Source organism: Mesorhizobium sp. LCM 4576 (genome assembly GCF_001854815.1).
GTDB classification, from domain to species: Bacteria; Pseudomonadota; Alphaproteobacteria; order Rhizobiales; family Rhizobiaceae; genus Mesorhizobium; species Mesorhizobium plurifarium.
This window is the reverse complement of sequence record NZ_MDDT01000013.1, coordinates 1-92,845: the sequence shown is the minus strand read 5'-3', so window position 1 is coordinate 92,845 and position 92,845 is coordinate 1. Positions and strand designations below refer to the sequence as shown.

At 62.5% G+C, this 92,845-nt stretch carries 85 protein-coding genes, 2 tRNA genes and 1 pseudogene; 50 read left to right on the top strand and 38 right to left on the bottom strand.

The window, feature by feature from the left end; all coding sequences use genetic code 11:
- From LCM4576_RS06935 to LCM4576_RS06920, 4 genes are all read left to right on the top strand, one after another.
- The coding region (locus LCM4576_RS06935; RefSeq protein WP_131803229.1) for a type I secretion C-terminal target domain-containing protein at window positions 1-1,974 on the top strand (1,974 nt) is incomplete at its 5' end.
- Window positions 1,975-2,084: 110 nt separating this feature from the next.
- Complete coding sequence (locus tag LCM4576_RS06930; RefSeq protein WP_041010296.1) at window positions 2,085-2,453, top strand: hypothetical protein; 369 nt, start codon at window positions 2,085-2,087, stop codon at window positions 2,451-2,453.
- Window positions 2,454-2,707: 254 nt separating this feature from the next.
- Window positions 2,708-3,316 carry a lytic transglycosylase domain-containing protein gene (locus LCM4576_RS06925; RefSeq protein ID WP_244510699.1) on the top strand — a complete coding sequence of 203 codons (609 nt, stop codon included), beginning with the start codon at window positions 2,708-2,710 and terminating at the stop codon, window positions 3,314-3,316.
- A 206-nt stretch (window positions 3,317-3,522) separates the two neighbouring features.
- A complete protein-coding gene (locus LCM4576_RS06920; protein WP_071031241.1) occupies window positions 3,523-4,785 on the top strand; it encodes an ABC transporter substrate-binding protein in 1,263 nt (420 codons plus the stop codon).
- A gap of 203 nt (window positions 4,786-4,988) precedes the next feature.
- On the opposite strand, the gene LCM4576_RS06915 is transcribed toward LCM4576_RS06920, so the two are convergent.
- Genes LCM4576_RS06915 through LCM4576_RS06895 form a run of 5 tightly spaced genes read right to left on the bottom strand, consistent with a single transcriptional unit; the run spans window position 4,989 to window position 9,454 of the window.
- Window positions 4,989-5,534 carry a prepilin peptidase gene (locus LCM4576_RS06915; RefSeq protein WP_320411843.1) on the bottom strand — a complete coding sequence of 182 codons (546 nt, stop codon included), beginning with the start codon at window positions 5,532-5,534 and terminating at the stop codon, window positions 4,989-4,991.
- A complete protein-coding gene (locus tag LCM4576_RS06910; protein WP_040989385.1) occupies window positions 5,531-6,082 on the bottom strand; it encodes a tetratricopeptide repeat protein in 552 nt (183 codons plus the stop codon). The genes LCM4576_RS06915 and LCM4576_RS06910 overlap by 4 nt, the downstream gene beginning before the upstream one ends.
- A 55-nt stretch (window positions 6,083-6,137) precedes the next feature.
- Window positions 6,138-7,082 (bottom strand): type II secretion system F family protein, encoded by a 945-nt coding sequence (locus tag LCM4576_RS06905; protein WP_071031239.1) that lies wholly within the window; start codon window positions 7,080-7,082, stop codon window positions 6,138-6,140.
- Between the two features lie 15 nt (window positions 7,083-7,097).
- Window positions 7,098-8,069 carry a type II secretion system F family protein gene (locus LCM4576_RS06900; protein ID WP_071031238.1) on the bottom strand — a complete coding sequence of 324 codons (972 nt, stop codon included), beginning with the start codon at window positions 8,067-8,069 and terminating at the stop codon, window positions 7,098-7,100.
- Window positions 8,069-9,454, bottom strand: a complete 1,386-nt coding sequence (locus LCM4576_RS06895) for a CpaF family protein (RefSeq protein ID WP_071031236.1) — start codon at window positions 9,452-9,454, stop codon at window positions 8,069-8,071. The genes LCM4576_RS06900 and LCM4576_RS06895 overlap by 1 nt, the downstream gene beginning before the upstream one ends.
- Before the next feature lie 495 nt (window positions 9,455-9,949).
- Between LCM4576_RS06895 and LCM4576_RS06890 the strand changes: the two genes are divergently transcribed.
- The 10 genes from LCM4576_RS06890 (at window position 9,950) to LCM4576_RS06845 (ending at window position 18,054) form a co-directional block, all read left to right on the top strand.
- Window positions 9,950-10,177 carry a Flp family type IVb pilin gene (locus LCM4576_RS06890; protein ID WP_071031234.1) on the top strand — a complete coding sequence of 76 codons (228 nt, stop codon included), beginning with the start codon at window positions 9,950-9,952 and terminating at the stop codon, window positions 10,175-10,177.
- Between the two features lie 110 nt (window positions 10,178-10,287).
- Window positions 10,288-11,292, top strand: a complete 1,005-nt coding sequence (cpaB, locus tag LCM4576_RS06885) for a Flp pilus assembly protein CpaB (RefSeq protein WP_244510690.1) — start codon at window positions 10,288-10,290, stop codon at window positions 11,290-11,292.
- A 110-nt stretch (window positions 11,293-11,402) separates the two neighbouring features.
- On the top strand, window positions 11,403-12,788 hold the full coding sequence (locus tag LCM4576_RS06880; RefSeq protein ID WP_244510688.1) for a type II and III secretion system protein family protein: 1,386 nt from the start codon (window positions 11,403-11,405) through the stop codon (window positions 12,786-12,788).
- On the top strand, window positions 12,775-13,074 hold the full coding sequence (locus LCM4576_RS06875) for a hypothetical protein (RefSeq protein ID WP_071031229.1): 300 nt from the start codon (window positions 12,775-12,777) through the stop codon (window positions 13,072-13,074). The genes LCM4576_RS06880 and LCM4576_RS06875 overlap by 14 nt, the downstream gene beginning before the upstream one ends.
- Window positions 13,075-13,141: 67 nt before the next feature.
- A complete protein-coding gene (locus LCM4576_RS06870; RefSeq protein ID WP_071031227.1) occupies window positions 13,142-14,647 on the top strand; it encodes a TadE/TadG family type IV pilus assembly protein in 1,506 nt (501 codons plus the stop codon).
- Between the two features lie 4 nt (window positions 14,648-14,651).
- A complete protein-coding gene (locus LCM4576_RS06865; RefSeq protein WP_071031225.1) occupies window positions 14,652-15,137 on the top strand; it encodes a TadE/TadG family type IV pilus assembly protein in 486 nt (161 codons plus the stop codon).
- On the top strand, window positions 15,131-15,775 hold the full coding sequence (locus tag LCM4576_RS06860; RefSeq protein ID WP_071031223.1) for a TadE/TadG family type IV pilus assembly protein: 645 nt from the start codon (window positions 15,131-15,133) through the stop codon (window positions 15,773-15,775). The genes LCM4576_RS06865 and LCM4576_RS06860 overlap by 7 nt, the downstream gene beginning before the upstream one ends.
- The gene (locus LCM4576_RS06855) at window positions 15,772-16,935 is read left to right on the top strand and encodes an AAA family ATPase (protein WP_071031221.1); all 1,164 of its coding nucleotides are present in this window, start codon (window positions 15,772-15,774) and stop codon (window positions 16,933-16,935) included. Before LCM4576_RS06860 ends, LCM4576_RS06855 begins: the two co-directional genes overlap by 4 nt.
- Entirely contained in the window at window positions 16,922-17,497 is a 576-nt protein-coding gene (locus tag LCM4576_RS06850) for a L,D-transpeptidase (protein WP_071031219.1), read from the top strand. Before LCM4576_RS06855 ends, LCM4576_RS06850 begins: the two co-directional genes overlap by 14 nt.
- On the top strand, window positions 17,494-18,054 hold the full coding sequence (locus LCM4576_RS06845; protein ID WP_071031218.1) for a hypothetical protein: 561 nt from the start codon (window positions 17,494-17,496) through the stop codon (window positions 18,052-18,054). Before LCM4576_RS06850 ends, LCM4576_RS06845 begins: the two co-directional genes overlap by 4 nt.
- Window positions 18,055-18,187: 133 nt before the next feature.
- On the opposite strand, the gene LCM4576_RS06840 is transcribed toward LCM4576_RS06845, so the two are convergent.
- Window positions 18,188-18,724 carry a hypothetical protein gene (locus LCM4576_RS06840; RefSeq protein ID WP_041010303.1) on the bottom strand — a complete coding sequence of 179 codons (537 nt, stop codon included), beginning with the start codon at window positions 18,722-18,724 and terminating at the stop codon, window positions 18,188-18,190.
- Between the two features lie 204 nt (window positions 18,725-18,928).
- Here LCM4576_RS06840 and LCM4576_RS06835 point away from each other — a divergent pair, with 204 nt between their 5' ends.
- Window positions 18,929-19,639, top strand: a complete 711-nt coding sequence (locus LCM4576_RS06835; protein ID WP_071031257.1) for a thermonuclease family protein — start codon at window positions 18,929-18,931, stop codon at window positions 19,637-19,639.
- Window positions 19,640-19,870: 231 nt separating this feature from the next.
- Window positions 19,871-20,617 carry a GGDEF domain-containing protein gene (locus LCM4576_RS06830; RefSeq protein ID WP_244510686.1) on the top strand — a complete coding sequence of 249 codons (747 nt, stop codon included), beginning with the start codon at window positions 19,871-19,873 and terminating at the stop codon, window positions 20,615-20,617.
- An 84-nt stretch (window positions 20,618-20,701) separates the two neighbouring features.
- Here the strand turns inward: LCM4576_RS06830 and LCM4576_RS06825 are convergent, their stop codons facing one another.
- Both LCM4576_RS06825 and LCM4576_RS06820 read right to left on the bottom strand, forming a co-directional pair.
- Window positions 20,702-22,159 (bottom strand): NAD-dependent succinate-semialdehyde dehydrogenase, encoded by a 1,458-nt coding sequence (locus LCM4576_RS06825; RefSeq protein WP_198540218.1) that lies wholly within the window; start codon window positions 22,157-22,159, stop codon window positions 20,702-20,704.
- A 173-nt stretch (window positions 22,160-22,332) separates the two neighbouring features.
- Window positions 22,333-22,407, bottom strand: a tRNA-Thr gene (locus tag LCM4576_RS06820).
- A 328-nt stretch (window positions 22,408-22,735) separates the two neighbouring features.
- Between LCM4576_RS06820 and LCM4576_RS36765 the strand changes: the two genes are divergently transcribed.
- The 13 genes and pseudogenes from LCM4576_RS36765 (at window position 22,736) to LCM4576_RS06760 (ending at window position 33,453) form a co-directional block, all read left to right on the top strand.
- Complete coding sequence (locus LCM4576_RS36765) at window positions 22,736-22,912, top strand: hypothetical protein (RefSeq protein WP_198540215.1); 177 nt, start codon at window positions 22,736-22,738, stop codon at window positions 22,910-22,912.
- A 139-nt stretch (window positions 22,913-23,051) separates the two neighbouring features.
- Window positions 23,052-24,344, top strand: a complete 1,293-nt coding sequence (gene murA, locus LCM4576_RS06815; RefSeq protein ID WP_071031213.1) for a UDP-N-acetylglucosamine 1-carboxyvinyltransferase — start codon at window positions 23,052-23,054, stop codon at window positions 24,342-24,344.
- A 333-nt stretch (window positions 24,345-24,677) separates the two neighbouring features.
- On the top strand, window positions 24,678-25,112 hold the full coding sequence (locus tag LCM4576_RS06810; protein WP_041008750.1) for a DUF2948 family protein: 435 nt from the start codon (window positions 24,678-24,680) through the stop codon (window positions 25,110-25,112).
- A gap of 5 nt (window positions 25,113-25,117) precedes the next feature.
- A complete protein-coding gene (gene hisD, locus LCM4576_RS06805) occupies window positions 25,118-26,410 on the top strand; it encodes a histidinol dehydrogenase (protein WP_071031211.1) in 1,293 nt (430 codons plus the stop codon).
- Between the two features lie 2 nt (window positions 26,411-26,412).
- Window positions 26,413-26,898: a UPF0262 family protein gene (locus LCM4576_RS06800; protein WP_040989433.1), complete on the top strand. Its 486-nt coding sequence runs from the start codon at window positions 26,413-26,415 to the stop codon at window positions 26,896-26,898.
- A 100-nt stretch (window positions 26,899-26,998) separates the two neighbouring features.
- Window positions 26,999-27,448, top strand: coding sequence for a low molecular weight phosphatase family protein (locus LCM4576_RS06795; RefSeq protein WP_082048908.1), 450 nt, complete (start codon window positions 26,999-27,001; stop codon window positions 27,446-27,448).
- Between the two features lie 186 nt (window positions 27,449-27,634).
- Window positions 27,635-27,853 carry a translation initiation factor IF-1 gene (gene infA / locus LCM4576_RS06790; RefSeq protein WP_006200926.1) on the top strand — a complete coding sequence of 73 codons (219 nt, stop codon included), beginning with the start codon at window positions 27,635-27,637 and terminating at the stop codon, window positions 27,851-27,853.
- 19 nt (window positions 27,854-27,872) lie between these two features.
- Window positions 27,873-28,499: a Maf-like protein gene (locus LCM4576_RS06785; protein WP_071031209.1), complete on the top strand. Its 627-nt coding sequence runs from the start codon at window positions 27,873-27,875 to the stop codon at window positions 28,497-28,499.
- A gap of 13 nt (window positions 28,500-28,512) precedes the next feature.
- Window positions 28,513-28,734 carry a DNA gyrase inhibitor YacG gene (gene yacG / locus LCM4576_RS06780; RefSeq protein WP_071031207.1) on the top strand — a complete coding sequence of 74 codons (222 nt, stop codon included), beginning with the start codon at window positions 28,513-28,515 and terminating at the stop codon, window positions 28,732-28,734.
- A gap of 337 nt (window positions 28,735-29,071) precedes the next feature.
- Window positions 29,072-29,147 (top strand) — tRNA-Phe (locus LCM4576_RS06775).
- A gap of 212 nt (window positions 29,148-29,359) precedes the next feature.
- Window positions 29,360-30,670 carry a phage integrase central domain-containing protein gene (locus LCM4576_RS06770; protein ID WP_071031205.1) on the top strand — a complete coding sequence of 437 codons (1,311 nt, stop codon included), beginning with the start codon at window positions 29,360-29,362 and terminating at the stop codon, window positions 30,668-30,670.
- Between the two features lie 315 nt (window positions 30,671-30,985).
- Window positions 30,986-31,282 (top strand): annotated as a pseudogene (locus tag LCM4576_RS06765) (IS3 family transposase); the annotation flags it as partial.
- Between the two features lie 101 nt (window positions 31,283-31,383).
- On the top strand, window positions 31,384-33,453 hold the full coding sequence (locus LCM4576_RS06760; RefSeq protein WP_071031203.1) for a 3'-5' exonuclease: 2,070 nt from the start codon (window positions 31,384-31,386) through the stop codon (window positions 33,451-33,453).
- A 3-nt stretch (window positions 33,454-33,456) separates the two neighbouring features.
- On the opposite strand, the gene LCM4576_RS06755 is transcribed toward LCM4576_RS06760, so the two are convergent.
- From LCM4576_RS06755 to LCM4576_RS06735, 5 genes are all read right to left on the bottom strand, one after another.
- Window positions 33,457-36,435: a DEAD/DEAH box helicase gene (locus LCM4576_RS06755; protein ID WP_131803228.1), complete on the bottom strand. Its 2,979-nt coding sequence runs from the start codon at window positions 36,433-36,435 to the stop codon at window positions 33,457-33,459.
- The gene (locus LCM4576_RS06750) at window positions 36,432-37,814 is read right to left on the bottom strand and encodes an EH signature domain-containing protein (RefSeq protein WP_071031200.1); all 1,383 of its coding nucleotides are present in this window, start codon (window positions 37,812-37,814) and stop codon (window positions 36,432-36,434) included. The genes LCM4576_RS06755 and LCM4576_RS06750 overlap by 4 nt, the downstream gene beginning before the upstream one ends.
- A 2-nt stretch (window positions 37,815-37,816) precedes the next feature.
- A complete protein-coding gene (locus LCM4576_RS06745; protein WP_071031198.1) occupies window positions 37,817-38,725 on the bottom strand; it encodes an OmpA family protein in 909 nt (302 codons plus the stop codon).
- The gene (zorA, locus tag LCM4576_RS06740) at window positions 38,722-40,893 is read right to left on the bottom strand and encodes an anti-phage ZorAB system protein ZorA (RefSeq protein WP_071031197.1); all 2,172 of its coding nucleotides are present in this window, start codon (window positions 40,891-40,893) and stop codon (window positions 38,722-38,724) included. Before zorA ends, LCM4576_RS06745 begins: the two co-directional genes overlap by 4 nt.
- Window positions 40,894-41,026: 133 nt before the next feature.
- Entirely contained in the window at window positions 41,027-44,419 is a 3,393-nt protein-coding gene (locus tag LCM4576_RS06735) for a TM0106 family RecB-like putative nuclease (RefSeq protein ID WP_071031195.1), read from the bottom strand.
- A gap of 235 nt (window positions 44,420-44,654) precedes the next feature.
- Here LCM4576_RS06735 and LCM4576_RS36255 point away from each other — a divergent pair, with 235 nt between their 5' ends.
- Window positions 44,655-45,092 (top strand): hypothetical protein, encoded by a 438-nt coding sequence (locus LCM4576_RS36255; protein ID WP_042640784.1) that lies wholly within the window; start codon window positions 44,655-44,657, stop codon window positions 45,090-45,092.
- A gap of 109 nt (window positions 45,093-45,201) precedes the next feature.
- Here LCM4576_RS36255 and LCM4576_RS06730 read toward each other — a convergent pair whose 3' ends face one another.
- The 7 genes from LCM4576_RS06730 to LCM4576_RS06705 form a co-directional block, all read right to left on the bottom strand.
- Window positions 45,202-46,146 (bottom strand): DUF3800 domain-containing protein, encoded by a 945-nt coding sequence (locus tag LCM4576_RS06730; protein ID WP_131614273.1) that lies wholly within the window; start codon window positions 46,144-46,146, stop codon window positions 45,202-45,204.
- 89 nt (window positions 46,147-46,235) lie between these two features.
- Window positions 46,236-46,511 (bottom strand): hypothetical protein, encoded by a 276-nt coding sequence (locus LCM4576_RS37705; protein WP_050070778.1) that lies wholly within the window; start codon window positions 46,509-46,511, stop codon window positions 46,236-46,238.
- Window positions 46,512-47,144: 633 nt separating this feature from the next.
- Window positions 47,145-49,112, bottom strand: a complete 1,968-nt coding sequence (locus LCM4576_RS06720) for an acyltransferase family protein (RefSeq protein ID WP_131803227.1) — start codon at window positions 49,110-49,112, stop codon at window positions 47,145-47,147.
- Between the two features lie 42 nt (window positions 49,113-49,154).
- Entirely contained in the window at window positions 49,155-49,301 is a 147-nt protein-coding gene (locus LCM4576_RS35640; RefSeq protein WP_095819451.1) for a hypothetical protein, read from the bottom strand.
- Between the two features lie 155 nt (window positions 49,302-49,456).
- Complete coding sequence (locus LCM4576_RS06715; RefSeq protein WP_041006572.1) at window positions 49,457-49,660, bottom strand: hypothetical protein; 204 nt, start codon at window positions 49,658-49,660, stop codon at window positions 49,457-49,459.
- A gap of 52 nt (window positions 49,661-49,712) precedes the next feature.
- The gene (locus LCM4576_RS06710; RefSeq protein WP_042640864.1) at window positions 49,713-50,333 is read right to left on the bottom strand and encodes a ribonuclease D; all 621 of its coding nucleotides are present in this window, start codon (window positions 50,331-50,333) and stop codon (window positions 49,713-49,715) included.
- 147 nt (window positions 50,334-50,480) lie between these two features.
- The gene (locus LCM4576_RS06705) at window positions 50,481-51,866 is read right to left on the bottom strand and encodes a M20/M25/M40 family metallo-hydrolase (RefSeq protein ID WP_071031192.1); all 1,386 of its coding nucleotides are present in this window, start codon (window positions 51,864-51,866) and stop codon (window positions 50,481-50,483) included.
- A 524-nt stretch (window positions 51,867-52,390) separates the two neighbouring features.
- Here LCM4576_RS06705 and polA point away from each other — a divergent pair.
- Window positions 52,391-55,351: a DNA polymerase I gene (polA, locus tag LCM4576_RS06700; protein WP_071031190.1), complete on the top strand. Its 2,961-nt coding sequence runs from the start codon at window positions 52,391-52,393 to the stop codon at window positions 55,349-55,351.
- Between the two features lie 157 nt (window positions 55,352-55,508).
- On the opposite strand, the gene LCM4576_RS06695 is transcribed toward polA, so the two are convergent.
- The 8 genes from LCM4576_RS06695 to LCM4576_RS06660 all read right to left on the bottom strand — a co-directional run bounded on the left by LCM4576_RS06695 (window position 55,509) and on the right by LCM4576_RS06660 (window position 63,393).
- Complete coding sequence (locus LCM4576_RS06695; protein WP_041003614.1) at window positions 55,509-55,913, bottom strand: Fur family transcriptional regulator; 405 nt, start codon at window positions 55,911-55,913, stop codon at window positions 55,509-55,511.
- 142 nt (window positions 55,914-56,055) lie between these two features.
- Window positions 56,056-57,102 carry an L-glyceraldehyde 3-phosphate reductase gene (gene mgrA / locus LCM4576_RS06690; RefSeq protein WP_071031188.1) on the bottom strand — a complete coding sequence of 349 codons (1,047 nt, stop codon included), beginning with the start codon at window positions 57,100-57,102 and terminating at the stop codon, window positions 56,056-56,058.
- 112 nt (window positions 57,103-57,214) lie between these two features.
- Window positions 57,215-58,357 carry a Gfo/Idh/MocA family protein gene (locus LCM4576_RS06685; protein WP_071031186.1) on the bottom strand — a complete coding sequence of 381 codons (1,143 nt, stop codon included), beginning with the start codon at window positions 58,355-58,357 and terminating at the stop codon, window positions 57,215-57,217.
- A 6-nt stretch (window positions 58,358-58,363) separates the two neighbouring features.
- On the bottom strand, window positions 58,364-59,116 hold the full coding sequence (locus tag LCM4576_RS06680; RefSeq protein WP_071031185.1) for a sugar phosphate isomerase/epimerase: 753 nt from the start codon (window positions 59,114-59,116) through the stop codon (window positions 58,364-58,366).
- 31 nt (window positions 59,117-59,147) lie between these two features.
- Window positions 59,148-60,248 (bottom strand): ABC transporter ATP-binding protein, encoded by a 1,101-nt coding sequence (locus LCM4576_RS06675; RefSeq protein WP_116397896.1) that lies wholly within the window; start codon window positions 60,246-60,248, stop codon window positions 59,148-59,150.
- Window positions 60,249-60,250: 2 nt separating this feature from the next.
- Entirely contained in the window at window positions 60,251-61,183 is a 933-nt protein-coding gene (locus LCM4576_RS06670) for a carbohydrate ABC transporter permease (protein ID WP_071031183.1), read from the bottom strand.
- On the bottom strand, window positions 61,176-62,069 hold the full coding sequence (locus tag LCM4576_RS06665; RefSeq protein WP_071031182.1) for a carbohydrate ABC transporter permease: 894 nt from the start codon (window positions 62,067-62,069) through the stop codon (window positions 61,176-61,178). Before LCM4576_RS06665 ends, LCM4576_RS06670 begins: the two co-directional genes overlap by 8 nt.
- A gap of 85 nt (window positions 62,070-62,154) precedes the next feature.
- Window positions 62,155-63,393, bottom strand: coding sequence for an ABC transporter substrate-binding protein (locus LCM4576_RS06660; RefSeq protein WP_071031180.1), 1,239 nt, complete (start codon window positions 63,391-63,393; stop codon window positions 62,155-62,157).
- A 386-nt stretch (window positions 63,394-63,779) separates the two neighbouring features.
- Here LCM4576_RS06660 and LCM4576_RS06655 point away from each other — a divergent pair, with 386 nt between their 5' ends.
- Window positions 63,780-64,826: a LacI family transcriptional regulator gene (locus LCM4576_RS06655; RefSeq protein ID WP_071031179.1), complete on the top strand. Its 1,047-nt coding sequence runs from the start codon at window positions 63,780-63,782 to the stop codon at window positions 64,824-64,826.
- Window positions 64,827-65,121: 295 nt separating this feature from the next.
- Here LCM4576_RS06655 and gndA read toward each other — a convergent pair whose 3' ends face one another.
- From gndA to LCM4576_RS06625, 6 genes are all read right to left on the bottom strand, one after another.
- Window positions 65,122-66,546: an NADP-dependent phosphogluconate dehydrogenase gene (gene gndA, locus LCM4576_RS06650; RefSeq protein WP_071031177.1), complete on the bottom strand. Its 1,425-nt coding sequence runs from the start codon at window positions 66,544-66,546 to the stop codon at window positions 65,122-65,124.
- Window positions 66,547-66,798: 252 nt separating this feature from the next.
- Window positions 66,799-68,424: a copper resistance CopC/CopD family protein gene (locus LCM4576_RS06645; protein ID WP_071031175.1), complete on the bottom strand. Its 1,626-nt coding sequence runs from the start codon at window positions 68,422-68,424 to the stop codon at window positions 66,799-66,801.
- Window positions 68,425-68,477: 53 nt separating this feature from the next.
- Window positions 68,478-68,996: a YcnI family protein gene (locus LCM4576_RS06640; RefSeq protein ID WP_071031173.1), complete on the bottom strand. Its 519-nt coding sequence runs from the start codon at window positions 68,994-68,996 to the stop codon at window positions 68,478-68,480.
- Between the two features lie 30 nt (window positions 68,997-69,026).
- A complete protein-coding gene (locus LCM4576_RS06635; RefSeq protein WP_071031171.1) occupies window positions 69,027-69,581 on the bottom strand; it encodes a copper chaperone PCu(A)C in 555 nt (184 codons plus the stop codon).
- A gap of 88 nt (window positions 69,582-69,669) precedes the next feature.
- The gene (locus tag LCM4576_RS06630; protein ID WP_071031169.1) at window positions 69,670-70,017 is read right to left on the bottom strand and encodes a DUF2946 family protein; all 348 of its coding nucleotides are present in this window, start codon (window positions 70,015-70,017) and stop codon (window positions 69,670-69,672) included.
- 183 nt (window positions 70,018-70,200) lie between these two features.
- On the bottom strand, window positions 70,201-71,103 hold the full coding sequence (locus tag LCM4576_RS06625; protein WP_040987365.1) for a GntR family transcriptional regulator: 903 nt from the start codon (window positions 71,101-71,103) through the stop codon (window positions 70,201-70,203).
- A gap of 253 nt (window positions 71,104-71,356) precedes the next feature.
- Here LCM4576_RS06625 and LCM4576_RS06620 point away from each other — a divergent pair, with 253 nt between their 5' ends.
- The 5 genes from LCM4576_RS06620 (at window position 71,357) to LCM4576_RS06600 (ending at window position 77,968) form a co-directional block, all read left to right on the top strand.
- The gene (locus tag LCM4576_RS06620; RefSeq protein WP_071031167.1) at window positions 71,357-72,862 is read left to right on the top strand and encodes a UxaA family hydrolase; all 1,506 of its coding nucleotides are present in this window, start codon (window positions 71,357-71,359) and stop codon (window positions 72,860-72,862) included.
- Window positions 72,863-73,213: 351 nt separating this feature from the next.
- Window positions 73,214-74,209, top strand: a complete 996-nt coding sequence (locus tag LCM4576_RS06615; RefSeq protein WP_071031165.1) for an ABC transporter substrate-binding protein — start codon at window positions 73,214-73,216, stop codon at window positions 74,207-74,209.
- A gap of 156 nt (window positions 74,210-74,365) precedes the next feature.
- Window positions 74,366-75,919, top strand: a complete 1,554-nt coding sequence (locus LCM4576_RS06610; RefSeq protein ID WP_071031163.1) for a sugar ABC transporter ATP-binding protein — start codon at window positions 74,366-74,368, stop codon at window positions 75,917-75,919.
- Window positions 75,916-76,881, top strand: coding sequence for an ABC transporter permease (locus LCM4576_RS06605; RefSeq protein ID WP_071031162.1), 966 nt, complete (start codon window positions 75,916-75,918; stop codon window positions 76,879-76,881). Before LCM4576_RS06610 ends, LCM4576_RS06605 begins: the two co-directional genes overlap by 4 nt.
- Before the next feature lie 70 nt (window positions 76,882-76,951).
- Window positions 76,952-77,968: a zinc-binding alcohol dehydrogenase family protein gene (locus LCM4576_RS06600; protein ID WP_071031160.1), complete on the top strand. Its 1,017-nt coding sequence runs from the start codon at window positions 76,952-76,954 to the stop codon at window positions 77,966-77,968.
- Window positions 77,969-78,243: 275 nt separating this feature from the next.
- Here LCM4576_RS06600 and phnF read toward each other — a convergent pair whose 3' ends face one another.
- Window positions 78,244-78,990: a phosphonate metabolism transcriptional regulator PhnF gene (phnF, locus tag LCM4576_RS06595; RefSeq protein ID WP_407067364.1), complete on the bottom strand. Its 747-nt coding sequence runs from the start codon at window positions 78,988-78,990 to the stop codon at window positions 78,244-78,246.
- A gap of 123 nt (window positions 78,991-79,113) precedes the next feature.
- Between phnF and phnG the strand changes: the two genes are divergently transcribed.
- From phnG to LCM4576_RS06580, 3 genes are read left to right on the top strand one after another with little or no spacing between them, the layout of a single operon-like run.
- Window positions 79,114-79,575, top strand: a complete 462-nt coding sequence (gene phnG / locus LCM4576_RS06590; RefSeq protein ID WP_071031249.1) for a phosphonate C-P lyase system protein PhnG — start codon at window positions 79,114-79,116, stop codon at window positions 79,573-79,575.
- On the top strand, window positions 79,575-80,186 hold the full coding sequence (gene phnH, locus LCM4576_RS06585) for a phosphonate C-P lyase system protein PhnH (RefSeq protein WP_071031158.1): 612 nt from the start codon (window positions 79,575-79,577) through the stop codon (window positions 80,184-80,186). Before phnG ends, phnH begins: the two co-directional genes overlap by 1 nt.
- Before the next feature lies 1 nt (window position 80,187).
- Window positions 80,188-81,306, top strand: a complete 1,119-nt coding sequence (locus tag LCM4576_RS06580) for a carbon-phosphorus lyase complex subunit PhnI (RefSeq protein WP_071031156.1) — start codon at window positions 80,188-80,190, stop codon at window positions 81,304-81,306.
- Window positions 81,307-81,308: 2 nt separating this feature from the next.
- Here the strand turns inward: LCM4576_RS06580 and LCM4576_RS06575 are convergent, their stop codons facing one another.
- Window positions 81,309-81,506 (bottom strand): hypothetical protein, encoded by a 198-nt coding sequence (locus tag LCM4576_RS06575; RefSeq protein WP_071071634.1) that lies wholly within the window; start codon window positions 81,504-81,506, stop codon window positions 81,309-81,311.
- 59 nt (window positions 81,507-81,565) lie between these two features.
- Here LCM4576_RS06575 and LCM4576_RS06570 point away from each other — a divergent pair, with 59 nt between their 5' ends.
- From LCM4576_RS06570 to phnE (LCM4576_RS06525), 10 genes are all read left to right on the top strand, one after another.
- Window positions 81,566-82,534 carry an alpha-D-ribose 1-methylphosphonate 5-phosphate C-P-lyase PhnJ gene (locus LCM4576_RS06570; protein ID WP_244510679.1) on the top strand — a complete coding sequence of 323 codons (969 nt, stop codon included), beginning with the start codon at window positions 81,566-81,568 and terminating at the stop codon, window positions 82,532-82,534.
- Window positions 82,531-83,307 (top strand): phosphonate C-P lyase system protein PhnK, encoded by a 777-nt coding sequence (gene phnK, locus LCM4576_RS06565; RefSeq protein WP_071031154.1) that lies wholly within the window; start codon window positions 82,531-82,533, stop codon window positions 83,305-83,307. The genes LCM4576_RS06570 and phnK overlap by 4 nt, the downstream gene beginning before the upstream one ends.
- A 90-nt stretch (window positions 83,308-83,397) precedes the next feature.
- A complete protein-coding gene (gene phnL, locus LCM4576_RS06560; protein ID WP_071031152.1) occupies window positions 83,398-84,105 on the top strand; it encodes a phosphonate C-P lyase system protein PhnL in 708 nt (235 codons plus the stop codon).
- On the top strand, window positions 84,102-84,719 hold the full coding sequence (locus tag LCM4576_RS06555) for a DapH/DapD/GlmU-related protein (RefSeq protein WP_071031150.1): 618 nt from the start codon (window positions 84,102-84,104) through the stop codon (window positions 84,717-84,719). The genes phnL and LCM4576_RS06555 overlap by 4 nt, the downstream gene beginning before the upstream one ends.
- Window positions 84,720-84,946: 227 nt before the next feature.
- Complete coding sequence (locus tag LCM4576_RS06550; protein WP_083361339.1) at window positions 84,947-85,432, top strand: GNAT family N-acetyltransferase; 486 nt, start codon at window positions 84,947-84,949, stop codon at window positions 85,430-85,432.
- A 67-nt stretch (window positions 85,433-85,499) separates the two neighbouring features.
- Window positions 85,500-86,210, top strand: a complete 711-nt coding sequence (locus tag LCM4576_RS06545) for a DUF1868 domain-containing protein (protein WP_071031148.1) — start codon at window positions 85,500-85,502, stop codon at window positions 86,208-86,210.
- Window positions 86,211-86,354: 144 nt separating this feature from the next.
- Complete coding sequence (gene phnC / locus LCM4576_RS06540; protein WP_071031146.1) at window positions 86,355-87,212, top strand: phosphonate ABC transporter ATP-binding protein; 858 nt, start codon at window positions 86,355-86,357, stop codon at window positions 87,210-87,212.
- Window positions 87,213-87,353: 141 nt separating this feature from the next.
- Entirely contained in the window at window positions 87,354-88,262 is a 909-nt protein-coding gene (gene phnD / locus LCM4576_RS06535) for a phosphonate ABC transporter substrate-binding protein (RefSeq protein WP_071031144.1), read from the top strand.
- 56 nt (window positions 88,263-88,318) lie between these two features.
- Window positions 88,319-89,272 (top strand): phosphonate ABC transporter, permease protein PhnE, encoded by a 954-nt coding sequence (phnE, locus tag LCM4576_RS06530; protein ID WP_071031245.1) that lies wholly within the window; start codon window positions 88,319-88,321, stop codon window positions 89,270-89,272.
- Window positions 89,273-89,337: 65 nt separating this feature from the next.
- Complete coding sequence (gene phnE, locus LCM4576_RS06525) at window positions 89,338-90,705, top strand: phosphonate ABC transporter, permease protein PhnE (RefSeq protein WP_071031142.1); 1,368 nt, start codon at window positions 89,338-89,340, stop codon at window positions 90,703-90,705.
- Between the two features lie 203 nt (window positions 90,706-90,908).
- Here phnE (LCM4576_RS06525) and LCM4576_RS06520 read toward each other — a convergent pair whose 3' ends face one another.
- Together LCM4576_RS06520 and LCM4576_RS06515 are read right to left on the bottom strand one after the other, a co-directional pair.
- Window positions 90,909-91,760, bottom strand: a complete 852-nt coding sequence (locus tag LCM4576_RS06520) for a sugar phosphate isomerase/epimerase (RefSeq protein WP_071031140.1) — start codon at window positions 91,758-91,760, stop codon at window positions 90,909-90,911.
- Window positions 91,761-91,982: 222 nt separating this feature from the next.
- A partial coding sequence (locus tag LCM4576_RS06515; RefSeq protein ID WP_071031138.1) for a Gfo/Idh/MocA family protein occupies window positions 91,983-92,845 on the bottom strand: 863 nt, incomplete at its 5' end.

The window sequence follows — 92,845 nt, the reverse complement described above, 5'->3', positions numbered from 1 at the left end:
GCAACCGGCCCGCGCGGCGCCCTGTTCACCGTCCATGTGACGGACCCGGCAACCGGCGCCTACACCGTCACGCTGCTCGACAACGTGCTGCAGGCACAGGGCCCGAACGACGAGAACAACGCCACCGTCAATCTCGGCTACACCATCACCGACGCCGACAACTCGTCCACGACCGGCACGCTCACCATCACCTTCAACGACGATGCGCCGACGGCDCTGTCTCCCGAGACGGCAGTTCTCATCAACGCGGCCAACAGCATCGCGACATTCGATCTGGATTGGGATGCCAACATCGACAACAATGTCGGCGCTGACCAGCTTGGGTCCATCAGCTTTGCTAACATCGTGAACGGCCAGCAGGCCACCGGCGTAATAAACGGAAGCACGGTCAATCTGACATCAGGAGGTCAGCCTATCCTGTTGTACCTCGTTGACCATGATTCCAATCCTGACACCCCGATGCAGTTGCAGGGATGGACCGGCGGTTTGAACACCGGCACCGAGATATTCCAGATAACGCTGCTGCCGKACGGAAGCCTGGCATCCAGTTCCGACCACTACCAGATTGAAGTGTTCGCCGCGATTGGCGCCACGCAGCAGACGCACATTGACAATTTTTCGGCACTTGGCTCAAATACGCAGCAATTCAAGGCGCTAGATGTGGCTGGGACCACCCAGGATGTGCTGTTCTCCGGCTACGAGCGCGCGGCGAACGGCACAAGCAATGYCGCGTCGGGATCGTCGGTCTCGGCAAGTACGATCRGCATCGGCGTCGCCAACAACTCCATGAATGACGGAGACAACCTGCGGATCGATTTCGTCAACGATGCGACCGTCTCCAACGGCAACAACAATTCATATAATTACTCGACGCACTACGACGTCAATAACTTCCAGTTTTCCATCGTACAGGTGAACGGCAGCCCACCAGCGGACTCCATCGAAACATGGGTGCGCATCTACAACGCGGGTGATGACCCCAACACAGCGAATGACTCCGCCGCGCTGGCGAACGACCCGCAGCTCAACACGATCACCGACATCAAAGTTAACGGCGTGAGTCTGAACCTCGCATCGTTGACGACGGATGGACATGGCGGATACTTGATCACTGGTCTCGACCTTCACGACACCGTTCTCGTCACCGCGTCCGGGACTGGATATGATAGGATTGAAATCGAGAACGCGCGTTCCATCAATGGGACTACTCCCAGCCTGGATGGTGAGTCGTTCGACATTGGTGCATTTGCATTTGTCACTACCTCCACAAGTGTCCCTTCGGTCGAACTGAACTTCGACCTTCTATTGAAGGATGCGGACGGGGACACTTCYACAAGTTCGCTGGCAGTCGATTTGCTCTCCTCAGGCAGTGTAACGAGCGACCATTCGAGTTCCGGGTCGGGCGTGACCGAGACTGCTGCAGCAGGAGTAATAAATATCATCGGCTCGGATTTTGCAGATTCCTTGACCGGCAATGGCTCGGACAATGTCCTAGCTGGGATGAATGGAAATGACACCCTGCATGGCGCCGGTGGAAATGATTTGCTCATTGRCGGTCTCGGCAACGACACCCTCTACGGCGACGACGGAAACGACATCCTTTACGGCGGTTCCGGTCTCAACCACATAACTGGCGGTGCCGGCAACGACACGTTTGTGATCGATGCATCCAAGCTCACGCTCCACGTGGCCGATGTCATTGCAGACTATACACCCGGCCAGGACGTTATCGACCTGTCAGAGYTGCTTAAATCCCTCGGAGGCGACGCGCCGACTAGTGATCCGCAGGTAGGCGACTCGGTCAACGTCACCTTCTCAAACGGCGACGCTCACGTGATGGTCGACGACAACGGTACCGCTGCCGGGGGCAACATGGTCGAAGTGGCAACGCTGACGGGAGTTGGTGTCGGATCTACGATTAGTATCCTTTACGATCACAGCCAGCCAGCGCATACGGAAACTGTGACTGTTTGATCAACGTACCGATAGAACAAACGTGATTGGCTCAGTTGACGTAGCGCTTGGCCACGCTTCCATGCTAAGCATTAGAGAACCGTGAATTCGCAATTCGAAGAGGGGCTTACATGAAACATTCCGCGAGACTTCTGGCTTCGGCCGCGGCGCTGCTCTTGGCCGGGTCGACRGGCTTCGCCGCCGATATCATCGGCGAGCCGGCGGTGAATTATTGCCGCACCGTCGGCACCTCGGACCTGGTGCTGACCGACAACATGGTCGAGCTCAAGGACCATGTGGTGAAGCTGATGGACGAATCGGTCGCCGTCGCCAACAGCCCAGAATGGATCAACTCGTCGCGTCCCGCCTTCGTCTGGGCCTCGGAAGCCAAGGTCGCCTGCGGCATGGCCTATGGCTACCTCAAGACGAACTACAAGGACGAAGACACGCTCAACAAATGCGAATGCTTCCACGACCGCATGGTCGAATATATGCACTGAGCTGACGGRCAAGCGAGCACCGGCTGGCTGCGATGGTGGCCGACGGCAAACCGGCGAAGGCGATCGCGCTGGACCGTTTCACCGTTGCATGGAAACGGCGAAACGATCCAGCTCCTTGTTTTGACRCAATTCCGAACGGAAAACCGCTACGCACTTTTCCTGGAATTGCTTTAGCGGTCGCCTTGCTCGGTCTGTGTCAAACATCCGTCCACGCCAACTGGCTGGAACGGCCGCAGCCGCCGGGAGCGCTGCCCGTGCACTGCGCCGCCGCGCCGGAGCGAACCGCCGAGACCTTCAAGACGTTCGCCACCTGCCAGGCGTCGCTCTACGGCCTCGAACCGGTGCTGGCGCATGCGGTGATGGAGATCGAAAGCGGGTTCGATCCCGGCGTGCGCGGCGCCGACGGCGAAGTCGGGCTGATGCAGGTCATGCCGGCGACGGCGCGGATGCTCGGCTTTCGCGGTTCGCTCGACGAGCTCGGCGAGCCGGCCACCAACATCGCGCTCGGCGTCCGATATCTGGCGCAGGCAAACAGGCTCGCCGCGGGCGATCTTTGCACCACCGTGATGAAATACCGGGCCGGGCACGCGGAAACCCGCTTCTCGGTCCGCTCGGTCAACTACTGCCAGCGCGCACGCGCGATCCTGGCGCGGGAGGGCCTCGACATAGCCGGGCCGTTGCCGGTGGCGACGATCGGCTTGTCCGACGCTTCCGTGGACGGCGCTGTGACCGGCCAGGAGAAGCGCGTCTGCGTGCGTCGATCATTCGTRCCCGGGCCGCGCTACATGAAATGCGCCGAGTATCGCAGCCCGGCGCAAGCAAGGACGATCCGGGCGCTGAGAGCGCGGCTGTTCGACGGATAGCATATGGGGGGTGGAAGCACATGAAACGTGAGCGGCACGATCCGGACCTGAAGCGCGCCGCGCCGAAACGGATCGTTGCGGCGCGCCTCCGGGCTTTGTCGGATGCATGTCGTCCCCCCAAAGCCGGAACCACTTTTGGGCGACATGCTTTCTTGCTCCATGCATGTCGTCTCCCCAAAACCGGAACCACTTTTGGGCGACATGCATTGGGGGCGATCGCTCTCGGGCTCGTCGCGACGCTGTCCGGATGCCAATCCAAGAGCGGCGCGTCGGACGTGCTCGATCCATCGGCGATCGCGGCACCCRCCGGCCAGGCGAGTGCGGCCGCGGCGCCCGCCCAGCAGGCAAGTGTCGAGACTTCTGGYAGTCCGGCCTTGGGCAGTCCGGCTTCGGGCAGCGCGGCTTCGGGCGGCCCGACCTCGGCCGCCGCCGCCAAGGCCCAGCTGACGCTCGGCACGGGGCCGACCAAGGTGGCCATGCTTTTGCCGCTTTCGGCGCCCGGCAGCACGGGCGAGAACGGCCGGAAGATGTATGACGGCGCGCGGCTCGCAATGGCCGATCTCGGCGACAAGCTTCTGACGCTGACGATCGAGGACACGCGCGGCGACAGCGGCTACGCGAAAGACCTCGCGGTGAAGGCGATCACCTCGGGCACGGCGAAGGCGGTCATCGGGCCGTCCGAGCTTGCGGCCGCGCAGCACCTTGCCAAGCTCTCGGGCTCCAAGCGGCCGCCGGTGCTGGCGCTGGCCGACAATTTCGCCGGCGGCCCCGGCGTCTATTCGGTGCGGCTGAGCGAAGCCGACAGCGCGGCGGCCGGCGCGGCGGCGATCGCCGGCAGGGGCGCCAGGAAATTTGTGCTGCTGGTGCCGGCGGGCGCCGACTCGAGCGCCATCGAATCCCGGGTGGCCAACGCGCTCAGCATCTATGGCGCCACGCTTGCGGTGACGCTGCCCTATTCGCCGACGGACGGCGGCGCCAAGGTGGTGTCGGACATGAGTTCGCTGGTCGAGGCGCCCGACGCCGTGGTCGTCGCCTGCGGCGGCGGCAGCCCGACAGCGGTGCTTGCCGCGCTGAAGGCGAAAGGCATTCCAGGCAAGACGGTGACGCTGATCGGCACCGACCGCTGGCTCGAGCGGCCAGTGGATCCGCTCTATGAGGGCGCCTATATCGCGACGCTCGACGAGAGYGAGACCGGGCCGATCGCCGACCGGTTCAAGGCGACCTACAAATACCAGCCCGACGTCAACGTCGCCTATGCCTACGACATGGTGGCGCTGAGCGCGGGCATAGCGAGCGCGGCCGGCCCCGACGGCTTCAACAAGCAGGTGCTGGAGAACACGACCGGCTTCCGCGGCTCGACCGGCCTGTTCCGCTTCCGCAGCGACGGCTCGAGCCAAAGGTCGATGCCGTTCTTCAAGGTGGAGAAGGGGCGGTTGAAGCTGGTGGAGAAACAGACGGCGGGGTTTTAGGCGAAACTTAGGCTCTGGGGGTCTCGTTGGGTTCTGTTAGAAGGCTTCTCGTTTTGGCTGCAATTGCCGCGGCGGTGGGAGGTGCGGTGGCCGTCGTCCAGCGCTTGGTGTTTGTCTCGTCAGAGCCGGCCGTGTCGAGCGAACCGCCCCAGAAGAAGCCGGCGCCACAGCGAAAGTGGCGCCTGACTTAGCGTCAATCGCAATCAGTTAAGCTGCTGCAAAATTCCGGAACTGCTCGCGACCACCAGGGCGTGATAGACTTGGTAGGTCATGGTGCACGCGGCGGCTGCCGCGATCGGTACGCCGAACGGCACCACACCTTTGCGGTCCATATGCTGCACATAATGGCGAAATAGTCCCGCCGGCAGCAGGAACGGATTCTTGACCACGGTTGCCGTGGCGACAGCGAAAACCAGCAATAGCACCGAAAGCGCCGCGAGATTGCTGCCGCCGATCAGAAACGGCGTAACGCTCATCAGCTTCACATCGCCCGCTCCCATCTTGCGCAAARGCCAAAACGGGAAGAGAGCCGCGAAAAGGATGAAACCGCCAATCGCACTGATGCCCATCTCAAGCCAGGAGCCGGTCTGCAATGACTGAAATTGCAGCGCGCCCAGCCCCAGGCACAGCAGCAGCAACACATCGCGGTTGGATATTTTCTGCGTAGAGAAATCGATCCACGCAACCCGTCCCAGAAGCAGGGTGGCAACCGCTTTGAAAAGAAGGGAAGCGGCGAGCAGCAGACTCATGACCGCTCTATGTTCCGCACGCTGGACGACAGCAGCTTCAGATTGTTTGCTACCGTTGGATCGTTAGGGGCCAGCTCATAGGCCTTGAGAAAGTTGCTGCGCGCGTCCTGCAGCTTGCCGCGCAACAGATAGGAATAGCCGAGATTGTTGTAATATTCCGGCGTCGCGCCAAGCAGGCGATAGGCTCGGCCGTAAGCCATGTCGGCCAGATCGAAACGCCGGATGCGGTCGCAGGAGGCAGCAAGACCAAGCCAGGCGACGCCGTCATTCGGCGCCAGCCGGGTCGCCTTGTAGAACAGCGCGCCTGCGTTGCCGTAGTTTTCAGAGCGGAACTGGGTCTTGGCCTCGGTGATCGCCTGGTCGGAGGCGTAGTAATCGACGTCGCTGATGGTCTTCAGCCCGTCGAAGGTGTCGCCGAAAGCGGTGTAGTCGCCCTTGGCGGGCTCATTGGTGCGCACGACGCCCCCGGTCGTGTCGGTCGATTGGCAACCGGCAAGCAGGAGAAGCAGCACGCTGGCTGCGGCTGCGAGGCGTATCGGCCTTGTCATCTTGTGCCCCAAGGGAGCCCTCCGACTCAAGTTTAGAAGATAATCATATGACGGATCAGAAGAAAATGCCCTTCATGCGAAGGATGACGGGCAGCATGATCACCATCAGCACGACGGGGAAGATGCAGAGTCCCAAAGGGATCATCATTTTGACGGGCAACGAGTTGGCGCGCTCCTCCGCATGCAGTATCCGTTGGCTGCGCATTTCGGCGCTGTACACACRCAGGGCCTCCGTCAGGCTGGTGCCAAGTTCCTCCGACTGACGAAACAGCACCGCCAGCGCTTTCGCCTCGTCCAAACCGATGCGATCGGCCATCTCGCGCAGTRCCTCGCGCAGCGGCTTGCCGGCGCGCAACTGCAAATTCATGATCGAAAGCTGGATGCCCAGCCATTTATGGGTGCCAGCCAGTTCCTGACTGACGCGCTCCACGGCCGCCTCGAGGCTCATGCCGGCGTCGGCGCAGGTGATCATCATGTCCATAAAGTCCGGAAAGGAGCGACGGTAGATCTGCTTTTGGCCATTCTCGAAGCGATCGAGCATGATGCTTGGGATAACGATGCAGGCCAAGCCGAACAAAGCCGCGCCGGCAATAGCCGTAAAAGCAGGCAGATGAGCCGGCAGTACGCGCGAAAGCACGGCATAGGCGACCAAAAAGCCGACGCCCACTCCGACAAGCCTGATCAGCGTATAAATAATCGGCGCGCTCGCGTGATAGAATCCGGCGCGAAAGAGTTTCGCTTCGAGCGCGTTCGGCTCGTTGCGTTCTTTCTCCAGCGTCTTGAAGTAGGCGTCCACCGGCTTCTGCGCCGCAATCCTGGCGCGCGCATCCTGCCCCAGGATGGAGCGAGGGTCATTGGTATCTGCCACCAGGGTGTCGGCCAGCCTGCGCGTCTGCATTGCCGGCAGGAATACCAGCGCGGCAAACAGGAACAGGGCCACTGCCGCCACGAAGACGGCAATGGAGACCAACAGGGTCAGGTCGTTGGCGTTGGAAAGCAGGTTGATGGTTCGCTCCTAGAAATCGAAGGTGACCATGCGGTACATGATGAAGTCACCCAGCAATGCCCACGATCCGAAGGTGAGAAACACGGGCAATATCGCGGGGTTTCCCCACACTTTTCCATAGTAAGACGGCGCTATGAGCTGCAGAATCAGAAACATCACTACCGGGAAAAGCGAAATGATCCATGCGGAGACGCGCCCCTCGGCAGAGAGCGCCCTTATCTTTAATCGCAATTTCTGCCGTTCGCGCAGAACGGACGAAAGGTTGGCGAGTATTTCGGTGAGGTTGCCGCCGGTCTTGGACTGGATCGAAAGCGACACTGAGAGCAAATTGAGCCCCTCGAACCCGACCCTCTCCGTTAGCTTACGCACCGCCTGCTCCAAGCTAAGCCCAAATGTGATCTCGTCGGCAACGATGCCGAATTCCGTTCCGAGCGGATCGGGCATTTCACGCGCGACGAGACCTATGGCAACGGTAGCCGGGTGGCCTGCGCGCAGCGAACGGACAATCATATCCAAGGCGTCCGGCAATTGCCTTGCAAACTTCAGAATTCTCCTCGTGCGGGCTCGCCGCAGAACAAAAAGCGGCAACGCGATCCCTACCACCAGAAAGACCAGAAGCGCCGCAGGCATGGCGAGATCCACGAGGAACCAGAGCAGTAAGCACAGCRCCATACCCGCCAGCAGGAACGAAGCGGCGAATGTCAACGGGTTCCCGGTGATGCCGGATTGCGTGTAGAGCCGGTTCAACCAGACAAAGCCGAAAAGAAAATCTCCTGAATCTGTGAGGCCGCGCTCGCGCAACAGGCTTTTTAAAGCTTGTTCCGCAGGTGCATCGTCGGTGAGACGGCGAAGCCGATGATTAACCGCGACCTGTCGCGAGCGCCGACTGGCCAGCGAAATATAGAGAGCCTCGCCGGCAAGGATGACCGAGGCGGCCGCGACGACATAAATGAAATAGAGTAGCGCTTGTCCCGTAAGCATCACATCGCCACCTGGGGGTTGAACGCATCCTTGGCGAAATGCAGGCCGAGCGTCGCCGCCTCCGTGGCAAAACGTGGACGCACGCCGGTGGCGCGGAAATCGCCAATAATCGCGCCGTCAGCGGCAACATCGCGCCTGACATAGTGATAGATTTCCTGCAGTTGCACGATATTGCCTTCCATGCCGGTGATTTCCGAGATGGAAACGACGCGCCGGCCGCCATCGGAGAGGCGTTGCGTCTGCACGATGATATCGATGGCTGAGGCGATCTGCGCGCGGATCGATTCATGCGTCATCGRCAACCCGGCCATRYCGACCATCTGTTCCAGGCGCGAGATGGCGTCGCGCGGTGTGTTGGCATGAATAGTGGTCATCGAGCCTTCATGGCCGGTGTTCATGGCCTGCAGCATGTCGAAGGCTTCCTCGCCGCGCACTTCGCCGACGATGATGCGGTCGGGGCGCATGCGCAGCRCATTCTTCACCAGCTCTCGCTGCCGGATCTCGCCCTTGCCTTCGACATTGGGCGGGCGCGTTTCCAGCCGGYCGACATGCGGCTGCTGCAATTGCAGTTCCGCCGCATCCTCGATGGTGACCAGGCGTTCCTTTGACGGGATGTAACTCGACAGCGCGTTTAGAAGCGTGGTTTTACCACTGCCGGTGCCGCCCGAGACCAGGATCGACTTACGCGCCTGCACCGCGATCCTGAGCATGTCGATCATCGGCTGGCGGATCGAGTTGAACGCCATCAAACGTTCCAGCGAATAAGGGTTTTTCGAAAATTTGCGGATCGAGACCAGAGGCCCGTCGACCGAGACCGGACGGACGGCGATGTTGACGCGCGAGCCGTCCTCCAGGCGCGCATCCGCCATCGGCGCGGATTCATCGACGCGGCGGCCGATAGCCGAGACGATCTTGTTGATGATGCGCAGCAGATGCGCCTCGTCGCGGAAACGGATGGACGTTTCCTCGATGATACCGCGTCGTTCGATGAACACGCGTTCATGCGTGTTGATCATGATGTCGGTGATTGAGTCGTCCTTGAGCAGCGGTTCGATCGGACCAAGGCCCAACATCTCATCTGCGGTGTCGCTGGTCAGCTGATCGAGCTCGCGGGAATTCAAGGGCACGCTGCGGCTGCRCACGAACTCACGCACGATCGGCCGGATCTCGTTCAGGATTTCGTCCTTCGATGAATTTTCCAGCGCCGTCAGGTTGAACCGGTCAATGAGATGGCGATGYAGCTCGACCTTTAGTGTCAGGAAATCGTCGCCCTGCGGCTCCGCTTCCGCCGCGGGAGCCGTGGCCACTCCATTCGGCGCTGCGGCGACGACCGGCGTCAGCGGCGTCTTCTGTTCGTTCGGCCCTTTAATGAAGCGACCCAACATGCCGCTTACCCCCTTATATGTTCCCCAGGTCGAAACTAAGCGTTAACCACGAGGGGCACAAGCGGCTTGGAGGACACACTGAAGGTATTACTTGCGACATAGWTAAGAAATCGAGATTTGATAAATCGTTTTATTTTTCACTTGTTGAGGCCCGACCGACTAAAGTCCTAAGACGTTCGGCAGCCTCCAAACAACGTATCCGCTAACTACCCCAATATAAAGGGATATGTCGTATTTCTAATGTGGCGATCGCAGGCCGCAGGCGTGGCCGAATTGTGAATGAATGGTTAAGATCGCTTGAAAAACGAAGCGAATCAAGCTGTTGTGGAAAATGAAAAAGCTTCGGTTCGAGTATTGAACGGTTAAAGGACTGTTAATCCGTTTGACTCGGCTTTTTCGCGGGACCTAGGATTGAAGCTGACGGGGGATGCTTGGGTATGGGGTTCATCCTTGGCTCTGTCTCGTCGGGTTCAACCTCCAAAGGGAGAAATTGGCATGAAGAAGCTCATGACGATGGCCCGGCAGTTCCGCACCGATGAAAACGGCGCTGCTATGGTCGAATATTCAATCCTGGTCGRCATCATTGCCGCTGCATCGATCCTGGCGATCATCGCAATCGGGGGCTGGGTCAGCAACCAGTTCACGGGCCTCTGCAACAACCTCAATGGCAAGGGCCTCGATGCAGCCGGCACTGGCACCGGCGCCTGCGATCCGACCCCATAACTAATCGTCTGGGCCGGATCGCTGATCCGGCCCAGAATTCCCTGAGTTCAGTATTTGACTTCGCCCGCGGGGGCGAGACGGGGCGGGAAATGAGGGCCAACACGGTAATAATGATCATCCTCGCTGGTATTTTCGGCGTGCTGGCCGTTGTGCTTGCCAACATATGGCTGGCCAATCAGCGCAGCGCCTTGGCTCAATCGAATGGGATCCAGGCTAGCACCATTGTCGTGGCGGCAACGCCATTGAAATTCGGTGATACGCTGAGCGCCGACAAACTGCGCGAAATCGCGTGGCCRGCAGGCGCTGTCCCGGCGGGAGCAWTCAAGACAGTAAAAGATGCTGTGGCCGGCAATGGCGCGCGCCAAGCCTTGCAGACGATAAGCGTCAACGAACCAGTACTGGCAAACAAGATCACCGGCGCGGGGCARCGCGCCACGCTTTCGGCCGTGCTCGACGAGGGCATGAAGGCCGTTTCCATCAGGGTCAATGACGTGCTCGGCGTAGCCGGCTTCGTCTTCCCRGGCGACCGTGTCGATGTGCTGCTAAGCCGCACGATTCGCGACAACGAAGGCGCCGACAAGAGTTTCGTCGATGTATTGCTGCAGAGCGTCAAGGTGCTTGCCGTCGACCAGGTCGCAGATGCGACCAAGGACAATCCAACCGTCGTCAAGGCGGTGACTGTCGAGGTAAGCACGAAAGATGCGCAGAAGCTCACTTTGGCCGCGGGTGCCGGACAGTTGTCCCTAGCTTTGCGGCAAGCTGCCGGCAGCAAGGGTGAGGTGAATGAGAGAGTCACACTGGCAGACCTTACCGGCGATACGCCGGAGGATGTCGCCAAACGCCAGGCCGAGTTAAACAGGCAGGCCGCCGAGGAAGCCGCGCGCAAGCAGGCCGACGAGAAGATCGACGGGCTGGCCAAGGCGGTGGAACGGGTCGGCAGCCAGATCGACCAGATGAGCAAGACAAAGCCGGCCACCGTCATGGCCGCCGCACCCCAGRCTCAGCCCGTGAAGGAAGTGATCAAATACGTGCAGCCGGAACCGCCGAAGCAGGCGACGGTCGGGGTGTTCCGGGGCGTCAAGCTGGAAACCTACGAGGTGCCGCGACAAGACTGACGAGGTCGGCGCGGCGGGGCTGCCATTGGCAGCAAGCGGGGAGACGGGGAATGCAGGGGTCTTGGATGAGGATAGCGGCGGTTGCRCTATCCTTCTTGGTCGCACCGGCGATGCTTGGCCATCCAGCCAGGGCGRCTGACCGGTTCATCGACGTATCGCGTCCGTCGCTGCATCGCGTGTTCGTGCCGGTTTCGCAATCCGCCACGATCCAGGTGAATGCCACTTTGGGCGACATCGTCGTCGGCGACGAGAAGATCGCCGACGCGCAGCCGATGACCGACAAGACGCTCTACATCATCGGCAAGACGGTCGGCACCACCACCGTCAATCTGTTTTCCGAGGACAAGCGCTCGCTCGGCGCCATCCAGATCGAGGTCGGCCAGGATGTCAGCGACATGGCGGTGGCCATTCGCCAGGTGGCGCCGAAGGCCAGGATCGAGATCGGTTCCATCAACGGTAAGGTACGCTTGAGCGGCCATGTCAAGGACGCAGCGACGCTGGCATCCATTGTGGAAGTCACTCAGCAATATGGGCCGGACGCCATCATCAACGCCGTGACGATCGACGACAGCGAGCAGGTCAATCTGTCGGTGCGTATCCTGGAGGCCAAGCGCAATGCCGGCCGCGATCTTGGTGTGTCCTTCAAGAGCACGAATAGCAGAGGCACTACCCGGGTCGGAACAGGTATTGGCACCGTGGACAAAGACGGAGCCGAGCTGGGCGCGGGTGATCTGGTCAGTGGTCTTCTCTCCAATACCAACCCGTTCGCGGCGCTCATCACACGTATCATCGACAACAACATCAAGGTCGACCTGATCATCGAGGCGCTCKAGGCAAAAGGCGTCGTGCGCACGCTGGCCGAACCGAACCTCACCACGGTTTCCGGCGWGACGGCCAGCTTCAATGCCGGCGGTGAAGTGCCGGTGCGCAGCGTGAATGCGCAAGGCGAGGTCGAGATCGTCTTCAAGCAGTTCGGCGTCAATTTGAACTTCACGCCGGTGGTGCTAGACGACGGCAAGATCCACATCAAGCTGGCGCCGGAAGTGAGCGACCTGACCGGCTTCACCAGTGCCGGGGATCCGATCTTCACCAATCGCAAGCTGGCAACCGTCGTCGACCTGCGCGATGGCCAGAGCTTCGCGGTCGGCGGCCTGCTTTCCAGCAAGAACACCATACAGCAAAACCAGGTGCCATGGCTTGGCCAGGTGCCGATCGTCGGCGCGCTGTTCAAGAATTCCAGCACGGCGAAGGAAGAGACCGAGCTGGTGGTCATCGTGACGCCGCATCTGGTGCGGCCGGTGAAGCCCGGCGAGCAGTTGGCGACGCCTTTCGACAAGACGAGGCCGGCCAACGACCCAGAGCTCATCCTGCTCGGGCAGCTCGAGGTCAACAAGGACATGATCCGCATGTACGAGCATGGCGACGGCGTCACCGGCCCCTATGGACACATGCTGGATGTGAAATCGAAGGACAAGCTGCTCTATGTCAAAAAGTAAGCTCCTGCTCATCCTTCTCGGCACCAGCCTGCTCGCGGGCTGCGCCGCCGACTATCTGAACAATTACGACACGATGACRCTGGCTTCGGGCGACTCGCAGAGGACCAATCAGCTGCTGCAGACGGTCGATCCGTACAACCCTTCTTCGAACAACACGAAGATCGAGGGCGATGGTGCGCGGTCCGTCGGCGTCGTTCAGAAATACAAGATGCCGCCGGGCGCGGCCGCGCCGACGGCGACCGTGAGCATGGGAACTTCAGGAGCAACGAATACGCCAGCGAACTAACCAAAGGATACGGCGAGAAGGCCCGGCAACGAGGAGCCGGCGCAAGGAAGAACAAAGGGTTCGGGTCATGTTGGGGACCATACGTTCATTCTGGCGCGATCAGCGCGGCGTAGCGATGATTCTCGTTGCCATCATGCTGCCGGTGCTTATCGGCTTTTCCGTGCTGGCCGTCGACATGAGCCGGCTCAACGGCCTTCACAATGATTTGCAAAAAGGCGTCGATGCGCTCGCGCTGGCTGCTGCCGCGGAACTGGACGGCAGATCGGACAGCATTACCAGGGCCAATCGGGCCATTGACAACCTCCTCACCAATAAGACGTTGTTTTCGACATCGGGCGACCACGAACTCGTCACGTCCGATATAACCGTGACWTATTTAACGGGGATACCAGCCAGCGACGACATCGGTCTCAGTGCCGCTGGCGTCGATTCCAACAACGTGACCTGGGCCAGCACGGACCCGAAGGCTGTCTCATTCGCGGAAGTAACGATAAAGCAGTCGGCCACGACCGATGGCGCCGGCGCTTTCGCGACGATTTTTCCCGCCAGCTTTATCGGCAGCACCGACACCTTGGACATCCAGCCGCAGGCGGTGGCGGGCTTTGAACAGTCCATCTGTGAGACTGTACCGATGTTCATGTGCAACCCATTCGAATCTTCGACACCTGCGAGCAGCAAGACAATCCAGCAGGCGTTCGCGTCGGGCGATACTTACAGCCGGGAATTTCGTATCCTGAAGGTCGACAACAACCCTGGCCCGGGCAATTTCGGCCTCCTGGACAACAATTTGCAATCTCTTCGCGACGCCTTTGCGATTGGCACCGCAGGCACTTGCTACAATCGTGATGCTATCACCACCAAAACGGGTGTCACTTTAGGCCAGGTCGATTCAGGTCTTAACGTTCGCTTCGACCTCTACAGCGGCTCTCTCAACARGCAGCAAAAGGATTGGAACTACAGGCCGGCAACTAACGTTCGCAAAGGACAGAAAAGCAACACCTGCAACAAGTACGATCCGGTTACTGACGGAACAGCATTGCCCCTTCCACCCGGGAGCAACTACGCCAACGGAAAATCTGATCCCATTTCCTCACAGACGTTCTGGAGCGCATACTGGAACGCTAATCATAAGAAGTCATATCCGAATGTCGTGCCAACCAGTGATCCGCTGGGGCGCAAGACTATCCCGGCATCGCGTTATGATATTTACAAGTACGAGATTGCCAACAATCTGGTGGGTGATAAATCCCAGGGCCCAACAAATGAGAAGGGGACACCGTTCTGTTTCGGCGGGGACACGCCAACGGTGGATCCCGATCGGAGGCTGCTTAATATTGCCATCGTCGACTGCCTGGCCAACGCCAGCCAGATAAACGGGCACACCCAGTTGAAGCCGGATGGATACGCGAGCGTTTTTCTGAACACCCCGATCTCCAAAGTGAACCCGAACGACGACCCCGACGGCACCGGTGCCGAAATGCCAATCAGCCTTGAAATTGTCGACGTGGACGGCCCACTAGGAAACGGCACACTGGACAAAGCCCTCCGCAACGAGGCGCAGCTTTACCGGTGATCCGATGATCAACCAAATCACCAAGAAATTCCGAAGCGACGAAAAGGGCACGGCCCTGGTCGAGGTGGBGCTCGTCCTGCCTTTGGTGCTGCTGTTATCCGCGGGTGTCTTCGAAGTATCCAACATCCTGAACACGCGCCTGCTGCTCGAAGCCGGAGTTGAGGATGCGGCCCGCTACATGGCGCGCTGCAGCGACACCTGGGACAATTGCAAGGTTTTGGCACAGAAGCTTGCAGCGAACGGCGCGATCGATGGTACGACCGCTCGCGTAACCGGATGGGTCGCGACGGATGTTCACATCGATAAGGCCTCCACGTTGGCGGTAGACACCACCACGAACACTCAGCTCTATCTAAGCAACAAGAGCACGGTCGACGTTGTAACAGCCAGCACCGATTATTCGTACATTGATCTGGGATTATGGCCGTACCTTGGGTTCGGTGCCCTAACCCTGTCGGTATCCCATCAGGAGCGCGTCTTCGGATGGTAAAAGCGCGCAAGGGGTTCTGGAGCAATCAGGCGGGAGCGACAATGGTCGAAATGRCCATTGCCATGCCGCTGCTGCTGACCCTTCTGCTCGGCTTCATCGATTTCGGCTATGCTTTCTACCAATGGAACGGCGGGAGCAAGGCAGTCCAGGTGGGCGCCAGGCTGGCGCAGGTTTCGACGCCGATTGCGAGCGGGCTTTCCCTCGAGACTCTGACGCAGAGCGATCTGACCAAAGTCGGCGTCGCCGTGCCGGCCAACACATACAATTACATCTGCACCGCAAATGCCGCTGGAACCGTGTCCTGCACCTGTGGAGCGGGTGCCACCTGCCAGAATCTCACCGCGAGCCAGACGGCCTTCAACTTTATATACAGCGGCAGCAGCACGCGCCCCGGAATGCAGAAGTTCCTACCAACCCTCGCGAAATCCGAAGTCAGAATTCAATACCAAGCTTCTGGGCTTGGTTATTGGACTCGCCCAGGCGGCGCCGTGCCGACGATCACCGTAAGCATCGTGAACCATCCTTTCCAGTTCTTTTTTGTGGATGCGCTTCTGAGGTGGTCCGGCGATACAATCACCATGCCCTCCATGCTGAGCACGGTCACGGGCGAAGACTTGAAAAGCACGTGGGCACCATGAACGCCATCGACACCAGAGTTCTGCCGACCAAGCGAAAGCAAGTGGCGCTGTTTTCCGGCGATGCGAATTTCAAGCGCGACGTCACCACGCGGCTCGACGCGCTGGCGATCTATGACGTCAAGGTCTCGGACGCGGCGGAGTTCCTGAAGGGGCCGCCCGCCGACAGCCGGCCGGGCATCATCATCCTCGATCTCGGCAATGGCGAGCTGCTCGCCAATCCGGGAATCGTCGAGGCGCGCGCGGCCTGGGCCTCGGTGCCGCTGATCGCGATCTCCGACGAGCTCACCTCCGAGCAGACGCGCGTGCTGGTGCRCATGAACGCGTCCGACTGGCTGCACAAGCCGCTCGACGCCAAGGAGCTGCTCAACGCCGTCACCTTCCACGACACCGGCAACCAGGGCACCAAGAGCCGCATCATCACCTTCATCGCCGCGAGCGGGGGCGCCGGCGCCACCACGCTGGCGATCTCGGCGGCCGAGCACCTCGCCTCGAAATCGGCCGAGCGGGCGGCCGCGACCTGCCTCGTCGACCTCGACTTCCAGAGCGCCAATTGCGGCGCCTATCTCAACCAGTTCAACCAGTTCGACCTCTCCGGCATCATCGGCCAGCCGGACCGGCTCGATGTCGAGCTCATGGACGTCATCAAACTGTCGCGGCCGTCGGGCCTCACGCTCTATTCCTTCGAGCGGCCGCAACTGCCGTTCGAGCCGCAGGGTTCCGACTTCGTCTTCCGGCTGCTCGACCTCGTCGCCTACCGCTTCGACGACATCGTCATCGACCTGCCCAACATCGAGACGCCGTGGCACGATTCGGTGCTCAGGACGAGCGACGAGATCTTCATCGTCTTCGAGCTCAACGTCGCCTCGCTGAGGCAAGGCAAGCGGCTCTACAAGAAGATCCGCGAATTGCGCGGCAACAAGGTCAGCATCACGCTGGTCGCCAACAAGCACAAGCGCAAATGGTTCGGCAACCACTTCTCGCGCAGCGAGCTGGAGAAGATCTTCAAGGCGCCGCACATCAAGTCGCTGGCGCTGGACAACGCGCTTCTTGCCGACGCGCTGAACCGCGCCATCCTGCCTTCCGAGGTGGACGGGCGCGCGCGCTTCAACAAGGACCTGAAACGCATGTTCAAGGAGCGGCTGGACAATGCCCAGCGCTAGGCGCTTCGCCGCGATGCATCTCGCCGGCGCCTGGCTCGCCGGGTTGACGCTGGTGTCTGCCTGCGATTTGGCGATGGCCGGGTCGAGCCTGCCCCCCCTGCCCGCGATGGGCCCAAGCCTGCGCAAGGCGGTCGCCTTCCAAACCAACGAGCAACCCGGCACCATCGTCATCCGCAAAAACGAGAAGGCGCTCTATCTGGTGACGGGCCAGGGCAAGGCGCTGCGCTACCAGATCAGCGTCGGCCGCGACGRCTTCGGCTGGACCGGAACGGTCAAAATCGCCTCGAAGACCGAATGGCCTGAATGGCGTCCGCCCAAGGAGATGCGCGCGCGCCAGCCGGAACTGYCGGCGATGGTGCCGGCCGGTCCTTACAATCCGCTCGGCGCCAGGGCGCTTTATCTTTCGCGCGACGGGCGCGACACGCTCTATCGCATCCATGGCACCAACGATCCCAAGGGCGTCGGTTTCGACGGCACGTCCGGATGCTTCCGGCTGACGAACACCGATGTTATCGATCTCTTCAAGCGCGTCGCGGTGGGCGCAAAGGTGGTGGTTGAATGACGATGATCAGCGAGCCGGACGTTCCGGCAATCGAACTCGGTCACCGGGAAGCCGTTCCGGGAAAGCCCAGCCGAGCCAGGATGATCGGCGTCATCGCGGTGGGTGCCGCGCTTGTCACCGCCRTCAACGTGACGGCCGCGGTCTATCTCTATCGCGGTGTCAACGACCTCAAGACGATGGAGGCGCGGCTGGAACAGCTCGGCCAGTTCGAGCAACGCATCGGCGCCCGCATCGACACCGTCAACAATGGTTTCCAGAGCCGGTTCGAGACGCTGGACCGCCAGCTGCAGGCGAATTTCGGCCAGATCAACGGCAATATCGCCAAGCTGGAGCAAGGCCAGCCCGTCRCCGCCGGCGAACCGGCGCCCGGCGCGACGGAGCCGGCCATGCTCGACACCGCCACCGTGGCGGATGCGTCCGCAGCCGATGAAAGCGGCGCCGATCCCGCCGCCGCGCAACCTTCGTTCAAGCGCAAGGTCGCGCCTCCCGGCCCCAATCCGTCCTACCAGCGCATTCAGCAGCCCGACGGCAAGGTCTATTACAAGAAGATCAACTGATCGCGCCGGCCGCCGCCTGAAGCGCGTCGCGATCTTTCAGATTCGCTCCACGCGCTTTAGGTTTTTGATCTTACGCATGTCTTCATCCCGAAGCCGGTTCCCACTTTCGGGAAACATGCTTTAGGCCGGACGGTTACAGGTCGCGCTGCAGCGAAAGCATACGGACCGAGCGGGCTTCGGCGCGCTGTCTCGCCTCGCGCAGGAACGCCACGTGRCAATAGGCGCAGGCGGCGAGGCCGAGGCACAGCACCAGGCAGTTCTTCAAGCTGAAGTCGAGCATGAGCGAGAAGTGCAAGCCGTTCGGTATGGTGAAGGCGGCAATGGTGCTCGCCGTTTCCGCACTGCTGCTCAGCGCCATCATCTTGCCGGCAAAGATCAGCGCGGCGTGATTGGCCAGGAAGAAGCCAGCGGACCTTTTTGCCTGGCAAATCATCCAGCAGGCGCCTGCCGCGAAGACGACAATGGCCGCATCGAGCGCCATCGATCCACCGAAATAGACATGCGCCTGCTGCCAGAACATGGTCGAGAACGGGCGCAGTTCGAGCCAGGCATGCCACACGGCGGGGCTCGCCGGATAGAAGCCGAGAAGCAGCGCCGCCATCCGCTCCGCCGCCAGCAGAAGCAGCATCAGGGCAGGAAAGGCAAAAAGCAATATCGGCTTGCGCATCATGTCATCCCCTCGACATCCGATGGCCGATTCTAGGCCTCATTGGTTGCGCGACACTTAACGCAACGCCTTGCTTTTCAAGGAATGTCGCTCGTGTCTAATGTATGATCCGGTTCAACGGTCGGGGGTGGCGCCGTGTCGGCGGGAGCTAACGGGTTGGGMTCGGACAGCATCATCGACAGCCGGTCCGATGCCGCGGAGTGCCGCGTGAGCCAGGCGAACCCGCCCGGCCGCCCGCTGCTGGCGTTCGCGCTCGGCAGCCTCGGGCTGCTCGCAGGCATGGTGCTGATCGCCGAGGGCGGGCGCCGGCTGCCGCCCGACCCGCCTTCGATCGCGCCGGCCCAGGGCGCCGGCGACCCGGAGCCGGCCTCGCCTACCCCGATGCATGACAGGCGACCAGGCCAGCCGGCGCGCAAGATCGCCGAGGGCCTCATCGCGCCGCCGCCGCTCGACCCATCCGGGATCGAGCGCATCGAGCCGCGCCCTCCGCTCGGCGAACTCGGGCTTGCAACGGCGCCGAAGACGCCGATGCCGCAGGATTGGCGTGAGACGCTGCTCTTCCGCCCGGTCGCGACCTCCGCGGCGGTCTTCGAAGCCATGGGACGCACGGTCGCCATCAGCGGCACGGTCGACATAGACCCCGACAGGACCTGCACGTTCGACAACACCGCCTGGCCCTGCGGCCAGCGGGCGCGGGCCGCCTTCAACGCCTGGCTGCGCGGCCGAGCGCTCAAATGCCTGCTGCCGCCGGATGCCGACCGTTTCGCCATCGCCGCGCCCTGCGCCCTCGGCAAGCAGGATGTCGGCGCCTGGCTGGTTTCCAACGGCTGGGCGATGGCCGCTCCCGCCGGCATTTACGGCAAGGCGGAAGCGGTGGCGAGAAACGCCCGGATGGGCATTTTCGGCCCACCGCAATAGCGCAGCCGCGGGAAAGTCGGCGGGGCTGTTCCGTCTCGAACCTGCGTGAAAGCAGAATGGTCTGGACAGTTCAGCACATCTAAAAACTGGACCGGTCCAACGGCAGCCTGTGTGCCGGATCCAGCGCTTGCCTTGGAGAAGATGCCGACTTGCATCAAATTGTACGCTTCCCTGACACCGAAATCGTAACGGACCTCCTGTAAGCCGATGCGTCGAACAGGAGATTGGCCCTTGACCACGAAAACACCGACCGCGCCGGCTCAAACGTGGAAGCAGCTCGTCTTGCTGGCCGTRCTTGGCACCGCCGCCTGCGTCGGCCTTTCGCTCGCGCTGAACTACCTGCTGCWTTTCAGCGACAGCCTGACGCCATTCGGCCGCGGGGCCGTTACGGCAATCGTCGTGCCGATCGTCATCGGTCTGCCGCTGTTTGCCCTCATCGGCTGGCAGCAGAGCGAGATCCGCCGCTACCGGCAGGAACTCACCAGATCCGGCACCTATGACCAGTTGACCGGCTGCCTGAACGGCAAGGTGTTCACCTCGATGGTCGACAGGAGGGCRCAGAGACCGGCCGGTCCGCGCTCGGGCGCCTTTCTGGTCATCCATCCGGAACATCTGGCATCGATCAACCTGCGTTTCGGCCTCGAATGGGGCGACGAAGCCTTGCGGCTGATCGCATCGGCCATCCGATCGGCAGTGCGCAAGGACGATCTGATCGGACGGCTCGGAACCTCGATGTTCGGCGTCTTCCTGCCGGGCGCGAGCGAAGGGGACGCCAAGGACATCGGCGAGCGCATTCGCGGCACGGTCGGCGAGATCTATTTCGCGCCGAAAGGCGACAAGGACGTGCTTGCGATCAAAGTCGGCGGCGTAATCTTCGAGCGTGAGCTGGATTTCGAGGACATGTTCCGTTTCGCGGAGGAAGGCATGGCCGAAGCCCTGGATGAATCCGGTCTTCGGCTGTCGCATGTCACCAACTGAGCCGGCGAACGGGACCCAATGACCTGCGCGAGCGACAACGCCGCGGCGCATCGTTCTTCAAAAGCAGGCCTGGCCGTTTATGCCTCAGATACCGCCCATGCAGAGATACTTCATCTCGAGGTAGTCCTCGAGGCCGTGCCGGGACCCCTCCCGCCCGATGCCTGACTGCTTGACCCCGCCGAAAGGCGCGGCCTCCGAGGACATGCGTCCGGTGTTGATACCCACCATGCCATATTCCAGGGCCTCCGCCACACGCCAGACCCGCTTCAGGTTGGAGGCATAAAAATAGGCAGCGAGCCCGTAGATCGTGTCGTTGGCCTCACGCACGACCTGATCCGCATCCTCGAAGCGGATGACGGGGGCCAATGGCCCGAATGTCTCCTCCTGCGCCACCGCCATGGCGCTGGAGATATCGGTAAGGACCGTCGGTTGGAAAAAAGTGCCGCCCGCGCCAATCCTACCTCCGCCGCAGCGGATCGCGCCGCCTTTTCCCACGGCATCGGCGATGTGGGATTCGATCTTGGCCAAGGCGTGGCCGTCGATCAGCGGGCCGATGGCGACGCCCGGATCGAAACCGTCACCGACCCGAAGCTGGCGAACCCGTTCGACGAATTTATCGACGAACTCGTCATGAACGCCCGACTGCACGTAGAGACGGTTGGCGGAAACGCAAGTCTGACCGGCATTGCGGAACTTCGCCTGGATCGCCCCGTCCACGGCAGCGTCGATGTCGGCGTCGTCGAAGACGATGAAAGGCGCATTGCCGCCCAGCTCTAGGCTGACCTTCTTGATCTGGTCCGAGCACTGGCGCATGAGCAGGCGCCCGACTTCGGTCGATCCGGTAAAACTGATCTTGCGCACCTTGGGATTGTGGCAGAGCTCACGTCCCACGGCGGCGCCCTCGGAGGCRTAGACAAGGTTCACCACACCGTCAGGAAAACCGGCCTCGGYGGCGAGCGCGAACATGGCGCCTGCGACCAGCGGCGTCTGCTCGGCAGGCTTCAGCACGATCGCGCAGCCCGCCGCCAGCGCCGGCGAGATCTTGCGCGCCACCATCGATGCGGGAAAATTCCACGGCGTGATCGTGCCGACGACGCCGATGGGCTGCTTGATCACCAGCATGCGACGGTCCGTCGAGGGTGCAGAAATCGTCTCGCCATAGATACGATTGGCCTCTTCGGCGTACCATTGCAGATAAGYGGCCGCATGCGAGACTTCCGATCTGGCTTCGGCAAGCGGCTTGCCCATCTCGGCGGTGAGAATTGCGGYAAGGTCGTCGGTATGGGTGACGATCAGCTGGTGCCACTGCCACRGCATTTCGCTGCGCTCCCGAGCGGTCAGCGCCRCCCATTCGGCCTGGGCGGCATAGGCCTTGTCGATCGCCGCGCGCGTCTCCTGGACGCCCATGTCGGGAAGTTCCGCCAACAGCTCGCCGGTCGATGGATTGAAGACCTCAAAGGTGCGTCCGCCAGCCGGCGCGCCCAGCGCCGGCACACGGTCGATCGCGCCGAACAGGTCGGGGGATTTCAAATGGCGGGTCATCGGCAGGCGCAGGGGCAATACCGCTTTCCTTCTCGTCAGGCTGGCCTATCGGAAACACCACCATGTATTGCGCAGGCGTCGGTTTCATAGGGCCTGGGAAGGATGGCGGTAGACCCACCCTGCGTCCTCAAAGTGCATCGGGTGGGGCGCGGCTGAGATCGCGTTGGGAAAGCTGGTGCTGCGAGAGAGGATTGAACTCTCGACCTCTCCCTTACCAAGGGAGTGCTCTACCACTGAGCTACCGCAGCCTGCGATGGCGGCGCTTCTGCCATATCGAACCGGTAAGCGCAAGGCCAAGAAAAACCCAAAGCGTCGCACGCTATTCTTGCCAGCAATTATGCGGCTCGAAGCGGCATGCGCGGCTGATCCACAGCCCGAAAGCGCGTCGAGATCTTTCAGATTCGCTCCATGCGCTTTAGGTTTTTGATTTTACGCATGTCTTTATCCCGAAACCGGTTCCCACTTTCGGGAGACATGCTTCAAACCCGCCCGGCCGGCTCTTTCATGACATCGCCAGGCCAAAATGCTACCCATTGCGGAATCGCAGCCGGCTGATCACCGGTCGGGGATTGGACGATGGGCGAGAAGACAAATCCACCGAAAAAGGACGAAGCCGCGCGCAAGGAACGGCTGGCCGAGGCGCTGCGCGCCAATCTGCAGAAGCGCAAGGCGCAGACGCGGTCGCGGCGCGCGGGCGATGCCGATCAGCGGTCGGAAGGCTTGCCGGCTGCTGGAAAAATGCACAAGGACTGACCAAATCAGCCATACTGCCCGGCCATAGTCGGTCCGGTTTTAGGAAAATCCTATTTCTTGAACCAAGCCGGCCAATGGTCTAAGCCGGGCATACTCAACCGATTGAAGCGGCCTGTTCGGGCCGAGGGGACATTTTCTTATGGATCGCATCAGAATTGTCGGCGGCAACGAGCTGGCCGGTACCATTCCGATCTCGGGCGCCAAGAACGCGGCATTGCCGCTGATGATCGCCTCGCTGCTCACCGACGACACGCTGACGCTCGAAAACGTGYCGCATCTGGCCGATGTCGAGCAGTTGATCCGCATCCTCGGCAATCACGGCGTCGATTATTCCGTCAACGGACGGCGCGAGAGCCAACAGAAAGGCTATTCGCGCACGATCAATTTTTCGGCCCGCAACATCGTCGACACCACCGCGCCTTACGAGCTGGTGTCGAAGATGCGCGCCTCTTTCTGGGTGATCGGCCCGCTGCTTGCCCGCATGGGCGAGGCCAAGGTGTCGCTGCCCGGCGGCTGCGCCATCGGCACGCGCCCGGTCGATCTGTTCCTCGAAGGTCTGCAGGCACTGGACGCCGAGCTCGACGTCGACAACGGCTATGTCGTGGCCAAGACCCGGAACGGCCGCCTCCACGGCAATCGCTACGTGTTTCCGAAAGTGTCGGTCGGCGCCACCCACGTGCTGATGATGGCGGCCTCGCTCGCCAAGGGCGAGACGGTGCTGGAAAATGCCGCGCGCGAGCCGGAAATCGTCAATCTCGCCGAGTGCCTGATCGCCATGGGCGCCAAGATCCACGGCGCCGGCACCTCGACCATCACCATCCAGGGCGTCGAGGCGCTTTCTGGCGCTCGCGTGCGCGTCATTCCGGACCGCATCGAGACCGGCACCTATGCCATGGCGGTGGCGATGACAGGCGGCGACGTGATGCTGGAAGGCGCGCGGCCCGACCTGTTGCAGACGGCGCTCGACGTTCTCGTCGAGACCGGCGCCGAGATCACGCCGACCAATGAGGGCATCCGCGTCAAGCGCAACGGCRCCGGCATTGCGCCGGTCGACGTGACCACCGCCCCCTTTCCCGCCTTCCCCACCGACCTGCAAGCGCAGTTCATGGGCCTGATGACGATGGCCAAGGGCAAATCGCGCATCACCGAGACGATCTTCGAGAACCGCTTCATGCACGTTCAGGAACTCGCCCGACTCGGCGCCCACATCACGCTTTCCGGCCAGACGGCGATCGTCGACGGCGTCGCCAAGCTCAAGGGCGCTCCCGTGATGGCGACCGACCTGCGCGCCTCGGTGTCGCTTGTCATCGCCGGCCTTGCGGCCGAGGGCGAGACCACGGTCAACCGCGTCTACCATCTCGACCGCGGCTTCGAGCGGCTGGAGGAGAAGCTCTCCGGCTGCGGCGCGGTGATCGAGCGCATTTCGGGCTGAGTGACCGCAAGGCAAGCCTTGCGAATAAGAGYGGTCTTCCCCTGCTGGAGCCCAGGCTCAGGTCGGCRCAGCCCCCTCATCCACCCTTCGGGCACCTTCCCCCGGTAAACGGAGAGAAGGCCGTGACCGCAGACTTGGCCCCTTCCTGCACCATTTGCAATTGGCGAAATCGCTCCTTCTCCCCGTCACTATACGGGGAGAAGTGCCCGGCAGGGCGATGAGGGGCAGCGCGGACCTGACGTGATTGCCTTCTGCTGTGTCCGTGCCGAGGTTGCACGGACCGGAAAGACCGCATAACAGAGGCTGAAACCAACCTTCAGGTGCGCATTCCGCATGGCAGCTCTCAAGCTCATCGCGCTCGACGAACAGGATCTGAGCATCGTCTCGGCGCATGTCCAGGACGCCGTGATGAAGGTCTCCGACCTCGAATATCTGCCGGCGGCCAAGCGCTTCGTGCTGACCATGAACCGTTTCGTCTGGGAGGCGAAATCCGGTCTGTTCCGTCAGCACAATGAACGGCGGCAGAGCGTTCTGCATTTCGACCGCGTGCTCGGCGCCAAGACCAGCGGCATCCCTCGCGACAAGCCGGCCGAGGTGCTGTCGCTGCTGGCGGTCAGCTTCATCGCCATCAGCAAGCCGGCCGGCATCGTCGAATTGGTGTTTTCGGGCGGCGGCACCATCATGCTCGACGTCGAATGCGTCGAGGCGCGGCTTGCCGATGTCGGCGGCTCCTGGGAAGCCTCCTCGCGCCCCGTGCACAGAGGCTAAACGCAATGGCCATCACACTCCGTCAGCAGGACGCCGATTTCGAGCAGCGCTTTTCGGCCTTCCTCACCACCAAGCGCGAGGTTTCGGCCGATGTCGAGGCCGTGGTGCGCGATATCGTCGCCCGCGTGCGCGCCGAAGGCGACAAGGCGCTGATCGACTACACGCTGAAGTTCGACAAGGCCGATGTCGGCGCGCTCGGCATCGCCGTGTCGAAGAACGACATCGCCAAGGCCTATGAAACGGCCGATCCGGCGACCGTCGAGGCGCTCAAATTCGCGCGCGACCGTATCCGTTCGCATCATGAGCGGCAGAAGCCGAAGGACGACCGCTACACGGATGCCGCCGGCGTCGAGCTCGGCTCGCGCTGGACGGCGATCGAAGCCGTCGGCCTTTACGTGCCGGGCGGCACGGCGAGCTATCCGAGCTCGGTGCTGATGAACGCCGTGCCGGCCAGGGTCGCCGGCGTCGAGCGCATCGTCATCGTCGTGCCGGCCTCGGGCGGCGTCATCAATCCGCTGGTGCTGGTGGCCGCCGACCTTGCCGGCGTTTCGGAAATCTACCGCGTCGGCGGCGCGCAGGCCGTTGCGGCGCTTGCCTATGGCACCGAGACAATCAGGCCGGTCGCCAAGATCGTCGGGCCGGGCAATGCCTATGTCGCGGCGGCCAAGCGCCAGGTGTTCGGCACGGTCGGCATCGACATGATCGCCGGCCCGTCGGAAGTGCTGGTGGTGGCCGATGCCGACAACGATCCGGACTGGATCGCCGCCGACCTTTTGGCGCAGGCCGAGCATGACGTCTCGGCGCAGTCGATCCTGATCACCGACGATGCAGACTTCGGCAGGGCCGTCGAGCAGGCGGTCGAACGCCAGCTCAAGGTTCTGCCGCGCGGCGAGACGGCGRCCGCCAGTTGGCGCGATTTCGGCGCGGTCATCCTGGTGCCGACGATCGAGGCCTCGCTGCCGCTGGTCGACAGGATCGCGGCCGAGCATGTCGAGCTTGCCTTCGACGATGCCGAGGCATTCCTTGACAGGATGCGCAACGCGGGCGCCGTGTTCATCGGCCGACACACGCCCGAAGTCATCGGCGACTRTGTCGGCGGCTCCAACCACGTTCTGCCGACGGCACGCTCGGCGCGCTTTTCCTCCGGGCTATCGGTGCTCGATTTCGTCAAGCGCAGCTCGATCCTGAAGCTCGGGCCGGAGCAGCTCAAGGCGCTGGCGCCCGCCGCGATCGCGCTCGCCAAGGCCGAAGGGCTCGACGCGCATGCCCGCTCCGTCGCGATCAGGTTGAACATGTAGCGATGTCCGGCCACAACCAAACCCGCGACAGGCTGATCGACGTCGAGCTCGACGAATCGATCGGACGTTCGACGCCCGACGTCGAGCACGAGCGGGCCGTGGCGATCTTCGACCTCATCGAGGAGAACAGTTTCCGGCCGGTCAACGACGACGGCGCGGGCCCTTACAGGCTCAAGCTTTCGCTGGCCGAGTCCCGCCTGGTCTTCGCCGTCAGCCGCGAGAACGGCGCCGAGGTGGTCACCCACATCCTGTCGCTGACGCCGCTGAGGCGCATCGTCAAGGACTATTACCTGATCTGCGAAAGCTATTACGAGGCCATCCGCTCCTCGACGCCGAGCCATATCGAGGCGATCGACATGGGCAGGCGCGGCCTGCACAATGAGGGCTCGCAAACCCTGATGGACCGGCTCGCCGGCAAGATCGAGATCGACTTCGACACGGCGCGACGGCTGTTCACGCTGGTCTGCGTGCTGCACTGGCGGGGCTAGATCAGGATGACGTTTCGTTGAATCGCCATCCTGATCTAACTCTTTGTTGGAGCATGATCTTTTCCGAAAACCGGTTCCCACTTTTCGGGATCATGCTCTAGTGGCCGCCCTGCCCCATTCGATCCTGTTTTTGTGCGGCATGAATGCCGTGCGCTCGCCGATCGCCGAACAATTGGCGCGCCGCATGCTGCCCGCCACCACCTTCGTCGCCTCGGCCGGCGTGCGCGCCGGCGAGCGCGACCCGTTCGTCGATGCGGTGCTCGCCGAAGAAGGCCTTTCGCTTGGCGAGCGCCAACCCAGGACGCTGGAGGATATGGAGGACGATTATTTCGACCTGATCGTGACGCTGGCGCCGGAGGCGCACCATGCGGCGCTCGAGCTCACCCGCTCGCTCGCCGTCGAGGTCGAATACTGGCCGATGCCCGACCCGACCGACACAGGCGGGACGCGCGAGCACATCATGGCCGCCTACCGCGATGTGCGCGAGCGGCTGAAAGCGCGCATAAGCCGGCGTTTCTTGCTTCCTGAAGCAAAAAACCCGGCCGATTAAGCATGTTCACAAGCGGGCGATTATCATATAGGTTCCGCCGCAAATTCCGGCTGGAGTCGGATGATTTCGGGTCTGTTCGACCCGAAATCATCCGACTCCAGATCAAGAGTAGAGCATGATGTCGTCCGAAAACCGCTTCGGCATCATGCTCTAGGCGCCGGAGCGCAATCCAAGCAAAGGTATCGAATGCCGAAGGAAGAAGTCCTCGAATTTCCGGGCGTGGTYACGGAACTGTTGCCCAATGCGATGTTCAGGGTGAAGCTCGAAAACGAGCACGAGATCATCGCCCATACGGCCGGCCGCATGCGCAAGAACCGCATCCGCGTGCTGACCGGCGACAAGGTCCTGGTCGAGATGACGCCTTACGACCTGACCAAGGGCCGCATCACCTACCGTTTCAAATAGCAAATCGGCGTCAAGCGCGATGAGCACCCTGCAGAAGCTCGTGCTTGCCTCRGGTTCGCCGCGCCGCATCGAACTCTTGCAGCAGGCCGGCATCGAGCCGGACCGTATTCTGCCCGCCGATGTCGATGAGACGCCGCTGCGCGCCGAGCATCCGCGCTCGCTGGCCAAGCGTCTTTGCAAGGACAAGGCCGAGAAGGCGCTGGCCTCGCTGAAAAGCGAGGAAGACTATGCGCCCGCCTTCATCCTCGCCGCCGACACGGTGGTGGCGGTGGGGCGGCGCATCCTGCCCAAGGCCGAGACGATCGACGACGCCATCAACTGCCTCGGCCTGCTTTCCGGCCGCTCGCACCGGGTCTATTCCGGCATCTGCCTGATCACGCCCGGCGGCAAGCTGCGCCAGCGGCTGGTGGAGACCAGGGTTCGCTTCAAGCGGCTGCCGCGCGAGGAGWTCGACGCCTATGTCGCCTYGGGCGAATGGYGCGGCAAGGCCGGCGGCTATGCGGTACAGGGCCTGGCCGGCTCCTTCGTCGTCAAGCTGGTCGGCTCCTATACCAATGTGGTCGGCCTGCCGCTCTACGAGAGCGTGGCGCTGCTTTCCGGCGAAGGCTTCAAGGCGCACAAGAACTGGCACGTCGCGCGGCCATGAGCATCGTCCACACATGAGTTCGGGCGACAAGGTCACGCCGCTGAGGCCGAAGCGGCCCTGCCCCGAATGCGGCAAACCGTCGGCGCGCGAGCATTATCCGTTCTRCTCGGCGCGCTGCAAGGACATCGACCTCAATCGCTGGCTGAAAGGCGCCTATGTCATCCCCGGCCGTGACGGGGAAGAGGAAGAGGACGACGCGCCCAAGCCAAGTCCCTCGCCCAAGGACGAGGATTGAGCGGCGGCTGCCGCTCAATCCAGTGATTTTTCTTTCCCGACAAAGCCGACGCCTAAGCTAAGTGCTTGTTTTCACGCAACTCAGGAGCAGGAAAGAGCCTGCGCATTTTTCCGGGAATTGCACTTGTTTTTTCAGCAATTCCGGGGCGGAAAACCGCTGCACACTTTTCCTGGAATTGCGCTTGTTTTTGCGCAATTCCCGGGCGGAAAACCGCTGCGCACTTTTCCTGGAATTGCTCTGGACAGCCAAGATACCCGTGCTATAACCCACGCGCTTTCAAGGGGCGCCGCCTGGTGCCTTCGTGAAACCCGGCAGGCGATCCCGTTAGCCGGCACAGGCCCAGATAGCTCAGTTGGTAGAGCAGCGGACTGAAAATCCGCGTGTCGGTGGTTCGAATCCGCCTCTGGGCACCATTCCCTCTTCTCCCCAGGCTCCCTTTCGCCGAACCATCTACGCTTAAGTCTCCGCAAACGGCTGATTTTGCGCGTCTTTTCGGCACGAAAGGTTCGCTTGGGCGAATTTCATCGCGGTTGGGCAAACTTCGTCCAACGGGGCGAGGTGTTGGTATTTTTGTTGGTATCGGAGAACCTGTTGGTATCGAAGCACCAATAGGAGGTCCTACAAATTGGCTCTCTCCGACATGAAATGCCGAAACATCCGGCCTGCGTCCAAGCTCCAGAAAATATCCGACGGCGGCGGGCTCCAGCTATGGGTCCAGCCGTCGGGAACAAGGCTATGGCGCCTCGCCTATCGGTTCGGTGGGAAGCAGAAGCTGCTGTCTCTGGGCAGCTATCCTGTCATTTCTCTCGCTGATGCCCGCCAAGCGCGCGATGAAGCCAAACGTCTCCTCAAGGCTGGTGCCGACCCGGCCCAGCAGCGCAAATTCCAGAAGGCTAATTCGCCAAATGACACCTTTCGCTCAATCGCAGACGAATATGTTGAGAAGCTGAAGAAGGAAGGACGTGCCGATCGGACGATCAGCAAGGTCAAATGGCTGCTCGACTTTGCCTATCCGACAATCGGCGCCAAGTGCATTCGGGAKATCGATACGGCAAGMATCCTTACTGCTCTCCGTCGCGTGGAGGTTCGYGGTCGATACGAGTCGGCCAGGCGCCTACGCTCAACAATTGGCACTGTGTTTCGATTCGCAATCGCGACAGCACGCGCCGAGGCAGATCCGACGATCGCTCTCAGGGGCGCGCTCATCAGCCCGACGGTCACRCCTCGTGCCGCGATTACTGATCCTAAGGYCTTGGGCGGCTTGCTGAGGGYGATCGATGCATTTGATGGACAGYCTACAACCCGTGCCGCCCTGAAGCTGATCGCACTGCTGTTTCCCCGCCCCGGCGAGCTTCGCGCGGCAGAATGGAAAGAGTTCGATTTCGAAAGCTCGGTGTGGATCATTCCTGAAGCACGCATGAAAATGCGACGGCCGCACCGCGTACCCCTTTCAAGGCAGGCCTTGAGCGTCCTGGCCTCACTCAGAGAAATTTCTGGTGGCGGATCGCTGCTGGTTCCTAGCGTTCGATCGGCTTCGCGTCCGATTTCCGACAACACGGTTAACGCCGCCCTGCGCCGTATGGGCTACGGCAAGGAGGAAGCTACGGCGCACGGTTTTCGAGCAACGGCATCAACTCTGCTAAACGAATGCGGAAAATGGCATCCGGACGCCATCGAACGGCAGCTGGCCCACATTGAGAACAACAACGTTCGTCGTGCCTACGCCCGGGCAGAGCACTGGGAAGAGCGCGTCAAGATGATGCAATGGTGGGCCGATTACCTGGATGAACTCGAGAGCAAAAACGCGCGGGTAATCTCAATCGTGGGGCGCGGCAAGCCTGTTGTCCATGCACGACCGGGGGAGTCCACTTGGGACCCAACAGCGACAGCTCACCAAACATCGAGGCGAATCTCCAAGCTCCGAAAATCACATTAACGGTCGAAGACGCCGAAGCTGGCGCGAGATGGTGGGCCCGGTATATCCTTGGTGTGATCTCGTATGGTCTGGCGGACCTCTAGTTGCAAGAATTCGGATTGAGGCTCCGCCCCYGCGCGAGACCACGTCGACCTGAAAAGGATAGGATGCAAGTAGGTTGGTTGCGGGGACCCRCAAACCCCTTTTGTCATAACATCGGCAAGGCTTTGATTTTGTTCAGGATTGGCGAATTCGAGGATGCCGAACAACTCGCCGCRCAGCTCGGCATGCACCTCACCGCGYCTGTCCCCGGGCGTAAGCACGATCTCACCGATCAACGACCGCAACGCCCATTATCGCTGGCCTGGATGGCTCTTACGAATGCACAATGCTCAGCTCGCACGGTCCATGTCACRCAAAGGATGCTCACCGGATAACGCAGCCTGCGAGGGCTTCTTCKGACGGCTGAAAAATGAGATGTACTACCATCGCGACTGGATCAACACGACGCTCGAAGACTTCATGCAGCAGGTGGATTCCTACATCCGGTGGTACAATCAGCATCGCATCAAGATCTCACTCGGTGGCCTGAGCCCCTCCGAATACCRCCGGAACCTGGGAAYTGCAGCATAACCAGTCCAAGAATTCGTCCGAGTCACTTTTGGAAGCCGTTTGACAGCCTCCGGTCTACTCTGYAACCTCGTGACTGATTTTTGGCTAGATAGGAGCCGGATTTGAACAGCATCGCTTCCGCCGCCCTGGATGCTACCCAGCTTGCCTTCGTCAATGCCACCCAGACAGACATAAGGTTGCTCRCACCTGCCGGAAGTGGCAAGACACTTTCCCTCCTCCATCGCTGTGCTGAACTTCACCGTCGCTCGGTCGGAAGCTCGTCCTTCCTCATCGTTTCCTTCACGCGGGCCGCTCGTGACGAGTTGCGGGCCAGGCTTTCAGAGCCGGCGTTCGCGCCCTTCTCGACACGCGCCGATGTTGTGACGCTCAATGGATGGGGACATAGGCGGCTTCGCGCGATGTCGACCCAGCCACGACTCCACGTTGCCGAAATCGAGCGAGCCAATCTTGTAAGGACCGTGYTGGCTCCTGCGTGGTCATCGGTTCCTGAGCTGGACAAGGGTATGAAACACCAGCCCTTCAAGTTGCCGAAGCTGTTGGYGGATCTGCTTGATACTATGAAATCGCTGGCCTTCGACCATGAAGATGGATCGCTCGCAATGGCCGATCAACGATTGGAGTCCTTGGAGGAGCTGGGCCTGCTATCGTTGCTCGAAGATTTCATCGTCAAGTTCGAGGAWCTCGGTGTCGTCGACAACCGCCGGTGGGAGACTTTCCTAGAGATCGCGCTGCCATTCTTCAATGCCGCCTGCGTTCAGCAGTTCGCGACCGGTTCGTTCACCCTTGAAGACCAAAAATACGGTGCTTGGCTCGACCAGCGGCGACAACTGGCTGCCGGAAATCTACCCGCTCCGGGGGCAAGGATCACAGACATCCTCGTCGATGAATTTCAGGATATCAATCCTCTCGACCTGGCACTGATTATGAAGGTTGCCGACCTGAATCAGTCGGCACTCACCATTGTCGGCGACGACGATCAGGCCATCTTCGAGTGGCGTGGCGCGGCGCCCGATTTCATCCTTGAACCGGATCGGCATTTAGGGCGGCCGTTCAAGACCTATATTTTGGAGAAGAATTACCGCAGCCCGCGAAACATCGTGGAGAAATCCGCTCGTCTCATCGCGCACAACAAGCGAAGAGTCGCAAAGAGCATGCATGCCGTTTCAACCGTTGAAGCGCAAACCTTCATGTATTCAGGGCAAACTTTTTTGGATTCCGTCGAAAGCGTGCTCGACGAAATCCGGAGCTTCGTTGGAAAAAAGGCACCTGGAGCGCGGATGGCCCYGCTATCGAGGAAGCGCGCCCAGCTAATTCCCTACCAGATTCTGCTCGCGCGAGAGGACATTCCTTTTTGCGCCGCGGAAGACCTTCATCTTTTCCTATCCGACACCTTTGACCGGCTGCTGGGCGCGYTTCGGACGCGCACCATGGCGGGCCTTGGTATCGCAGTCCCGACGATTGTCGATGACGTCATGGCCCTTTGCAATTCCGTGCAGYGGTATCCGCTGCGCCGGGTTGAAGCAGATGCGATGGCTAGGCATGTGCGCTCGGTGAGACCCAAATCCTACGATGCAGCCATTGCCCAGCTCCAGACTTATTCAGGTCCGATCCGCGGGCAGACCGACGAGGGCGCCACAGCCGCCAACTTCGCAATCCGGCTTCGAAAGCTGCTCCACGCGCCGACTGTAAGAGCGGCTATCGAGGCTCTTCAGACCCTCTACGCAGGATTCAAAAAGGATCATGGACGCGGCTCTGAGGATATCTTCCTGGCCGATCCACCGTTCGCCTATCTGGCGGAATTCTCAGAAACCTACGGGGAGGACTTCCAGAGCTTCGTCGATGATTTGGAGAAGGCGAAGGATACCCTTGTCAAGCTGCCCGGAATGGACTCCGATGATTCAGCAAACGAGGAGTGGAAGAAGCCCATCCACCTGATGACAGCGCTGCGAGCCAAGGGGCGCGAGTTCGATACAGTGGTCATGCTGGATGTTGTCGACGGCATCTGGCCACTTCGGTTTGCTCAAACTGAACGAGCGCTCGAGGGCGAGAGGCGACTGTTTTACGTTGCGATGACCAGGGCGAAGAAGCGCTTGATCCTGACGAGTTCGGGTCGCATTGGCGACAAGCCCACAATTCTGTCGCCTTACCTCGCCGAGGCTGGATTACCCTGACGATCAGACCCTTCCGAGCGTTCTGCCGAAGAGGGCTTCGACATCGCCATCCTCTACAGGTGGGACAAGCATGTCGCGCGAGAGCTGGCGCTTTCGCTCCAACAATGCATCGAGTGTCTGATCGAAAGAGGTCTCGCCAAATTCCGGATGGACTGCGATTGGCACATGGACAGTGACCGGCCTTTGCTGCCCGATGCGATAACAGCGATCGTTGCACTGGTCTTCTACGGCCGGATTCCACCACCGCGACAGATGGATCACGTGGTTTGCGGCAGTGATCGTGAGACCGATGCCGGCAGCCTTGGGCGAGAGCACAAGCAAGTCGAAACGTGAGCTTGAGGACTGAAACCTTTCTACGATCTCAAGCCGCTTTTCTCCCGGAACAGTCCCGTTAATGATCGCCGGCTGGCGTGGCATTTGCAAATGAGTGGCGATCGCAGCTGCGAAAACCTTCTGGACCTCAAGGTCTTCAACAAACACCAGTGCCTTCTCGCCGATTGTGTTTAGGTGCTCCAGAACTTTGACCGCATGGACCATGCGCGCCGATTTTGCGATCCAATCCCGCACCGAGGTCATGTCGAGCGGATCGCAGCCAGAGCTCCCGGTTGGATGCAATGATATGCCCCGGAATGCATGAATCGCCCGCAACATATCGCCCTGGCTTGTGCCGCCGGTTTGTGCCCGAAAGACTGCCGCGGCATAGGCTTCCGCCTGTTCCGGCGGCATTTGCATCTGCCTTTTTGAGACCTCGCGTTTTGGCAAGCCCTCCAGAATTTCCGCCTTCATCCGCCTCAATAGCACGGGCGGGGTCTCTGGCCTCGGAGGCTGATCAAGGCTGGCTTTCAATCGCCGAAGGTCGTCCCCGCCGCCTTTCTCGTAGCTCTGGACGAAGCCCTTAAGATCCCCGAGATAGCCCGGAACCACGCGATCCATGATGCACCATAAGTCGGCAAGACGGTTCTCAATGGGCGTCCCTGTGAGGGCCAGCGCGAATTCGACATTCATAGCCTTCGCGGACTGTGTGTTGATCGAGCCAGGCGACTTGATCTTCTGCGCTTCGTCAAAGACGGCCACACTGAATGGGACGYGCGCAAAGGCCCGATGGTAGTCGGCGAGTGTCTCATAGGTCGTCAGTATCCAGTCGGCCGAGCGCAACCTGGCGACGTCAAGCGCAGTTTCGGCAGTCCAGTGCTCGAGCCTTTCCATCTTGAGGTGACGCAAGGCCGAACCGAATGCATCTATGCGCTCGCCCAACGCTTGCGGCGCCAGATGTCGGTCGGCTTCCTCGACCCAGTTACGCAAAAGCGCCGTCGGTGCCACGATTAGCACCGGCTTCTTTTGCGAGCCTGCATCGATGCCGAGCTTGCTCCGGATTTGTCTGACCCACACCAGGAAGGCTAGAGCCTGAAAGGTCTTTCCCAAACCCATGTCATCGGTGAGTAGCACGCCTGGCCAGCCTGCCTTGTAGCTGCCGACCAGCCAATCAAAGCCGTCCTTTTGATGCGGTTTTGGTCTTGTCGTGACAACCTCTGTTGGAGGAAATTCGTCGCCTGCCACGGTCTGCCTGGCATTGTGGGAGACGGCAAATTCCTTGCCTTCAAAATTTTGTTGAATGATGAGGCGTTCTTGTTCACCCGCGTGCGGGTCCCTTTGAGTTTGTTCTAGCTGATTGCCCTCCTCAACGGCCTGAGTTGGCGCATTTCCCTGACGGTCGAGACCAAGCCGTTCAAAAGCATCCTGGACCTCCGGGACCTTGAATGCCCGATCACCCAATTGGATTTTGCTGTCGCCTTGCTGATCTGCAGCAGCCACTGCGGTCTTGAGACCGTCGAAAATCCGTTGATCCATTTCGACGATCTGGTCGCCGATCCTGACGGGAAAGCGCTCGGGCAACCATTGGCCGGCCTTGTTCTTAAGCCATGGCATGGCAGGCGGCTCCCAGACGCCGAGGCCGAGAATGCGCTCCGAATACTGCCAAGTTTCGACCAGCAGAGTCTGCGCCATCTCACCTGTTTCGTCGCCGAGCGCCCGTGCAATTTCGATCCTGGGATTCTGGAGGAATGAAATACGCTCTTCTCGCGGCGCGGAACGTTTCGTCCGGATGACATCCAAGGCGGATTTGAGCGCCGGATCGACAACAAGGTAGGTGTTTCGATCGAGAACATAGGCATCCCGACTGGTGGATTCGGCAGCAAACAGTTCGCTTGCGAAACGTCTTTGGAGCGGCTCAGGTAACAGAGCGTCAGAGACGAGATCTGGTGCCGCTGGCGCGTRCTCGGTTCCTTCCGGGGCGGGCGCATCATCATTAAGGGTTGCCGATTTCTCTCGACCCATGACAACGGGGAGGAAATCTGGCCCATAGGGGGTCRCGAAGACATCCAGCGCAACCGCCCCTGCTTGATAGATCGTGAGGCTGGTAAGAAAGCGATCTTCGGTACTTACCTCCTGTCCGGTGGTCATCTTCAATGCATTTTGCACCGGCGCCCAAGCAGCGATCCGTATGTCCGAGCCGGAACTCTCGGTTGCGTTGTAGCGATCGATAGCCTCGGTCAGTGCATAGAGAGGCCCTGACAGGCGGCCCTCCAAGGCACCCCACCGGGCCAGTGCTCCGGTTCTTTCAATCCTTATTCTGCGAGTGTCGGCATCATACCAGCTGACGCGAATGCGGGCCCTCGGATCGGTCATGATCCCTTGAAACGCCAACGTCACTGAAAGAGTGCCAAGTGGAGGCAATCTGACAGCCTCCGCCACGGAGGCAGGCAATGCCRCAATCGCAGGGTGCACAACCAATACCTCGGTGGCCGAGATGTCAGCCTCGCCACTATCTGCAAGCGCCAGCAGATAGCGCGCAGCAGCGCCCTCCTTGCCTGTCAGATGCGGCCAAAGCGAGGTCTCGACGACTTGGGTGCCAAGCAATCGTCGCCGCAAAACCTTCAATTGCACGCCGCTGGGAAGAGATACATGCCGAAAGCTCAGGCTCACGGCATGTACTCCTTGGGTGAAAATCGCATACCAGTCATACCCTGGATCTGGCGGGCAGYCAGATGYTGCCAGGCGTTCGRCCCAGTGTGGGGATAGTGTGTAATCTCGAGTATCGGCGGATACCTTGTACCGGTGCGCAAGAATTCGGCGTCGTAGCCATCGTCATAAAGGCGCGGAGCACCCTGACGTTGCGCATCCTGCCAGAACCTGCATTTGCCGTTGAAACTCCACTCCGCACAAACCCCCTCGCCGATACGCAGTAGCAAGACGGCATGTCCGGCCTGCACGGCGCCGGAGGTGAACTGGGCAAAACCGGTGTTCTTGCCGAACCGCCGTCGTGCCTCTCGAGCCCCTTCGCGGTCCATCACGACCCAAGCGGCCGAAATGGCATCGCTGTCGTGCATTGCTTCCCAGAATGTCCGTCGATAGTGCCAATAGTCGTTTGGGTTGACCTCTTCGACAACGTCCAGGAATTGCCGGAGGGCCTGCTCGGTCAGCCAGGAGACCGCGATGTCACGAGATCGCGGCATGYTTGCCCAATTGCCGCTTCGCGTGCGGGGATCACCCACGCCTTCGAGCGAAATCAGCAGGTCAAGTGTCCTGTCGCGAATGGCCTCATCTGGTCTTTGGTTTGCATATGGCAGCAGCAATGCATTGGCGACGAGGTCCTTGTGGCCGGGAAAGTTCAGCCGCTTCGTTTCGCCATTAACTGAAATCAGCTTCACGAAATCGATGYGTTCGAGCGAAGGCAGCCTTTTGTCTTCCGCGACGCGCTCAAGCACTCGCCGGGCGCATGGCTCAACAAAGCCRCCACCGAGTACGAGTTCCATCTGTAGTCCTTGTTCTGCCAGCACGGTGCGAGGCGACTTTCGGTGCGCGAACGCTGCCTCGCCTATCCGCCGCGGCCCGTCGCTGATGTCGAATATCCGGTACTTCTCCTCCAGCGTGTCAAACGGCTTTCCGGCGACGGCGGCAAGGTCGCGCAGCGTGGCGGCCACGGCTGAAAGGCCTGGTMGATCTTCGTGGAAGCTGATCAAATATGAAAGAGCTAGCGCCCTGGAGGCACCCTTGTGCTTCAACCCACGAAGCTGCCCGAGAAAAGGCTCGAGCATCGCCKGGTCCGTCGCGATCGCGAACCGGGTCTGCCAAAGACACCATGCGCCGTCGCGTGYCTGCCTGCCGGTGATGCTATCGCCTTTTGAAAGTGTGAGCRCCAGCTGTTCGGATATCGCGTCATAGTCCTTTGTCCGAGGTGCGTCACCGTCAGCATCGCGCAGCTTGCCCGCCGTGATCTCGATCTGCGCAGGCGCCGACGCACGCGCCGGCACGCCGTGGCGTATGAGCAGTTCTGCGATCGCCTCCTTGAGATGTTTGCTCAATCTTATGGCCTTGCCGTCGGAGCAGTCGAGATGACAGGTGTTCCGGTCGGGCTCAGCTCGCCGACCTTCTTTTCCATCTTGTCCAGAAGATCGAGGACTTCCGTCAACCTTTCGCGTCGATCGGCTTCCRTTACAAAACGCAGATCGATCCTGCGATTGATGCGGAAGCCTTCGCTATCGTCCTGCTCGGTCGCCGGGCGCGTGTACGCATAGCCGGAAACCGACAGTATCTCGCGATGATCGGAATTGCGCAGCTTGCGCAGACCTGGGAAATTGTCGACGATCCTGCGATAGGTGTTGACAGCTCTTTCAGTGGAAAGCTGCCAGTTCCGRCCGTCGTCCCCGGTCCTGTCGGTGTGACCTTCAATAAAGACCGTTTCGACAACGTAGCCGGAGGCGCCTGGGCAGGTCTCGGTGTCCGGGCAGGCGGCATAGTTGGCGAGCACGTCAAGCAGGACCTTTGCCACAGCATCGACATTGCGTTTGGCAGTGTCGTCCAGCGCCGAGCTGTCCGGCGAGAAGCGAATGGCCTCTTCCGTAAGTCGTAGTACTCCGGTCTCACGCTCGATTGTGACTTTGAGGCCCACTTCGTCCAGTTTGCGCTGAATTTTCTCCAGCAGCCTGGCACGCGCCTGGTCAGCTTTGTTCAATTCGGCGATCTCGGCTGCTATCTGGCGGCGCAGTTGAGCTATCTGCTCTGCCAACTCGTTTGCTTTTTGCAATTSCTGCTGCTGCTCCGCTGTCAACTTCACGGTCTCATCGGTCTGCTGTCGAAAATGCAGGGCAAACACCATCAGCATGATGATGAAGATAAACAGGATGCCGACCATCATATCGGTCATCGACACGAAATAGTTCTCGTCCTCCTCGGCGTGAGACACAGCTCGGTGATCGGGCTCGGCGACGATCATTGCTGGGTCCCGCGCGCACCGTTGGAGCTGCTCAAAGCACCACCCACCTTCGCGGCTTCCAGACTATCGGCAATGGACTCCGCGCTGTCGGACATCTGGGTCAGGATGCCCGAAAGCTTGCCGATTGCTTCCGATAGGCCCCTGTCTACGCTCTGCACGTGTGTTTCAAGCCTTTGTTGCTGGTCGCTCGTGGATCTAGACAGCACAGACACGGCTTGGCCGAGCGCCGTGTCGACGTCATCGAATTTGCCTGCAAAATTGTTCCAGAAGTCGCCAGATGACTTGTTGGCCGCCGAGAGATCCGCGGCGAGTCCAGCCATCTCTGATTGCGCCAGTTTGAGCRCATCAAGGGTCGCTGTGACTCCCTCCGTCATCTTCTCCGTGGCCAACGAGAAGCGATCRCCGACGCTGACAAGCGGCGCGGTCGCTGCCTGAACGCTCTGGGCACTCTTTCCGAGCGCTTCTGCGGTCTTTCTGGCTTCGCTTGATGCTCCCTCGAGTGCTGCCTTCTGACCGATCAATGCGCCCTCAATCGCTCGCATGGAAGCGGCAAGCTCATCAAATCGCCTACCTACTGAAGCGACGGCATCTTCGACCGCGCTGCTGATCCGACCCGATATACCCTGAACTGTGGCTTCCAACTCCGACRAAACAGCTTTTTGCATGTCGGTGGATTGCGAAACCGAGACCTCGATCTGCCTTCTGGCCGCGTCTCCGTGTTCTCCCATGGTCCTCTGCATCGTTTGCAGACCATCTCCCAACTCGCCAATCCGCTTGTCGAGCTTGTCCATGACAAGGCCCATGGCCGCCTCGAGCTTGGTGGACGCACCGCTGGCTGCTGTGCCAAGGGCAGTGTCTATTTCAGCGTTGGCTTTCTCCATTGTCTGGCGGAGCAAATCCATGACTGTCGCCAACGCATCGCGGCTTTGGCCCGAGCTCGTCTCGAAGCTTTGGCCCGCGCGCTCCACCATGCGGTTCAGATTGTCTGCCGCATCGGACAGCTTGGTTGCAAACTCGTCGCCGCTGCCGCGTAGCCCACCCTGCATTTCAACGATGGACATCTGGAGCTGCTTCAGGGTTGCTGCGAGCTCGCGAAGTTCCGTCCCAGCTCCGTGCTGCAAGGAGTCGGTGAATTTGTGCAGCATCTGTTGCACGCCGTCCTGGCTGTTGGCWGTCAGGCTGCCAACAGCGTTTCCTATCTGGTYGGTCACCGGAGCCATCGCTTCAACGATCGCGGCATTCAGCCTCGGTGCGAGCTCGGACCCCATGCGACTGAAGAACTCACCTTGAGTGATGTCCTTCAGTTGCACCAACTGATCCTGCAGGGTCCTGTTCATTTCCAACGAGATCGATTGTGGCGCGGTATAGAGCAGGCCACGCTCGAGCGTGGCRTTGAATCGCTCGAATGCACTTTCGACCAAGACAAAATACCAACGAAAAATGACGGACAAGACGATGGAGGCACCCAGTCCCGCGATCGAGGTTGAGAACTTGAAAGTGGCGATCTGCAGAAGCGCGCCCATCTCTTGGRCCATCTTGTCGGCGTCGCCGGCATTTGCGGCCGCCCCGGCCTTGTAAAGAGCGAAGACCAGGCCAATGAACGTCAGAAGCAGCCCAACGCCTACAAAATAGCCGGGCACCGCGTTCATCATCTTGAGGCCGCTCAACCTCTCGCGGGCCAGCGCCAGATTGAAAAAAGTCTGCGGCCGGACAGTGTTGCCAATCGCTCTGTCGCCGTCGGTGTTGAACAGCGTCTCTTCGAATTCGAGCCATGCATGCCCGATCAATGAATTTCGCTCGAGAGTCTGGCGCAGACTCTCGAAGTTTGAGGCGAAGGATTTGCGAATGGCGTCCCGCCCTCGCTCCTTGCCCTTGGCCCGGGTGACCTGACCCGTCGCACGCCACAGCGCGATCTGGACCGGAAAAACGTGGCAAATGTAGAAGGCAGCCGCGAAACCGATTCCGGTGAAGAAGAGACCGCCGGCAAGTCCGTACGCGAATGCCGGTTTGCTAATGGACTCGATGTTCCCGGATGTGGCGCCCAGGATTGTGCCCCACACCAACGGTAGATTGATGAACGGTAACTCTTTTGCCGCCAGGAGAACCGCGGCAGCAGCGATCAGCCAGAATAGTACTGACCGCGTTAGCCAATTGAAGAACACGAACATGAACCCGCCCCTTAGTCGCCCGCCAGAGACTTTTATTGTTTGCAACGCAGGTTGCAAGGCTTCCGCAACATTGCTCCACATCCACAGAGCCGATCGCGGCCTGCTTCGGGGACGAAACAGATAGCTTGTTCGCTCACAAGTCCACGATGGAAGCCATTTCCAGGTACCGGCAGAAAGCGTTAGCCAGCTGCATTTGCCGAGGCGTCCGGCAATCGGGCTCGAAGATGTCGGGAGTTGCGACGATGATGCAAAKACATTTTGCGCGCGATGTCGCTACGTTGAGCCTGTTTGCGCTATAGAGGAATTCCATGCCTCGTGGCGCGTCGGCATAGCTCGAAGTCGTCACCGAATAGATGACGATAGGCGCTTCCTGGCCCTGGAACTTGTCCACCGTCCCGACGCGGGCACCTGGCAACCGGTCCTGGATCTCGAACACCTGGGCGTTGTAGGGAGCGATGATGAGGATGTCTTCCAGCTTGAGCGGAGCTTCCACCCCTTCACGGTTGATCCAGCGTGCGCCCGCGTTCAGGATCTCCTCCRCGACCTTGCCGACCCGGTCCGCTTCTTGCGGGCTTACGCTCTGGTTGCCGGCATGAGGCACGGGGATATAGCGCAGGCCGGCGCCGCCGAGCGGACCGTCCATCAGAATGGACTGGTTCTCCAGACCGGGGCGTGGATGCAGCCTGCCCTCATAAAAGAGTTCAGAGGTATAGGCGCAGATCGAAGGATGCAGGCGCCAGGTCTGATCAAGGAACAGCCCTTCCTCCTCGCCTATCGTCTGTCRCCCGGCCAACAGATGCTCGAGGGCCGAGATGTCGGCGCCTTCTGGATGCGAGCCCTGCATCGGCTGTTCAAGCTGCTGCGGGTCGCCAAGCAGGACTAGACTTGTTGCGGCTGGTGAAATCGCAAGCACGTTAGCGAGCGACATCTGCGCAGCCTCGTCGATGAACAGGACGTCAACTGCGCCCACAGCATCAGGGCGCGACCACATCCAACCGGTCCCGGCGATGACATGGTTGACTTTCCCCGCGGCGCTCAGGACTTCGGCGTTGTCGGTCGAAAATGAAATATGGGCGATATCTTCCGTTTTCTCGGCCACTTTGTGCATGCACCGGAGATCAACTCCCTGCTGCCGCGCCTCCTCGATCGCAGCGTCGAGCAGGTTGCGAATGACCTTGTGGCTGTTGGCGGTGACCCCGACGCGCAGCCCTGCCCGGACAAGCTCGAGGATCATCCGCGCGCCGGTATAGGTCTTGCCGGCGCCGGGCGGCCCCTGGATGGGCAATACACCGTCGAGCACCGTCACCAGTCGGCATGCGGCCGCCGCAATCGTCTCATCCGGCTTTCGCAACGGAGCGCCGCCGACATCGGGCGGCAAGCGTTGCAGAAGATGGCGTGCAGCCTTGAACGGTCCCGGTCCCGCCATACCGTGCTCGGCGACATGCTCACCGATTCTGACCAGCGATTCCGCCAGCACCTTGCTGTCGACATCGCCGTGCTCGAACACCGCATCGGGATGAACGTCGGCGGTATCGCCGCGCTTCTTGATGTCGATCAGCCGGTTCTCGAGATCGACCGCCACGACCTTGCCGAATGTCCCGCCRCCGACGCTGCGCAAATCCTCCCCTCCCCRGAATTCGGCTTCCTGCGCGGGAAACTGATAGCGGTGAACCGGCGCCTTAGCGGTCCCACCGGCGACCTGCCGGAAGCTCAGGCCGGAAATGGCCGCCCGCTCGTCAAACAGCTCTTCGACCGAAAGGCCGGCCAGGCGGAAATACTCCCACCAAGTGGCCTTCTTTTCCCGACGGTGCCAATCGAGAATGTTGGCAAGGAGAGATTGCGCGTGCTCGACCGCCGTTCGCTGAGCCGGATCGACCGGGATGCCGTTCATTAGGCGCGCCACCAGGGCTTCGATCCGGGCCTGCCAGGCCGTGATCTCGGCCGTGGCTTCCTCGGGCACGAGTATTGGGCGCGCAATGATCTCGCCCCCGCCTTCAGCTTCCGCGCGAAGCGCCTCGAGCCAGCCCCGAAGGCTGGCCGTCGAGAGGCAATCGTCCTTGTTGTAGCCGGTCACCGCTTCGCGATCGGCTTGGGTGATGCCGGCCGGATCGCCTAGTTCGAGGCAGGCCTRCACCTTGTTCAGCGCGCGATTTGCATCCTGCAGCGCGACGGCCCGGACAAAGCCGAAAAGGGGCTCCAGCTTCTTGATCGAATAGCTCTCGACGCTCGCCCGCACAGCATGGCGCACCACCCCGTAAAGATCGACCAGGATTTGGCCGCGCAGCAGGCCATCGACCTGTTCCTCGCGGCTGGCATATCGTCCCATAAGCCGCTTGAGAGCACCCGGTTCATAAGGCGCGTAGTGATAGACGTGCAGATTGGGGTGAAGTTTGCGGCGCTCGGTCACGAAGTCGATGAAGCGTTCGAACGCCGCCTTCTCGTCAGCCGGCGTGAAGCACCAGTCGCCGACATAGCTCATCTCGCCCGACGCGGCCTTGAAGGCATAACCAAACAGATACTCCCGTCCGCCTTCGCCAACAAAGGGGTCACCTTCCAGATCGAAGAAGATGTCTCCTTGGTCCGGCTCCGGCAGCCGGCAGAGGCCGAACCCGGATTCTATCGGGAGCCGCTCATGCAACAGGGTCTGGGCCGTGCGGCCCATCACCTGGATTCGGGCCTGCTCTCGGATCCGCACATAGGAGGACGCCGCGCCCCGATCCGGCTTCCACGGCAAAGGCAAGGGGAGCTCGCCGAGCGCAGTCATCGTGGCGATGCCATGGCGCTCGAGTTCGCTTCGCTGGATCGCGCTGATGCCGGCGACGAGCGAGAGGTGATCATCCTCGCGGCGGCGCTTGTCGCAGTCTCCCCGCCAGCGGCAGATATCGCAATATGGCACCGRCTCCGGATAAATATCTTCGTCGGCGCCGACCGCAGCCTGCAGCCGRCCCCTGACATAGCGGAAATAGGCCGCGTAGTCGCTGAGGCGAAAGCGTTCCGGCGCAAAGCCTGTCACTGGCGGCACGACATAGGCGAACTCCGGCGCCCGGCCCTGCGCCCCGGCGAGGAGATCGGAATAAAGGCACAGCTGCAGGACCGTCCCGCCTTTGGTTTCGCGGGCGAGCTTGGTGTCGATCACTTCGTAGGACCAGGCGCCGAGCTTGCTCGGCACTTCGATGCGGCGGAGAATGTCGGCGCGTCCCGCGAAAGGCGCAGCCCGCAGGGCAGCCTGGACAATGACTGGGGCGCCGGCCCGCATGGCGTCCAGCGTGGCCGCTACGGCATTGCCGTCAACCCCTTTTCCGTCGATGACGATCAGCGCGACCCCCGAGGCGCGCAGATGATCGATGAAGCCCGCTTCATGCTGGGCGCCGCGCTGTTGGAGGATTTCCAGAAACGGGTCCCAGACATAAGGCTTCTTGAGGTCGCCGTCCGCGACAAGGCGATCGAGTGCTGTCAGGTGTCCGCAATTCAGATGTCCGACCAGGTCGGAGGCGCTCAGCTGTAATTCCTTGCCGATTTTCTGCATTGGAATGATCCGGGGCAACCCACATTTAGGGAGGCGTATCGATTGGCTTTCACATTTTACTCAAACCCACCAATACAGTCTTCTGTCCTCGACATATCACTATTTCTAACGGACGATCTCAACAATACTCTGACCACCGCGGATAGTGCACGTACACCAAATGCAAGCGTTYGGAAGCTTTTACGGCCTGTAGCAAAAGCACCAACTTAGACGAGGCGCGACCTGGCGGGTYCCCATGAAATTCGGGCATGCCGAGAGTTGCCCCTATCGTCCGCTCCACCCGATACGAACACGAAATCAACATGCTTGTAGCCAAGCGTTCCGGTTCAAGGGCGCGGTCCTGGCTCACCAGCTTGTCCACATAGACGCGGTGCTGCTGATCCTTAGCTACAAGGGGCGACCCGTCTCAAATCGTGCCGCTGCGCCGCGCGCCAAGCCAATTCCGCAAGGCCGAGCTTTATCGCTGATCCTGAAGCACGAAGCAGTACGCAGCACGTCAAATCGCGAAACCGCCACGTGCATCCCGCGGGCGAAGGGGCGGGATGCCGCGCTCATCAAGCCGTTTATGGACAACATCAAGAGGCTAAGGGACGCCGGCGACGGCGTCAGGGGCGCGAAGAAATGGGCAAAAAGGACACAAGCGCAACCAAGCAAGAAATATACCGGGAATTAACTTGACAGCAACAATCCCATGCCTATTTTGCGTCTTGAGGCTGCAAAGCCTTTCAGGCTCACCGTATGGGGGCCGCGAAAAACCGGGGTAACACCCGGTTTTTTCGTATCTAGTCGAAGCAATAATATTTGATGCCCAGCTGGGGCAGATGCTCAGCGTCCAAGGCGAAGTCGGCAAGACGCTTCCTGTCTCGCAGACTTCGATGGATCCAAAATTTCTTATCGTACCCATGCCGAGCCATGGCATAGATGAAACTATCTGCGACTTGAAGCATTGTATGAGACTTTGGCTTGTGCTGAATGCGCCCCAGAGTCTCCGCAAATTCAACTTGCCTTAAGGGCTTGTATTTCTCGCTGTTTTTACCGTCGAAGCCCAAGCCATTTTCCTTCAGATTGTGAAAATAGCCGGTGACAGTCTCGTTAACTGCTGCGTCTTGTTCAAAGACGACATGCAGTTTCCTCCCCTCCAGTCGGGCGATTTTCGCGGCTCGTTCCACCGTTATGTCAAACGCGCTTCGGCATAGAAGCCATTTATCCTTGTGTTTCTCTAGATACCCTCGCGCGACATAGCCGGGTCGGTCTATGACACATCCGATGCCGATTACTGGAGCGCTGCACAGGACATGACGCCAGCCATCCCAGAACGCCTCCCGAGTCGCCTGATCCTTGCGGCCAAGCCATGCAAACCCTTTTGATTCGGACAGCATGTCCGTGATGTGAAGGGGCTGCCGAAGTTTCCACTCGTAGGAGAACTCCGCCACTAGTTTCCTTACGGCATCATTGTCTTCACCTCGCACCAGATATCCGCCGAAGCCAAACCAATCGCGCCCCTCGCGGGATGCATCGGCTTTCTTGTCTGGGTGACGGTTGCCCGATTCATCCATGTACAGAGTATAGGGGCGCGGCATTTCTTGTCTCACAAATGGTGACGCTTCATGACAGTTAGGAAGCGCGTTGCCAATACCCCGCCCAAATACTCGACACAGAATGGTTGAGTGCGCCGCCAAGCGGGGCATAAGCATTGCCGCCATTTGACCGGCGACGGTGATCTTCAAGCCAAGCCGCATGGTTGGCGTACTGGCAGAGGTACTTGTTCGAAACGTGAAGGTGCTGACCGACGGCCAATGYGGCGCAGGCGACTTAACTAGCTCTCGACCATGTTCGTATGCTTGCGGTGGCCGTCGCCGTAGCTGACAGAGTGATTGATTCGGGTCGAAGCGTAATCGGCTTCCAGCGCGAGCTTGGCATCGGCAACCCTGCAAGCGCCGGCGGTTTCTGCGCCTTCGCCTTCGCGGTTGCGGATGAAAGTCGGAGTGCGGCCGGCGCGCTCTCGCAGAGCGACGACGACGCGGCGACGGTCCTTCCGGTCCTGAGGGCGGTTCTCAGGCCGCACAACGCCGCCCAGGTAAGCCGCCAGCAATCTCCACCTCGCCTCCAAGGATTCCGTCCTTGCACCTTTGCTACATAAGGTCGGGCTTCTATGCCGCCAGGCTGTTGCTATGGCTTCGAGAACATCCGGTCGTAAAGGCGGCGCCAGAAGCCCGGCCTAGCCTTGGGCGTTGCAGCCTGAAGCGCCGGCCGTCGAAGCACGCCTGGCCGTTCAATCTCGTTGACGGCGAAGGCCAGTGAGGGAAGGGTGGCGTTAGGACTGTTTGTTGATAGGCTTTGCTGTTAGGGACCGGCTAATCATCAACGCCGACGACTACGGGCACTTACAAACGCAAAAACCGCCCCGGATTAGACCGGGACGGTTATAGATTTATGATGAAATTGGTTGCGGGGACCGGCTTTGAAGCTGCAACCTCGTAGAGTTCAGCACGGCCATTCAATGGCAATGCGAGGGGCTGCACGCCTGCCTTGACCGACTCATAAATGCAAGCGACCGGTAACGGTCTGCAACAAAAACAAGCACTTACCCTTAAAGGCGCGTTAAAGCAGGGTTTATGCAGCCTTTTGAAAACCCTTAGGATTTTCTGAATCCAACGGTCTCGCGGTATCGTTCGGAATAGGTCGACCACCCGCAGGGCACCTATCATTGCGACTGGATGGTCGTTCAAAGTCCCGCTGCCTTGGCCAGGTAGGGCGCCAGCGCCAGCGCGTAGGTTGCCGTGAGGTGATGGTTGTCGCGCAGCACCACGATGTTGCCGACCACCGCCGGGCAACTGTCCTTGCCGCATAGCGCGTCGTTCATGTCGACCACGCTCACCCCCGCCACGGACCGGGCGGCGAGCGCGTAGATGTTTTCCCGTTCGACCTCGCTGCGCGGATTGACGCATTTGCCGGGATCGGTTCTGAGGCAATTGCGTGGATCGAACAGACTGAAAGGTGTGTTGCGGATGGCGACGACACGCGCGCCCTGGTTTGTGATCTCGCTCCAGACGCTGYGCAATCCCTCGATCATCGCGTCCCGCGCGACGCCGGTGTAGTTGCTCTGGCTGGTGATCACGAGATCGGGCTTCAGCTTCGCGATTTCGGYGAGAACCTTCTCCCGCCACAGCGCGCATTGCTCATACGGCTTGCCGTCGTCAAGGATGGTGACCCGGGTTACCGGGCAGGCCGCCTTGGTGAAGGTGACGAGCTTCCATTTTCTGTCTTTGGYGATCTTGTCGACGGCCGGCACCCATTGCGCCGCGTGGGAATCGCCCATCACGACGATGGTCCTTGTTCCCGCCGGATCCCCGAGCTGGCAACCGGTCGCGTCGACACTCTTCTGCTCCCGATGACATTTCATCTTGTAGATGATCGGCACGTCGCTGCCGATCTTGCTCAAAGGGGGCAGCAGCTTGACGCCTTGGGGGACGACAGCGTTCGCCAGCAAGGCCGCAGGTCCCGGATAATTCGGCGTTCCGATCTGGCTGGTGTCGATGGGCTGCCGGTCGACCGCATAGACGAGTCCGCCGGCCATCGCCACGCACACCCCGATCGCCGCCGTGCCGTCGATCAACGGCCGCCATGCCAGCGACGAGCGCGAATGGCGATAGGGCTGCTCGACGAGGCGATAAGAGAGATCGGAAACGGCCAGGGTGGCAATGATCAGCAGAACGCCATCGACCAGGCCGATCGAGCCGCGCTGCGCCGCATAGAAGATGATCAGCGGCCAATGCCATAGATAGATCGAATAGGAGCGATCGCCGGCATAGCGCAGCGCCGCGATATCCAGGCCGCGGAAGCGGCCCATGCGCACGTTGCCGGCCGCAATGACCAGAGCCGCGCCGAACGTCGGCAGCAGCGCCTTGAAGCCTGGAAAATCGGTCGACCGTGAAAACAGCACCGCCGATGCCAGCGCCGCCAGCATGCCGGCGACAGCCATCGCATTCCGCATATGCGCGCCCGGACGGAACCGATCGAGGGTCAGGGCCAGCAATCCACCAAAGGCCAGCTCCCAGACCCGCGTGTGGGTGACGAAATAGGCCCATGCCGGATCGGATCGGGTGAGCACAACGGAAGCCGCGAGCGAGCCCGCCAGGACCACGCCGAGCACGAAGGTGAGCATGTGCACGGGTGAATATCCGCGGCGCCTTGCCCACCACAGCGCCGYGATCATCAGCACCGGCCAGACGATGTAGAACTGCTCCTCGATCGACAGCGACCAGAAATGCTGGACAGGGCTCGGCGCGTCCTCGGCGCCGAGATAATCCACGGCCTGCTCGGCAAGCCGCCAGTTCTGCACGTAGAGCGTGCTTGCGATCACCTGCCTGGCGGTTTCTTCCCACCATGYGTCCGACACGAACAGCAGCGTTCCCGCGAGCGTGACCAGGAGCGCGACGATCGCCGCCRGCAGCAGCCGCCTGACCCGGCGCGTGTAAAAGCCGACCAGCGAGATGCCGTCCTCGCTGAGCGCCATGCGCGTGAGCAGGCCGGTGATGAGGAAGCCGGAGATGACGAAGAAGATGTCGACCCCGACATAGCCGCCGGGAAGCGCTGCCGGCCAGATGTGGAACATCACCACGAAGGCTACGGCAAGCCCGCGCAGTCCCTGTATCTCCGGCCGAAATCCCCCCGGCGCAATGTCGTCTCGCAAAGCCAGTCTATCCCTCACGGCGCCGGCGGCTGGCCGCCGTGATCAATTCTGCTGGATCGAAATGCCCTTGTCGTCGATCTTGAGCTCGACGCCCTTCGGCTTGGTCTGCTCGCGATAGACATAGATGCCGAGCGCGATGATCACTGCGACCAGCGCTCCGATGATGAGATAGAGCGTGTTCTGTCTCATTCGCGTCCCCTCTTTGCGACCAGAACATTTCATCGTTTCACGGTGAAATGCCCTGTCTCTTTGTCTTTGACGCAATTCCGGACGGACAACCGCCCACACTTTCCTGRAATTGCTCTAAGTCTCACGCCTGCTTTGAAATGGCAGGCAGCGGTCGCCTACTGGTCGTCGTCATCGCCCGATGCCGGACGCCAGCTCGTCGGATCGACCTTCTTTTGCGTGTCGCTGTCGGTGTAGACCCACCAGCCGCCGTCGCGATACTGGCCGATGGATTCGTTGACGACGCCGTCACCGTCCTTCCACAGGATGGTGACCTTCGAGCCGTCCTTGGGCGCGCTTTCTATCGGTTTGCGCTCTGCCATCTCACTCCCTCCACAAACCGGCTCCAACGTCCTTTCGACGCGCCGGGTTCCGTCAGCTATGCGCGAAGATGTCTTCCTCCGCCCAGCCCATCAGGTCGAGCTTGGCGCGCGTCGGCAGGAAGCGGAAGCAGGCGTCCGCCTCCTTGGTGCGGTTTTCGCGCGCCAGGCGCGCCGCCAGCACCTCGCGCAGCCGGTGCAGATAGAGCACGTCCGAGGCGGCATAGTCGAGCTGCTCGGGCGAAAGCGTTTCCGCCGCCCAGTCCGAGGATTGCTGCGCCTTGGACAGGCCGATGCCGAGCAATTCGTTGCACAGGTCCTTCAGCCCATGGCGGTCGGTGTAGGTCCGGACGAGCCGCGAGGCGATCTTGGTGCAGAACACCGGCTCCGCCATCACGCCGAAGGCATTGTAGAGCACGGCGATGTCGAAGCGGCCGTAATGGAACAGCTTGGTGATCGCGCGGTTCCTGAGCAGGCTGACGAGGTTCGGCGCCTTCTTCTGGCCAGGCGCGATCTGGATGACATCGGCGCTGCCGTCGCCCGGCGAGATCTGCACCACGCAGAGCCGGTCGCGATGCGGATTCAATCCCAGCGTTTCCGTGTCGATGGCCACCGCCCCGACATTGTAACGGGTGAGGTCCGGCAGATCGTTCTTGTGGAAACGGATATCGGTCATTCTCTTCTCCGGATCGCGGCCGCAATGCCGCGCATCGCTTGGGATGCGCGAGCAGGCGGCGGCGCGTTGCGCTGGTCATCCGTCCTCGCCGCGATCCGGAGAAAAATCAACAGAAAGTTGAATCTCGCGTCTTGCGCGATTTTCGCCTCAGCGGGTCAGCGCATCGAGGATTCGCGCCCAGGACCGCTGCCCCTTGTGGAAGGAGGTCAGCTCGTATTTTTCGTTCGGCGAATGGATGCGGTCGTCGTCGAGGCCGAAACCGACCAGCAGCGATTCCATGCCGAGATAGGTCTGGAAATCACCGACCACGGGAATCGAGCCGCCGCTGCCGATGGTCAGCGCCTGCTTTTCCCATTCGTCGGACAGCGCGTCCTTGGCCTTGGCCAGGAAAGGCGAGTCGTAGGAAAGCTGGATCGCCGGCGAGCCGCCATGCGGGTGGAATTCCACCGAGCAGTCGCCGGGGATGCGCTCGCGCACGAAAGCCTGGAAGGCAGCGCGGATCTTCTTCGGGTCCTGCTTGTGGACGAGCCGGAACGACACTTTCGCCGAGGCTTCCGCCGCGATCACCGTCTTGAAGCCTTTGCCGGTGTAGCCGCCGATGATGCCATTGAATTCCGCCGTCGGCCTCGCCCAGGTCATTTCAAGCACCGAGCGCCCCTTTTCGCCGGCGGGAATGGAGAGGCCGACCGGCCCGAGGAAGGTCTCGGCCGTCTCGCCGAGCCCTTCCCAGGATTTCAGCACTTGGCTAGGCGTCTCCTCGACGCCGTCATAGAAGCCCGGAATGGTGACGCGGCCATTCTCGTCATGCACGTCGGCGAGGATCTTGGCCAGGATGCGGATCGGATTGGCTGCCGGGCCGCCATAGAGGCCCGAATGCAGATCGCGGCTGGCGGCCTTGACGGTGACCTCCTCGCCGACCATGCCGCGCAGCGACACGCAGATCGACGGCGTCTCGCGATTCCACATGCTGGTGTCGCAGACCAGCGCGAAATCCGCCTTCAGCTCGGCGGCGTTGGCTTCTAGGAACGGCTTCAGCGACGGCGAGCCGGATTCCTCCTCGCCCTCGAACAGGATGGTGACGCGGCAGGGCAGATTGCCATGCACCTGCTTCCAGGCACGGCACGCCTCGACGAAGGTCATCAGCTGCCCCTTGTCGTCGGCGGAGCCGCGCCCGGTGATCACCTTGCGTMCAGGCTCGATCTCCTTGATCGAGGGCGCGAACGGATCGGTTTCCCACAATTCGATCGGATCGACCGGCTGCACGTCGTAATGGCCGTAGAACAAAACATGCGGTGCGCCTGCCGGCCCCTCGTGATGTGCCACCACCATCGGATGTCCGGGCGTGTCGCGCACGCTCGCGTCGAAGCCAATCAGCTTGAGCTCGGCGACCAGCCATTCGGCACCCTTGCGGCAGTCGGCGGCGAAGGYCGGGTCGGTGGAGATCGACTTGATGCCGAGCAGGCCGAACAGCCGCTCCAGGCTCTGGTCGAGATTCTGGTCGAGGCGTTCGAGGACGGGGGAGATTCTGGACATGCTTTTTGCCTTTCGATTTTGGGCAGACCCTAAAGGGCCGAGCCGAAAACGAAAAGCCGCGATCGTTAGACCAAGATGCAATCGTTGCGAGGATAAAAGAAGACCGCCGTGGTGGAGGGGGAACCACGGCGGTCTCTACTCGAAACGTTGCGGCAGCCCGGAGAGGGGGGATAGGCTGCCGCAGTTTGCCCGGGATAGGCGGGGGACGGGCCTTACTCCGGACTTCGGCGAAAAATGCCGATGACGTGTATTTGGGTTTGTGAACGTGGCGATTCAAGGGCACGAAAATTACACTTTTGTAACATGCCCGTGAGCGGCGAATTTTCCGTGCATGTCGCCCAAAAGTGTGCGGCGGTTTTGGGAAAACGACATGCACCAACAAAAAGACCCAAAGCGCGTCGCCTGAATCGGTTTCAGCGCGACGCGCTTTGCCGGACAGGAACTGTCAGGGGTGTTGCCCGAACCGGTGGGTTCCACCRCCTTTGGCATGGACCGCGAAGCCCGGCCGCGCTATCCCTGCCGGCATGAAAAAAGGCGATCACCTCTTTCTCGTCGACGGCTCCGGCTACATTTTCCGCGCCTATCACGCGCTGCCGCCGCTCAATCGCAAATCCGACGGCTTGCCGACCAGCGCCGTGCTCGGCTTCTGCAACATGGTGTGGAAGCTGATGCAGGACGCCCGCAACACCAGCGTGGGCATTGCGCCGACGCATTTCGCCGTCATCTTCGACTATTCCTCCAAAACCTTCCGCAGCGATCTCTACCCCGAATACAAGGCGAACCGGTCGGCCCCGCCGCAAGACCTGATCCCGCAATTTGGCCTGATCCRCCAGGCGACCGTGGCCTTCAACCTGCCCTGTATCGAGATGGAGGGTTTCGAGGCCGACGACATCATCGCTACCTATTGCCGGCTGGCCTGCGACGTCGGCGCCGACACCACCATCGTCTCCTCCGACAAGGACCTGATGCAGCTCGTCGGCCCGACGGTCCGTATGTACGATCCCATGAAGGATCGCCGGATCAGCGTCCCCGAAGTGATCGAGAAATGGGGCGTGCCGCCGGAAAAGATGATCGACCTGCAGGCTCTGACCGGCGACTCGATCGACAACGTGCCGGGCGTGCCGGGCATCGGACCGAAAACCGCGGCGCAATTGCTCGAACAGTTCGGCGACCTTGACGGGCTGCTCGCGCGCGCTTCCGAGATCAAGCAGGAGAAACGCCGCGAGACCATCATCGCCAATGCCGACAAGGCGCGCATTTCGCGCGAATTGGTAACGCTGAAGAACGACGTGCCGCTGAAGGAAGGACTGGACGACCTGGTCCTGCATGCGCCGGATGGCCCGAAGCTGATCGGCTTCCTGAAGACGATGGAGTTCACCACGCTGACCCGACGCGTCGCCGAAGCGACCGGAACGGATATTGGCGACGTCCAGGCCTCCGCCGTTACCATCGAGCGCGCCGATACCGCGCATGGCCCCGATGTCGGCGCCGGCGCACCGCCAAGACAGCCGGCGCCTCAATCAAACGACGCCGCAAAGCCGGCTCAAGCGGTCAGGGGAGAGGACGTGCCGCCGCAAGGCGACACCCCATCGCTCCTCTCGGCGCTGCGGCTGGAACAGGCTTCGGCACGCAAGATCGACCCTTCGGCCTATGCGCCCATCCGCGATGCGGCGGCGCTCAAGGCCTGGGTAGCCGAGGCCCGCGACGCCGGCATCCTCGCTTTCGACGCCGAGACCACGTCTTCCGACCCGATGCAGGCCGATCTCATCGGCCTGTCCATGGCGATCGCGCCGGGCCGCGCCGTCTACCTGCCGCTCGCCCACAGAAACGGCAACGGCGACTTGCTTGGCGGCGGCCTGCTGGAGAACCAGATCCCGGTCCGCGAGGCGCTGGCGCTGCTCAAGCCCCTGCTCGAGGACCGGTCGGTCCTCAAGATCGTGCAGGACATGAAATACGACATCGTCGTGATGAGCCGGCACGGCATCGAGGTCGCCCCGTTCGACGACACGATGCTGATCTCCTACGTGCTCGACGCCGGCACGTCCGGCGGTCACGACCTCGCTTCACTGTCGGAGAAATGGCTGGGCCACGCGCCGGCGACGAAAAAGGAGCTTGCCGGCTCGGGCAAGAACGCCATCGRCTTCGACCAGGTCGATGTCGAGCGTGCGACCGCCTATGCCGGCGAGCAGGCCGACCTGGCGCTGCGGCTTTGGCAGGTGCTCAAGCCGAGGCTGCCGGCCAAGGGCCTCGTTTCCGTCTACGAGCGGCTCGAGCGGCCGCTGGTGCCGGTGCTGGCCCGGATGGAACAGCGGGGCATCTCCGTCGACCGCCAGATCCTGTCGAGGCTGTCGGGCGAGCTGGCGCAAGGTGCCGCCCGCGTCGAGGAAGAGATCTACGGGATCGTCGGCGAGCGCATCAACATCGGCTCGCCGAAGCAGCTCGGCGACATATTGTTCGGCAAGATGGGCTTGCCGGGCGGCTCCAAGACCAAGACCGGCCAGTGGTCGACCTCGGCGCAGCTGCTTGAGGATCTTGCCGCCGAAGGCCACGAGCTGCCGCGCAAGATCGTCGACTGGCGCCAGCTCACCAAGCTGAAATCGACCTATACCGATGCGCTGCCTGGTTTCATCAACCCCGGCACCAACCGCGTCCACACCTCCTACGCGCTGGCCGCGACGACGACCGGGCGGCTATCGTCGTCCGATCCCAATCTGCAGAACATCCCGGTGCGCACGGCCGAAGGCCGCAAGATCAGGACCGCATTCATCGCGGAGAAGGGCCWCAAGCTGGTCTCGGCCGACTACAGCCAGATCGAATTGCGCGTGCTTGCCCATGTCGCCGAAATCCCGCAGCTCAAGCAGGCTTTCGCCGACGGCGCCGACATCCACRCCATCACCGCGTCGGAGATGTTCAACGTRCCGGTCGAGGGCATGCCCTCGGAAGTGCGCCGGCGCGCCAAGGCGATCAATTTCGGCATCATCTACKGCATCTCGGCCTTCGGTCTCGCCAACCAGCTGTCGATCCCGCGCGACGAAGCGAGCGCCTATATCAAGCGCTATTTCGAACGCTTCCCAGGCATCCGCGACTATATCGAGGAAACCAAGGCCTATGCGCGGGAGAACGGCTTCGTCGAGACCATCTTCGGCCGCCGCATCCATTATCCGGAGATAAGGTCGTCCAACCCGTCGGTCCGCGCCTTCAATGAGCGCGCCTCGATCAACGCCAGACTCCAGGGCACAGCGGCCGACATCATCCGCCGCGCCATGGTGCATATGGAGGAGGCTCTGGAGAAGGCGAAGCTGTCGGCCCGCATGCTGTTGCAGGTGCATGACGAGCTGATCTTCGAGACGGTGGAAGCGGAGGTCGAAGCGACGATACCCGTGGTGCGCAAGGTGATGGAGAACGCGCCGATGCCGGCGGTCTCGATGTCGGTGCCGCTGCATGTCGACGCCCGGRCCGCGGACAACTGGGACGAGGCGCATTGACTCGCACCGCGCCCGTAAGTGCGTCGAGATTCAGGTCAGGCCGAGTCGAAAATGGTGGATTCCGAGAACCGGAGCGGAGCGTACTTAAAGTACGTGAGCACCGGAAGCGCAGGAAGCCGCCATTTTGCAGGCCGGCCTCACCTGAATATCGGCGCACTTACGCCGCTTCCGCCCTGCACTTCGCGCACACCCCCCGAAACTCGATCACCGCCTTCTTGGCCGCGAATCCCGTCGAACGCACCCATTCGTCCAGTCGGTGGTCGACGTCGTGGTCGGACATCTCGGTCACCTGGCCGCAATTGTCGCAGATGGCGAAGGCGGTCATCGAATGGCTGTGGTCGTGCGGCTCGGCGCAGGCGACGAAGGAGTTGAGGCTTTCCAGCCGATGCACGAAGCCGGATTTCACCAGCGTGTCGAGTGCGCGATAGACCTGCAGCGGCGCGCGGAAACCGCGCTCGCGCAACTGGTCGAGCAGCGTATAGGCGCTGAGCGGCCCGCTGGACGCCTCGAGCTTCTCGAGCACGCAGAGCTGGTTCTTGGTCAGCGCATCTCTTGCTGTCATTGTGTTCGCCCAATCGGCGCCCGCATCAAATCCCGATGCGAACGACTTCAATTCCCCTGAGATAGCGACGAACGATCGATTTTGCCACTGTTTCCGCAGCTTGGCCCTTCCGGCACGGGTCGGGCGAAGATGGTTCGCCAGCCTACTTGCGCGGCGGCCCCTTGCGTTCGGCCGATGCCGCCCACAGGTTGATGTCGGACTCGCGCGCATAGGTGTCGATCTCGGCGAGCTCGGCATCGGAGAACTCGAGCGCCTTGAGCGCGCCGACGCAATCCTCGACCTGCTCCGGCCGGCTGGCGCCGATCAGCGCCGTCGTCACCCTGCCCTTGCGCAGCACCCAGGCCAGCGCCATCTGCGCCAGCGTCTGGCCGCGGCGGGCGGCAATGGCGTTGAGCGCCTTGATGTTGGCGATCGACTTGTCGTTGATGAAGGCCGGTCGCAAAGACTTGCCCTGGCTGGCGCGGCTGCCCTCGGGAATGCCGCCGAGATATTTGTCGGTCAGCATGCCTTGCGCCAGGGGCGAGAACACGATCGAGCCGATGCCGAGCCCCTCCAGCGTGTCGAGCAGCCCATCCTCCTCCACCCAGCGGTTGAGCATCGAATAGCTCGGCTGGTGGATCAGGCAGGGCGTGCCGAGCTGCCGCAAAATGTCGGCCGCTTCGCGCGAGCGCTGCGAATTGTAGGACGAGATGCCGGCATAGAGCGCCTTGCCCGAGCGCACCGCATGGTCCAGCGCGCCCATGGTCTCTTCCAGCGGCGTCTCCGGATCGAAGCGGTGCGAATAGAAGATATCGACATAGTCGAGCCCCATTCGCTTGAGGCTCTGGTYGAGGCTCGCCAGCACATATTTGCGGYTGCCCCATTCGCCGTAGGGGCCGGCCCACATCTCGTAGCCGGCCTTGGTCGAGATGATCAGCTCGTCGCGGTAAGGGGCGAAATCGGTGCGCAGGATCTCGCCGAACGCGGTTTCCGCCGAACCGGGCGGCGGGCCGTAATTGTTGGCGAGGWCGAAATGCGTGATCCCGAGGTCGAATGCCTTGCGCACGAGCGCCTGCTTGGTCTTGTGCGGCGTGTCGTTGCCGAAATTGTGCCACAGCCCGAGCGAGATCGCCGGCAGCTTCAGACCGGACCGCCCGCAGCGGTTATAGACCATTGCCTCGTAGCGGTTCTCGGCGGCGACATAGGGCATGGGGGAATCCTCGGGATACAAGCGGCGCAGAGATCGCCACCGGATAAATTGAATCGATGCTTGTCCCTAATCATTACCCTCTCCCCGTCGAAACGGGGAGAGGGGTCGCCACCTAGTTTTTCTTTGCCAGCAGCGCCTTCGCGTCCTTGACGCCGAGCGCGGCCGGCCGCTCGCAGCTCGTCTGCATGGCGACATATTTGCCGCTTTCGCCCGAACGCAGGATGCCGGTCATCACATCGACGGCGTGCAGCGCCAACTCCATCGAGCAGCGATGCGGCCGCCCTTCGGCGATCGCAATCGCCATGTCGGCAAGGCCTGCGGTGCGGTAGTTGGYCATCATGCCCTGGCCATGCATCTCGTTCGGCACGCCGAACGGATGGTTCCATTTGGGCAGCTTCTTCACCGGCTTGGCGCTGTCTGTGAAGCGCACCTCGCCGCCGAAGAAATTCGGGTCCGGCACGAAGACGGTGCCCAGTTCGCCATAGAGCTCCATCGGCGCGTGGCCATGGCTCCAGACGTCCCAGGAGGTGTTGAGCGTGATCACCGCGCCATTGGCGAATTCGAGCAGCGCGTGGATGGTGGTCGGCGTGTTGACCGGGATCTTTTCGCCCGCGCGCGGCTTCGACGAGATCGTCCGCTCCTTGGCCGGCGTCGTGGCGAAGGCCGCCACTCGGCTGACCGGCCCGATCAACTGGATCAGGTTGGTGACATAATACGGCCCGATGTCCAGCACGGGACCAGCGCCCGGCTGGAAGAAGAAATCCGGGTTGGGGTGCCAGTGCTCCATGCCGTGGCCCATCACATGGCAGGTGCCGCTGGTGATCTTGCCGAGCTTGCCGCTGTCGATCAGCTCGCGCGCCAGTTGGTGCGCGCCGCCGAGGAACGTGTCCGGCGCCGAACCGATGCGCAGGCCCTTCTTCTCGGCCCGTTTCTTGAGATCTAGCCCCTCCTTGATCGAAAGCACGAAGGGTTTTTCCGAATAGACGTGCTTGCCGGCATCGAGCACCGCTTTTGAGACTTCATAGTGCACGGCTGGGATCGTCAGATTGACGATGATGTCGATCTCGTCGTCCCTGAGCAGGTCACTGACCGTCTCGGCGCGCAGCTTGAACTCCTTCGCGCGCGCCGTCGCGGCCTCCATGTTGATATCCGCGCAGGCGCGCATCTTGATGCCGCGGAACAGCGGCGCCAGCGAGAAATACGCTTTCGAGATGTTGCCGCAGCCGATAACGCCTACGCCAAGTTTATCTGCCATTTTCGATTACTCCTGCCAGCTCTTGGCTGCCGCGATCGAGCGGCGGGCATAGCGCTCGATGTCGTTGGGGTTGTCCTGCTCCATGATGAAATACTGCGCCGCGCTCTTGGCTCGCAATGCCTTGAACAGRCCCGCCCAGTCGACCGTGCCGTGGCCGACATCCGACCAGCCGTCCTCGTCCAGCCCCTCGCCCGGCTTGGCGATATCCTTGACGTGGACGGCGACGATGCGCTTGCCGTGTTTTTCGATCCAGGGCAACGGATCGGCGCCGCCGCGGATCACCCAGGCGACGTCCATTTCCCAGCCGATGTCGGGCGCGGCGGACAGGATATGGTCCTGCGGCACCGAGCCGTCGGCGAGCGCCTTGAACTCGAAATCGTGGTTGTGCCAGGCAAAGCCGTAGCCGGCCTTCTTCGCCGTTTCGCCCACCTTGGCGAGACGCTCGCCGAAGCCGCGCCAGCCGGCGGCGTCGGACGGACGCTGGTCGGGCATCAGATAGGGGCAGATCATAAGCGTGATGCCGAGCGCGTCGGCGATTTTGCGCACGCCGTCGAAATCATTCTCCAGCGCGTCGATCGAGAAATGCCCGGTCGGCATCGCCAGCCCGTTCTTGTCGAGCTCGGCGCGGAGCGCTTTGGGATCGTCATAGACGCCGCCGAAGCCTTCCACTTGGCTGTAACCGAGCTGCCCAAGCATTTTCACCACGCCGTTCCATGGCTGGAAATTGCGGGCGCTGTAGAGTTGGAATGACCAGTTCATCTGTCCTGTCCGTGCTGTTGGTCCTGGGAGGTTAAATTCGGTCGCCGGTTTGGGCGTCGAAGAGCGAGGCGCGCAGCGGATCGAAGCCGATGCTGACCGCATCGCCGTTCTTCGGCGTGCGTTCGGAGGTGACGCGCACGGTGAAGTTCTGCTGGCCGAGCTTCAGCCACACCAGCGTGTCGGAACCCATCGGCTCGACGACCTCGACATTGGCCGTCGCGGTGAAGGGCCAGCCCGTGCCGCTGTTGAAGGCGACATGCTCGGGCCGGATGCCGAACACGGCGGGGCCAGGCGCCGGTTCCTTCTCGAAGGCATAGGTCGCAAGCGGGATGCGCACATCCTCGACGGCAAAGTGCCAGTCGCCGCCGGCCTTCTCCAGCCTGCCGTCGATGAAGTTCATCGCCGGCGAGCCGAGGAAGCCGGCGACGAAGCGGTTGACGGGGCGGTTGTAGATCGTCTGCGGCGCGTCGAGCTGCTGGATCACGCCGCCCTTCATCACCGCGATGCGGTCGGCCAGCGTCATCGCCTCGATCTGGTCGTGGGTGACGTAGATCATCGTGTTCTTCAGGCGGCGGTGCAACAGCTTGATCTCGACGCGCAGCTCCGAGCGCAGCTTGGCGTCGAGATTGGAGAGCGGCTCGTCGAACAGGAAGACGTCGACGTCGCGCACCAGCGCGCGCCCGATTGCCACGCGCTGGCGCTGGCCGCCGGACAGCGCCGAGGGCTTCCTCTGCAACAGCGGCTCGATCTGCAGGATCTCGGCGGCGCGGGCGATGCGCTTGGCGATCTCGTCCTTCGCCACGCCGGCGACGCGCAGGCCGAAGGAGAGGTTCCGCTCCACCGTCATCTGCGGGTAGAGCGCGTAGGACTGGAACACCATGCCGATGCCGCGGTCCTTCGGCTCTTCCCAGGTGACGTTCTTGCCCTTGATGAAGATGCGCCCGTCCGAAATGTCGAGCAGGCCGGCGATGCAGTTGAGCAAGGTCGACTTGCCGCAGCCGGACGGCCCAAGCAGCACGATGAACTCGCCATCGGCGACATCCAGGTTGAGCGTCTGCAGCACCGAGACGGCGCCGAAATTGAGCGACAGGTCCTGGATCGAAACGCTGGGATTGGCGATTTCAGCTGCCATCATCATCCTTTCACCGCGCCGGCGGCGATGCCGCGCACGAAGAGCTTGCCGGAAATGAAGTAGACGATGAGCGGAACCAGCCCCGTCAGGATGGTCGCGGCCATGTTGACGTTGTATTCCTTCACGCCCTGCACCGAGTTGACGATGTTGTTGAGCTGCACCGTCATCGGATAGGTGTCGGGGCGGGTGTAGACGACGCCGAACAGGAAGTCGTTCCAGATGCCGGTCACCTGCAGGATGATGGCGACCACAAAGATCGGCAGCGACATCGGCAGCATGATGCGGAGATAAATGCCCCAGAAGCCGGCGCCGTCGACGCGTGCCGCGCGGAACAGCTCCTCCGGCATCGAAGTGAAATAGTTGCGGAACAAGAGCGTCAGGATCGGCATGCCGAAGATCGAATGCACGATCACCAGGCCGGTCAGCGTGCCGTAGATGCCGATCTCGCGCAGGATGATGACGATCGGATAGATCATCACCTGGTAGGGGATGAAGGCGCCGACGATCAGGATGATGAAGAAGGTGTCGGCGCCCTTGAAGCGCCAGTTGGCCAGGGCATAGCCGTTCACCGAGGCGATCGCGATCGAGAGCAGCACCGACGGCACGGTGATGYGCACGGAATTCCAGAAACCGCGCGAGAGCCCGTCGCAGTTGAGCCCGGTGCAGGCGCTCGCCCAGGCTTTGACCCAGGGCTCGAAAGTGATCTCCATCGGCGGCGAGAAGATATTGCCGAGGCGGATTTCCGGCATGCCTTTAAGCGAGGTGACGATCATCACGTAGAGCGGCAGAAGATAGTAGAGCGCCACGACGATCAACGTGCCGTAGAGGAAGATGTTGCGGCGCGACAGCACGTGCCGCGGTTTCGGCCCGCTCGGGCCGGTGGCATGGCGCCGCAGCGCCTGTGCGCTGGTGGACAGGGAGGCGACGTCAGCCACGCTTCTTGCCTCCGAATTCGAGATAGGCCCRTGGCACGATGACGATCACCACAGACAACAGCATCATGGTCGAGGCGRCAAAACCCTGGCCGAGATTCTGGGCGAAGAACATGTAGTCGTAGACATATTTGGCCGGCACTTCGGAGGCGATGCCGGGGCCGCCGCTGGTCTGCGCCACGACCAGGTCGTAGACCTTGACGATGCCGGCGGCGATGATCACCAGCGTGGTGATGAAGACCGGCCGCATCATCGGGATGACGATGAAGAGATAGGTCTTCCAGGCGGGAATGCCGTCCACCCTCGCCGCCTTCCAGATATCCTCGTCGATGCCGCGCAGGCCGGCGAGCATCAGGCACATGATCAGCCCCGTGCCCTGCCAGAGCGCGGCGATCGAAATGCCGTAGATGACGATGCTGGAATTGTAGAGCGGGTCGAAGCTGAAACTCGTCCAGCCGAGGTCGCGCACGACGCGCTGCACGCCGAAATCCGGATTGAGCAGCCATTGCCAGACCAGCCCGGTGACGATGAAGGACAGCGCGAAAGGATAGAGGAAGATGGTGCGGAACGTGTCCTCGAAGCGGATCTTCTGGTCGAGCAGGGCTGCAAGCAGGAAGCCGATGACCAGCGAGAACAYCAGCGAGATCGCGCCGTAGATCAAAAGGTTCTCGATCGACACCAGCCAGCGCGATGTCGACCAGAGCCGGTGATACTGGTCGAGCCCGACGAAGTTGAGCCGCGGCAACAGCTTCGAATTGGTGAAGGAATAGACCACCGTCCAAGCCGTGCCGCCRACGAACACCACCAGCGCGGTGAGCACCATCGGGATCGATGCGACCTTGGCGTTCAGGTTACGGAAAAGCTTACTCGGGCGTTCGCTGTTGCTCATCTCGGCAGCCGGGCTGGGACAATGAGGGCGTCATGCTCCCRACCCCGCTGGAATGGGGCCGGGAGCCGGCGGGGGCGCCGGTTGTTCAGTCCGCTGAGCCGATGATCTCGGCGAAGCGCTTCTGCGCCTCTTCGAGCGTCATATCGGGCTTGGCGAAGAACTCGGAGAACAGGTCTTCCTTCTGCTTCTGGCTGTCTTGCGAGAGCAGTTGGTCCGTCCACGGCATGACGGCGCCCTTGGCGAGAATGGCGAGGCCCTTCTTCATGCAGTCATTGGCCGTGTTGAGGTCGACGTCACCGCGCACCGGCAGCGAGCCCTTCTTGAGATTGAAGGCGACCTGGGTCTTCGGATCGAGCAGGGTCTCGGCAAGCACCACCTGCGCCTTGGCCTTCGCCTCGTCCTTGAGCAGCGGGAAGTAGAAGGCGTCGCCGCCGGTGGCTATGACTTCATTCAGGCCGAGACCGGGCAAGCAGGTGTAGTCCTTGCCGGCGGTCTTGCCGGCGACCTGGAACTCGCCCTGCGCCCAGTCGCCCATGATCTGGCCGGCGGCCTTGCCGGTGATGACCAGATTGGTCGCCTGGTTCCAGTCCTGGACATTGGTGTTCTTGGCCATCTTGCGGGCGTCGTCCGCCGCCTTGAACACCTTGGCGATCTCCGGACCGGCCGCGAAGGCGGCGTCCTTGTCCTTGTAGACCTTGAGGAACGTGTCGGTGCCGCCGACCGCGGCCATCAGCACGTCGAAGGCGCCCGAGGCCTGYCAGGCCTGCCCGCCGACCGCGAGCGGGATGATGCCGGCCTTTTCCAGCGCCRGAGCGTCGGCCACGAATTCATTCCAGTCCTTCGGCAGCGGCAGTCCGGCCTTCTGGAAAGCCTCGTTGGACAGCCACAGCCACTGCCAGGAGTGGATGTTGACCGGCACGCAATAGATCTTGCCGTCGATGGTGCAGCTGTCGAGCAGGCTCTTCGGCCGCACGATCTCCGTCCACTTGTCCTTGGTGGCGATGTCGGTGAGGTCGCGCATCAGCCCGGCCTGCACCAGTTCCTCGGCCTGACGGCCGTGGTTGAACTGGGTGGCGCCCATTGGATCGCCGCCGGTGATGCGGCTGATCATGATCGGCCGCGCCGTGCCGCCGGAGCCGGCGATGGCGCCGTCGACCCAGTGATTGCCCGTCGCGTCGAATGCCTTGGCAAGCTCGGCCACCGCCGCCGCCTCGCCGCCCGAAGTCCACCAATGGGTGACTTCCAGGTCGGTCGCGGCYGCCGGACCGGCGACGTTGAGCGCAACCGTCGCGGCAAAGGCGGCAGTCAGGAATTTGTATCGCATTTCGGCTTCCTCCCAGAATCTGAAACGTTACAGATTTTCGATACGGCAAATGACCCGCATAGGCAACCCCTCGCCTCAAGGCAGATTKAGATTTTTTCGAGCCGCGAACAAAATCTTTCTATCAAAGCGCCAATGCCGGCATCAAAGTGGCCGRCCGGCGCCGGAATCGATCCCGAAACGATATTTCTTTGTGATTCCAATGGCTTTCAGCTCACCTCCGCATCCAGATGTGAATGGTCGCGATCTTGCCGGTCAATCRCGAAGATTGGCAATCTGTAACGTTTCAGTATATTGAACCCAGCCACGGGCCAAGGGTCGCGCAATTGTCAACACCGCACGATTGCCGGTCGGCCCCGCGGCTGCTATGCGCCTGACGGGCGGGACGAATGGATAGACGGGTAACGAAGAAGGGCGACGACGACGCGTCGGGCAAGGAGCGGCCGACGCTGAAGACGCTTGCCTTCATGACCGGGCTTGGCGTCACGACGGTCTCRCGCGCGCTGAAGGATGCGCCCGAGATCGGCGCCGAGACCAGACGTCGCGTCCAGCTCGTCGCCAAGCAGATCGGCTATCGTCCGAACCGCGCGGGCGTGCGCTTGAGGACAGGCAAGACCAACGTCATCTCGCTTGTGCTGAACACCGAGCACGAGCTGATGAGCTTCGTCTCGGACATCATCTACGGCGTTACCGAGGTGATCGCCGACACGCCCTACCATCTGATCGTCACACCCTATTCACGCTCGCAGGATCCGCTCGACCCGGTGCGCTACCTGGTCGAGACGGGCTCGGCCGACGGCGTCATCATCTCACGCACCCAGCCCAACGACCCGCGGGCGCGCTACATGCTGGAGCACGGCATTCCCTTCGCCACGCATGGCCRCACCGACATGGGGTTGGTGCATCCCTATCACGACTTCGACAATTACGCCTTTGCCGGGGAGGCCGTCCGCTATCTCGCCGGCAGGGGCCGCAACCGGCTGGCGCTTGTCACCCCGCCGGTCGGCCTCACCTATTACGGCCATACGGTGAACGGCTTTGCCGATGCGCTGAGCGAGGTGGGGGCCTCAGAGGTGCCGTTCAACACCGTCTCCATCGACCAGTCGATCGAGCAGATCAGGACGCGGACCGCGCAATTGATGCGGCGCAAGGACCGGCCCGACGGCTTCGTCAGCAGCGCCGCCGCCGCGACGCTTGCCATCGTGGCCGGCATCGAGGACGCCGGGCTGCAGCTCGGCCGCGACGTCGACGTGGTGTCGAAACAATCGTCCGAACTGCTGCATCTGTTCCGACGGGAACTGCTCGTCGTCAACGAGAATTTTAGGCTCGCCGGCTCCGAGCTCGCCCGCGCCGTGCTCGGCTGGATTGGCGGCAAGGACCCCGGCTCGCTGCAATCGCTCAGCACGCCGAGCGAGGTTTTGCCTTATCGCGGATAGTCCTGGTTCCTGACCAAATGATTTTGCCGGGTTGCGACCACGGCGGAGATTTGCCGGAACCCCTCAGCTTCGTCATCCACGGGCGGAGCGGAAGCGAAGCGGACGCGCAGACCCGAGGATCCATTCCGTGAATTCCGAGAGCTGCAGCGATGCAGACAAAGGTGCTGTCGGAGCGCTTTACTGGACCGCTGCATTCTATGGCAGGCGTCACGGCATGGATCCTCGGGTCTGCGCCGCGTCGCTTCGCTCCTTGCTTCGCCCGTGGATGACGACGGGAGAGCCGTCTGAGCCAAACCTAAGCTGCCCCGCTCCCCCACGGCCCGTGAAACGCGCCCTGCTCGCCGATCCGCTCAAAGCCATGCGCGCCGAAGAAGTCGCGCTGCGCCTGGATCAGGTTCGACGTGCCGCGTCCCTGCCGGTAGCTGTCGAAATAGGCGAGCGCCGAGGACAGCGCCGGCACCGGCGAGCCGGCCTCGGAGGCGCGCGCCACGATGCGCCTGAGCGACGGATGCGCCTCCTTCATCATGGCGATGAAGGCCGGCGCCATCAGAAGGTTGGTGGAAGCGCTGCCGGAACCGAGGGCCTCGGCCATCGTGTCGAGCATCTGCGAACGGATGATGCAGCCGGCGCGCCAGATCTTGGCGATGGTCGGCATCGGCAGGTTCCAGTTGAACTCCTTCGAGGCGCCGCTCATCACCGCGAAACCCTGCGCGTAAGCCGCGATCTTGCCGGCGAACAGCGCCAACTCCAGATCCTTGAGCAGTGCGGCCTTGTCACCTGAAATCTTCTCGACGCCTATATTGCCATAGGCCTTTTCCGCCGCCTGCCGCTCGTCCTTGATCGAGGACAATACGCGCGCCGCCACCGCGGCCTCGATCGCCGTCGCCGGAATGCCGAGTTGCTGCGCCTCGATGACCGACCATTTGCCGGTGCCCTTCTGCCCCGCGCGGTCGAGGATGATGTCGACCACCGRCTTGCCGGTCTTGGGATCGTCGGCGGCCARCACCTTGGCGGTGATCTCGATCAGGTAGGAGTTGAGCCGACCCTGGTTCCAGCCGCCGAAAACCTTGCCGATCTCCTTGGGCGCCATGCCGAGCCCGTCGCGCAGGATGCCGTAGATCTCGGCGATCATCTGCATGTCGGCATATTCGATGCCGTTGTGGATGGTCTTGACGAAATGGCCGGCGCCATCATGGCCGAGCCAGGCCGCGCAAGGCTCGTCCTTGAACTTGGCGGAAATCGCCGTCAGCACTTTCTCGACGCGCTTCCAGGATTCTTCGGTGCCGCCGACCATGATCGACGGGCCATGGCGCGCGCCTTCCTCGCCCCCCGACACGCCCATGCCGATGAAGGTCAGGCCCGAGCCGGACAGCTCCGAGAAGCGCCGCATCGTATCGCGGAAATTGGCGTTGCCGGCATCGATGACGATGTCGTTGTCGGAAAGCACGCCGCGCAGTGCCGCGATCTGCTCGTCGACCGGCTTGCCGGCCAGCACCATGATGATGATCGGCCGCGGCGGGCGGATCRCAGCGGCAAGCTCCTCCAGGCTGTAGCAGGGAACGACCATGTCCTTCAGCGCGCCGGCGCTCTCGACGAAAGCGTCGGTGCGCGACGGYGTGCGGTTGAAGACGGCGATGCGGTGCCCGTGCTCGGCGATGTTGAGCGCCAGGTTGGAACCCATCGTGCCAAGGCCGATCAGGCCGATTTCGGCTTTTTCCATCGTTTCTTCCCTGCTTTCGAATGCTTGTTGTGGCCGCGTTTCGGGCGATGCCCACTGTTTCGCAAGATGAATGACGGGCCTTGGCGGCGGCGTCAACCGCCTCGCCGATTTGTGTCGCGTTAGCGCTGAGTGAGATTCAGGTCAGGCCGAGCCGAGAATGGTGGGTTTCGAGAACCGGAGCGGAGCGTACTTAAGTACGTGAGCACCGGAAGCGCAGAAAACCGCCGTTCGTAGGCCGGCCTCACCTGAATATCACTTAGCGCGGATGTCGATCGGCGCCTCGATTTTCACCACCTCGAAGTCCGAAACGAGGATATCGAGCCTTGCGTTCCAGCGGCCGGGCAGCGGAATGACGAGATTGTCGACTCGCCAGGTTCCGTCTCCGGGCTTCGTCGCCGGCCGCTTGATCGGCTCGATGCCGGAATCCGGCTTCGACAGCACCAGCGTCACCGCCTTGGCGTCCAGCGGTCCGAAATCGCCGGTCATGATCATCATCGAAGCAGCGACCTCGCCGGCATGTCCAGGCGTGATGCTGAGATCGGCCATCGCCTTCAGCGTGTGGATGTGGATCGACGCCGGCTGCGCCGCGGCGATCGCCAGCGCGCGCGGCGGCGGAGTGAAGCGCCAGCCGGCGGCGACGCCGAAGATGGCAAGCACGATGACCACCTCGATGCCGATCGAGCGCACCAGCCGCCGCTGCACCTCGGTGTCGCCGGCCTCGGCGGGCGCCGTCAGCGTCCAGCGATTGACCGCGGCAAGCGTGAACAGGAAAAGCAGCAGCGCCAGCTTCAGGAGCAACAGCCGGCCATAGGACGTGTTGATCAACGCTGCCGGCTGCTCAACCTGGATGATTGCCAGCACGATGCCGCTGGCGGCGAGCACGGCGACGACAGGCAGAATCGCGCGGGAGAAGCGCCGGAGAAAGGCTTTTGCCTCCGCCGGCTGCTGCCGTAGCGCAAGGCCGAGCGGCGCCAGCGAACCGGCCCAGAAGGCTATTGCGGTGCCGTGCAGGAACACCAGCGGCCGCGTCAGCCATTGCGGCTCGGCGGCACTGGCATGGCCGCTCGCGGCAAGGGCGGCGCCGACACCGAGCAATGCTGCGCTCGCCGACAGCTTGCGAAAGCCTGCCGGCCCGGCGAGCGAAAGCAGCGCGAGGCCAAGCGCGATCAGGCCGATCAGCACCGTCCAGACGTAGCTCGTCTCCAGCGCGGTCTTCCAGACTGTCGGTGCCGCAAGGCGCGCGAGCGGCGCGCCGAGCCCATCCAAGCCCTGCAGGCCGAGCGACACCGGCGCTGCAACGAGRCCGAAAAGCAGTGCGGAAGCGACAAGGCGTTGGCCGCGGCGCCAGTCCTCGGCCAGCCAGGCGAGCGCGAACGCGCCGCCGGCGCCGAGGAAGAGGCCGGCATAGAGAAAGAGCCTGGCCACCCAGATCGCCCCGCGCAGCGTCCAGTCGACGGCTTCGCCCGCCACCGGCGCGGCACTTGGCGCCCCGATGGAAAACAGCGCCGAGCCGCCGATCGGATGGCCGTCGACCGACACCACCCGCCAGCTGAGCACATGCGTGCCGGATTTGAGCGTCTCGGGATTGTCGATCTCGACCGTCTGGTCGTTGAGGCGGAAGGATGTCAGCGCAAGCTGCGAGCCGTCCGGCCGCACGAGTGTCAGCACCAGCGGCGAGACGGGCTCGCTGAAGGTCAGCGAGAATTTGGCGGGACTTTGCGTCAGCACCGCGCCGTCGGCCGGATCGGTCGCGACCAGCGCCGCATGCGCGAAGGCGCGGCCGGGCATGGCCAATACCGCCATCGCCACCAGCACCGCCACCAGCCAGGAAAGCAGGCCGGCATGCAGGCGGATCGAGGAAGGCTGTGCTGCGTTCATGCCGTCACAACAGGAAATGGTGGCGCGCCCTGATGGAGYGCGCCAACGAAAGATCATTTCTTCGGCAGCAATTTGATGCCGGGCGCCGGAGTTTCCAAGGCGTCCTCGCCCTGGCCGRCCGCCGGGATCTCAATCCAGCGATCGGTCGCGTCGCCGCATTCCTGCACCACCGGGAAATAGAGCATCTGGCCGGCCGGCAGATCGGCCGCCAGCGAGGCGCGGAACACGAACWCGTCATAGAACTCGTCAGGCAAATTGCCGCCGCTCCAATCCACTTCCTTGACGCCGGTGGTCAGCGTTTCGCCATAGAGCTGGTAGGATTTCTCGTACTTGYCCTTCTTGGTCTGCAGYGTCCAGCCGGGCTTGGGCATCGGCTTCACTGAAATCACGCCTTCAGGAATCTGCACGCGCACCGCGGTCGTCGCCTTGCCCTCGCAGCCATGCGGCACGCGAAAGACCGCCTTGTAGGTCGAGCCGACAGCCGCTTCCTGCGTTTCGAGCGTGATGTGGGCGAGCGCGGCATTGGTCCCGAACGCGCAAAGCACGCCCGCCGCCAAAAGATATTTCTTCATGAATTGTCCCTCTGATTTCGAACAGGCGGATTACTCGGCGTGGTCCATGTCCATATCGCTACTGCCCGTCTCGCCCATGCCTTCGACGACAAACTCGACCTTGACGCTACCGGCCTTCTCGAAGGTCAGCGTCGCCGGGAACTTCTCGCCCTGCTTCGGCTGTCGCTTCAGGCCGACGAACATCAGGTGATAGGYACCGGGCTTCAGCGCGACCTTGCCGCCGRCCGGGATCTCCAGCCCACCCTCGACCGGCCGCATGGTCATGACGCCGTCCTTGATGCCCATCTCATGCAGTTCGGCCTTGTCGGAGATGTCGGAGGAAATCGACAGCAGCCGGTCGGGCGCGCTGCCCTTGTTGGTCACAGTGAAATAGCCGCCTGCCACCTTGGCGCCGGGCGGCGTCGCCCGCGACCAGGGGTGCTCGATCTCGAGATCGCCGACCTTGAACTCATGCGCGAGGGCGGCGGGAATGCAGGCGACGAGCAAAAGCAGGGTGAGCACGGCGAGGCCGACGCGATGCTGGAGGTGGAAGGGCGGCGCGCCGCGAAAGGCGAAGGCTTGCGCCATGGAAAGAAGATTGGACATGGTTGCTCCATGAATATGAGGATCGCGCCGCTTTGCGGCCGCGACAGTCTGATCTTTGGATGAATAGGCTCGCGGAAGGTTCCGCGGATCAGACCATTGCCGGCGGCGCGCGCGGATTGGCCGGAGAGCGATCACGGGCGAAGTCGAGATGCTGGAAGGCCGGGACCACAAAAGCGACGGTCTCGAACGCCGTCGCCCCATGAAGCGCACTCGCTTCCGGCGGCGGCAGATGCGCCGGCGAAACCATGCTGCAGCCGAGCGAGCAGCAGGCCGGCATGTGCTGCTGGTGGGAATCCCCACCGGGTGGTTTTACGGCCCCTTCATGCGTGCAGATGACGTTGCCGAAGGCGTCGAGCTGCGACGGCGCGCCGAAGGCGAAAGCGCCGAGAGAGGACTGAAGCAACAGAAGCAGCGCCGCGACGAACGCGGCCGGCATGCTCCATCGTTTCAGCCCTATATCCAACGCCAAGCCTCTCCCGGAAACTTGATGGACCCTAACATGGACGATGCGGCCGGAAAATCGGCAAAACCGCGCTGCGGCAACACGGCACGACGCGTCTGTTCTTGTGGGTCTGTTGAGATTCAGGTGATGCCGGCCTGACCTGAATCTCAACAGACCCTAGGCGGGCTGCGCCTGCCGTCCTTCGGGAATCGAGCTCAGCAGCGTCTGGCGCGCCGACTTCAAATGCTTGCGGCAGGCGGCGTCAACCTTGCCGGGATCGCGCGATTTCAGCGCCGCGATATAGGCAAGATGCTCCTGCACGGCGACTTCGTTGCGCTGGCGCTCCTCGGCCTTGTTCCATTGGTAGTGGTAGTGGAAGATCATCGCGATCACATCGTAGAAGTCGACGATGAAGCGGTTGTGCGAGGCGCGGTGGATCAGCCGGTGGAAGCGCTCGTCGAGCTCGGAGAATTCGTTGAAGCGCGTGGCGATCTCGCTGGCGAGCTGGCGATGCTCGACCTCCAGCCGGTCGAGATCGGCCCACACCGCGCTATCCTCCGGCAGCGCGGCGAAAGCCGCTGCCGAGCGCAGCTCGAACATCTCGCGGATTTCGGTCAGTTCCAGCGCGAAGGCGCGCGTGAACCCCTTCAGCACCCAGTGGCTGTTGCGCCGCTTCTCGATCAGCCCGAAGCGCGAGAAGCGGATCAGGAACTCGCGCACGCTGGTGGTGCCGACGCCGATCTCGCGCGCCAGCTCCAGTTCGTTGATCTGCATGCCGGCCTCGGCGCCCTCAGCCAGCAGGCGCCGCATGAAGGAGCGCTCGATGATCTCGGCCAGCGAATCGGTCTCCTCCTCGGGGAAGAAATCCTCCGGCCGTGGCGCCCTGAGCACCGTCTTGCTGCGCTTGTTCCAGGCGATCAGCCCGGTTTCTTCCATGCGCGAAAGAATGCTGCGCACCGTGGTGCGGCTGACGCCGAGCAGCGTGCCGAGCTCCGGTTCCGAAGGCAGGCTCTTGGTTTCGTCGAGCAGCCGCAGACAGCGGTTGAAAGCGTCCTTGTAGACGTTGTTGCTCTTCGACATGCCCCGTATCCCCCAACGCTTGCGGCGGCTGGCCGGAAGCGCGATATGATCGGTCTCCTAGCGCAAGCCTCCGAAAAGCGGAACGTTTTTCGCCGGCTTGCCAACGGGCAGGCTCGGGCATCTATAGGACGCGCGCCACCTGCAGCGAAAAAACAATTGACGCAAAAATGTTTTTTCCCGATAAAAGACATTACCTTTAAAYGGGCGCAAGTCAATCCGCCCGCATTCCCAGGATCACCCAGGACAGCCGCCCGTGACCGTCGCAAACACCATCCTTCTCTCCCCCTCCGATAATGTCGCCGTCGCCAACGGGCGCATCGAAATCGGCACGCCATTGCCGGGCGGCGCCGCCGCGACTGCCGTGATCGAGCCCGGCCACAAGGTGGCGATCAGGCCTATCGCCGCGGGCGAAGCGGTGGTGAAATACGCGCAGGCGATCGGCCGCGCCACGCAAGACATCGCGCCTGGCGAGCATGTTCACTCGCACAATCTGGTGTTCGAGAGCGGCCGCCTGCCGGTGGTGCCGCCAAGCGAGGCCGAGCACGCCACCGAGGCCGACCGCAAGCGCACCTTCATGGGCTACCGCCGCRCCGACGGGCGCGCCGGCACGCGCAACTTCATCGGCATCATCGCCAGCGTCAATTGTTCGGCCACCGTCTGCCACGCCATCGCCGACGAGGCCAATCGCAGGATTCTGCCGAAATATCCCGGCATCGACGGCTTCGTGCCGATCGTCCATGGCCAGGGCTGCGGCATGAGCGGCACGGGTGACGGCATGATGGTTCTGCACCGCACGCTTGCGGGCTATGCGCGCCATCCGAATTTCGGCGGCGTGATGATGGTCGGGCTGGGTTGCGAGGTCAACCAGCTCACCCTCTACGGCCAGAAGGGCGTCGCTGCCGGAAAACGCCATTTCAACATCCAGGAGGCCGGCGGCTCGCGCAAATCGGTCGAGAAGGCGATGGGCGTGCTCACCGAGATCGCCGAGGAAGTCGGCCACCTCAAGCGCGAGCCCATCCCGGTCAGCGAGATCGTCGTCGGCCTGCAATGCGGCGGCTCGGACGGCATGTCCGGCATCACCGCCAACCCGGCATTGGGCGCCGCTGTCGACATCCTGGCCGGCGTCGGCGGCATCGGCATCCTGTCGGAGACGACCGAGATCTACGGCGCCGAGCACCTRCTCGCCTACCGCGCCGCCTCGCCCGAGATCGCCGCCAAGCTCGACGGCTTCGTGAAATGGTGGGAGGACCACACCGCCAAGCACGGCGCCTCGATCGACAACAATCCCTCGCCCGGCAATAAGCGCGGCGGCCTGACCACGATCCTCGAGAAATCGCTGGGCGCGGTCRCCAAGGGCGGCCAGACGCCACTCAACGGCGTCTTCGGCTATGCCGAGAAGGTTTCGGGCAGCGGCCTGGTGTTCATGGACACGCCCGGCTACGACCCGGTCTCGGCCACCGGCCAGGTGGCCGGCGGCGCCAACGTCATCGTCTTCACCACCGGCCGCGGTTCCTGCTTCGGCTGCCGGCCGACGCCGTCGATCAAGGTCGCCACCAACTCGACCATGTATCACCAGATGGAAGAGGACATGGACGTAAATTGCGGCGTCATCGCCTCGGGCGAGAAGACGATTCCCGGCATGGGCCGCGAGATTTTCGAGCTGATCATCGAGACGGCGTCCGGCCGCAAGACCAAGAGCGAGGCGTTCGGCTAMGGCGACAACGAATTCGTGCCCTGGCATCTCGGCGCGACGCTTTAACCTCGGGCCATTATCCCGGCAGCAACGCTACGGGCAGCAAGGAAGCCTGCCTTCACGATTGCGCGACCTTAAGATGGAATGAATATTCCATATTGACAGTAATGTGAAATTATCGTTCCATATCGACAAAGGAGGAACGGAAGCGCCCATGTGCCGCCAGGGAGGAGCTGGCGGAGCCGGACAAAGCTGATCCGGCATCACACAAACGGCACCAGACACCGCTTGCATCGGCCATGGCGATGCATTATCAAAAAACGGTATCTGTTTTTTATTGATAAAGTTCTGTTTGGGCCGCRCCTATCCAGATGGAGCTTCCGAAACCTTCACCAGGCGACTTTAGGGAGGAACCTAATGAAATTCGTGACCAGCCTTCTCAACCGCCGTGCTTTCGTGGCCTTGGCCGCCGCGTCGATGCTCGCCGGCGCGCTGCATTCCGCGCCCGCCTCGGCGGCCGACGTGACCATTCCGATCATCGTCAAGGACACCACCTCCTTCTACTGGCAGATCGTTCTGGCCGGCGCCCGCAAGGCGGGCAAGGACCTCGGCATCAACGTGCCGGAGCTCGGCGCCCAGGCCGAAACCGACGTCAACGGCCAGATCTCGATCCTCGAAAACGCCGTCGCCAGCAACCCGGCGGCCATCGTCATCTCGCCGACAGAGTTCAAGGCGCTCGGCAAGCCGATCGACGAGGCGGCCTCGAAGGTCAAGGTCATCGGCATCGACTCCGGCGCCGACTCCAAGGCCTTCACCTCCTTCCTCACCACAGACAACGTCCAGGGCGGCCGCGTGGCGGCTGACGGTCTCGCCGCCGCGATCGGCGCTGCCAATGGCGGCAAGGTCGAAGGCAAGGTCGCTCTGATCACCGCGCTTCCCGGCGCCGGTTCGCTGGAGCAGCGCAAGCAGGGCTTCATCGAACAGATCAAGGCCAAGTATCCGGGCCTCGAGTTGGTCGCCGACAAATATGCCGACGGCCAGGCCACCACCGGCCTCAACATCGCGACCGACCTGATCACCGCCAACCCGGACCTCAAGGGCATCTTCGCCTCCAACCTGATCATGGCGCAAGGCGTCGGCCAGGCGATCRCCGAGAACAATCTCGGCGGCAAGGTGGCGCTGATCGGCTTCGACAGCGACGAAAAGCTGATCAAGTTCCTCAACGACGGCGTCATCTCCGGCCTCGTCGTCCAGGACCCGTACCGGATGGGCTATGACGGCATCAAGACCGCCTGGGCCGCCTCGAAGGGCGAGAAGGTCGAAGCCAATGTCGACACCGGCGCCAACCTCGTCACGAAGGCCAACATGAAAGAACCCAAGATCGACGCGCTGCTCAACCCGAAGCTCAACTGAGCAGCGTCGTCACACTCGTTTCCGGGGCCTCGCGCCCCGGAAACATCCATCAGGCAATTTGGAAATCCGCCGGCCTGATCTAGCTTTTGACTCCAAGATGCGCGTCAGATGCATCGCTGCATACCCAACGGTTGAGACCAATCTGGGAGGATTGCCATGACGTCGACGGCGCAGGAACTGCACCCGGCCCCCACATTGGCCCCGGGCAGGACGATCCTCGAGCTCAACGGCCTGGAAAAGCGCTATCCCGGCACGCACGCGCTGAAGCCCGTGCATCTCGCCTTCAAGGCGGGCGAGATCCACGCCATCGTCGGCGAGAACGGCGCYGGCAAGTCGACCCTCATCAAACTGCTCACCGGCGTCATGCCGCGCACCTCGGGCGAGGTCATCTGGGAAGGCAAGCCAACGGCTCTGGCGACCCCGCACGAAGCGATGGCGCTCGRCATCAACGCCGTCCACCAGGAGGTGGTGCTGTGCCGCCACCTCACCGTCGCCGCCAACATGTTCCTCGGCGAGGAGGAGTCCCGCTTCGGCCTTCTGCAGCAGCGCGCCATGGTCAAGGACGCGCAGAAGATCATCGACGGGCTGGGCTTCGATCTGCCGGCCCATGTCGTGCTCGGCGACCTTACCATCGGYCAGCAGCAGCTGATCGCCRCAGCTCGGGCTACCGTGCGCGGCACGAAGTTCCTGATCTTCGACGAACCGACCGCCTACCTCACCCGCAAGGAGGCCGACCAGCTCTTCAAGCTGATCCGCAGGCTGAAGGGCGAAGGCGTCACCATCATCTACATCAGCCATCGCATGGAGGAGGTGTTCGAGCTTGCCGACCGCGTCTCCGTGCTGCGCGACGGCACTTTGGTCGGCACCCGCGACATCGCCGAGACCGACGAGGCCGAACTGGTCAAGCTGATGATCAACCGCTCGATCGAGCAGATCTACCACAAGGAGCATTTCACCCCCGGCGCGACGATCGTCGAGACGAAGAACCTCTCCGGCAAAGGCTTCGAGAATGTCTCCGTGACCGTCCGCGCCRGCGAGATCGTCGGCCTCTACGGCCTGATCGGCGCCGGCCGCAGCGAGTTCGTCACCACGCTCTACGGCCGCCACAGGAAATCGGCCGGCCAGATCCTGTGGGAGGGCAAGGAGGTCCAGGTCAATTCCGAGCACGACGCGATAAGGCTCGGCATGGCGCTGGCCCCAGAAAGCCGCCGCGACCAGGGCCTGTGCCTCAATTTGTCGGTCGGCATGAACCTCAACCTGCCGATCTACAAGCGCATTTCCAGCAACGCGCTGATCTCGGGCGCCAAGGAAAAAGCTGAGGCCGACCGCCAGATCGCCGACCTGCGCATCAAGACGCCGACGCGCAGCGCGCTCGCCTCCAGCCTGTCCGGCGGCAACCAGCAGAAGATCGTCATCGGCAAATGGCTGGCGCATGGTGCCAAGCTGTTCATCTTCGACGAGCCGAYGGTGGGCGTCGATGTCGGCACCAAGGCCGAGATCTACCGGCTGTTCTCGACGCTGCTGGCCAAGGGCGCCGGCATCATCCTGATCTCATCCTATCTGYCGGAAGTCTACGAGCTTKCCGACACGCTGCATGTGTTCCGGCGCGGCAAGCTGGTCGCCACGCATGGTTTCCGCACCGCGAGCCACGAGGACATTCTGGGACAGGCACTGGCCRAGAAACAAGAAAAGTCGGGAGGACAAAAATGAGCATCGAGGCGATCCCCGCCGAAAAATCCAAGCGCAATTTCAACGCGCTCTTCGGCCTGACCCTGCTTGGCCTTCTTCTGCTGATGTGGATCGTGCTGGCTGTCGCCACGCCGTCCTTCGCCACGGCGCTCAACATCACCAATCTTCTGCGCCAGGGCTCGTTGATCGCCATCTTGGCCGTCGGCCAGACCTTCGTCATCATCACCGGCGGCATCGACCTGTCGGTCGGCGCGGTGGTCGGCTTCACCACGGTGGTCGTCGCGCTTTTGATCAATGCCGGCTGGCCGATCTGGGCGGCGGTGCTGGCGACCTTGCTGGTCGGCGTCRCCATCGGCCTGTTCCATGGTTTCGGCATCGTCAAGATGGGCCTGCCGCCCTTCATCATCACCCTGGCCACCATGACCTCGCTGCGCGGCATCGGCCTTCTGATGACCAACGGCAATTCGATCTCGATCAACAGCGACCCGTTCCAGGCATTCTCTCGTGGTTCGTTGTTCGGCATCCCCTATCTGTTCTGGATGGTGATCCTGGTCGCCATCCCGTCCTACATCTTCCTGCACCACACGCGCTGGGGCCGCTACCTGTTCTCGGTCGGCTCCAACGCCGAGGCCGCCCGCTTGTCGGGCGTCAACGTGCCGCGCACCATCTTCATGGCCTATATCCTGTCCGGCCTGCTGGCCGCCTTCGTCGGCGTGCTCTTGGCCTCGCGCATCGGCATCGGCAACCCGACACAGGGCGACACCTATGAGCTGCAGGCCATCGCCTCGTCGGTCTTCGGCGGCACCTCGCTGTTCGGCGCCATCGGCTCCGTGCATGGACCGCTGATCGGCTCCTTCATCCTGTCGACGATCAACAACGGCGCCAACCTGCTCAACGTCAACACCTTCTGGCAGCGCGTCATCACCGGCCTGCTGATCATTGTCATCGTCTACTTCGACGGCCTGCGCCGCCGGGGCAAATGACTCCTCCCTGAAACTCCGCGCCGRCCCCGCATGCCGAGGCCGGCGCTCCTTTTTGAACACTGGATCTGCCATGAAAGCCGTCGTCTGCCGCTCGCCCGGCGAGCTTGTCCTCGAAGACCGCGCCGACCCGGGGGCGCCTCCGCCCGGCTGGGCGCGTGTCGCTGTCAGCCATGTCGGCATCTGCGGCACCGACTATCACATCTTCGAAGGCAAGCACCCTTTCCTGGCCTATCCGCGCATCATGGGCCATGAGGTTTCGGGCACCATCGTCGATAAGGGGGATGGCGTCGATCTTGYGGTCGGCGAGCCGGTCATCATCAACCCCTATATTTCATGCGGCAAATGCATCGCCTGCCGGCACCGCAAGCCGAATTGTTGCGTGAAGATCGAGGTGCTCGGCGTCCACCGCGACGGCGCCATGTGCGACGAAATCCTGGTGCCGGCCCAGAACCTTTATCCCGCGAACGGCCTCTCGCTGTCCGATGCCGCTGCGGTGGAATTCCTGGCGATCGGCGCGCACGCCGTGCGCCGCTCATTGGGCGCGCCCGGCCAGCGCACGCTGGTCATCGGCGCCGGCCCGATCGGTCTCGGCACGGCGATCTTCGCCCGCATCGCGGGGCTCGACGTCAGCCTGCTCGACATGAGCGGCGAGCGCCTCGGCTTCGCCGAAAAGGAGCTTGGCTTTGCCGCGCTCGACACCTCGAAGGCGACAGCCGACGAACTGGTGCGGCAGGCGACCGGCGGCGAAGGGTTCGACCTCGTCTTCGACGCGACCGGCAACACGCAATCGGTGCAGTCGGCCTTCGCCCATGTCGCGCATGGCGGCACGCTGGTGCTGGTCAGCGTCGTCAAGGACGACATCGCCTTCTCCGACCCCGAGTTCCACAAGCGCGAGATGACGCTGATTGGCAGCCGCAATGCCCTGAAGGCCGATTTCGAGCATGTCGCGGCCTCGATCCGCAACGGCGCCGTGCCGTTGAACAAGCTCGTCACCCACCGCACCACGCTCGCCGGAACGCCGCGCGACCTGGCGCGATGGACGCATGAGAAGTCGGGGCTGATAAAGGCGGTGATCGAGGTGGGGTGAGGCGCCGGTTCCTTAGCGCGGAAATGCCGGCGGGACAGCACCCCCTCTGTCCTGCCGGACATCTCCCCCGCAAGGGGGGAGATTGGACGTCGCGTCCGCTTTCGCCAATCGCCAACGTCGCAGGATGAAAAGCGCCGGCGGCGCAACTGCCGATCTCCCCCCTTGCGGGGGAGATGGCCGGCAGGCCAGAGGGGGGTGGGCGGGAACGCGGCGCCTGTTGCTCGTCTCCGAGCCGCCGTCCAGGATCGTCCCGACGGAGCTGCGCCCCTGAAAACCTAATCGCCAGCGGCCAACCTCAACTCCACCCGCTCTGCCGGAAAGCGCGACTCCGCGAACTGGATCGGCTCACCGTCGAGCGTCACGTTGACGGCGACCGTCACCAGCACGATGGCGCCGGGCTGCAGATCGAGCRCTGCAAGGTCGTCGGCGTCGGCGTGGCGCGCCGACAGCACGGTTGAATGCCGCAGATAATCGTTGATGCCGAAACGCTTGAGCGAGGCGGTGATCGACCCCGTCTTGGCCATCGCGTCCTCGATGCCTGCGAAGCGCTTGGCATCGAACCAGGTCGTCGCCCGCGACACCGGATGACCGTCGGCCTCGCCGCGCGTCTCCAGGCAAATGACGGCCGCACCCTTGGCGATGCCCAGCGCCTCGGCAATGCGCCGGCTGGCAGGCTCGGTGGATGACGACAAGAGCGCGATATGCCGCTCGCTCGTCTGCCCCTGCAGCCCCGTCGAGAAGCGCGTGCGCGCGCCGATCGGATAGGACAGCCGCTTGCGCGACAGGACGAAGGTGCCGCGCCCCTGCTCGGCCCTCAGCACGCCTTCCTGCACAAGGGCCGCAATGGCGCTGCGCACCGTATGGCGATTGACGCCGTAGCGCTCGGCCAGCGCGACTTCAGGCGGCAGCGCCGCATTCTCGGCGAAGTCGCCACTTGCGATCCCCTGCAATATCTTGTCGGCGATCTGCCGCCACAGCGACACGCCGTTACGCCTTTCGATGCTGTTCGCCAGTCCAGCCATCATCGCCCCAAGCATTTTTCCCGGGCTGTCATCCACCCGTCATGGACTCCCGTTACGAGGTAGGTATAATTTGTATAGTTGTCTATATCAATAGACAAATTTATGCATGCAAGGAGCGATGCCATGCGAGGACAGGAAGCGCGCGAGCTGGCGGGGCGAAAAGCCTTGATGGCGACGCTGGCGCACGCCGAAGCCGATGAGATCGCCCGTCTCTGGAACGAAGCGGGCCTGCCTTCCGAGGCCGAGCTTTTGCGCGGCCCCGAAACCGGGCTGGTGACCGTGCGCGGACGGATCGGCGGCGGCGGCGCGCCGTTCAATGTCGGCGAGGCGACGGTCACCCGCGCCACGGTGCGGCTGCCCTCCGGCCAGATCGGCCATTCCTATGCGCTCGGTCGCGACAAGGGCAAGGCCAGGCTCGCGGCGATCGCCGACGCGCTCTGGCAGGACCCGGCCCATCGCGAAACGGTCGAGACGAAGCTCGCCGCACCCTTGCGCGCGGCGCTCGACGCGGCGCGCGAGRCCCGGCGCGTCGAGACGGCGGCAACGAAAGTGGATTTCTTCACCATGGTGCGCGGAGAGGACTGATGAATATCGCCACGCAATCGATCGACGGCGGCTTCGCCGACCCGGTCTTCAACGCCCAGGCCGTGTTCCGCGCCATCATGGACGCGATGGCGCGACCGGGCACCGTCCAGGACCTGCCGCAACTCGCCCATCCGCCGGCGCCGTTGTCGGCGACGGCCGGCGCCGTGGCGCTCTCGCTCTGCGACAACGACACGCCGGTGTGGCTCGATCCGCCGCTGCAGGCGGAAGCCCCGGTCAAGGCCTGGCTCGGCTTCCACACCGGCGCGCCATTGGCCAACACGCCGGCCRACGCGCATTTCGCGTTGATCGCCAATCCGAAGGAGATGGCGGCGCTCGACGGTTTTGCGCAAGGCACGCAGGAATATCCCGACCGCTCGACGACACTGATCCTCCTGGTCGACGACCTTGCCTCGGGCCCGTCGCTGCTGCTCGAAGGACCCGGCATCGAAAAGACGTCGATGATCGCGCCTCCGGGCATGCCGCGCCATTTCGTCGAGCAGTGGAAGCAGAACAACCAGCGTTTCCCGCGCGGCGTCGACATCATCCTGGCGGCGCCGGGCAGCCTCGCCTGCCTGCCGCGCACCACCCGCATCAAGACGATGGAGGCATGACATGTATGTCGCGGTGAAAGGCGGCGAAGCCGCCATTGCCAACGCGCACCGCCTGCTTGCCGACCGCCGCCGCGGCGACCGTTCGGTGCCAGCGCTGCGCCTCGACCAGATCGTCGAGCAGCTGGCGCTCGGCGTCGACCGGGTGATGAGCGAAGGCTCGCTCTATGATCGCGAGCTCGCGGCTCTCGCCGTCGTCCAGGCGCGCGGCGACATGATCGAGGCGATCTTCCTGGTGCGCGCCTACCGCACCACGCTGCCGCGCTTCGGCTACACCAATCCGGTCGACACCGGCGCCATGCAGGTCGAGCGTCGTATCTCCGCCACCTACAAGGACCTGCCCGGCGGCCAGGTGCTCGGCCCGACATTCGACTACACCCACCGCCTGCTCGATCCCGAGCTTGCCGCCGGCGCCGAGGTCGAGGCCCCTGCGCAGCGTCCGGTCGAGGCCGAAGCCATGCCGCGCGTCTCCGCGATCCTCGCCCATGAAGGGCTGATCGAGGCCGATGGCGAGATGCCGCTCGACCATGTGCCGGGCGACATCACGCGCGAGCCGCTGCAATTCCCGATGGCGCGCGACATCCGCCTGCAGGCGCTGTCGCGCGGCGACGAGGGTTTTCTGCTGGCGCTCGGCTATTCGACGCAGCGCGGCTATGCCCGCAACCATCCCTTTGTCGGCGAGGTGCGCATCGGCGAGGTCGAGCTGGAGYTGGACGTGCCGGAGCTGCCCTTCGCCGTGCCGCTGGGCTCGATCCGCGTCACCGAATGTCAGATGGTCAACCAGTTCAAGGGCTCGGCCAAGGCGCCGCCGCAGTTCACGCGCGGCTACGGCTTGGTCTTCGGCCAGAGCGAGCGCAAGGCGATGGCGATGGCGCTGTGTGACCGGGCGCTGCGCGCCGGCGAGCTCGGCGAAGACGTCGTTGCCGCCGCGCAGGACGAGGAGTTTGTCATTTCGCATTCCGACAATGTCCAGGCGACCGGCTTCGTCGAGCACCTGAAGCTGCCGCATTATGTCGACTTCCAGGCCGAGCTCGGCCTGGTCCGCCGCATGCGCGCCGAATACGAAGCACGGGAAAACGAGGACAAGGCCACCGCCGAGGAAAAGCGGGAGGCGGCGGAATGAATTCAGTGCCCGCTACCGGAATGTCCGCCGCCGCCATCGAACGAGCCGCCGCCCGCGCCGGAGCCACTGGTGCCGGCAACGGTTTCGCCGTGTGGAGGCTCCTTTGGCGCCGGGAGGAACATCTTCCGAAGCGCGAAAGCTGCGATGCCAGCGAACACCAGCAAAAGCACGCCAAGATGCATCCAACCGGTGGAGTCCATCGGGCTCTTCTCCCGCGTCTCGAGCGCCAAAATCATACCACAGAGCCAGCGTGATCGCCATGACCGACATCGCCACCTACAACTTCGCCTATCTCGACGAGCAGACCAAAAGGATGATCCGCCGCGCCATCCTGAAGGGCATCGCCATTCCCGGCTACCAGGTGCCTTTCGCCTCGCGCGAGATGCCGATGCCTTATGGCTGGGGCACCGGCGGYGTCCAGGTCACCGCCTCGATCATCGGCCCGGACGACGTGCTGAAAGTCATTGACCAGGGCGCCGACGACACCACCAACGCCGTCTCGATCCGCGCCTTCTTCAAGAAGGTCGCTCATGTCGCCGTCACCACCGAAACCGCGACGGCGACCATCATCCAGACCCGTCACCGTATCCCCGAGCATCCGTTGACGGCGGGCCAGGTGCTGGTCTTCCAGGTGCCGATCCCCGAGCCGCTGCGCTTCCTCGAGCCGCGCGAGACCGAGACGCGAAAGATGCATGCTCTCGAGGAATACGGCCTCATGCATGTGAAGCTCTACGAGGACATCGCCAAGCACGGCCGCATCGCCACCACCTACGCCTATCCGGTCAAGATCGAGGGCCGCTATGTGATGGACCCCTCGCCGACGCCGAAATTCGACAATCCGAAGATGCACCGCTCGCCGGCTTTGCAATTGTTCGGCGCCGGCCGCGAGAAGCGCATCTACGCGGTGCCGCCCTTCACCGACGTCGTCAGCCTCGACTTCGAGGACCATCCTTTCGAGGTGCAGACCTTCGATCAGCCTTGCGCGCTGTGCGGCGCCGAGAATGTCTATCTCGACGAGGTCATCCTCGACGACCATGGCGGCCACATGTTCGTCTGCTCGGACACCGGCCATTGCGAGAAACGGCGCGAGGCCCCTACCTCCCCCTCGTGGGGAGGTCGCGCCGAAGGCGCGGGTGGGGGGAACGGCCAAGCTTCTCTTTCTTCAACCCCCACCCCGGYGCTGCGCGCCGACCCTCCCCACAAGGGGGAGGGTAAGGAGGCCGAATGACTGACGAACCGCTGCTGCGCGTCTCGGCGCTCTCCAAATTCTACGGCTCGCGCGTCGGCTGCGAGAACGTCAGCTTCGATCTCTGGCCGGGCGAGGTGCTGGCGGTGGTCGGCGAGTCCGGCTCCGGCAAGACGACGCTGCTCAACTGCCTGTCGACCCGGCTGCTGCCTTCTTCCGGCACCGCGAGCTACCGCATGCGCGACGGCCAGTGGCGCGAGCTCTACCGCATGAGCGAGGCCGAGCGCCGCTTCCTGATGCGCACCGACTGGGGCTTCGTCCACCAGAACCCGGCCGACGGGCTGCGCATGACGGTGTCGGCCGGCGCCAATGTCGGCGAAAGGCTGATGGCGGTCGGCGACCGCCACTATGGCAGGATCCGCGCCACCGCCGTCGACTGGCTGTCGCGCGTCGAGATCGACGAGGACCGTATCGACGACGAGCCGCGCGCCTTTTCCGGCGGCATGCGACAGCGCCTGCAGATTGCTCGCAACCTTGTGACCGGACCGCGTCTGGTGTTCATGGACGAGCCGACCGGCGGCCTCGACGTCTCGGTGCAGGCCCGCCTGCTCGACCTGTTGCGCGGTCTGGTCACCGATCTCGGGCTGGCGGCGATCGTCGTCACCCACGACCTCGCCGTGGCGCGGCTTCTGTCACAGCGCATGATGGTGATGAAGGACGGCCGCGTCGTCGAAAACGGTCTCACCGACCGCGTGCTCGACGATCCGCGCGCACCTTACACGCAGCTTCTCGTTTCTTCGATTTTGCAGGTCTAGCGGYATGGTCCCGAACCAAAGGTCCGCGCCAGCGAAAAGTGGAAGCCGGTTTTCGGACCAGACCATGCGGCAAAACAAAGGACTCTAATCATGGCCACTCCGCTTGTCGTTTCCGATGTCGCCAAAAGCTTCACCATGCATCTGCGCGACGGTGTCACGCTGCCGGTGGTGACGGGTGTCTCCTTCTCGATCCGCGCCGGCGAATGCGCTGTGCTCGGCGGTCCGTCCGGTGCCGGAAAGAGCTCGATCCTGAAAATGCTCTACGGCAACTACGCCGTCGATGAAGGCCAGATCATCGTCCAGCATGGCGGCGGCTTGATCGACCTCGCCTCCGCCAGCCCGCGCACCGTGCTGTCCGTGCGCCGGCACACCATCGGCTATGTCAGCCAGTTCCTGCGCACCGTGCCGCGCGTCCCCGCGCTCGACGTCGTCGCCGAACCGTTGGTCGAGCGTGGCGAAGATCGCGAGACCGCGCGGGCTAAGGCTCGCTCCTTGCTCGCGCAGCTCAACCTGCCCGAAAAGCTCTGGGCGCTGCCGCCGGCGACCTTCTCTGGCGGCGAGCAGCAGCGCGTCAACATCGCGCGCGGCTTCATCACCGAGCACCCGATCCTTTTACTCGACGAGCCGACCGCGTCGCTCGATGCGAAGAACCGCGATGTCGTTGTCGAGCTCATCGCGGCCAAGAAGGCGGCGGGTGTTGCGCTCCTCGRCATCTTCCATGATCTCGACGTGCGYGACGCGGTGGCTGATCGTGTCATCGACGTCACCGCCTTCGCCRCAGGGAAGATTGCCGCATGAGCAAGAAACTTTCGGAGGCGCCGCTGGTCCACCCGACGGCGCAGGTCGAAAACTCGACGCTCGGCCGCTGGACCGAGATCGCCGAGCGCAGCCGCGTCGCCGAATGCGAGCTCGGCGACTATTCCTACATGATGCAGGACTGCGCCGTCTGGTGCGCGACCGTCGGCAAGTTCTCCAACATCGCGGCCAGCGTTCGCCTCAACGCCACCAACCACCCGACCTGGCGGCCGACGCTGCATCACTTCACCTACCGCGCGTCCGACTATTGGGACGACGCCGAGCATGAAAGCGCGTTTTTCGCTGAGCGTCGCGCCAAGCGCGTCACCATCGGCCACGACACCTGGCTCGGCCATGGCTCGACCATCCTGYCCGGTGTGACCGTCGGCGATGGCGCGGCCGTCGGCGCGGGCGCCGTGGTGTCAAAGGACGTCGCGCCCTACACCATCGTCGGYGGCGTGCCGGCAAAACCGATCCGCGAGCGTTTCGACCGCCGCACCGCCGAACGCTACCAGGCGCTTGCATGGTGGGATTGGGACCACGCAAGGCTTCGCGCCGCGCTCGACGATTTCCGCGAGCTGGAAGCCGAGGCGTTCCTGGAAAAATACGGCGGCTGATCAGCCGGGCGTCCGCATTTTTGCGTGTGTCCACGAACATGCGCGCATGCTAAAGTAAGGGATGTTTGAGGGGTTCATGCAGCCCTTGCGAAAGGACATCCCCGCCCGGCTGACCACCGCCGCGGAGCCGGCGCTTGTGACCGCTTTTGTGGTTCTGGTCTTTCTTGGCAGTATCCTTGCCGCTATCTGGTTCTGATCCGTTTCGATCTCGCGCGAGAACCCTGATCGTGCCGACCATTCGTCCCGCCACACCGGCCGATACAGATGCGATCTGGTCCATTCTCGAACCTGTCCTGCGAGCCGGTGAAACTTATGCGCTGCCCCGAGACTGGAACCGCGACCAGGCACTGGATTACTGGTTTTCCAATGRCCACGACGTGTTCGTGGCCGAGGAAGCCGGCGATGTGATTGGCTGCTACTATCTCCAGGCCAACCAGCGCGGCGGCGGCGCGCATGTCGCCAATTGCGGCTATGTCACGTCAACGACTTCGAGCGGGCGCGGCATTGCTACCGCGATGTGCGAGCATTCCTTGCAAAGGGCCGCCGAACTCGGCTTCCGCGCCATGCAGYTCAACTTCGTCATCAGCAGCAACGAGCGCGCGGTGAAGCTGTGGCAGCGGCTCGGCTTCGACATTGTCGGCACGATTCCGCAAGCATTCGACCATCCGCGGCTAGGCTATGTCGACGCGTTCGTGATGCACCGCATGCTGTAGGGATGCGCGGGGTTCATACCCTTGACACATGACTCGGACAGGAGGCGTTTCCCCCAAGGAGATCGCCATGCTCGACACAGTCAAACCCTCGCTCGCCGGATTTTTCGAAGGCACCAATCCGACGCCGCCCACCCATCTCGGCACCCGTTACGACACAGCCGGCAACTTCCTCCTCGAACCCGGCAACACCRTCGTCTGCCATCTGGTCGAAAGCTCGCCTTCGCAAGCTGCCATTGTCGAGGTGCGCGAGCGCATGCTGGCCATGCCGGATGCCGATCGCCTCGCCTTCACCCCGATCTCCAGCCTGCATATGACGCTGTTCCAGGGCATCATCGAATACCGGCGCCGCCTTCCCTACTGGCCTTCGGACGTGCCGCTCGACACCGGTATCGACGACATGACCCGCCTCTATCTCGAACGTCTGCAAGGCTTCGAAGGCCACGGCCCCTTCAAGGTCAAGACTGTCGAAGTCGTGCCGACCGGCCTCACCGTCGCCGGCGCCACCGAGGACGATCGGCAGATCCTGAAGGCCTGGCGCGACGCACTGTCAGTGCCGTTCGGCTACCGCCATCCGGACCACGACACCTATGTCTTCCACATCACCTTCGCCTACCAGATCCGCCGTCTCGCCGACGAGCGGGCCGCGGCATGGCAGGACCTGTTCGATGACTACCTGTCCTTCCTCGAGCGCGAGGCTCCGGTGATCGAGCTCAGGCCCCCGGCCTTCTGCAGTTTCAAGGACATGAAGCATTTCGAGGAATTGCTGGTGCTTGGTTGACGCCGATCAGCGACACAGACCAGCATTCCGCGCCAAGCCTGTGACTCGTAACAAAACTGACATCAATCCGACACCCCAGCTTCATCCGCCTGCGCTAGCGAAGGTTAACGGACCTTCGAAACCGCGACGTACCGGAGCTTTGCTATGTCGGCATCATCGGCCACGCTGGAAATCCGCGGCGTAACCCGACGATTTGGCAAGAACACCGCTGTCAGCGACATCAACATCTCGATCCCGCGCGGTCAGATGGTCGGCATCATCGGCCGTTCCGGCGCCGGCAAGTCGACATTGCTGCGCATGATCAACCGTCTCATCGATCCCAGCCAAGGGTCGATTTTTTTTGACGGCGCCGAGGTCTCCAGCCTGCAGGGCTCGCCGCTGCGCCGCTGGCAGCGCGACTGCGCCATGATCTTCCAGCAGTTCAACCTTGTGCCGCGTCTCGACGTCTTGACCAACGTCCTGCTCGGCCGCCTCAATCATCGCTCCACGGTTTCCAATCTGCTCGGCATGTTCACGCGCACCGAATGCGCCGAGGCGGTGGCCGCGCTCGAGCGCCTCGACATCGCCCGCACCRCGCTRYAGCCGGCCGGCACGCTGTCCGGCGGCCAGCAGCAGCGTGTCGCGATCGCCCGTGCCATGATGCAGCARCCCAAGGTGCTTCTGGCCGACGAGCCGATCGCCTCGCTCGACCCGCTCAACGCCAAGGTGGTGATGGATTCGCTGCGTGACATCAACCTGCGCGAAGGCATCACCGTCGTCACCAACCTGCACACGCTGGACACCGCGCGCGCCTATTGCAACCGCATCATCGGCATGGCCGCCGRYAAGGTCGTCTTCGAYGGCGCCCCCCAGGATCTCGACCGCGACGCCGTGCGCACCGTCTATGGCGCCGATGCCAGCGGCGCCGAGATCTCCGAGGCCATCACGTCGACCAGCGTGACCATCAAGCCGAAGATCACCGCATCCGCCGGACCGCTCGAACCAGCCTTCCCTGGCTACTGACGCCGCCGCCCCGGCCGCAGCGGTCTGGGCAAACCGTGGATTTCAGCCGAGCAACCCGGATCGCCCGCCAGCGTCAACGGCAAGACTTGAAAAATCAGAACGCCGCCGGCGCGCAGCCGGAACAACAGGAGAGAGATCGAAATGTTCAGGAAGATGGTTTTTGGGGCGGTTTCGCTGCTCGCCATGGCGACAAGCGCCGCGCACGCAGCCGACATCAAGGAATTCCGCGTCGGCATCCTCGGCGGCGAGAACGAGACCGACCGCCTGCGCAACTACCAGTGCCTCGCCGACCACCTGAAGTCGGAATTCGGCTTCGAGAAGGTGTCGCTGTTCCCGGCCGCCGACTATGACGGCGTCATCCAGGGCCTGYTCGGCGGCACGCTCGACTTCGCAGAGCTCGGCGCGTCCGGCTATGCCAGCGTCTACCTCAAGGACCCGAACGCCGTCACCCCGATCCTCACCACCAAGCAGACCGACGGCTCGACCGGCTACTATTCGATCGGCCTGGCGCTGAAGTCCTCCGGCATCACCGACATCAAGTCGGCCAAAGGCAAGAAGCTCGGCTATGCCGATCCGGACTCGACCTCGGGCTATCTGATCCCGCTGACGCAGATTCCGAAGGACACCGGCGTCGCGAACGACACCTATTTTGCTTCGACCCAGTTCAACGGCGGCCACGAGAACAACGTGCTGGCCGTGCGCGACGGCAAGGTCGACGTGGCGGTGGACGACTCCTCGGGCATCGGCGACTTCAAGAACGGCTACACCTCCGGCACCTTCCACAAGGAAGTCGCCAAGGGCGCCGTCGACCCGAACGACTTCGTCGAAGTGTGGCGCTCGGGCCTGATCCCCAACGGCCCGCTGGTGGTGCGCACCGCGCTGGGCGACGACATGACCGCCAAGCTGACCGCTTTCTTCACCGCCCTGCCGGCGAAGGACAAAGCCTGCTTCGAAGGCGTCGAGGGCGGCGATTTCACCGGCTATGTCCCAGTGAAGCCTGACTTCTACAACGTCATCGTCGAAGCCCGCAAAGCCGCTATCGGCGGCTAAAGGCATCAGGAAAAAGGGCGGCGTTCGAAACGCCGCCCTTTTTGCATGTCCAGATCATGACATCAGCGACCCTTCATTCCGACGCCACCCGCCAGCAGGCCGAAGCCTGGCGGCRCCAGACCTCGCTGCGCCGCTTCTACACCGCGCTTGGTGTCGGCCTGCTGCTTGTCGCCATGTTCGCGACCATGTGGTTCGCCGACGAAGCCAATGCCGGTCACTTCTTCGACCGGCTGCCGCATATCCTCGATTTCCTCAGCTGGCTGGTCCCGAAGGACTGGAACGACGTCTGGCGGGCGCTGTTCGACATCGCCTCGCCCAACGACAAGGGCACGCAGGAATTCAACTTCCCGCTCGGCCGCGTCTATGTCTGGGGCGGCTTCTACATCCCCGAATATTTCGAGCTGATGCTGACCACGGTGAACGTGGCGCTGGTCTCGACTTTCATCGGCTTCGTCTTCGCTGTTCCCTTCTCCTTCATCGCCGCGCGCAACCTGACGCCGAGTCCGATCCTGCGGCTCGTCGTCAAGCGCTTCATGGAACTGCTGCGCGCCTTCCCCGAGATCGTCATTGCCGGCCTGTTCGCGGCCATCGTCTCGATCGGCCCTGTCGCGGCCATCATCGCTATCGGCCTGCATTCGATCGGGGCTTTGGGCAAGCTGTTCTACGAGATCAACGAGAACATCGATATGCGCCCGGAAGAGGGCCTGCGCGCGGTCGGCGCCAACTGGTTCGAGCGCGTGCGCTTCGCCGRCCTGCCGCAGGTGCTGCCCAACTTCATGTCCTACACTTTGCTTCGGATCGAGATCAACGTACGCATCTCGACCGTCATGGGCGCGGTCGGCGGCGGCGRCATCGGCGAAGAGCTGAAGCTTGCCATCTCACGCGGCTTCGGCGCCAAGACGCTGGCGCTGGTGCTCCTGCTCTTCACCACCATCTTCCTCGTCGACCAGTTCTCCGCCTGGTTGCGCCGCAAGCTCGTCGGCGAGCAGGCCTTTCTGATGAGCGCGTGACCATGATCCCGAAAAGTGGACGCCGGTTTTCGGACAAGATCATGGTCAGGACCAAAGGGTAAGACATGCCTGCGATGACCGCCGATCAAGTCAAGGCTATCGAAGACCGCCACCCGCAGATCTTCCAGCGGCCGGCCTACAAGCGCTTCTGGCCGCTGCTGATGATAGCGGGCACGGTGCTCTATCTTGCCTATGCCCTGTGGTTCTTCAGTCTGCCGCAGGTGCTGCGCGAGTCGCACTGGGAGCGCCTGCCGCTTTTCCTGTCGCAATGGATCAGCTACGACCTGCAGCCGGAGTTCCGGCTCGACCAGCCCGAGATCACGCCGAAATATCCGCGCTTCTCGGCGCTCGGCGAAAACCCCAATCCCGATTGGGTGATCAAGAACCCCGACGGCACCTACACCGTCCAGATTGACGGCAGCGCCAAATCTGTAACCTTCGACAAGACCCGGGCGACGATCACGGCCAACGGCGTGACCGTGCCGATATCGCTGACCGGGGGCAAGCCGGTCGTGACCGGCCCGGTGCCCGGCTGGGTGACCGTCCATGACGACGAGATCGTCRCCAAAATGGGTTTTGCCGGCGAGGTGCGCGTCACCGTCGACCGCGTCAAGGTGCGAAAACGCTTTCTCGGTTGGGCGAATTTCGTCTTCGATACGCGCTCGCCCTTCTTCGGCAAACCCTATAGCGAAGTCATCTCGTTGATCGTCTCCGGGCCTGAGCTCAAGCCCGGCACGTCGAACCTCGCTCTGGCCGCCGACAATATCTGGAACAACGCCCAATGGCAGCACGGCGACGTCTGGACGAAACTGCTGCAGACCATCGTCATGGCGTTCCTCGGCACGCTGCTCGGCGGCATCGTCGCCTTCCYGCTTGCCTTCTTCGCCRCCCGCAACATCACGCCGAGCGGCATGYTGAGCCAGGTGCTGAAGCGCTTCTTCGACTTCATGCGCTCGGTCGACATGCTGATCTGGGCGCTGTTCTTCACCCGCGCCTTCGGCCCCGGACCGCTGGCCGGCAGCGCCGCGATCTTCTTCACCGAGATCGGCACATTGGGCAAAACCTATTCCGAGGCGCTGGAGAACATCGACGACAAGCCGCGCGAGGGCGTGCTGTCGACCGGCGCCAACGGCATTTTGGTGCAGCGCTACGGCGTGCTGCCGGAAGTGGTGCCGGTCTTCATCARCCAGACGCTCTACCAATGGGAATCGAACACCCGCGGCGCGACCATCATCGGCGCCGTCGGCGCCGGCGGTATCGGGTTGAAACTATGGGAAGCGATGCGCACCAACTCGAACTGGGCAAACGTCTTCTACATGGTGCTTTTGACGCTGCTCGTCGTCTTCATCTTCGACAACATCTCGAACTTCCTGCGCCGCAGGCTCAGCCGCACGCTGCATGACTATAATAGGTTGCAGGCCGAGCGGGGGTAGTTTCGCGCCTTCGTCATCCACGGGCGGAGCAAGGAGCGGAGCGACGCGCGCAGACCCGAGGATCCATGCCGTTACCTAAGCCGTAGAGTGCAGCGGTGCAGAACTCTGCATCGTTGCGGAGCGTCGACGTCACGGAATGGATCCTCGGGTCTCCGCGTCCGCTTCGCTCCCGCTCCGCCCGTGGATGACGAAGAGAGAGTCGCTTACGCAGCTCTTTTCCACCCGTTCCTAATATGCCGATACCCCTCGCGATAAACCGCCTCCGGGCTCTCGGCGAAATCCCTCCACACCTTGGTCGCCGCCGCCAGATCCTTCAGCGAGCGGCCGAACGCCTCGATGGTCAGCCAATCGTCATAGCCGCTTTTGCGGATCGCCGCGAAAGTCTCCTTCCACGGGATGTTGCCGCGCCCCGGCACGCCGCGATCGTTTTCCGAAATATGGATATGGACGACATTGCGACGATGCTTCGTATAGGCGCCGATCGGGTCGGCCTCCTCGATATTGGCGTGGAACGTGTCGTACATCGCCTTGATGTGCGGCCGGTCGATCGCGTCGATATGCTCGCACAGGTCGGCCATGGTGTTGACCAGGTAGCATTCGAAGCGGTTGAGCGCTTCCAGCCCGATGGTCACGCCTTTCTTGCCGGCATGGTCGCCGATGGYGCGCTGCGAGGCGACCGAGCGCTTTTTTTCGGCGGAAGTCGGCCCGCTGCCGGAGAAGGCGCCGAGCGTCGAATGCAGCGGACCGCTGAGCGTCTTCGCGCCGAGCGCCGCGCTGCAGTCGATCGCCCATTTCATGTAGTCGATRCCGGCCTTACGGGTCGCGRCATCCGGCGAGATCAGGTTCATCGCCGGATCGCCCATGGCCGAGACCGCGGTGCGCTCCAGGCCGATGCGGTCGAGCATCTCACCGAGTTTTTTATAATCGTCGGGCGCCCCGACGAAGACCGGTATCTCGACGCCGTCGAAGCCGGTCGCCTTGATGTCCCTCAGCAGCGCCTCGTGCTTCTTCGAGACACTGGTCGTCCACAAGAACATGCACATGCCGATTTTCATCGACACCCCTCCCCTCTGACGGCTGGCCAACTCCTGCGCCAGCTACGCCACACTCCCCCTCATCCGACCGCTTCGCGGCCACCTTCTCCCCGAGGGGAGAAGAGGTCGGCGCCGGCCCCCTCCTCTCCCCTCGGGGAGAGGTCGGATTGCCCCGAATTGCGTTTGCAATTCGGCTGGCAATCCGGGTGAGGGAGGCTTCCTTAGACGACGCAGCCGTCACCCCTAAAGCTTCGTCCAGGCCCCGTTCTTCTTCGACGATTTCACGCAAGCCTCGATGAAGGCCATCCCTTCAACGCCGTCCGCGATCGTCGGGAAGATCACATCCTTGGCCGGCTTGCCGCCCTTCCGGCGCGCGGCACGGATGGCGCGGGCGGCCTCCTGGTAGATGTTGGCAAAGCCTTCGAGATAGCCCTCAGGATGGCCGGACGGCACGCGGCTGACGCGCGCGGCCACCGGCATCGCGCCGGCGCCGGCTCGCGTGAGCAGTTGCTTCGGCTGGCCGAACGGCGTGTACCAGAGGTAGTTCGGGTCGGCCTGCACCCATTCCAGCCCGCCCTTGGAGCCGTAGATGCGCAGCTTCAGCCCGTTCTCATGACCGGGCGCCACCTGGCTTGCCCAGATCATGCCCTTGGCCGGATGCTTGTTGCCAACCGGCTTGAAGCGCAGCATGACGTTGACATTGTCGTCGAGCTGGCGGCCCGGCACGAAGGCGTCGAGATCCGCCGACAAGGAATCCAGTTCCAGCCCGGACACGAAGCGGGCGAGGTTGTAGGCATGYGTGCCTATGTCGCCCAGCGCGCCGCCGGCGCCGGCCTGCTTGGGATCGGAACGCCAGGAGGCCTGCTTCTGGCCGGTGGCGGCGAGGTCTTCGGTCARCCAGTCCTGCGGATATTCCGACTGCACGATGCGGATGTCACCGAGCATGCCCTTGGCCACCATCTCGCGCGCCTGCCGGATCATCGGATAGGCGGTGTAGTTGTGGGTCAGCACGAACACCTTGCCGGTCTTCTCGACCAGCGCCGCCAGCTTCTTCGCCTCGGCCAGCGAGGTCGCCAGCGGCTTGTCGCAGATGACATGGATGCCGG

Bases quoted from the DNA above. Each gene is read 5' to 3' on its own strand.
- LCM4576_RS06910 (WP_040989385.1), bottom strand. From the start codon at position 6,082: ATGACAAGGCCGATACGCCTCGCAGCCGCAGCCAGCGTGCTGCTTCTC.
- LCM4576_RS36765 (WP_198540215.1), top strand. From the start codon at position 22,736: ATGGGCGAGAAGACAAATCCACCGAAAAAGGACGAAGCCGCGCGCAAG.
- LCM4576_RS06810 (WP_041008750.1), top strand. From the start codon at position 24,678: ATGGCAGCTCTCAAGCTCATCGCGCTCGACGAACAGGATCTGAGCATC.
- LCM4576_RS06800 (WP_040989433.1), top strand. From the start codon at position 26,413: ATGTCCGGCCACAACCAAACCCGCGACAGGCTGATCGACGTCGAGCTC.
- LCM4576_RS36255 (WP_042640784.1), top strand. From the start codon at position 44,655: ATGAAATTCGGGCATGCCGAGAGTTGCCCCTATCGTCCGCTCCACCCG.
- LCM4576_RS35640 (WP_095819451.1), bottom strand. From the start codon at position 49,301: ATGAGACAGAACACGCTCTATCTCATCATCGGAGCGCTGGTCGCAGTG.
- LCM4576_RS06715 (WP_041006572.1), bottom strand. From the start codon at position 49,660: ATGGCAGAGCGCAAACCGATAGAAAGCGCGCCCAAGGACGGCTCGAAG.
- LCM4576_RS06710 (WP_042640864.1), bottom strand. From the start codon at position 50,333: ATGACCGATATCCGTTTCCACAAGAACGATCTGCCGGACCTCACCCGT.
- LCM4576_RS06695 (WP_041003614.1), bottom strand. From the start codon at position 55,913: ATGACAGCAAGAGATGCGCTGACCAAGAACCAGCTCTGCGTGCTCGAG.
- LCM4576_RS06675 (WP_116397896.1), bottom strand. From the start codon at position 60,248: ATGGCAGCTGAAATCGCCAATCCCAGCGTTTCGATCCAGGACCTGTCG.
- LCM4576_RS06630 (WP_071031169.1), bottom strand. From the start codon at position 70,017: ATGCCGGCCGCGTTCGTCGCGGCGCTGCTTCTGTTGCTTCAGTCCTCT.
- LCM4576_RS06625 (WP_040987365.1), bottom strand. From the start codon at position 71,103: ATGTCGAAGAGCAACAACGTCTACAAGGACGCTTTCAACCGCTGTCTG.
- LCM4576_RS06575 (WP_071071634.1), bottom strand. From the start codon at position 81,506: ATGGACTCCACCGGTTGGATGCATCTTGGCGTGCTTTTGCTGGTGTTC.
- phnK (WP_071031154.1), top strand. From the start codon at position 82,531: ATGACTGACGAACCGCTGCTGCGCGTCTCGGCGCTCTCCAAATTCTAC.